Raw genomic sequence first — 111,119 nt, 5'->3', positions numbered from 1 at the left:
GGCGAAGGAGTGGAGCGAAAGTGCTCAGCTCAAGCAGCTTGCGGAGCAGAGCCTAGCGTGGAGTAACGGGGCCCAGATGAAGGGACTTGCTGCACGGGCGAAGGAGTGGAGCGAAAGTGCTCAGCTCAAGCAGCTTGCGGAGCAGAGTCGAGCGTGGAGTAACGGAGCCCAGGTGAAGGGGCTTGCTGCGCTGATGCAGCAGTGGACTGATAGCTCTCAGTTGAGAGCGCTTGCATTTTCGGCTTTGGAGTCGGGCCTGACTTCTGACCAAGTGATTGATGAGCTGGCTTCCCGGTCTAGCAAGGAGGCTGGTTCCAGCTTAGGGAGCGGTCGTGAGCAGGTTCGGGTAGATGTGGGGAGCTCGCTATCTCTTGGCGGCTATTTCACTGGAGAGGTAATTTCTAGTCCTGATGAGAACCGAGAGCTTTCGAATGCTCCGACTTGGTTCTTGTATTTTTGGCTATTTTTTGTCGCGCCGATGCTCTATACGCTGGAAAACTGGGAGACCATGCGCGCCAATCTGGTTGATATGAATGCGCGTATGCCTCAAACCGAGTCCATTTCAGAAGTGCGTCGTTTCATACGCACCAATCTTGCTGGAAAACCCGGGGATGTTCGCCTAGTAACCGGCTCTGACGTTCGATTGAGGGCAGGGCCTGGGATGGGGGAGGATGTAATTATGACGCTGCCTAAATATGCTCCTGTTGTTGTCTTGGGCAAGGAGGATCGGACATGGCTATTTGTGTCATATGAGCATGAGGGATTCGTGATAGATGGGTATGTCTCCACGAAATTTCTTGAAAAAGTAAGAAAGTAGGCTGCTGTTGCTGCTTTTGGTTGCTAATTAGGCTCTGGTTTTAGTGGACTATTTTTTGTCTATCACTGGGCCGCAGCAGCCCAGGGTGGCAAGGATGACTCTTGGGGCGGGGTTTAGCCTCAATGGGGGTCATCAAGCATCAGGCGTGATTCGAACCAGCTTGGATCAGCTGTCGCGCAGGGTTCTTGGCTTTTCTCACGGCTGAGATTCGCCTTCGTGATTATGTCCTTGTAGCTAGTGCGCTCACTGGTGTCGCGTCCGATCTTGGTGTGTTTGAAATAGGTATCGACGACCTCAGTAAATCGGCTAGACGGGGTAGGGGACGGTTCGATGCCATACGCTTGGCACTGCTCCGCCATGTACATGACGGCATAAAGGGTGGGGTCTATCTTTGCGCTTTTTTCTGGCGCTTCGTGCTCAATCCATTTCTGGGCTGCGCTAATCAAGAGATCTAGCATCTCTGTGTCTAGCCCCCACCTGTCATGTTTGCGTCGCTTCAGTGCTGTCGCGCGCCAAGGCGCGATGTCCTGGGTCAGTCTGAACGAAGTGAGGAGCGGCTCAAGCCCTATCCCATCAATGATGGCGTGGCCGGAGTCGATCTCAGACATGCATTTTGTCAGGGCGCGCTGGTCGTCATTCTCCATGTCCATCCAGACATCTCTGGCCTTTGTAAGCGCGTTCAAGTAGCGCTCGCCGAGCTCATTGCGCTCACGGGAGGCATGCGATTTGTTCAGTTGTTCAGCTCGAATGAGCTCCTCCAGAGTGCTTTGGTGCGCGATGAGCGCTGCTAGCTGGTTCTTGTAGCCTCTGAGTACGTTGGGTGTGTATTGAGTGTCTTCACAGTCGCTTTCACCGATGCCTCCCCAGTTGTGGAAGAGTGACGCGAGGGCGTCATAGAGGCGGCGATTAACGGTGACGTCCTTGTGGTTGATCAGGCGAGGCATGCGAGGCTGTCCATTAGGGCATTTGAGGGGCATTATGCAGATGCGTTGAGTTGCACATGTCGTGCACAGGGCATCTTGCATGCCATTGATTCATAAGGAATTTGCTAACGATCCATCATCGGCGCCACGGAGAAGCGGCGGGAGGGCTCGGGGCGCGGGGTTACTGGCGTAGAAGCGTGTAGGGCGGTCATCTTACTCTGTCTGATTTACAGCTGTTTTCGCTCGTTTCGACCATTTTGAAGGCTCAGTGCTGCACTGTAGGACTTCATAAATTTTTTGTAGCACCGGGCAAAACGATGGGACCGATCACGGCGAGGCCGCGTAAAGGCGGCATGGGCTATAGCGCGCAGATCAGGATCAAGCGCGACGGGGCCGTAGTTTATCAGGAAAGCCAAACCTTCGATCTCAATGGGCCTTAGTGCAAGGCTTAGAGGTATCTACGAAGCTAGGGGCGATTAGGTGACATTGCTCGTTTCTATCTATGGAGACTTAACCATGTTTCGCAGTGAAGCCCTCTTGCCGCATCTTTTTCAGCAGCGCCTGCCAATAAGGCAGGTGCTCTGTATCTCCAAAGCGTTCAAGGCCTTCTTCCCTGACAAAATAGAGCCCTTTGGCATCAAAGGCATAGAGCAGCGACAAATCCTGACGTTCAGAAGCGGGGAGGATGCTATAGATCAGGTTGTCCAGTACCAGAGGCTCGGCGGTTGGCGTTGAGTAGTAGGTCATCACCATGTGCGCCTGGTTCAGCTTCAGTACTTTGGCATAGACGATCCGCAGCTTTTCCTCTGGTACACCGAGCTGGCGCAGGGTGAAGTACTTGGCCAAGGAAAAGTCCTCGCAGTCCCCAGCCCCTTTGACCAAGGTCTCGATCGGCGTCGCCCAATAGTCGTCCTGCTTCCAGAGAGCGATATCGCCGCTGAAACGAACATGGCGGTTGAAGTACCGGTTCACCGCCTTCAGTTTTTCCATTTCCGGTAGATGCCGACTGCTCTCGATCAGGTCGCCCCAGGACAGGAGGCGATCCGTGGCTGGACTCAGTCGTCCATAGCGTTTTTCCGCCTTGCGGAGGATGAGGTCGAAACTCCAGCTTGCCTTAGCTTCGGCCATGCCTAAGAGCAAACTTCCGCTCAGGGTCGTGACTGCGATCGCCCGCCACAAAGCACTTGTATATTTGGACCGAGAGACTTGCCGGAGCAACAGGATAGATCTCCGTGAATGCGGCCATGGCCGGGTTCAACTTAGCGGATCATTCCATTGAGATACTGATGACTAGAGGATTTCGTGCTTTCTCAAACAGCTGTGTGGTGGGTCTACTGTCCAGGACACGGCCATTTTTCCCCAACAAGCCGACTCACACTCCGCTAGTTTGCGTACTTGAGCAAGGTTATTGGTTAAAACTTGATCACAATAGCGTCATTTCAAGCTATCGATCAAGCATTCCACCGTCGCACTGGCGATGGGGCAAGGGCTTTGCAGAACTTATCGCGCAGCAGCACGCACTCTGAAGTGAGGGGCTGACAAAAGCACAGCCGCTGCTCGTGGCCGCCGGAAATTCCCAAAGCCTGGGCCTACCGGATATCCCGCACAACGCCTGATCTACATGGAGCTGATTCTGGCATTGTTGCGCAGGCCATGTTCGCGCACTGTACCCTCCCGACATACCCAAGGTCGGATTGGTTAAGCCTCAGTCCTACATACCCCTCCAGGCGCTCGGGGTTAGCTCTGAGCCCCTGGAGCGGTAAGCCTTATCACTCAATGCCCGTATTCGATCCTCTGTTGGTGTATTGGAGATTTGTACTGGGGTGCCTGTCCCTTGATCGACTGCGCATCATTGGATTCAAACTGCGGGCCGGCAGCAGTGGGCTGCTCTTTGAGTAGTTGGGTAAAGCGTTGACTTTCATCCCCTCTTGCTCGAGTTTGGGCAAACTCATTGCTAAGCATGCGAGATTCCAACAGGCGATCACTGCCATTTTCCGCCAGTAAGTAAGCAGGCTCCTGCTCGAACGATGAGAACGGTGCGCTGGCTGCTTGCCCCGAGGCGGTGGCTGCAAGTACCACAAATAGGCCGCTGAAGGCCGTCGTGCTGAATGTTGATTTCATGATAAAACCCTCCATTCCCCCCTGCCCCTGAGTTTAGATAAGTAACTGAGGGGTTTGTTACAAACGTATTTCGCGGTCGGATGGGCGGCGGTTTTTAAGACAGCAGGTAGTTTGCCGGGTAGCCGGCGATTACCTGATCGGTACCGGCCTTGGTCAAACCGATGACCTGAAAGGCGTGCTGTTTCCCGCCTACTTCCATGCCAGGAGAACCTGCCGGCATACCCAGGCGATGCCGAGAGGATCGGATCGCGTGCTCAACTCAATGACCTGCGCTGCAGGGACGTGACCCTCGACCGCATCATAGAAGCAGTCACTGAGGTCATTTGATTTATCCCCGTGAAAATGGACGCATGTCCACGATAGGGGTTAGCCGATCCTGCCCAGCGCCGGAAACACCTCCAAAAGCCAATAAGCCAAGGCCGAAAGTTGGCCGGTGATCATGGCCAGGCCCATAAGAATCATGATGGCACCGGACCCGAGATGGATCGTTCGGCTCCAACGGCGAAGCCGCTTCATGTGGTCCAGGAAATGGTTGGTGAACAGGGCGGCCAGTAGGAACGGCACCCCCAGGCCCAGCGAGTAGATGGACAGCAGCGCGATGCCGTTGACGTCGGCGCCGGAGGCGCTCACCGTCAAGATGCTGCCCAGGATGGGGCCGATGCAGGGCGTCCACCCGAAGGCGAAAGCCACGCCCAGGATGTAAGCGGCCAATGGGCTGCCCTTGGATTTGAGCTGGTGGACGAAGCGCACGTCCATATGCAGCCAGCGCGGGTTGATCAGGCCGGTCATGAACAGCCCGAAAGTGATCACGATGAGCCCGCCGATCAGGTTCGTTTCCTGCCGGTAGGCGAGTAGCAGCCGGCTGATGGCGGTGGCGCTGGCCCCCAGCGCTACGAAAACCGTCGCGAAGCCGAGCACGAAGGTCAGGCTCATGCCCATCACGGCGAGCCGCTCCCGCCGGCTTTCCAGGGCCTGCAACTCGTCCACCGAGCGACCAGCGATGTAGGACAGATATCCGGGCACCAGCGGTAGCACGCAGGGCGACAGGAACGAGATCATCCCGGCGGCAAAGGCGCTCAGGATGCCGATGTTACTCAGACTCATCGCCGACTAATTCCTCTGGGCTGAAGCGATAACCTCCCGCAGGTACTCGATGACCTCCGGGCTGTTCCATTCGGCACCACCGAGCTTGCGGCCCACCTCCCGGCCCTGGCGATCCAGCAGCAAGGTAATCGGCAGGCCGAACGCGTTGAGATTCTGGATCGCTTGGCCACTGTCGTCGATATAGAGCTTGAGGTGCTGGATGCCGATCTCGCGGTAGAAGTCCCGCACGACCTGCGGCCCGGCGTCATCGATGGAGAGCGCCAGCACCTGAAAGTCCGCGCCGCCGAGCTGCGCCTGCAGTCGATCCAGGGTCGGCATCTCCTGGCGGCATGGCCCACACCAGGTTGCCCAGACGTTGAGCAGTACCACCTTGCCCTTGAAGTCGGCCAAGCTGTGTGGCTTGCCCTCGCCATCGACGAACTTGACTTCCGGTACCGGCTTCGGCTGAGGCCAGATCGTCAAACCGGCACGGGTGCTGGTCTCGGCGGCCTGCTCGGCTCCTTGGCTGCCGGCCTGCAGGACGAGGGCCAGGAGGCTGGCGGTTGCCAGCCGCCAAACCCAGACTAGGCCTATGCGCTTAGAACGTCCCATAGACCTTGGGCTCGGCGCTGCGGCTGATGTAGTACACCTTGCGCGGCTCCCGCTTCGGCCCGCCCATGCCTGGGGTGCGTGCCGGCATGCCGGATACCGAGATGCTCGTGATCATGGGGCGCTCCTTCATTGGAAGTTAGTTTGCCGGGTAGTCGGCGATCACTTGATCGGTACCGACTTTGGTCAAACCGATGACCTGATAGGCCTGCTGTTTCCCACCTGCTTCCATACCAGGTGAGCCAGCCGGCATACTCGGAACAGCGATGCCGAGAAGATCAGATCGCTTGCTCAGCTCAATGACCTGCGCCGCTGGAACGTGACCCTCGACGAACTTCCCATTGATCACTGCGGTGTGACAGGACGCCAGGCGCGGAACAACGCCGAGGCGTTGCTTGACCGCACTCATGTTGGACTCGACATGGTCGTTGACCTTGAAGCCATTGGCCTCGAGGTGCTTGATCCATTTCTTGCAGCATCCACAGCTGGCACTGCGGTGCACATCAATTGTCAGCGCCTCTGCTGCCTGAGCTGCAGAAGCCATGAACAAGGTGGCGAATGCGGCGACACGCAGTGCTCGGCCTTTCCGAAGAAGTTTAGCCTCCATGGACGTGCTCTTTCCCATCGGCGTGGGTGTGGGTCTTAGCCGCCGGCTTGGACTCTGGCTCAGGCTCGTCAGGTGCTTGCCCGGAGTCATGGTGACTCGCCCCAGCCACTTCGCCGGCATGGTGATCTTCGCCTGCAGCGTCATCATGCCCAGCGCCGGCTGACTTGTCGCTACCGTGTTGGCCCTCATGGTTATGCATGTCAGTTTCGCCACCACCGTGCTGGTGGCCACCGCTGGTTGTTACCAAAGCCTGGTACTTCTCGGCATCGAGAGTCGGAAGCTGCTGCAGGAAAGCCACCATCCCCCAGATGTACGGGTCGCCCATACTTTTGCCCCAGGCGGGCATGCCGGTGGCCTTGATGCCGTGCTTGATGATCCAGAACGCAGTTGCGGGGCTCCCGTCCACACCGACTTTCGTCAGGTTCGGCGGCGCAGGGTACAGGCTCTGGCTCAACTCGGTTTCGGCGGTGCCCGGTGCCAGGTGACAGCCAATGCACATGGAATTGTAGTTGCCGGCGCCGGCGCGGATCAGCGCTTCGTCATTCAGGTTAGGGACTTCGATATCCCGGGCACGCACCTCGATGGAGCGATCACGGGCCATGGCCAGGAAGGTATGCACGGCCGGCAGATGGGGATCATCGGCGCCTACGTTAACCAGGCCAAAGTAGGCACCTGCGCCTGCTGCGGCGCTTGCGACGATACTCGCTGCCACTAAGGTTTTAACTGTTCTTTTCATCTCAGGTCCTCAAAACCACATCCGAATACCGGCTACCAAGCGAGCCTCGTTATCATCCTCACCTTCATCGCGGGCCAGGTCGGCGGTATTGCCGTAGGAGCGATTCCAGGTGACGCCGATGTAGGGGGCGAACTCCCGGCGAATTTCATAACGCAACCTGAGACCAACCTCGGTATTGGCCAGCCCAGAACCGATGCCGCGCTCGGGGTCGTTCTTGCCGTAGAGGTTCACCTCGGCCGTCGGCTGCAGGATCAGGCGGTTGGTGAGCAAGATGTCGTAGTCGCCTTCCAAGCGAGCGGCGGTCTGACCGTTCTCACCGATGAACGCGGTGGCTTCGGCCTCGAAGGCATAGAGCGCCATACCCTGGATGCCGAAGGCTCCCCAGGTTTGCGCTGAGCCTGGTTTGAAATCCTGGCGGACACCGGTGACGACATCCCACCAAGGTCCAATGGAGTGTCCCCAGAGCGCTTGGACTTCGGCATCCTCGGTCACGCCATTGGTTCGCTCACCTTCGGAGCGCAACCAGAGGCGATCGACGTCGCCGCCGATCCAGCCGATGGCATCCCAATTCAGTGCGCTGCCCTCATCGGCGTCCTGGTATTCGAACTGATCGAGCAGGAAGAAGGAGTTGAGCTTCTTGTCGTGCGCCGCATGGCCAGGCAGCGGGGGGAAGGCTGCTTCACGGTCGGCATCGGTCAGGACCGGAATCGGCGTCCGACTCGTTGTCCTGGGTCCTTCGTCAGCGCTGCCTTGGTTCATCTGGCTGTGGTCCATGCTGCTGTGATCCATGGAGCCGGGGTCCATTGAACCCGTCTGGCCATGATCCATGGATTGCATTGAGCCATGCCCCATCGCGGAATGATCCATCTGGGCGCTGTCGGAACCGCTCTGCTTGGGCGGCGTGGCTTCAGCTTTAGATGCAGGCTTAGCTTCCACCGCGGCAGGCGCGGGCGAAGATGAGTGCATCGAATGGTCCATTGCCTCGGCAGCGTTCGCCAGACCGGCCGTAACCGTGCTGAATGAAACGGCCAGAGCCATCAGGGTCGGATGGGAAAACCTACTGGTCATGATTTCGTTCCGCTGCGGCCTCGTTGGCTTGGTGCTCATGGTTCATCGAGCCATGGTCCATCTTGCTGTGATCCATGGAGCCGTGATCCATTTTTTGGGACTCAGCGGCCGGGCCCTTCTGCTGCGTTGCGGGCTTGTCGGTGGAGTCCGCAGCAGGAGCGGAGGAGTGCGCGTGCTCACCATGGTCACCAGAAGCAAGCGCGATGGGTATTTGCATGACACCCAGCAAGCCAACGGCGAAGGCACTGCCGATCAGCGTTTTACGATTCAGGAATTTGGTCATTATTGGTTTCCTTTACTCTTCCACACGGACTTCGCGGAGCATGCCCATTTCCATGTGCAGCAACAGGTGGCAGTGGTAGGCCCAGCGGCCGAGGTTATCGGCAGTTACGCGGTAACTGCGCTTCGAGCCTGGGGGCATGTCGATGGTGTGCTTACGCACCATGAAGTTGCCGTTCTCATCCTCGAGGTCGCTCCACATGCCGTGGAGGTGAATGGGGTGGGTCATCATGGTGTCGTTCACGAGAGTGATGCGTAGCCGTTCGCCATATTTAAGGAGCAGTGGCTGCGCATCGGAGAACTTGATGCCGTCGAACGACCAGGCGAATTTCTCCATGTGGCCCGTCAGATGCAATTCGACTGTGCGGCTAGGTTCGCGGCCATCGGGATCGGGGAAGGTGCTTTTGAGATCGGCATAGGTGAGAACCCTACGGCCGTTGTTCCGCAAGCCGATACCCGGATCGTCGAGCTTCGGCGTTGGGCTCATGGTCTGCATATCGACCAGCGGATTGTTGTCCTCTGATGCTGGGTGCGACTGCATTCCGGCCATGCCAGCCATCTTGCTGTGGTCCATGCCGGCCATGTCGCCGCTGCCCATGCCAGGCATCTTGCTGTGATCCATGCCGGCCATGTCGCCGCTGCCCATGCCAGGCATCTTGCTGTGATCCATGCCGGCCATGTCGCCGCTGCCCATGCCAGCCATCTTGCTGTGGTCCATGCCGGCCATGTCGCCGCTGCCCATGCCAGGCATCTTGCTGTGATCCATGCCGGCCATGTCGCCATTGCCCATGCCAGCCATCTTGCCGTGATCCATGCCGCCCATGCTTCCATGGTCCATGCCCATGTCACCCATCCCAATCAGCGGACGGGGATCGATCTCGGGAACAGGCGCGCTCAGGCCTTCACGCACGGCCAGGGTGCCGCGGGCATAGCCCGTGCGGTCCATGGATTGCGCGAAGAGGGTGTAGGCCTCTTCACCGGCTGGCTCGACGATCACGTCATAGGTTTCCGCGACGGCGATGCGGAACTCATCGACGCTGACAGGTTTAACGCGCTGGCCATCGGCGGCCACCACGGTCATTTTCAAACCCGGGATGCGTACATCGAAGTAGCTCATGGCCGAGCCGTTGATAAAGCGCAGCCTGATGCGCTCACCCGGTTTGAAAATGCCGGTCCAGTTGCCGTTGGGTGCCTGGCCGTTCATCAGGTAGGTGTAGGTGTAAGCGCTGACGTCGGCGAGATCGGTGGGGCTCATTTTCATCTCGGCCCACATCTTCCGATCGGCTACCGTGGCGGACCAGCCTTTCTCGCTCACGTCATCGATGAAGTCGCCGACGGTGCGCTTGTGGAAGTTGTAGTAGTCCGACTGCTTCTTGAGCTTGGCCATGACACGAGCAGGATCTTCATCGGTCCAGTCGCTCAGCATCACCACATAGTCGCGGTCGTACTGGAACGGCTCGGGCTCCTTCGCATCGATCACTATCGGTCCATAGACGCCAACTTGCTCCTGCAACCCTGAGTGGCTGTGGTACCAGTAGGTGCCGTTCTGCTTAACCTTGAATGTGTACTCGTACATGCCATCCGGCGCGATGCCGTGGAAGCTCAGGCCAGGAACGCCATCCATGTTGGCGGGCAGGATGATCCCGTGCCAATGGATGGAGGTGTCTTGCTCCAGGCGGTTCTTGACGCGCAGCGTGACCGTGTCGCCTTCACGCCAGCGCAGCAGCGGGCCCGGCAAGGTACCGTTGATGGTCATGGCCATGCGCTGCTTGCCGGTAATGTTCACCGGGGTTTCGCCGATCGACAGATCGAACTCCGTGCCGGATAGCGCAGTGAGTTGGCCAGGGCTGGTGACCGCCCAGACCGGGGTGCGCCATAAGCCCAGGCCGCCAAGAATGCCGCCGGCGGCCAGGCCTTTAACGAACGTCCGCCTTGAGGTTTTGGATTGCATGCCGTTTATGTCCAATCAGTCAAAGGAAACCGGTGCTGAACAGCCAACGCGAGTTGGCAGGTTGGGGCCGCTTTATCAGGAATACTTCTCGAATCCCTAACCAGCCGTGCCCGCTGCCGTTATCTGTCAAATGCTGGCGGCCAGCGAGCGTAGAAACTGCCACATTTGAACCCTCCGGATGATTACATTTCTGTCAGCTTGGGAAAGCGCCAGACAGATCAGCAACTGGCGTGATCGGCCGCCTTGGCTTTGCTTTCAGCTACTGCGGCTTCAGCCTTCTGTTTCTGTGCAACCTGGTAGGCTTGCACCGAGACTTTCCGGGGCTGCTCCATGCGTGCGAAGGTCCGGTCAGCGCCACCTTCGGCTAGGGTCAGAGAGGAAGCGCTCAGAGCAGCGACGACGAAGAGAGCTTTCATGGATTTCATTTGGGTATCCTCAAGTGAGATTGGGTTGCCCCGTTGATGCCACATCGCAAGGTGGTTCTTGGGGCTGAGCGTCAGGCTCGAAGTAACCATACCCATGCCACCCTGTCAGAAACCTGAGGCGAAGATTACAGTTCGGTCAGGTTCCGATTTTCTCCTTGATGAGCCTCCTGCTTGCTCTGTAGTGTCTGGGCCATGCCAGGCAGGTTGCCGACTTGAGCGGTTGCCTGAATTTCATGAGAGGCAGTCATGCCTATCCTTCCGCGGGTCAGAAATGAGTACGTCGCTCCTGACCCCAACACCACCGATCAAGAGAGATAGATAAATGTCGATAAAAACTACCGCGGCCACCGGTGCAGCTTTGGCGCTTGTCGCAGCCGGCCTGTTCGCAACTCTGCCGGTTCAAGCGGCTGAAGAAGCCCAAGTGCAGTGCTTTGGAGTGAACGGCTGTAAAGGTCAGAACGACTGCCAGACCGCCAAGAACGCTTGTAAGGGACAAGGCGAATGCAAAGGCCAGGGCTTCAATCTGATGACCCAGGCAAAATGCGATGAAGCAGGCGGCAAAACCAGCGAGTAACGCAGTGCAGGGGAGTGCTTGCCACTCTCTTTTTCTGGAGCCAGGAATGAGTAAGAACAGCAACCTGGGGTTTGGTCTGGGGCTGCGCAGCGAGTATTACCAGCAGATTCTTGAGCAGCGTCCCAAGGTCGACTGGTTCGAGATTATTTAGGAAAACTACCTGGTGGAGGGCGGCAAGGCCCTCTATTTTCTGGACGCTATCAACGAGCAGTATCCGTTGGTGATGCATGGTGTTCCGCTGTCCATTGGCGGCCCTCATACGATGGGCATCGACTATCTGCGGCGGTTGAAGCAACTCGCAGACCGGGTTCAACCACAGTGGCTCTCGGATCACCTGTGTTGGAGCCGGGGTAATGCACACCACCCGCATGATCTGCTACCACTGCCATGCACCCAGGAAAGTCTGCTGCACGTCGCAGCTCGTGTTCGTCTGGTGCAGGACGTGGTCGAGTGGCCAGTAGTGTTGGAAAATGTCTCGGCCTACGTGCAATGGGCCGATTCCACCATGAGTGAAGCGACGTTCCTCAGAGAGTTGAGCAGTTTGACTGGCTGCTATCAAAAATGGCCCACGGTTAGATCAAGGCTAAGCGTCTATCGCGGACGAGCCGCTTGGCAGCAGTTAATCGTGAACATGCCCGTGGCCTTCGCTGCCAGCTTGGCCTTCGTGCTCACCGCTGCCACATGCCGCAAGCAAGCCCAGCAGACAGACCAACAGCATGGATCGGCCCAGGGTGGCTGTAGTTTTCATTGGGTAGTCCTTTCTTAAGAAGTAATGGGTATCTGATCTTTCGAGTCCAAGCCCTTCTCCCGCCGCATGACGGGAGCGGGCATGTCTTAAATCAACCGTTTGACGTTCAGGTATTCACCGGTCGTCTTCAGCGTGATGGTCACGTCGCCATTGCTGCGATTGCGCCAAAACCAACCATGCGTGCCGTCAAAAATAGCGGTGAACTCACCCTTATCGCCTGTCACCTGCTGGCCTTTTCGGTAGCTGTGGAAATAACCTTCTGCCCCGTTATAGGGCTCACCATGTGTGTCGTGATTAACCGGGCCTCCGGTGGTAGACCATTCGTAGCTGACCTTCGCGTTATTCAACATGTCCAGCTTGATCTCGCGGGCTTCACCCGGCTTCAGGGTGACCGTCATCTCGTCCGTCTTTAGCGCGGGCTTAGGCTCCGATACGGACTCAGCCGCTGGCCGTGCAGCGACTTGTACTTGTGGCGCTTCTTGCGCCGGAGCTTGAGCAGGAGTCGTCGCTCCTGGCGGAGAGACCGCAGCATCTGCTGCAGCTTCTTGCGCCAGGGTGATTTTCAGCTCACCCATTTGTGTCAGGCCCAGCACACGGCCGGCGCCCGTTGGATCGATGGCGTATTCCGATGGCATGACCACCGTTACCAGCAGGGCGATGGCGGTGATCAGGGCGATAGCTGTCGAGCGCAACAGCTGACGGCTACTGGGCAGCTCGTTAAGGGTAGGAAGCGGAGTATTGAACATAGAGAGAATTCCTTACGCGGAGACAAACAGGCCGGTGAACTGGTAACCCATCAGCAGGAAACCGGCACTCATCATGGCGACGTTGGTGGTGTAGGCATGGCGCCAGAAGCTGGCGGTGCGACGCCAGTAGCCCATCAAAATCAGAATGGCGCTCAGGGCCAGTAGTTGGCCGATCTCGACACCGACGTTGAAGGCGAGCAGATTGGGGATCAGGCCATCAGCTGAGATCTCGTACTCCTGGATCTTGGTCGCCAGACCAAAGCCATGAAGTAAGCCGAAGAGCAAGGTGGCCACTTTGGTGTTCGGCTGATGGCCGAACCAGCGCTGGAGCGCCCCCAGGTTATCGAGCGCCTTGTACACCACGGAGAAACCGATGATGGCGTCGATCACATAGGAGCTGACGCTAATCTCCGTCAGCACGCCGAGCAGCAGCGTGACCGAATGGCCCACCGCGAACAGCGTGACGTACAGCCCCACGTCCTTCAGGCGGTAGAGGAAGAAGATCACCCCAAAGAGGAACAGCAGGTGGTCGTACCCCGTGATCATGTGCTTTGCGCCCATGTACGTGAACGGCAGCAACATGACGCCGGAGCTTTCCTGGATGAAGCCTTTGTCACCCTCAGCCACAGCATGAGCCAGGGCATCAGGCATGCCGAGGAACAATAACGCCGTGAACAACAGGAGCAGTAGTAGCGGGCGGTGCGAGCGCAGAGTAAATGCGCCCATGCCGCTCATGGATAGCGAATGCATGGATCAGTCCTAGGTTACAGTGGTCTTGGGCCGCAGAGCGGCCGTTGTCAGAGCACTAACGAAGGACGTGGTGGACGCTCGATCAGAAAAATCGGGGCGCTGGGAAGGAAGTACCGAGGCACATCCGTGCGAACGGATTGCTTCGGTTGCTCGGGCAGACTGAGAGCGGTCGTTAGATATGGCGTCTCATGCAGATGGTCGCCGGTCAGCGGGGAGTGATAGTGATCGGAACAGCTCGCGCAAGAGAGATCGGCCTGGTCGTCATGCACGTGATAGCCATCGTCGGTGACTTCCCAGTCCGGCTGGTTCGCCCCCACCAGCAACGTATAGGTATGCCCGGCCCAAGCCATCAATATGGCTAGAGCGAGTGCAACTACCACTTTTGTCGTCACTGCTTTCGTGAACATTCCAAACTCTAACGACGTGAGAAATTCGCCAACAGACCCAGGCTCAAGTGTTTGCCAGCATCCTCCCTGGGAGGATAGGATGCGAGAGTAAATCATTAGGGTAAGAGGCTCAAGCCATGAGCGAACACAACCATCACCATCAGAGCCATGACGACATCATCAAGCGGCTTAAACGCGCTGATGGCCACCTGCGCAGCATCGTCACCATGATCGAAGACGGTCGCGCCTGCGTCGACATCGCCCAGCAACTGCATGCGGTAGAAAAGGCCGTCTGCCAAGCCAAGCGCACGCTGATCCAGGATCACATCGATCACTGCCTGGAACACACAGTCGGCGCGCTCACCAGTGGCGAGCGCGCACCGCTGGAAGAATTCAAACAAATCACCAAGTACCTGTAGGCCTGCCCGTGTCGAATTTTGCCGAAGTCTTGCAACAGGGCACCTCACAGGCCTGGCTGTATTTTCCCAGCGCCATCTTGTTAGGCGCGCTGCACGGCCTGGAGCCTGGGCACTCAAAAACCATGATGGCCGCCTTCATCGTGGCCATCCGGGGCACGGTGAAACAGGCCATGTTGCTGGGCTTGGCGGCAACGGTCTCACATACCGCAGTGGTGTGGCTGGTGGCATTGGGCGGCATGTACCTCGGTCAGGGCCTGGATGCCGAAACCACCGAACCCTATTTTCAGCTCGCCTCGTCCGCGCTGATCATTGCCATCGCGCTTTGGATGCTCTGGCGGACTTGGCGGGGCGAACAGATGTGGCGCTTCGAAGAAGGCGCTGAGCATGATCACCCGCACGGCCATCATGATGAAACTCACCGTATCGATACCGGCCACAGCCGAATCGAGCTGTCCATTTTTGAAACAGGTGTGCCTCCTCGCTGGCGGCTGAGAGCACTAAGCGGTCATGCCTGGCCGGCTACTGAAGTGAGCCTGCTGACGACCCGAACCGATGGGTTGATCCAGCAGTTCAGATTCGCGGATCGGGGCGGCTATCTGGAATCGTTGGATGAAATTCCTGAGCCCCATGAGTTCGCCGCGCGCCTGAGCCTTGGGCATGCCGGCCACTCGCATGACTATGACTTGGATTTCCATGAGCACGACCATGATCACCAGCATGCCGAACTGGAAGGTCTGGAGCTGTCGCTGGAGGGCTATCAGGATGCCCACGAACGAGCGCATGCCAATGACATCCGCCAACGCTTCGCCAATAGCGATGTCACTACGGGCCAGATCATCCTGTTCGGTCTGACCGGCGGCCTCATTCCTTGTCCAGCGGCGATCACCGTTCTGCTGCTGTGCCTACAGGTGAAAGAGATCGCACTGGGTGGGATTCTGGTCCTGTGCTTCAGCATCGGGCTGGCAATCACCTTGGTAGCCGTCGGTGCTGCTGCAGCACTGGGAGCCCGACAGGCGTCGAATCGCTGGCCGTGGTTCGGCACAGTGGTACGGCGTGCGCCTTATCTTTCCAGTCTGCTGATCATCGGCGTCGGTCTCTACGTCGGCTTTCATGGCTGGATCGGCCTAAACGCATAACCATACCCCCCAACGATCAGGACGTTTAAGGCAGTCATCTCATGTTGGCACTCTCCGGCTACCTCGGCCTGTTTCTGGCCGCTTTCGGCGCCGCCACTTTGCTGCCCTTGCAGTCCGAAGCCGTTCTAGCCGGGCTGCTGCTCTCGGACGCCTATCCTGTCTGGGCTCTGCTGGCGGTGGCAATTGTCGGTAACGTGCTGGGCTCGGTGGTTAACTGGCTGCTTGGTTACTACATCGAGCACTTTCGTCACAAGCGCTGGTTCCCGGTTAGCGAAAGTCAGCTGGAGCGCGCTCAGCACTGGTACCACCGCTACGGACGCTGGTCGTTGTTGCTGAGCTGGGTGCCCATCATTGGCGACCCGCTTACGTTGGTAGCCGGAGTGATGCGAGAGTCAATTTGGAGCTTTGTGTTGCTGGTTACGGTGGCCAAGAGTGCTCGTTACTTTGCTCTCGCAGCAGCGACTTTCCTCACTCTTGGCTGGGATTGAGGGCGGCATCAATGACCCATCACATACAGACGCAGAGTCGCAGCGGTAGCCTTGATCTGATCAAGTGGCTGGCCATGGCGACCATGGTTATCGATCACCTGCGCTACATCTGGCCCGGGCTGAGTTGGTTGTTGGTACCTGGGCGGATTTCATTTCCGCTCTTCTGCCTGGTCATCGCGGCGAACGTCGAGCGATCGAAACCAGGCGAGGTTTTCTCTGATAACAACGCTCGCTATCTCGGCTGGTTACTGGTGTTTTCGGTTATTTCCGAACTGCCCTACAGGATCTTCTTCCCGACACCGGGATCGCTCAATGTGCTAGCAACTCTGGCGTTTGGACTGGTGATTGCCTGGGGCGCGCATCATCGAACATCGCTCAGTAGCGCGATGGCCGTAGCTGCTGGCGGCTTGGCCTATATGCTGAATGACTCACTGATGTATGGCTTCATTGGCACACTGATTCCCGCCGCCTTGCTGACGGCGACCAAACGGCCAGGAGTCCTTTGGTTATTGCCGGCAGCCTTGTGCCTGCTGATCAACGCAAGTCGCCATCGGTTGATCGGAGCAGCTGAGTTGCAGGTATATCCCCTACTGGTTCTAGGTACCGCCTTTGCTGCCCCGATCTTCGGCCTCTGGCTTCTGCGCCAGAAGTTCACCTTCCAGGTGTGGCCGGTTCAGCGCTGGGGATATCTGTTTTACCCAGGTCACCTGATTGCCCTGCAGATGCTTAGGATTGTGGCTTAGCTGCATGAGCACCGAATGGCCAGGCGATGCGCCATGTCCGGCCAGAAGCAGCCTGTCAGCTGGCATGCCTTAGTTGAGCGCAACTTTATACTTTCTCATTTGAACGGCCATTACCCGCAACACCCGCGCTGCGCCTGAATTGGCGGGCACTTCACCGAGCCGAACGAACAGAACACGCAGCAGTCACCGCGATTCGGGCGCAGCAGGACCTTGCAGTTGCTGCACTCGTAGAAGAACTGACAGGCGTTCGTGGGCATGCTTTCCTGCTTGGCGAAGCCGCAATGCGGGCAGGTCAGCACGGATTCAAGAACGATAGCGCTCATCGTGGCGTCACTTCTGCACGCTGGAGGGATAGCCCGCGTTTGTAGTCGCCCTGCTCAGCGCCTCCGGCTGGATCTTGTCGGGGTCATAGGTCACGGTGGCCGTCTTCTTGTCGAAATCGACCTCAACGGCGCTCACGCCGGACACCTTCTCAAGCGACTTCTTGACCGTGATCGGACAGAGTTCGCATGTCATGTTCTTCACGTCGAGCGTGACGGTTTTCGGTGTGGCAGCCAGCGCTGCGAGGGGTAAGGCGACGAGCGCGGCAATCAGCAGTTTGCGCATGGTGACCTCCTTTCAGTAGAACAACGGGGCGAACCACGGCACGGCCAACAGGACGAGCAACAGCGCCGCGACCAGCCAGAACGTGAACCGCTGCCGCTTGAGGGGACGAGGGTCGGTGCAGGACGTGCCCGCTGCGCAGACCTGCGGCACCAGGTAGAGCTTGCGCCAGGCCAAGCCGAGAAACAGCAGCGTCAGCCCGATGAAGATGGGCCGGTACGGCGCCATCGCCGTCAGGTTTCCGCCCCAAGCACCGCCGATGCCGAGCGCCAACAGTACCAGCGGCCCGACGCAACACAGCGACGCACCGATGGCGGCCAGCACCCCCGCGATTAGCGAGCCTTTTCCGCTGAGTTGCGCCATGCCTGTCTCCTTGAACCTGCTTGCCAAGTACTATTCTAATTCCAGTACCTAAGTACGGAATCAAGGGGCATGTGATGGCGGTAGAACTGACCATCGGCAGGCTGGCGGATGCCGCTGGGGTGAGCGTCGAGACGATCCGCTATCACCAGCGGCGCGGCCTGCTGGATGAACCGGCCAGGCCGCAGGGCGGGCAGCGGCGCTACGCGGCGGAACAGGCGAAGCGGCTGCGCTTTATCAAGCGGGCACAGGCGCGTGACTTCACGCTGTCTGAAGTCGGTGGGTTGCTGCGCTTGGACGCGGGCTGCGCGTGCGCCGAGACGCAGGCATTGGCGGCCCGCAAGCTGGCGCTGATCGAACAGAAGATCACAGACCTTGCCGCTATGCAGAAAGTGCTGGCCGGTCTGGTGCAGCAATGCGGTGATGGTAATGGTGGCACGAGCTGTCCAATCATCGATGTGCTGACGAAGGATTAATAACTCGCCACGAGTTTCGTAGCCCCCCTGAAGGACTGCTACGGGGCGTTCTGAGCCGGTTGTGACCGACTCGGTTCGGCCAAAAAGCAGCCGATGGACAAGCTGATGGCAAATCAGGAGCTATGCTTGGTCTGCTGCCGAAACTGATCGAGCAGCCTAGGCTTGCCGTCCATGTCGTGTTTCTTCTCGAATAGTGTCGCGCTCGCAGTGACTATCTTCAGGGAAACAAGGTCATTACAGAATGACAAGGAACATTCTGCGACATCATATCGTGAGCAAGCACGACATGATGTCGCCTAATAAAAGGAGCAGTGATGCAGCAACCGCCCAAATCCAAATACGTGCCGGCACTGGGCTTTCACTGGCTTACCCCTTACTACGACGCAGTAGTAGGCTCTACCACGCGAGAACGCATTTTCAAACAAGCGCTCATCAAGCAGGCTCGCATTGAGCCGGGCCATCAGGTGCTTGATCTCGCTTGTGGAACAGGCACATTAGCGATCTGGATCAAACAAAACCAGCCGCAAGCCAACGTAACAGGAGTTGATGGCGATCCTGTCATTCTATCCATTGCGTCTCGTAAGTCACAAAAGGCTAATGTTTCGGTGAAGTTCGACCGTGCGCTGTCCTACAACTTGCCTTACCCAGAGGAGCACTTCGATCGGGTGGTTTCAAGCCTGTTCTTTCACCATCTGTCATGGGAAGCCAAAGAACAGACAGCACAAGAGTTGTTTCGGATTCTCAAGCCAGGTGCAGAACTGCACGTTGCTGACTGGGGACGTGCTAGCAACGCCTTGATGCGGGGGCTATTTTTGTTCATTCAGCTTCTTGACGGCTTCAAAAATACGCAGGACAACGTCTCAGGCAAGCTCATCGAGCTTTTTGAGCAAGCAGGGTTTGTTCAAGTCTCACAACGACAAACGTTCAGTACCATTTACGGAACATTGGCGCTCTATAGTGCGGTTAAACCCAGCTAACAAGTCGTATATGGACTCTCCTCACAAGTAGTGAGTAAAGCTCTTCCAACCCTGTCGTCAGTGCGGTTGCATTCGTATATCCGGCCTGTAGTGGGGGTTACCGCCCTGGCCACTCTGTAGTTCGCACGACGGGGCCAAGCGTTCAGACTGCAAGCCATGGCACAACGACGAAATAGGCGTTCAACAGGTAGAGCCCAGCGAGAATCAACAGTAGTGCACCTAGTAGTTCAAAGGGTTTTCGCAGAGGCGCAAGCTTGGTGGTGTTTTCCAACCAGGCCATGCTCCAGGCACCGAGCGCCAGGGGGATCGCCCGGCCAGCCGCAAAGGCCAGCAACAGACAGGCACCCCACAGAGCCGAACCGACGCTGGCCGCAACCCCCAGCACCACGACCAGGGCCGGTGTGCAGGTCGGGCAGACCGCCACGCTGAACGGCATCCCCAGCAGAAACGCGCCGAAACCCCCACTAACGCGCTTGGCCCGCAAGGGCAGGCTCGGCAGCGGTAGTCGCAGCCATCCCGACCAAAACAGCCCCATCAGGATGAGCAAAGGCCCCAGGAACAAGCCCCACTCTCGACCGAGTACGGCATAGATCCACTCGCCGCCGCTGCCAGCGACTATCCCAAGCGCCAGGTGGGTCAGCAGCATACCCAGGATGAACAGTAATCCGTGCCAAAAGGCCTGGGCGCGGGTGCGCGCCATGGTGACATAGGCGAGCGCGACCGGGATTGCACCGACCGCCACCGGATTCAGGCTGAAGAAGAAGCCGGCCAGGAATGCCATGCCCAACGCCGCCGGCCCGATCTGCGCCATCGCCTGCCGCAGCGCTTCAAGTTCCATGGGCGGCCCCCTGCGCTAGACGCCGCCGCAACTCCTGCGCCAGTTGCTCGGGCGTGGGCAGCTTGGCGAACACCAACTCGCCATCGATGGCCAGTGCCGGCAGGCTCAGAACGCCGAGCTCGACGGCGTAGTCGAACGACTCGAGCACGTTGATTTCCCGCCACAGCATACCGGCCACCAGTTGCTCCGCCACCCCGCGTAACGCCTCGTGCTCGGCCAGGCAGCGGGCGCAGCCCGGTGAGTGAAGCAGCTCAATCTTCATGGCGCTCGCTTCCCTGCATACGCGATTGCTCCAGGGCCGCCAGGATCGGGCAATCGTCCACCGTCAGCGTCTCGTCTGCACAGCTCTCGATAAGCTGGTCCAGGGCGCGCGACATCTCCTGCATGACGCGGATCTTCTGTTCGAGCCGCAGCTTCTTCTCCAGCGCCAGTTGCCGTACGCCGCCGCAACAGGCCGCGTGGTCGGCACGCAAGGTCAGCAGCTGGCGAATCTCCGGCAGACTGAAGCCGCACGCCTGAGCCTGCCGGACGAAACGCACGCGCTGCGACGTAGCAAGACCGTAGAGTCGATAGCCGGACGCGCTGCGGCCATCGGGGGCGATCAGTTCCATTTGCTCGTAATAGCGCAGTGTATCGGTCGATACGCCGGTTGCCGTCGCGAGCTTGCCGATGGTTAGTACGCCCGGCGCGGCAGCGGAGTGGATTGAACCTGCTGCCTGTCGTGAGCCCGCCATCGGCTCAGATCGCCTGGCCTAAACCGGCGGCCCGCAGACGTGATTCGTCCACGCCGCGGCCGGCACAGCAATCGGCCAAGACGCCATCGATGGCCACGGCGGGAACCGAGCGGATACCCAGGGCATGGGCGCGCTGCGCCACCTGCATGTCGTGCATGTCGAGCACGGTCACCTCGCACGACGGGCAGGCCAGGCGTTTCACAATATCCACCGCCTCGTTGCAAACTGCGCAGCCGGCGCTAAAGACTTCGACTTTGCGGGTCATGGTCAACTACCTCCCTCTCATGCACCCGCGTCATCAGGGCGGGCTCCGGCAGGTGCGGAGCGAAGCTCGTCAAACTCACTATAAACCTTCGAGTGCGCTCCAAGGTCAAGGGCGTCAGGCTCGTTCCCCGCGCCTTCTTGTGCAGGCATCCTCAGCTTGACCTTGGAGATTGCTTCAAGGTCGATTGTGGAATTGTTGAGCAGAAGTGGACGGAGCAATGGAGGCGATCGCCCGCCGGCTAAGTGTAGCGGCTTGAGCCGGTCATGAACGACTCAGACCGGCCAACTGCTGACTGCCGCGGGTTGCACCAGATAGCTGACTCAAAAACAGGTTTCTGCGCATCCGCACGGAAGCGAAGGCAGCCGGTGCAGAGATATTCTTTGGCGACGAGGCTGCGGTCGGATACTGTTCGTGCGTTCTTCAGGCATCCCGGCTCCGGTTGTGCGGTGGAATAGCATATACGACAACCAACGTACCTTATTCGTGCTCTGCTGGAGATCTCTCGACGCTGCCGTCGGCTGAACCAAGGAATCTGCACGCCCCGACCAGGGTGATACCGAAAACGACATGGGTAAGCACTGTGACCCAGCCTCGCGAAACCGAAAACCAGGGCAGGAACGCGGTAAGCCTATGCAGATTGACGCCGTAGAGCACCAGACCGTAAACGGCACCGGTCAGGATGGCGAGCTTCACGCTCAGCCGTCTGACGAAGAGCATCGCGATCGCCGCGTAAACGACGGAGAGGGCGAAATGAATGAGTGTCGCAACAACAGAACTGCTCGGCCCATGGCGATGGCGGCGGTCAGGCGCGCATCGCGCAAAAGCGACTCGAGCACCGGTGTCGCGCTTAGCCACCACAAGAGCATTTGTACGGCGGTGGCCAGGGTGCCGGCGACGAAGCCGGCCAACGCTGCCACGATCAGGCGTGACTCGATACGCATGGTCGTAAGGAACTTGGGTTTCGTCATCTGTCACCTGAAGTGCATGTGTCGCGTGTCGCGTGTCGAAACGGCGTTAGCCTCTCGCGCAGCTGGATACCGTGCCTCAGGAGGCCCAGGCCATCTGCGATCTGAGGCGTACCTTCAGGTGCTGGGCCAGGCCAATGCCGCCTGCGCGCATGATCGCGTGGTGGTTCCAGCGGAACAGTGGCTTCGCCAGCGGGGCGAGCAGGTTCATCCACAATAGGGTGGTGCGCACCTGCCAGTCGAAGCGCACGGTAGTGAGGTCTGCGTCTCGTCCGAGGTGCCAGCAGCCGATACCTTCGAGATCACCTTCGACGCTCCCCTCGAGCCGGCGCAAAGGCTCGACCCGGGTCACACGCGTGACGAAGGTTAGCCGGTAAGGTAGTGCGCTCTTCCAGGTGTAGCGCTGCCGGGCCCCCAGACCGTTGGCGTCGCCGTGCTCGAGGGTGACGACGCATTCGACGCCTTTCCACCAACTCGGCCAGGCTTCAGCATGGAAGATAGCGTCCCATACGGCTTCGAGCGGCGCATCAAATTGCCACAACGTGGACAGATGGTATTGGTTACTGCCGGCTACGTGCATTCGAACCTCGCCGGCTCAGGGAGTGAATAAACGTTCGGGAAGGCGGACGTCGGTTTCGACGTCTACCATGTCGACGGTCTCGATCTGCTCTCCGCTCGCCTCGAAACTTTCCACTCTTAGCGGAAACAGGGTGTCGTGCGCCAGCCAGACCCGATAACGATGCACCCCGGTCACGGTAACTCCCGGGTCGCCGACGATGTCGAAGCCTGCGGCAGGCCGTGCCGCGACGTCCGCGTCGCCCAGTGACGACGCGCTGCCACGCGCACGGAGTGCCAGCAGATTTTCCAGTAGCGCGCCGACATCGGAGCGATCAACCCGGTGGCCGCGAGGGCTACGGACCAGCGGATTGTCCGGGGCGAAGGTCAGCGCCAACGAGTGCTTCAGGCCGAACGGCCAGAGGCGCACCCTGCGCATGCCCGGATCGTAGATCAGCACTGCGCCCTTGTGCGGCTGAACGAACTCCATCCTCACCCAGCCAGGTTTGCGATAGAAATAGCGTATCACTTGGCGCTCGCCGTCGACCGCAATCGAGCGAACCGTGACCTGATAAGTATTCAGTGCGCGGAAACGGAGTTCGGCCTCGGCCAGCGGATCGGCCATGACGTCACCGAGGAGTGTGAAGACTAGTATTCCCCATAGCACGCGCTACTCCTGGACCTCCAACACGCCGGCCATGCCTCGCTCGCGATGACTCTTGAAGAGCAACAGCCGGTTTGGGCAATGAAACAGATAATCGCCAGCCGGCAGGGCAAAGCGTAGCGTTTTCGCCTTCTTGCCGAGAGGTACGTCAGCCAGCACCTTGCCGTCCGTCGACTCCAGTACGAACCGGTGCGGGATGACGCCGGGCTCCACCCTCACAGTGATCTCCAGCGACCGGCCCGCCTGCACGACGATATGATCGGGTCGGAAGAAATAACTGCCACCAACGATGACTACCCGCTGCACGTCATCGGCGCCTGCTCTCGTCTGGTAGGGAGCTGCATCCGCCCCGACGGCGCTCGTCACAAACGCGAGCAAGGCGATGGCTATGGCGTCGGCGCACCAATGGGAAAACCGGGAAGGTTTCATTGCAGCGTCTCGGTCACCATCTCCGTGCGTGCGAAAAAGTACTGCGCCGTGAGCAAGGGGTTCGCTCGCGAACACGCGGCCAACACCGGCGAAAGCGCCGGTTGTGCAATTGAGCATTTCACGTCTCATGGTCGGTGTGCTCTCCGGGACTATGTTGCCCCGATGCCGAATGCTCCGATCGAGTGTCGAACCCACTATCTAATTCATCAAACACTACATATAGATTTTCGGCCATAAATTTGGTTCATGGCGCGAGTAGTTCGCCTTTCGAGCGGGCACACGATCCTTGCGCTCGATATCGACGAGTCCGCCGAGGCTGAAGCGCGCGTCAAGTGATGAGGGAATAAGCGAAGGGGTGAATCCCAAGATCAGCGCTCTAAGCACTGATCTTGGTGGGGTAACAAGCCTTCAGGAGGCCAACCGGTAGGCATCAAAGGCTGTGGTATCGGTGCTTTTGCATGACAGACGGGCGGTATAGGTGGCCGTAGGGCTGACTGCATCGGGGGCATAACGGCCTATTTCGGCCCCATGATCTCTGCCAGCCCCTGCACTTGCGGCACCCCTTGCTGCATTTTCAGGCGGCCGTTGTCATCCAGATAGAAAATCGCCGGTGTCGCCATGCCCCCAAGCTCGCTCATCAGCGCAAGGTTGGCGTCGAGTTGCTTCTGGACTTCCGCAGGAATGCTTTCCAGTGCCTTGAGCTTGCTGGCATTGCCGGCGGCTTCATGCTCCTTCAGCGCCGCTTCCGGCTGTTTGGCAGTCAGCAGTGCGGCGGATTTGCCGGCGCTGTCGGCGCGCAGCATGCCGACCATGATGTGGCGCACTTGTACCTTGCCGGATTCGACCCAGGGCCGCGCCTGGTTCCAGAACATGTTGCAGTAGGGACAGTTCGGGTCGGAGAACATGTAGACGATGCGCGGGGCATCGTCGCTGCCATCGGCGATCCAGGTGCTGTTCTCCATGCGCGCCCACATCTCCTTGGCCAGCGGTTCATAAACCAGCTTGTCCAACGGCGCACGAGTCAGGTCCTCGCCCAGGGCATCGAATAGGGTTCCGATCAGCACATGCTTGCCATCCGCAGTGAGATAGAGCGCTATGCCCTGACCGTTGTAGCGAGCGGCATAACCTCGCAGGCCGCTCGGCGCGTCGAACGGGCCGACGATGGTCGCGCCGCGGGCCTCTATTGCCTTGATCGGGGCTGGCAGCTCCTCGGCCTGGGTGACTGCCACGGGCAAGGCCAGCAGGCTCAAGACCGTCAGAAAAATGGGTAAGTACTTGAAACGCATCATGGCTGGGTACTCTCTCGCAAATTTTCCAGCGCGCGAGCGAGGCTCGCGCGGGACAGTTCGCCGAGATGGTTGCCGATCTGGCGGCCTTCGGCGTCGTAGAACAGCGTGGTAGGCAGGGTCATGGAGCCGACGTGCTGGCCGAGGCGTCCGCCGCTGTCGAGCAGCACATTCTCCAGATCCAATCCGCCGGCCTCGAGGAAGCGGAGGATTTCGCCGTCGCCCTCGCCCTGATTGACGAACAGGAAGGTCAGAGCCTCTTCCTTGGCCTGAGCCTCGGCGAGCACCGGCATTTCCCGCCGGCAGGGCGGACACCAGGTCGCACAGAGGTTGATCACTAGCAGGCCGTTGAAAAACTACTGCACTAGGCTATGCGGCGTTGAAATCAGCCTAAAAATGCTCATTTACAGCACGTAAACTGCGCTTTTTCGGCTGATTTCGCCTTGCCTAGCCGTCGCTCGCTACCTTTTTCAACGGCCTGCTAGAGGCTTGCCAACATAGTCCTGCAGCGCTACTGGAGCGCCGCGGTTATCGCGTAGTGCCAGTTCGGGCAGCCGTGTGCCTTGCTCGAAGGCATGCCTGGCGAGATTGCCGAAGCCCCAGCTCAGCACGCCGACCGCCAGCGCCACGCCGAGCGGTTTGCGCAATCCGCGGTCGCGCCAGGCCTGCCAGCCACCCAGCAGCAGCGCCGTGGTCACGCCGGGCCAGGCGATGAAGCCACCGTCGCGAATGTCCACCACCCGCCAGAACTCACCCTGATAGTGCTCGAAATAACCCACCACGAAGGCCAAGCGAGCCACCAATAAGGCAACCAGCAGCAGCCGGAACAGCTGCTGTTCGGGGTTGCGTGCGCTGTCCCGACCGAGCCACCAACCGGTCAGCGCCGCCAGCAGCAGACTGCCGATTAGCAGCAGGTGGGGTACGGCCAAGGTTAGCGGTCCCAGATTGACGGTCAGCATCAGCCACGCTCCCGGGGCTCGGCCCAACGATTGTGAAAGTCCTCTGCACCCACTTCGCGACTGATCTGCAGGGCACAGCGCTCTATACCGTACGGGCCGACCCACAAGGAGCTTGTCGGTCCTGGAACACGGTAACGGGTCAGCAGTTCGCGCCTGTCGCGCTAAATTTTCGACTTGCCGATTCAGCCGATTACAACCCGCCGTAGGCGAAGTGCGTTAAACACAACCGAAGCAGAGCTCACACTCATGGCCAGAGCCGCAATCATCGGCGACAGCAGATGGCCGGTCAGGGGATAGAGCAAACCTGCCGCCAGCGGTATACCCATGGCGTTGTAGAGGAAGGCGAATCCCAGGTTCTGGCGCATGTTCTTCACGGTGGCCACGGACAACGTCCGCGCGCGCAGAATGCCCATCAGGTCGCCTTTCACCAGGGTCACTTGGGCGCTATTCATCGCGACATCGGTGCCGGTCCCCATGGCGATCCCTACCTCCGCACGCGCCAACGCGGGGGCATCGTTGATGCCATCGCCGGCCATCGCGACTCGCCGGCCATATCCCTGTAGGTCGGCAACCAGCTTCTCCTTGTCCTGGGGTTTCACTTCGCCGTGGACTTCCTCGATGCCCAATTGCTTGGCGACAGCACGTGCCGTTGTGAAGCCATCGCCGGTGGCCATGATGACCTTAACATCCTCCTCCTGTAGCTTGGCCACCGCCTCCTTGGAACTCGGTTTGATTGGATCAGATACCGCCAGGAGGCCGGCCAGCGCACCGTCGACCGCCAGGTACATGATGCTGATGCCTTCAAGTCGGAGCAGCTCAGCACGGTCTCTCAGCGGAGCGATGTCCAACCCCGCGTCTTCCATCAAGGTGGTGTTGCCGAGCTGAAGCTGTTTACCCTCTACCTGGCCGCGGACACCGATGCCTGAGCCGGACTCGAACTCTTCCGGCTTGGTCAGAGCAATCCCCGCCGCCCGCGCGTGATCGACAATCGCATGGGCCAGCGGGTGTTCGCTGCCTTGATCGAGGCTGGCAGCCAGGCGTAGCACCTCACGGGAATCGAACTCGGGAGTAGCTTCCACGCTATGAAAGACCGGGCGTCCCTCGGTTAACGTGCCGGTCTTGTCGACGATCAGCGTGTCGATCTTGCACAGATTTTCGATGGCGCTGGCGTCTCTGAACAGCACGCCGCTGCCAGCGGCCTTGCCAGTGGCCACCATGATCGACATAGGCGTGGCGAGACCAAGGGCACAGGGGCAGGCGATGATCAGCACGGCCACCGCGTTGATCAGGCCAAACACCCAGCTGGGTTCGGGACCGAAAAGTCCCCACCCCAAAAAGGTGAGCAAGGCGATTGCGATTACGCCCATCACGAAGTACCCGGCGATGGCGTCTGCCATGCGTTGCATGGGGGCTTTCGAGCGCTGTGCGCGGGCGACCATTTGCACGATCTGCGACAGCACGGTTTCGGCGCCTACCTTCTGCGCCTCCATCACCAGACTGCCGTGGGTGTTGAGCGTGGCCCCGATCAGGGTGTCCCGAGGTCTCTTCATCACCGGCACGGGTTCGCCGGTCAGCATGGACTCATCGACGGCGCTTTCGCCTTCTAGGACGATGCCATCGGCGGGGACCTTTTCACCCGGGCGCACACGGAGATGGTCACCCTGGTGCACATGGGTAAGGGGGATGTCCTCCTCCTGACCATCCGGGTTGATCCGGCGAGCCGTCTTCGGGGCCAGCCCCAGAAGAGACTTGATGGCCGCGGAGGTTTGCGAGCGCGCTTTGAGTTCAAGCATTTGCCCCAATAGGGTCAGGGAAATGATCACCGCGGCCGCTTCGAAGTAGACGCCAATGCGCCCGTCTTGCATGAAGGTTTCGGGGAACACCTGGGGGAATAGTGTCGCAGCGACACTGTAGAGATAGGCGGCCGCTGTCCCGAGTCCGATCAAGGTCCACATGTTCGGGCTGCGCTGACGGATGGATACCACTCCTCGCACAAAGAAGGGCCAACCTGCCCACAGGGTCACTGGTGTCGCAATAATCAGCTCGACCCAGTTCTGCGTGGCGTCATGGAGGATCGGCAGCGAATGGCCTGCCATCGCCAGAACCGTCACGATCACCGTCAGCGGCAATGACCACCAGAAGCGGCGGGTGAAGTCTCTGAGCTCGGGGTTGTCCTCTTCCTCCAGCTCAGGCATGACGGGCTCCAATGCCATACCGCATTTGGGGCAGGTGCCAGGCCCCGCCTGGCGAATCTCCGGATGCATCGGGCAGGTGTATTCAGTTGCTCCAATTACCGGTTGTGCAGGCGAATCATGGGCATGGCCTGTGTGATCGGTGCTGTGCTGATGCCCGGCATAGTGCTGGGGTTCAACTCGAAACTTCTCCTGGCACTTCTGACTGCAGAATTGATACGTCTGCCCCTCGTATTGCTCGCTGAACTGACTGTCGTTACTGACAGCCATGCCGCACACCGGATCGTGCAGGCCCCCATGTTGCTGCTCACCATGATGGGAATGGTCGTGATCGCACGAAGAGGTGTGCATGGGCTAATGCCTTTTCTCGTTCTTGGAGGTTTCTGCTGCATCCCCGTGATGTGCATGAGCCCCATGGTTGTGTCCGAACAAATGCATTAGGGGGCATAGCAGCAGAATCAGGTAGGGCAGAATCTGCGAGATGTGGCCGTAGTGCTCTCGAGCGACATAGAACACGCCGATGACCACCAGCATGATCAGCGCGATTCCAGCCTTGCTCTTCCACAAGGGTGGGGAGGTGTTAGCCGAGTGATGCGGATTCGTCATGATTCAGTACCCATCAGCTGTATCAGCAGGCGTTGCTCTGATCTTAGCGACTGAGAGTAGACAACGCCCATTGTGATGACTTGATGCACATCAACTCGGTGTTACTTCACTGTGATCTGGCCGACCATCCCTGATTGGTAAGGGCCAGGAACGTTGCAGGCGAACTCGAGGCCGGCGCTCTGAGTAAATGTCCAATGGGGAGCAGGGAGAGTACATTTCCAGTGCTCACGAGTGCACCCTAGACAGTCATTCCTGACAGAGAGCTGAAGCCAAGATTACATTTCTGTAAGTTGCTGGTTGGTTGGCGCTATTCGCTGCAAACTCAAGTCGTCATTCGCTTGAGAACCACCCCCATGAAACTCCTGGTAGCTGAAGACGAACCGAAAATTGGTACCTATGTGCAACAGGGCCTGAGCGAGGCCGGGTTCAATGTCGATCGGGTGACCAGCGGTACGGACGCCCTTCAGCACGCTCTAAGCGAAGCCTATGACCTGCTGATTCTGGACGTCATGATGCCGGGCCTGGATGGCTGGGAAGTGCTGCGGATGGTTCGTGCGGCGGGCAAAGATGTCCCCGTGCTCTTCCTGACTGCGCGTGACCGGGTGGAGGATCGGGTGAAGGGGCTCGAGCTTGGCGCTGACGACTACCTGATCAAGCCCTTCGCCTTTTCCGAGCTGCTGGCCAGGGTTCGGACCCTCTTGCGCCGGGGTAGCAGTGCCCCGTCCCAGACCCACATGAAGATCGCTGACCTTGAGGTCGACCTGATGAAGCGCAGAGCCATTCGCGCAGGCAAGCGCATCGACCTCACGGCAAAAGAGTTCGCCCTTCTTGAGCTGCTCCTTCGTCGGCGGGGTGAGGTGTTGCCGAAGTCACTGATCGCATCGCAAGTCTGGGACATGAATTTCGACAGCGACACCAACGTCATCGAGGTGGCTGTCAGGCGACTTAGAGCGAAGATCGATGACGCTTTCGAACTCAAACTGATCCACACCGTCCGCGGAATGGGTTACATGCTCGACACGCCGGAGTCGGCATGAAGAGGCTTTCCCTGACCGCACGCCTGAGCTTGATGTTCATGCTCGCGGTCACTGCGGTGCTGACTGCGGCAGGGCTCAGCTTCAACCATCTCAGCCAACTGCACTTCAAATCACTCGATCAGCACACGCTGGTCGAGAAACTGCAGGCCAGCCAAAGTATTTTGGGGGAGCTGCCTAGCCTTGACGCTTTCGCTGAGGCGAGGCCGCAATTGCAGGCATTGCTTGGGGCGCATCGAGAGCTCACGGCGATCATTCTGGACGGCAACGGCAAGGTATTATTTGCCGATCCGGCACCGCTGAGCATTCCCGAGCGGTTCCGTTCCGCCGTAGGCCCGCGTGATTGGGAGTGGCAGGACCAAGAGCACATGTTTCGCGGCATGACCGCGCAGGTAGCGGTTACCGGACAGGAGCAGCCCCTGACTGTGATGCTGGTTCTCGATGTCACCCATCACATGTCCTTCTTTGTGACCCTGCAGCGTTGGTTCTGGATAGGCCTGGTAATCAGTGCTCTCGTGAGTGCCGGACTCGGGTGGGTAGTGGCACGGAGTGGCTTGCGCCCTATACGGCAGGTGACCGCTCTAGCGGCTTCAATGTCGGCCAAGTCGCTCAAGGAGCGCATCCCAATGGCGCCTATTCCTTTGGAGCTACAGCAGCTGGTTTCCTCATTCAACGCCATGCTGGCAAGGCTGGACGACGCCTTCGTAAGGCTCTCCAACTTTTCCGCCGACATTGCCCATGAGCTGCGTACACCGGTCAGCAACCTGATGACGCACACGGAGGTAGTTCTTTCCAGAAAGAGAAACATCGAGGACTACGAGGAAAATCTTTACTCGAACCTGGATGACTTGAAGCGCATGTCCCGGATGATCGATGACATGCTGTTCCTGGCCAAGGCGGACAACGGCTTGATCATTCCCGAGCGCAAGCGGATTGCCCTCGAGGGGGTGGTGGATAAGCTGCTTGAGTATTACTACCTGCTGGCTGACGAACGCGGCATTGAGCTTGAGCTGTCTGGTTCCGGAAGTATTCAAGGCGATGTCCTGATGCTGCATCGCGCCATTTCGAACCTCCTTTCCAATGCCCTGCGATATACCCCGCAGGGTAAAACCATCAGTGTGCATATCCGCCAGAACAACCTTTCCACAGTGCTGACCGTGGAAAACCCTGGTGAAACCATCCCTCCTGAGTACCTGGAAAGGCTATTCGACAGGTTCTACCGCGTTGACCCCGCTCGACGCGAAGGCAGTCCCAGTAACGCCGGTTTGGGCCTAGCCATCACCCGTTCTATCGTTGAAGCACACCACGGCAGGATCTGGTGTACCTCCAGTAATGGGTGGACGGCTTTCCATATGGAGTTTCCCACTCCAGAAATCGCAAAGGATGGTCTGTCCCGCAGTCGATGGACAGTTAGTTAAGTGCGATGCCGCCGGAGTAAAGCCTGATAGTCGTAGGCACAGCCTGGTAGGCTGGGTGGAACGCAGTGAAACCCAGCGCTGTCGAAACGCTGGGTTTCGGCTACAAACCAGCCATCGCTTCGATATAGGCTTTGCCCTGGTCGTCATACAGGTAGATGCCTTCGCCACGCTCGATGATCAGCGGGCCGACTTCCTGGTGCAGGCGGGCATTGGTGTAAGGGTGCAATTGATACTGGATGTCTTTTTCTGGCAGCGAGGAAACTGGCTGGTTTATGGCACGCTCTCGAGGGGAGTGACAAGCCAGGGGGTTAGGTTGGCGAGGCGGATTGCTGGGCTTTGCCAAAGCCCGGCAGGGCCAGCAACTGAGCGTCGATTTGCTCGATGATGTAAGCGCCGATCGGCAGTGCGGAGGTCGCCGCCGGTGACGGTGCGTTGCAGACGTTGACGCTGCGTCGGGTATTGCGGAACAGGAAGTCCTCGATCAGCTTGCCATCCTCGGAGACCGCTTGGGCGCGGACCCCGGCCGGGTAGGGTTTGAGATCCTGCACCCTGAGGCTTGGGCAATACTTGCGCACTTCCTGCAGATAGCCACGCTTGAACAGCGAGTTCTTCATCTCGATCAGGCCGGGGCGCAGGTTGTCTTTGAGCACCTTGAGGATGCCTGGGTCGGTCAGCATGGCGAAGGTGTCGGCCAGGGAAATGTCGCGTTTGCGGTAGCCCTCGCGCTTGAGCGCCAGCACCGCATTCGGGCCGACGGTGACGCTGCCATCAATCATGCGGGTCAGGTGCACGCCGAGGAACGGCATCGCCGGGTCCGGGATCGGGTAAATCAGGTGGTTGACGATGCGGTTGTGCTGCTCGGGCAGCAGATAGTATTCGCCGCGGAAGGGGCAAATGCTGAAACCCGGATCGAGGCCGAGCATGCGCACCATGCGGTCGGCCATCAGCCCCGAACAGGTGACCATGAAGCGGCCGCTGAATTCGCCGGTCTTGGTTTTCACTCGCATTTCCGTGGGGCGTTCTTCCAGACCGCTGACCTCGGTGCCGTAGCGAATCTCGCCGCCGCACTTCTGGAACTCGCGGGCCATGGCGGCGGTGACCTCGGCATAATTCACTATGCCGCTGGAGGGCACGAATATCCCGCCGATCCCGCGGATGTTTGGCTCACGCTCACGCAACTGCCCGGCAGACAACCAGTGCCGCTCCAAGCCATTGGCCGCGGTACGCTCCCAGAGCGCTTTCATCCGTTGCATTTCCAGCTCGTTGGTCGCCACCAACAGCTTGCCGCACTCGTCGTAGCGGATGCCGTGCTGGTCACAGAAGGCCTTGGTGGCCCGATTACCCTCCAGGCAGAACTTGGCCTTCAGGCTGCCGGGCGTGTAATAGACGCCCGCGTGGATCACGCCGCTGTTATGGCCAGTTTGATGCTGGGCCGGCCCGGACTCCTTTTCCAGCAACAGCATCCTGCTGTCTGGATAGGCCTTGATCAACTGCATGGCCGTGGACATGCCAATGATGCCACCGCCGATGATGATGAAGTCGTACATGCCGTTGCCCCCCCGGTGTCAGGATAGTTGTCGCCTGAGCGGGTCAGAGTATTTTTGCTGGGGCGTTGCCATCATGAAATTTTAAGGGTAGTTTTACATGAAATTATAAAAACATAATTTCATTAGACCTGTATGTTTCAGCAATCCAGCCAGCACATCGCCAGCTATTACGCCCACAGTTGCGCTGATCGCTTGTCGACTCGAGCCGCTCTGGAAGGTGAACAAAGCACCGAGGTGCTGATCATCGGCGCCGGCTTCAGCGGCCTGCACACGGCCTTGCGCTTGGCCCTGGCCGGCAAGCGCGTGACGGTGCTGGAAGCCAGCCGAGTCGCCTGGGCGGCCTCGGGGCGCAATGGGGGGCAGGCGATTCTCGGCTGGTCCTGCGATATGCCGCCGCTGGAGGCGGCGCTCGGTTATGAACGCGCACGGCGGCTGTGGGACAGCATGCGCTGGGCCGCGCAGGAGTTGCGTGAGTTGCCCGCGCGCCACGACTTCGATTGCGATTACCGGGCCGGCCACCTGTGGACCTCGGTGATGCCGCGGCGGGTAAGCCTGCTGACCGAATGGCAGCACGAGGCCAGCCACAAGTGGGGGCATGACGGTCTGCGCTTTATCCCGCGCGCAGAGTTGCCGCAGTGGGTCGCCAGCGAGCGCTATCAGGCGGGCCTGTTCGACCCCGAAGGCGGCCATCTGAATCCGCTGAAATTGGCGCTCGGCCTGGCTGCCGCCATCGAGTGCGCCGGCGGGAACATCCATGAGCAGAGCAAGGCGTTGAGCTACCGCGAAGAAGGCGGTCAGTATCTGGTGACCACCGAACGCGGGCGCATCCGTGCGGATGTGCTGGTGCTGGCCTGCAATGCCTATATCGATCGACTCGAGCCACAGTTGGCCAGTCGTGTTCTGCCGGTCGGCACCTATCAGGTGGCCACCGCGCCGCTGACGGCAGAGCAGGCGACGGCGCTGCTACCGAGCAACGTCTGCGTCACCGATAACCAGTTCGTCCTCGATTACTTCCGCCGCACGCCGGGTAACCGTCTGCTGTTCGGTGGCGGTTGCACCTACCTGGGCGGCATGCCGAAGGACATCGCGGCGGCGACCCGGCCCTATTTGCAGCGGGTCTTCCCGCAGCTCAAGGGCGTCGAGTTGGAGTTTGCCTGGGGTGGGCATATCGACCTCACGCTCAAGCGCACTCCAGACCTCGGCCGCCGCGGCGACCTCTATTGGCTGCAGGGCTATTCCGGACATGGCGTGCTCCCGACCCTGGCTGGCGCCCGCGCGGTGGCCGACGCGATTCTCGGTCAGGCGGATGACCTGGCCCTGTACCAAGGGCTGAGCAACGGCAGCTTCCCCGGCGGCAAACACCTGGCAGCCCCATTGGAGGCCATCGGCAAGGCCTGGTACCGACTGCGCGACAGCATTTGATGAGCAATCTTTTGGAGCTCTTGGCATGAACAAGCAAGAAGAAATCGCCGCTTTGGCGATCCTTATTCACGACCTGCGCAAGCACAAGAAATACACCCTGAAGGAACTGGCCGACAAAATCGGCCGCTCGGTAGGTTTTCTCTCGCAAGTCGAGCGCGGTTTGTCGCGCCCCACCGTGGCGGATTTGACGGCGATCAGCGAAACCCTCGGGGTGCCGACCACCTATTTCTATAGCTTGCCCAAGCCTAAGGAATTGCCTTGGGTTACCCGGCCGGATGAGCGGCGCACGCTGTATTTCGCCAACGGGATTACCGACATTTTGGTCTCGCCGAAGATGTCGGCCACCTTCTCCATGCTCGAAAGCCAACTGGAGGCCGGCGCCAACAGTGGCGAGCGGCACTTGAGCGACAGCTCTGAGCAGGGCGGCTATGTCCTGGAAGGGGAGTTGACGCTGTGGCTGGGCGATAACGACGAGCCGGTCACCTTGTTTCCTGGCGACAGTTTTCAACTGGCCAGCCACACCCGTTGTCGCTACGGCAACCTCACCGAACAGCCCACCCGGGTTCTCTGGGTTTACACCTGATGACTCTTACAAAGATCGAAGGAAGAACAACGATGAATGCTGTCTGCTCTGACCTGCTGGCCGAGGTTCGTGCTTTTCGCCAGCGCTACCCCGAGGTGCGCTACGTCGACCTGATTTCCCTGGATATTCCCGGGCATTTCTATGGCAAGCGCTATCCGCTGGAGATGCTTGAGAAGGTGGCCGCTGGCAGTGCCCTCAAGCTGCCGCAGAACTGCGTGCTGCTGGGCGTCCAGGGCGGGCTGTTCAAGATTGGCGACTACTGCTTCAACGACGGCGACCCGGATGCCCGGCGCCGCCTGGTGCCCGGTACGCTCAAACCGGTGAGCTGGGAAGCACAGCCGTTGGGGCAGATGTTGATTACCTCGGATGGCACCGAGGCGCCGATCGTCTTCGAGCCGCGCGAAGTCTTGGCGCAGGTGCTGGCGCGCCTGCGGAGCAAAGGCATCCACCCGGTGGTGGCCTTCGAGCTGGAGTTCTACCTGTTCGATAAACAGCTGCGCGATGGCCAGCCGCAGTTCCCCCGCGATCTGCTGACGGACGATGCGGACGATCAGCCGAATATGCACATCGAGCGGCTGTCGCGCTTCGCCCCGGTGCTCGATGATATGGTCGAGGCGGCGCGGGCCCAGGGCATCGATACCACGGTGATCACCGCCGAGCTCGGCCCTGGCCAGTTCGAGATCAATTTCGGTCACCTCGATGACGGCCTGCGTGCCGCCGACTGGGCTGCTCTGTTTTGCCGCAGCACCCGTGGTGTGGCCCTCAAGCACGGCTACCGCGCCAGCTTTATGGCTAAGCCTTACCTGCAGCACCCGGGGAGCGGCATGCACGTGCATGTCAGCCTCTACGACGCGGCGGGTAACAACCTGCTGGCGGCTAACCAGCAGCAGGCGCTGCGCCATGCGGTGGCCGGTTGTCTGGAGCTGCTGCCCCATTGCATGCCGATCTTCGCGCCGAACCAGAACGCCCTACGCCGTTTTGGCGGCGCGGTGAACGCGGCGACGCAAGCCAGTTGGGGCTTCGAGGATCGCGATGCCTGCGTGCGGATTCCCGAGTCGGACCCGCAGAACCTGCGGATCGAACATCGCCTGGCCGGCGCCGATGCTAACCCTTATCTGGTCCTGGCGGCGATTCTGGTTGGCCTGGAGGAGGGCTTGGCCGCCGGCCGCGAGCCGATCGCGCCGCTCAACGAAGACCGCAACAGCGGCATCGACTTCCCGTTGGACATGCTCCAGGCGGTGCGTGCCATGCAGCACCAGCCACAGCTGCGCGCGGGCCTGGGCGCGGAGTTTGTCGAGGTCTACTGCGAGAACAAGCGCCAGGACCATCTGGCCTTTATGCAAGAGATCGGTGCGCGCGAATACCGCTGGTATCTGTAAGCGGCAGTTCGCAGTTTCGACACGCTGGCGTGTTAGGCGTGCCTTCTATAGCGCCCTGGCGAGTACGACGTCAAAAACACCACGGCGTAGCTTTCCGTCCTGTTTTAAATCAATGGCCAAAGAGGGTTTGTGGCCGGCCCATGGATCATTCGCAATGAAGGGGTCGCCCTTGAAATAGAGCTGCGTCGTAACCGGAACGTGCAGCGATTCCATGAAGCGCATGTGGATATGGGCAGGTCGCGTCAGCCCCGCGTATTTCTCGAGCCCGGGGAGATTTGGCGGGATCGGGTATCGGCCCGGCACAATGGTCTCAATCTCGTATTGCCCTTTTTCATTGGTGTACAGCATCCCCCGCAAGTGGAAGGTCGTAGTCTCGGTGAAGTTGCCGGGCTTGTTGGTGTCATAGAAGCCAGCGTGATTCGCTTGCCACACCTCGATCAATGCCTTGGGGAGGGGGGTGTGGCAGTCTGAGCTGAACACCGTGCCGGTCAGAACAAGCCGGTCACCGGGCTCGTCGGGGCCTGCCAGGCGGGCGCGAAATGGCGCGCCGAACCGATAGTACGGACCGATGATCTCGGACTCGGTGGGACGACAGTTTTGCTGCGCAGCAAAACCGGGCCCGGCCAGCAGCGCGCCCCCGGCTATCACCGCGCTCCTGTGCAGGAACGTTCGCCGTGAAATAGCCAAAGTCAGCTTTGAAATCAGATAGTTGTTCATGTTTGTCCCCTCTTCGGGTATTCGCACCCTCTAGAGACAAATGCCCTGGCTAACGCCTGGCGGCAACAGGCACATGCCTCGAACCACATTCAGCGCCTTGTCTGGCCGCGTCCTTCAGTAGCCTTCATTAGCCCGTAACTGATACGGGCAATTGTTCAGCTTAGTACAAGGTTCAGTGGGAGCTCCTGAAGCCTTATAGGGCGGGTGAAACCCGCGCGGCAAAAGCTAATGACTGGCTGAGAGTGTCGTGTTGTTTTTGTTTGGTGGGCCCGTCGGTGCAGGAGTCGGTGGACAAGCAAAGCGTTGTCCACCCTACGGAGCCCTTTGCGTTCGCGTAGGGTGGAAAATCCGCGCAGCGGTTTTCCACCATGGGGCGTCCAGGCTGCTTCGCTGGTGGATAAAAGAGCGTTATCCACCCTACAGCAGTATGATCGCCGTTCTTGCCAGGCTGATGAGTCGCCTGGCGTTGCCGAAGTGAGCCTTGAACTTGCCTTTCTTCCGTCGAAATTCTTTTCGTTCTCCTCGTCCCGTGCTGCTGGCATTTGCGCTGTTGCTGCCACTTGCCGGCTGCATGAATTCGGCCGTAGCACCGACCATCCAAGCTTTGCCTGAACGGGTGGAGCTGAGCGGTGTACCCTTCTTTGCGCAGACCGCTTATGAGGGGGCTCCTGGGGCTCTGGCGATTCTGCTTTCGCAACAAGGTGTCGTCACGACGCCTGGGCTGATCGCCAAGAAATTGCAGCTGCCAGGGAGCGAGGCTCGGCTGCAACAGAATATGCAGCGAGTGGTGAATGAACATGGCCTGCTGGTCTATCCCCTAGAGGCAGATCTTCCGGAGCTGCTGACCCAGATCGCGGCAGGTTTCCCGGTATTGGTTCGCTTCAATAATGGCTTTGGCTGGGTATCGGTGCCGCGCTATGCGGTACTGATTGGCTATGACCGCGCGGAGCAGACACTGCTGTTGCGCTCGGGGATGAGTCGACGTTTGTCGATGGATTTCGATGACTTCGAGTCAGCCTGGAACGCTGTCGGGCATTGGGCCGTTCTGGTTCAGGCGCCGGCGCAACTGCCGGCTAACGTGGATCGGCAGCGCTGGTTGACTGGCGCGACAGAACTGGAGCAAGCCGGACAAAAGCTCGCGGCGAGTAACGCTTATCGAACCGTCGAGCGCTCATCATCTAGCTCACAAACTAAAACGGCGCCCTAAGGCGCCGTTGTTCTTTGCTCTGGGCTCAGACCCCGAGTTTGTCACGCAGGGTGTAGTACCAAGCCCCCAGGGCGCTGAACGGCACTTGGAACAGACGGCCGCCAGGGAAGGGGTAATGCGGCAGGCCGGCAAAGGCGTCGAAACGCTCGGCTTGACCGCGCAGGGACTCTGCCAGCACCTTGCCGGCCAGGTGTGTGTAAGTCACGCCGTGGCCGCTGCAGCCTTGCGAGTAGTAGATGTTGTCGCCAAGGCGGCCGACCTGGGGCAGGCGCGAGAGGGTCAGCAGGAAGTTGCCGGTCCAGGCGTAGTCGATCTTGACGTTCTTTAGCTGCGGGAAAGTCTTGATCAGTTTCGGGCGGATGATCGCTTCGATATTCGCCGGGTCACGGGCGCCATAGACCACGCCGCCGCCGAAGATCAGGCGCTTGTCACCGCTGAGGCGGTAGTAATCGAGCAGGTAATTGCAGTCTTCGACGCAATAGTCTTGCGGCAGCAGGCTCTTGGCCACTTCGTCGCTCAGCGGTTCGGTGGTGAGTACCTGGGTGCCGCAAGGCATCGACTTGGCCGACAGTTCAGGGATCAGGTTACCGAGGTAGGCGTTACCCGCGACCACTACGAATTTGGCTCTTACCCGGCCTTGCGGGGTGTGTACCACTGGGTTGGCGCCACGTTCGATACGAATGGCCGGCGATTGCTCATAAATGCTCCCGCCCAGGGATTCGACAGCAGCGGCTTCGCCCAGCGCCAGATTCAGCGGGTGGATGTGGCCGCCACTCATATCCAGCATGCCGCCGATGTAATTCTCGGTCGCGACGACTTCACGGATGCGCTTGGCGTCCATCAGCTCCAGTTGGGTGTGACCATAGCGCTCCCAGAGCTTTTTCTGCGCTTCGAGGTGGCCCATCTGCTTATTGGTGATTGCGGCGAACACGCCGCCATCTTTCAGGTCGCACTGGATGTCGTACTTGGCGATGCGTTCACGAATGATGCGGCCGCCTTCGAACGCCATCTGCCCGAGCAGTTGCGCTTGTTTGGGGCCGGCAGTGCGCTCAATCACGTCGATGTCGCGGCTGTAGCTATTAACGATCTGCCCGCCGTTACGCCCGGAGGCACCAAAGCCGACTTTCGCCGCTTCCAATAGGGTGACTTTGAAACCGTTTTCCAGCAGGAACAGGGCGGTGGATAGCCCGGTATAGCCGGCACCTACAACGCAGACGTCCGTCTCCACTTCGCCGGCCAGTTCTGGGCGAACTGGAACCGGGTTGGCCGATGCGGCGTAATAGGACTGCGGATAAGGGGTGTGTGCCATCTTGCAACCTCTGTTTTATATTTTTTACGGATGTGACGATGCTACCCGAGTTGAAAATGCCCGGCTAGTACCCTGTGCAAAATATTAAACGCCAGGTTGAACGGTAAAAAATACGCTTATTCAGAGAGTTAGCGAAAAAAGTATTGACACTTTCTCGTGTCTCCGTAGAATGCGCCTCCATTGCAGGCACGTAGCTCAGCTGGTTAGAGCACCACCTTGACATGGTGGGGGTCGTTGGTTCGAGTCCAATCGTGCCTACCAAATTAAAAAAGGGTCGCTCAGGCGACCCTTTTTTATTGGGCGCTTGTCAGGGCTTCGGCTTTCTGGAAGCATCCCCAATTCTTCAAATTCCCAGTGACTGCGGTTCGGTTCAGGTTGGCCTTCGGGCTCCTGCCACTGTGAGGCGGGCATACCGCCGAATCGCGTACTGGCTCATCCCAACCCACGTGACCTTTGGTAGGGGTCACCACTAGGAGAGGAAGCGCCATGCCTGTTATTACTCTTCCCGACGGCAGCCAGCGTTCGTTCGATCACCCGGTCTCTGTGGCTGAGGTAGCTCTATCCATTGGCGCAGGCCTGGCCAAGGCCACCCTGGCGGGCAAGGTCAACGGAACCTTGGTCGACGCCTGCGACCTGATCGACGGCGATGCGACTCTGCAGATCATCACGGCGAAAGACGAGGAGGGGCTGGAGATCATCCGTCACTCCTGTGCACACCTGATCGGTCATGCGGTCAAGCAGCTCTATCCGACAGCTCGGATGGTGATCGGTCCGGTCATCGATGAAGGCTTCTATTACGACATCGCCTATGAGCGCCCCTTCACTTTGGAGGATGTGGCGGCCATCGAGCAGCGTATGCAGCAACTGATCGATACGGAATACGACGTCATCAAGAAGATGACCCCGCGTGATCAGGTGATTGCCGAGTTCAAGGCTCGAGGCGAAGAGTACAAGCTGCGTCTGGTCGAAGACATGCCCGAGACGCAGGAAATGGGCCTGTACTACCACGAAGAATATCTCGACATGTGCCGTGGCCCGCACGTGCCTAACACTCGTTTCCTCAAAGCCTTCAAGCTGACCAAGCTGTCGGGCGCCTACTGGCGTGGCGATGCCAAGAACGAGCAGCTACAGCGCATTTATGGCACCGCTTGGGCCGATAAAAAGCAGCTGGCCGCGTACGTTCAGCGCATCGAAGAGGCCGAGAAGCGCGATCACCGTAAAATCGGCAAGCGTCTGAATCTGTTCCATACCCAGGAGGAAGCGCCAGGCATGGTGTTCTGGCATCCGAATGGCTGGACCCTGTATCAGGTGCTTGAGCAGTATATGCGCCAAGTGCAGCGCGACAACGGCTACTTAGAGATCAAGACGCCCCAGGTGGTTGATCGCAGCCTGTGGGAGAAATCCGGGCACTGGGCCAATTACGCCGAGAACATGTTCACCACCGAGTCGGAAAATCGCGATTACGCGATCAAGCCGATGAACTGCCCGTGCCACGTGCAGGTGTTCAATCAGGGGCTGAAAAGCTATCGCGAGCTGCCGATGCGTCTGGCCGAGTTCGGTGCCTGCCACCGTAACGAGCCGTCCGGTGCATTGCACGGCATCATGCGTGTGCGTGCATTCACCCAGGACGACGCGCATATCTTCTGTACGGAAGAGCAGATGCAGGCTGAGTCCGCGGCGTTCATCAAACTGACCCTGGATGTCTATGCGGACTTCGGTTTCCAGGATATCCAGCTCAAGCTGTCCACTCGCCCGGAAAAGCGCGTGGGTTCCGATGAGTTGTGGGATCGTGCCGAGGCTGCATTGGCCGCTGCGCTGGACAGCGCTGGTCTGCCTTATGACTTGCAACCGGGTGAAGGTGCGTTTTACGGCCCTAAGATCGAGTTTTCTCTAAAAGATTGTCTCGGTCGGGTCTGGCAATGCGGTACCCTGCAGCTCGATTTCAACCTGCCAGTGCGTCTGGGGGCTGAATTCGTCAGCGAGGACAACAGCCGTAAGCACCCGGTGATGCTGCATCGCGCCATTCTGGGTTCTTTCGAGCGCTTTATTGGCATGCTGATCGAGCACTACGAGGGTGCATTCCCGGCTTGGCTGGCGCCAACTCAGGCTGTGATATTGAATATCACCGATAAACAGGCTGATTTTGCTCTCGAGATTGAAAAAAAGCTCAATCAAAGCGGGTTCCGTGCCAAGTCTGACTTGAGAAACGAAAAAATCGGCTTTAAAATCCGCGAGCATACTTTGCTCAAGATTCCCTATCTCTTGGTTATTGGAGATCGGGAAGTTGAAATGCAAACCGTCGCCGTGCGTACGCGAGAAGGTGCTGACCTGGGCTCAATGCCCGTCGCCCAATTCGCAGATTTTCTCGCTCAGGCGGTTTCCCGGCGTGGTCGCCATGATTCGGAGTAATTATTATTAAGCGTGAAATGAGACAAGATAAACGAGCTGCACCGAAAGCCCCGATCAACGAGAATATCTCGGCACGCGAGGTTCGGTTAATTGGCGCAGACGGCGAGCAAATTGGCATCGTCTCGATTGATGAAGCGCTTAGAGTCGCCGAAGAGTCCAAGCTGGATTTGGTGGAAATTTCCGCTGACGCGGTTCCGCCGGTTTGCCGAGTGATGGACTACGGCAAGTCGATCTTCGAAAAGAAGAAGCAAGTTGCTGCTGCGAAGAAAAACCAGAAGCAAGTGCAGGTTAAAGAAATCAAGTTTCGTCCAGGGACGGAGGAAGGGGATTACCAGGTAAAACTACGCAACCTGGTACGTTTCCTAAGTGATGGGGACAGGGCCAAGGTATCCTTGCGATTCCGCGGCCGTGAGATGGCGCATCAGGAGCTGGGCATGGAGTTGTTGAAGCGGGTTGAAGGTGACCTGCTCGAATACGGCTCTGTTGAACAGCATCCAAAGATGGAAGGACGCCAGCTGATCATGGTCATCGCCCCCAAAAAGAAGAAATAACCACCAGGGCACGGCAGGCCTTGCGGTTATGTTTATCAACTGAATGCGGAGTATCCGAACATGCCAAAAATGAAAACCAAAAGCGGTGCAGCGAAGCGTTTCTTGAAAACGGCTTCGGGTTTCAAGCACAAGCACGCTTTCAAGAGCCACATCCTGACCAAAATGTCCACCAAGCGTAAGCGTCAACTGCGCGGTAGCACCATGGTGCATCCGTCTGACGTGGCAAAGGTGGCGCGCATGCTGCGCGTTCGTTAATTTCGGTCAAGAACTAGAGGAAGTTACTCATGGCTCGTGTTAAGCGTGGCGTTGTTGCTCGCCGTCGTCATAAAAAAATTCTGAAACTCGCTAAAGGCTACTATGGCGCACGCTCACGCGTGTTCCGCGTTGCCAAGCAAGCGGTAATCAAGGCAGGCCAATATGCCTACCGTGACCGCCGTCAGAAAAAACGTCAGTTCCGTGCTCTGTGGATCGCCCGTATCAACGCAGGCGCTCGTATCAACGGCTTGTCTTACAGCCGTTTCATTGCTGGCTTGAAAAAGGCAGCAATCGAGATCGACCGCAAGGTTCTGGCTGATCTGGCAGTGAACGAAAAAGCGGCGTTTGCTGCGATTGTCGAGAAAGCGAAAGCCGTACTGGCTTAAGTCCCCGACAGTCACCGGGCTCGCCCGGTGCTAAACGTCACCAATAGGGGAAGAGCCTTCGTGCTCTTCCCCTATTTCGTATCTGGAGTCTGTACATGGAAAACCTGGATGCGCTGGTCTCTCAAGCTCTAGAGGCCGTGCAACACACTGAAGACGTCAATGCCCTGGAGCAGATCCGGGTTCATTATCTTGGCAAGAAAGGCGAGCTGACCCAGGTGATGAAGACCCTGGGCAACATGTCGGCTGAAGATCGCCCGAAAGTCGGCGCTCTGATCAACGCGGCCAAGGAGCGTGTTCAGGACTCGCTCAATGCTCGCAAGGAATTGCTTGAGCAGGCAGCGCTGAGTGCCAAGCTCGCCGCTGAGTTCATCGACGTTACCCTACCAGGTCGTGGTCAGGCTTCTGGCGGCCTGCATCCGGTCACCCGGACGCTGGAGCGCATCGAGCAGTTCTTCACTCATATTGGCTACGGCATTGCCGAGGGCCCTGAGGTAGAAGACGATCATCACAACTTTGAGGCGCTCAACATCCCTGGCCACCACCCGGCGCGGGCGATGCATGACACCTTCTATTTCAATGCGAACATGTTGCTGCGCACCCATACCTCACCGGTACAGATTCGCACCATGGAAACGCAACAGCCGCCGATCCGCATCGTCTGCCCGGGCCGTGTCTATCGTTGCGACTCGGATATCACCCATTCGCCGATGTTCCACCAGGTCGAAGGCCTGCTGGTAGATGAAGGCATCAGCTTCGCTGACCTGAAAGGTACCATCGAAGAGTTTCTCCGGGTGTTCTTCGAGAAAGACCTGGGCGTGCGTTTCCGTCCATCCTTCTTCCCCTTCACCGAGCCATCGGCTGAAGTCGATATGCAGTGCGTGATGTGTAGCGGCAAAGGCTGCCGCGTCTGCAAGCAGACTGGCTGGCTGGAAGTCATGGGCTGCGGCATGGTTCATCCCAATGTGTTGCGCATGTCCGGCATCGATCCCGAGAAGTACCAGGGCTTTGCCTTCGGTATGGGGGTTGAACGGCTGGCCATGTTGCGTTACGGCGTAAACGACTTGCGCCTGTTCTTCGATAACGACCTGCGATTCCTCGCGCAATTTCGCTAGGCCGCATGCCCGTAACCGTTTTCTAGGAGAAGAGCAGGATGAAATTCAGTGAACAGTGGCTGCGCAGCTGGGTAAGCCCGAAGGTTTCCCGCGATGAGCTGGTGGCTCGTTTGTCCATGGCCGGTCTTGAGGTTGACAGCGTGACGCTGGCCGCCGGCGCATTCAGTGGCGTGGTAGTGGGCGAGGTGCTGAGCACCGAGCCGCACCCGGATGCTGACAAGCTGCGCGTTTGCCAGGTCAGTAATGGTACTGAGACTTTTCAGGTGGTCTGTGGCGCGCCGAATGTGCGCCCGGGTCTGAAGATTCCTTTCGCCATGATCGACGCCGAGCTAGCGGACGACTTCAAGATCAAGAAAGCCAAGCTGCGTGGCGTTGAGTCCAGCGGCATGCTCTGCTCGGCTTCTGAGTTGCAAATTAGCACTGACAATGACGGCTTGATGGAGCTGCCGGCGGATGCGCCGGTTGGCCAGGACATCCGTGTCTACCTTGATCTGGACGACGCCAGCATCGAAGTCGACCTGACACCGAACCGCGGCGATTGCCTGTCGCTGGCCGGCCTGGCGCGCGAAGTCAGTGCGCTGTATGCCGCCGAGGTTACGCGCCCGGTCGTTGCCGTTGTGCCGGCGGTACACGACGAAGTTCGCCCGGTAGAAGTGCTGGCGGCAAAAGCCTGCCCGCGCTACCTCGGTCGCGTGGTGCGCAATGTTGACCTGTCCAAGCCTACGCCGCTATGGATGGTCGAGCGTCTGCGGCGTGCAGATGTACGCAGTATCGACGCAGCCGTGGACATCACCAACTACGTGATGCTTGAACTCGGCCAGCCGATGCATGCCTTTGATCTCAACGAGATCAACGGCGGCGTGCGTGTGCGCATGGCGGAAGAGGGCGAGAAGCTGGTTCTGCTGGATGGTCAGGAAGTCAGCCTGCGTGCCGATACTCTGGTCATCGCGGACCATCAGCGCGCCTTGGCTATTGCTGGTGTGATGGGCGGTGAGCACAGCGGTGTCGCTGCCGGCACCCGTGACCTTTTCCTCGAAAGTGCTTTCTTCGACACCATCGCGGTGGCAGGCAAGGCCCGTTCCTATGGTCTGCATACCGACTCCTCGCACCGCTACGAACGCGGTGTTGATTGGCAGTTGGCGCGTGAAGCCATGGAGCGTGCGACCGGCCTGTTGCTAGAGATCGTCGGTGGCGAGCCTGGGCCGATCATCGAAGTGGTCAGCCAGGAGCACCTGCCAAACATTGCGCCTATCACTCTGCGTGCCGAGCGCATCAGTCAGATGCTCGGCCTTGAGATCGCGGCTGATGAAGTTGAGCGCCTGCTCAGCGCCCTGGGTCTGCAGATTACGCTGGAGCAAGCAGGGCAGTGGCGTGTGGAAGTGCCAAGCCACCGTTTCGATATCAGCCTGGAAGTCGACCTGATCGAAGAACTGGGTCGTCTGTATGGCTATAACCGTTTGCCGGTTCGCTATCCGCAAGCCCGCCTGGCGCCGCAGCCGAAAGCTGAGGCTCGTGCCGAGTTGCCGGCACTGCGCCGCTTGCTCGTAGCCCGTGGCTATCAGGAAGCTATCACCTACAGCTTCATCGATCCCAAACTGTTCGAGCTGTTCAGCCCAGGCGTTGAGCCGTTGATGCTGGCCAACCCGATCTCGACAGATATGGCTGCGATGCGTGCGTCGCTGTGGCCGGGACTGGTCAAGGCGGTGCAGTACAACCTGAACCGCCAGCAGTCGCGAATTCGTTTGTTCGAAAGCGGCCTGCGCTTTGTCGGCCAGCTAGAGGGTTTGAAGCAGGAAGCCATGTTGGCCGGCGTGATCTGCGGTGCTCGCCTGACCGAAGGCTGGGCCCACGGTCGTGAAGTCGTCGACTTCTATGACATGAAGGCCGACGTAGAGGCGCTTCTTGGCTTCTCCGGTGCCGAGAGCGCTTTCAGTTTTGTGGCGGGTGAGCATCCCGCTCTGCATCCAGGCCAAACTGCCCGGATTGAGCGTGATGGTTGCCTCGTTGGCTTTGTCGGCGCCATTCACCCGGAGCTGAGCAAGGCCCTGGATCTGGACCAGCCGGTTTTCCTGTTCGAGCTGGTTCTGGCTGAAGTGGTTCAAGGACTGCTGCCCAAGTTCCACGAGCTTTCGCGCTTCCCCGAGGTGCGTCGCGATCTGGCGCTGTTGGTAGATCGGGATGTCGCTGCCGATGCCGTTCTCGGAACTATTCGCGAGGCCGCTGGCGAGCATCTGACAGACCTCAAGCTATTTGATGTGTATCACGGTAAAGGTATTGATCCGCATAGAAAAAGCTTGGCGGTCGGCTTGACCTGGCAGCATCCATCGCGCACTCTTAATGACGATGAGGTGAGTACTACAACGCAGAATATCCTCAGCTCGCTGGAAGAAAGGTTCAACGCCACGTTAAGGAAGTAGCGTATGGGGGCTCTGACGAAAGCTGAAATGGCCGAACGTCTGTATGAAGAGCTAGGCCTGAATAAACGGGAAGCCAAGGAATTGGTGGAGCTGTTCTTTGAAGAGATCCGGCAGGCGCTGGAGCTTAACGAGCAGGTCAAACTGTCGGGTTTCGGCAATTTTGACCTGCGCGACAAACGTCAGCGTCCCGGCAGGAATCCAAAGACAGGAGAGGAGATCCCGATCACGGCTCGACGCGTGGTTACCTTTCGCCCAGGGCAGAAATTAAAAGCCAGAGTTGAGGCTTATGCTGGAACCAAGTCATAACGACGAGTTGCCGCCCATACCCGGCAAGCGCTACTTCACGATTGGTGAGGTGAGTGAGCTTTGTGCGGTCAAGCCGCACGTGCTGCGTTATTGGGAGCAGGAGTTTACTCAGCTCAATCCGGTTAAGCGGCGCGGCAATAGACGGTACTATCAGCGCCAGGATGTGCTGATGATCCGGCAAATCCGCGCGCTGCTGTACGATCAAGGTTTCACTATCGGCGGCGCGCGCCAGCGTCTCTCGGGTGACGAAGCCAAAGATGATACTACCCAGTACAGGCAGCTCATTCGGCAAATGATTGCAGAGCTGGAAGATGTTTTACTGGTTCTTCGTAAATAGTCTTAAGCTTTCAAAAAACTTCCACTTTTCAAAAGCTTAATGTATAGTTCGATCCGCTTTCGGCAGTATGCGGAAGTGGATTAACGCCTAGTCGGGGCGTAGCGCAGTCCGGTAGCGCACTAGCATGGGGTGCTAGGGGTCGAGTGTTCGAATCACTCCGTCCCGACCATATTTTTCAATGATTTAGGCCAATGTTCGCGCATTGGCCTTTTTCATGCGCGTGACTTTTGCGTGACTGGTAGTGAAATCATGCTTGCCTCCTCTTCAAAATCGTCAGCACCGGCCCGCGCGAGTCGGTAGCAGATACCTTGTTGGCAGATTCCATCAGCGCCAACACTATGCGTTCAGCAAGGCCGAGGTACTGCTGCTTGATCTGCGCCAGCCCGGCGAGTTCACCGACGATCTGTTCGCCACCACTCAGCCCGCGGTTGCTGAGAGGGTGATGGGCGTACTGGATGCGATCAACGCAAAGTGGGGAGGGGGAACGCTACGGCCTGGCCGAGTGCCAGTCCTTCCTGAGTGGGGTATGAGGAGGGAGCTGATGAGCCCGAGCTACACGACCTGGTTGGATCAGTTGTGGAACGTGTCGTGTCGGTAATCTGGATATGCCGCACTGGGGGATGAATGGCGACTGATTCCGCGTCTACTTGACCCTGAAGCAGCCCTGTCTCGATGCCGATCCTTGGTACGACGGCTTTCACGTCCCGACCAAGATCGGCGAACACTTCTACGACATCCGCTGTGAAGTGCGGCCTGCAGGGCATAAGGGGCTGGACAGTGACCGTTCAATGATCGCTGTCCAGCCAAGAGCGGACGTTCGACGACTTTCGCCGCATAAATAAATCAGCCCCTTTCCCCCCGAATTACTGCTCCACCCCATCAAAGAGTTGAGTCGCTAACTCAACTCTAGCGCGAGCAGCTCCTGTTAGCCGCCTAACACCAAAAAGCCGAGCGACTTCAACAGGCCGATCTTCCGACTTGACTCCATAAGCAGCAGTGCGCAGCTCTTCAAACGCGATTTCTTCGATTGACCTGATATCTTCATCCGTGGCCGGGATGCGATAACGACTCCATGTAGCGACATCCTGTTCGGTTCGCCAAACAAATTGGTCCTCGATCGGGTCGGCCTGGAGGTGATGATTGCGCTTGGCAAGATCTAGTACTCGCTCACGAATCAAGCGACCCGAACGCTGAAAGCCATGAGCACGAGCAATACGTTGCACCAGCAGCGAATCGAGGATCGGTGCTTCCTGAATCAGCACCCGCTCAATCAGAGCAGTAAGAACTGAATCGTATTCCTCCAAGTGGAACAGATCGGCATCGATCCGATGGCTTAGTTCGGCAAAATCGGTAACGCGATACTCCCCCTGAACTGGTTGAATTGAAGTGGCGTCAAAGGTTCTTGCCAGACGCAATTCGGGCAGAGCTTGCCCGTTATGCTCTGTTGGCTGTGGCATATCAGCCTGCAATATCGGGGCTTCTTCGCTCAGTTCATCTACAAGACTTAGCGGGGGCAGCGTTTGCTCCGGTGCTGGTTGAGTGGACAGCGCATTGGAACGGGACTCCTCAAGCAAGGCTTCGATAGCCGCGTGCAGACGCTCAAGAGCGCCGGCCTTATCTATCCACCATTCAGTTGACCAAAGCCTTAGCAGTTTCCAGCCCAGCCCTTGGAGAATTGCACTGCGCACTTTGTCACGATCGCGGGCTGTAGCGGCGCTGTGGTAGGTAGCACCATCGCATTCGATGCCGACCAGATAGTCTCCGGGTCGGTCCGGGTGGACGATTCCAAGATCGATACGGAAGCGTGAGACCCCGATCTGAGGCACCACTTCCCAGCCTTTTCGGCGCAGCCCTTGAGCAACTGCCTCTTCGAACGGCGAGTCGTAACCACCGACGGAACCTTGTATCGCTTCGGCCAATGCGCGCGGGCCGCGCTGGGCAAATTCGATGAAGTGTTTGAGATCGCGTACTGCGCGGGCACCGGTGCGATTCAAATCGACCATCGAAGAATCGAACGAAGAGAACACCAACATTTCACGTCGTGCACGGGTAACGGCCACGTTCAGGCGCCGCCAACCACCTTCCTTATTCAATGGGCCGAAGTTCATCGACATGACTTGTGCGCCGGGTTCTGTCGGCCCATAGCCGATCCCAAGCATGATGAGGTCGCGTTCATCGCCTTGCACCGTTTCCAAGTTTTTGACGACCACGGGTTCGGCCAGGTCTTCCTGGAAATAGGGCTCGATCTGCGGGTAGTGCTGGCGTGCGCGGTCGAGCAGATCCGTGACGAGTTTTTGCTGATCGGTGTTAAGGGTAATGATGCCAATAGAAAGGCCAGCGGCAGTGAAAACAGGGTCGGTGAGGCGTTTCACGGTTTCGGCCACTATGGCTTCGGCTTCCACCTGGTTATGCCGGCCCTTGCCCTTGGCGTACACACCCTCGACGCGACGCCACTCAACAGCACTTGCCCGAGTTTCAGCAGCGGGGAATGTGATGAGATTGCCGTCGTAATAGCGATGGTTGGAGAAGGCAATCAGGCTCTCATGGCGGCTGCGGTAGTGCCAGCTCAGGCTATGACTGGGAATACCGGCCCCCAGACATTCGTCCAAAATGCTTTCCATATCCTCTTCGGTATCGTCATCCGAGGCATTGGCGCCACGATTGAAGAAGCTGGTCGGGGGCATCTGCCGTGGGTCGCCGGCAATAACAACCTGCTTGCCTCGTGCAATAGAGCCGATGGCATCCCAGGGAGCAATCTGTGAGGCTTCGTCAAAGATGACCAAGTCGAAAAGAGCCTGATCGGTTGGAAGGTACTGGGCAATAGATAGCGGGCTCATTAGCATGCAGGGGGCCAGCTTCGACATGGCGTCGCCCATTTCGATGGCCAGCTGGCGAACGGGCTTGTGCCGGCGAGACTTCTGCAGTTCATGCTTGAGTATGCCGAAGCCGCCCTGTTTGCCGATCTCGTTCTTGGAAGGAATAAGTCCACAAAGCTTCGCGCGTATGTAGCGCACTGACAGTTTGGACAGACGATCATCGAGCTGGCGATAAGCTTCGATGTCGCTCATATGTTCGGCAGGCACGAAGTTGTGCAGCAGCGGTTCAGCATCAATCACGCCAGCAGCAAACCAGTGGGCGTAAGCTGTTTCGAAGGCATCCGCGGCACCACCTTGCGGCAGTACATCTGCAGCCAGTGCATCGGTGAGAGGTTTCAAACCAAGGTCGATTGCCTCTTCGCGAACACGGCACCAGTCGCACCAAGATTTAAGCTGTGCCTGTTGCTGGGTGACCGATACCGCTGTGCTACGCAAGCCTTGCATATCCGCATTGGCTTCGGTGTTGTTTGTAGCCAGCTCGTTGAAACGCTCAGTCGCGTTGGTGTACCGGGCGTACCTTTCCTTCAGTCGGTTAAGTGCCGAGATGATGGAGCCATCTGCGCCAAGCAACTCGTTCGCCTCAACAATCAAGCTTGCGGTTGCTCGGCGTAGATCAATCAAATGCTCTGTCGAGTTGGCAAGAGCGCTAATTGCGGAACGTATGCGATCTCCCAGGCCGAGTGCGGCCGTCATTCGGGTTGTGTCGCTAGCCAATGCAGACCAGCCCGGTATGCCGTTGAGCTCGACAGCTAGTCCGTCCAGCTCTGTCAGCATGGCGCGCATCTGCTGGAACTTCGGTAGGTCAGCTTCTGTATCAGGGAGGCCGGTCGCTCCACCTTGGCTGGCCAGTTGGCGCGCCAATTTTTTCTTCGCAAGCGTGGCCAGGAACCAGAACTTACGGGCGGCGTCAGCCCAATCGCCCTCTATTCGTTCCAAGTCGATTCGACGGCAGGCTTCCGGCGCATAAGGGAGTGATAGGGCTTGCTCGGCGGCTCTGTATTCATTGAGCAACTGTATCGCGCGGCGGGCTGCCGAAACCTTGGCGTTCATGTTCGCGGCAAAAACGAAACTGAGGTCGACGCCGTGCGTCTCTGCCAGCAACACCGTGAAATCAAGCAACTGGCTAATAGCTGCGCTTTGCTCTACCGACAGGGGTAGGCGTGTTACTTCGATCAGTTTGTCGCGGGCATTCAGCAACGCGTCGATTGCTTCTGGCAGCTCGCGAGAGGCAGCAGCCATTGCCTCTTGCCATCCGTTTGACCATTCGGTTCGGTTGAGCTGGGAAAAGCTTTGGGATAATTCCCCTGCCGCTTTGCTGTTGAGATCCAGGCGGCGAGCTACATCGCGAAGCTTCGTCATGTGAGCTGCATCGTGCAGCGTGCCTTCCGGCCAGTGGAAACGGGGTGTCGCGGCTGTTGCATCGCGAATCACACGGCCGATTGCCTGATGGACGGAGAGCCCGTTGGGCCAGCGCTTATGCAATAGATTGGCGACGCCGTTCAGTTTGTCCCGTAGTCGCTGGACATTGGCGGCTTCTTCCGCCCATTCCTGGGCGGATAGCGTATCGCGGATATCCCAGGCGCGCTCGAGCTGTTTGAGCACCTCGACTTTGGAGGTCTTGCTGGAGTGAAGCTCAAGGCAGAATTCGCCCAGTCCTTTTTCTTCTAGGCGACGGTACACCACATCCAGTGCGGCCATTTTCTCGGCGACAAACAGCACTCTTCGGCCGAGCGCCAGGTTATGCGCAATCATGTTGGCAATGGTTTGTGATTTGCCTGTTCCAGGTGGACCGTCGAGAACGAAGTCACAGCCACTGGCCGAGGCGACGACTGCCGCCAACTGTGAAGAGTCTGCCGGAAGCGGGGTAAACAGACTTGCCGGATTGACCTTGTGGTCTAGCTCCTCCGGCCGGGGAAAGTCGCCAGACGAGGTAAAACCGCCGCTATCTACGGAGCGCTCGAGAAGGTGTTTTACCAGCGGACTTTGTAGCAGTTGCTCGGAACGATCTGCCAGATCCTTCCACATCAGGTATTTGGCAAAGGAGAAAGTGCCAAGAACCAGCTCATGAGTCACTTCGAAACCCGGTACATCCCGCACAGCTCGGCGCACAGTGTTCCAGATCCCTTCGACATCGATACCGCTTTCATCACTAGGCAGCTCACCTTCAAGGCCAGGGATCATCAGCTCGAAGTCGTGCCGTAGCAGCTCAAGTAGTGTCAGGTTAAAGCGTGGCTCGTCCTCGAGCATACTCATGGTGACGCCTGACAGTGCGCTCTTTCGCTCCAGCTTTAGCGGCAGCAGGATCAAGGGCGCCGAGTAAGACTTCGGATCATCAGCCGACTTCTTCCACTTCAGGAAACCGATAGCCAGGAAAAGCGTATTGGCGCCACCTTCATCGAGATCACTACGGGCTTTACGATACAAATCGATCAGGGCAGCTTCGAGCTTGGTCTTTTCCAGCGTTGCCAGCACTTCGCCCCGGCCCAGAGCAGTACGCGCATACTCTTCGCGTAGGTTTTCACTGTTCTGCTGCTCGTACAGTGCCGCATCGCGCCCACCGGCCTCCAAGTCGGGCATGGCTACGATTCGGATACGCTTGCCGTCAGCGAGTAGATCTTCAAGCTCGGCGGGTTCCGGGCAGATCAGACGAACACCTTTGGCGCTGTCAGGCAAATGCAACAAGCGGTTGCGTGTAGTCAGATCGAGGAGCTTGCGCTGCCAAAGTGTCAGCTTGCCGGCAGGACTGTCGGATTCCGGCAGTATCTCGACATCGAAGCTGGGAAGTATCGGCGCCTCTTCCAGTGCTTCGTTAACGCTGGGTGTTTCCTGCGTTGCCTGCGAATCCGCCAACTGCTGTGAAGTCGATAGCGCCAGGGGCCGAATGCGCTGCATGCGTGCTCGGTGGATATCGACTGCCATCAGGAAGTCTTCGTCATTGACCTGACGTTGCGCTGTTGCGATGGCTTGACTGAAGCTAGGAGCGGGCGCCTTCGTGGCCAGAGTGGTTTCGAAGACAAGCAACTCTTTGAGGTCGATGCGTTTGCGAACGGCCGATGCCTCGTCAGTGATGAGTTGGGAAAACTCCTGTGGCTGCAGCCATACGCCGACGAACGCGTGCCCCTTGGTGATCAGCAGCAGCGAGTTAAGACCTGCCTGCTCAAGTGCTGCCACGAACAGCAAGGCTGTATCAAGGCAAGTTCCGACGCCACCATCCAAAATCGCGCCAGGCGTGCGAATTTTTTGACCTTGAGTCTCGAAGCTGGCGGGCGGAAGGGCGTAGCTGAGATTGAGGTTACATACAGCCGACCATAATGCCGAAGCAAGCTCCCAAGATCTTGTTCGAGACTGCTCTGAATAACCGTCTATCGAGTCCTTTTTTCCAGCGCGACGCAGAACATCTGAAGCAGCCTTTAAAACCCGATCGACAGCAGGATCGTTAGGCATGGCGAACGCTGCAACCAACTCGGGCATCGACGCCGCGCCACCCCATTCGTTCTTAGCTAGGAGTTCAACAGGGTAAGAACACGCCGCGAGCGTCTCCTCCTTACAGACCAATCGGAGGGTTATTTCCCCCATCAGACTTTCGGTAAGGTCCGCCAGGTAGCCTGCGTTAAGCTTCAAATCACGCTCGGTGATGTGAAGGCTTGCTCCTTTGTTCAAACGATCTATGCGCCAGGTTTTTGCCTCCATGAAGGGTGGATTGGCGACAAGTTCTAGAGCGAGATCGTTGTGCTCGGCTTCGCTGCCATTGATGATCTCTAGCTCACGCAGCACGGGTACCGCGTTCTGGTGGGATGCAAAGCCAATCTTGCTGGCAATCACTCCCTCGATCTTGATGCTCATTAAAGTCACTCCGTGAGCGCAGCAATTTTCAACAGATATGCATTGCAGTAGCCAATATTATGCTGGCGCACTGACAGGACATATTCGCTGACAAGCAAAAAAATTGAGCACTTTTCATCTCGCCGCTTATTCGGTGTTCCGACGATTGGGGCTCACATTAAAAAATATTCTCGAACAGCAGGTTAGAACAGGAACATGAAAAATACCTGCTTGCACTGGCTTGTGACGATCTCTCTCTTGCCCATCTGAAGGCTCTTACACCAGCCTCAGTAGGTCGGTCTTTGACAAAGCTTGAATCGCCCCGGATTCCCTAGACACTCTCCAGGCTTGTGAAATAGCGCTTTTCAAACTCTACCGGTGACAGCTGGTTGTTGAAACCATGCCGGCGTTTCAGGTTGCCGAATGCCCACTTCTGGCCGATCCCTGCCTGTCACGTGACTCACAGACATGATGTGGCGCTGGGAGCAATGAAAGCAGAGGGTGAGTTGCCCAGGATGGGCGAGGAGGGGGCAAAAAGGTTGCGTGACTTTTGCGTGACTCTCTCACGCAGCAATGGGCATTCATGGGCATCAAATTGCAGCGAGCGCCCGAGATAGACCGCTTGGTTACTGGGTTTGCACGGTTACTGCGTGCATGGGGTGCTAGGGGTCGAGTGTTCGAATCACTCCGTCCCGACCATATTTTTCAATGACTTAGCCCGGTTCGGAAACGACCGGGCTTTGTTGTTTTTGGGATTTTGCATTTCTGGTGACCGTTTGGTGACCGTTTGTACCTGGCTGGGCCATTACACTGAATCCGGGGGCCTTCGTGAACACTTAACGTCCGCTTCTTCAACGCACAACCGTCTGCTCAGGGTCGTTTTGAGCCGGTCGGGTGGCTCGCGGATGTGGTCATACCTTTTGCAAATGCGTGGTCAGATCGAATGTAAATGACTGGTCAGCACCCATGCAAACAGGTGGTCAAGTGAGGTGCAATTTCGCACTTTAGGCACGCGAAATGCCCAGCTCCACACCTTCAGGCAGTCTCGCTTCAGTCTCATTTCAGGGCTACGAACCGAGACGGTTACACTGTCCCCACTATGCCGCACATGAATAGAGCACTACTTCCAAAGAAGCATTGCGCCGGCGGTTCCTGCGCCAGATGCTAGGAGGAAAACTGCCGGTCTTGCCCACTCATGTCGACTAACAGCCGTTCCAGCTGCGCGGATAGCCATCAGGCGGAGCCCGAGTATTTGGTGCTGGCCAATGGACTCAAGGTCAAACTCCTGCAGGTTCCGGGGTGTGCCCAGGCGGCGGCCTTGGTCAGGGTCTCGGCGGGTAGTCACGATGCGCCGTCAAACTATCCGGGGTTGGCACATTTTCTCGAGCATTTGCTGTTTCTCGGCAGCGCACAATTTACCGCTGAGAATGGCCTGCTGGCTTATGTACGGGCCTGTTCCGGGCAGGTCAATGCCAGTACCCGCGAGCGCAGTACCGAGTATTTCTTCGAGGTTCCAGCGGCCAGGTTAGAGGGCGGGCTGGCGCGTTTGTGCGACATGCTGGCGCGGCCCGTTCTGGAGCCGGCGGCGCAGTTGCGGGAGCGGGAGGTGTTGCAGGCGGAGTTTGTTGCGCGCGGTCGAGACCGCGATACGCTCTGCGATGCGGCGCTGGGACAGGCCGTTGCCACCGGGCATCCCTTCACGGCGTTTCATGCCGGCAATCGCGATACGCTGGCGGTCGAGCAGCCGCAGTTTCAGCAGACGCTGCAGGATTTTCATCGGCGTTTCTATCACGCCGGGCAGATTTCACTGGTGCTGGTCGGGCCGCAGTCGCGGGCCGAGTTGCGTCGCCTGGCGCAAATCCAGGGGGCGTTGCTGCGTCCGACCCAGGCCGTGGCGCAGGACGCTGCCCCAACGTTGTTGCCGCTGCGCGCGCAGGCTTTGCGTGTACAGGTGCCGGCAGGGTTGCCGCAGCTTAGTTTGTGTTTTGCCCTGGAGGGCTTGCCGACGGCATTCACCAGCGCAGTCGATTTCCTCGGCACCTGGCTCCGCCATGAGGCGGACGGTGGCTTGCTGGACACGCTGCGAAAACGTGGCTGGTGCGATGCCCTAGAGGTGCGCCTTCCTTATCGGCACGCTGGACAGGCGTTGCTAACCATCGACTTCAGCCTGGCGGAAAGCGTTGCCTGTGAGCGTGGCGCGATCCGCGCGGCGTTGCTGGACTGGTTGGCGTTCTTTGCCGGCCAGGACGATTGGTCGGTATTGCGTGGGGAATATGCCGCCATCGTTCGGCATCGGCTGGGCACCTTGTCGCCTTTGGCCCTGGCTCGTTACTGGAGTGAATGGCAACAGGCCGACTGTGGGCTTGGCGAGGAAGGTGTGCGAGCGCTGCGGTCGCTACTGGCACAGCTGCAGCCGCAGCGGTTGATTGAACTGACTAGCGACACCCGGGAGATTGCCGCTCGGCGCCTGTTGGGATTTACCCTGCGGATGGCTGAGGCTTGCCAGGAGCCTGCTGGCTCAGACCGGTGGGCATGGCGATTGCCCGCTGCCAATCCATTCTTGCAGCCGCAAGCGTCAAGTGCGTTGGCGCCACCGCGTTTCGATGCGCTGCGCTGGCTCAATGCGCCGCGTGAAAGCGCCGCGGGCACCGGGAGGGCGCAGGGCACTGTCTACCTGCGCTGGAGTTTCGCGGCTTACGCGCCGCCAAGCGCCCTGTTCGAGGTGTTGCAGGTCGCGCTGCGCCCCACCGTGCAACTGGCGCAGCAGGCAGGGCTAGAGGTACGGTTCGAACGACAAGGCAAGGCTTGGCAACTGCAGGTGAGCGGTGCGGCGCTAGCGTTGCCGGGTGTACTGGCGGGGTTGGCGGAACTGTTGCGATTGCCACCTGAATGGGCCTGGAGCCAAGGCCTGCGGCTGCATCGCGAGCAGGCGTGCAGAGGCGCAAGTGAGGCGCTGATTCATCAACTCTGGCAGCGGTTACCAGAGTTGTTCGGGACTGCTGACGAGAAGGCCGCGAAGGAGATGCCGACGTTGCAAGCCTTAGTGGAGTGCTGGCGGCAATCCTCTCTGCAGGGGCTTGCCGTAGGTCTACCGATTGAGGCACGCGCGGCGCTCGACTCGGCGCTCTGGCGTATGCCCGGGCAGGCCCGAACTAGTACGGAGCCTCAACTACAGCCTGCGGGGTGTTATCACTGGCTGAATGCAGGGCTTGCCGCGAGCGAGTCGGCGTTGCTGCTGTTTTGTCCATTGCCCGACCAGCGTGCCGCCAGCGAAGTGGTTTGGCGCCTAGTGGCGCTGCTGCTGGAGAGCGCCTTCTTCCAACGCTTGCGCAGTGAGTTGCAGCTCGGCTATGCGGTGTTTTGCGGATTTCGTCAGGTCGGTACGCGCCAGGGCCTGTTGTTTGCCGTGCAGTCACCGACAGTCGATGCGGCCGAGATTCTCGGGCATATCGAGGAGTTTCTGGCCGCACAGCGCGAGCGCATCGCGGCGCTCGATGCGGCGCGTTTGAGTGAACTGCGGGCGAGTCTCCTCGAGCATCTGCTCAGCCAGTCGGCAAGTGTGCGGGGCATGGCTGAGCAAGCCTGGTCAGCCCTGTTGGCTGGGCAGGCGGAGGATCGGCCATTGCGCTTGCAGGAGACGCTGCAGACTGTGCAGCGTGAAGATTTGCTGAGCCACTACCAGATCTTGCTCGAAGCCGCTGGTGGCTGGTTCGTGCTGGCCAATGCCGCCTGCCCCGACGGGCGTTGGCACATCCTCGACTGAGCGCGTCCGCCGTTCGGTTCGCTACCCCTAGGTTCTGCCTCCCCGGCCAGGCTGCTTATTTGTGCCTGGTCGCCTGCTGTCTGCCGTAAACCGGCCAAAGACCCAATGGTTAACCTGAAGGTAGCTCCTACCGAGGTCTGCCATGCCCCTCTTTTAGACATAAGACCTAAGCCGGACCTCCCAACCGCTGAGGGACTTAGGACTTGTTTGCCGGGCCTGCGAGCCGCCGCCAAAGCACGAGCAAAACAGCGCCATGGCAGCGTAGGGCGGCTGTGCTGCTGTTTCGATAATCGCCTCCGTCACGACTGGAACGCCAGTCGTCCTCACCAACGGAGCGCGCCATGAACAACAACAAGATCGCCAGCACCCGAATTCTGCCCCTTGCCCTGGCCGCGGCTGTCGCCATGGCCACCGCCCAGTCAGCGGTCGCGGAAATCGTGCTGTATGACAAGGATGACACCACCTTTGCTGCCGACGGTTACGTCAACGCCTTCTACGTCAACAGCGACATCGATCGTCCGGGCGAGCAGTTCGACCGCAATCAGGCGCGGGTGAAGATGGGCTTCTTGCCGAACTGGATCGGCTTCAACATGAGCAAGCAGGTCGATGACCTCAAACTCGGGGCGCGCTCGTCCTTCTGGGTCACCATCAACGACAGCGAAACCAACGGTACCGACACCGCCATCGACGTTCGCCAGTTCTACGGCACCATCGCCGGCGACTGGGGTGAGGTACTGGTGGGCAAGGACTTCGGTCTGTTCGCCCGTTCCAATATCCTCCTCGACGAACTGCTCGGCGGTTATGGCCAGGTCAGCGACACCCTGGGCTTGGTCGATGGCGGTGGTGTGTCTTTCGGCAACATCGGCAGCGGTTATCCCTATCCGTTCCCGACTTCGCAGATTACCTACCGCACGCCGGTGACCGAGGGCCTGCGCATCGCCGCTGGCATCATGGACCCGGTGGACACCAACGACAGTAGCCCGACCGGCAAGGCCTATCAGGATAATCCGCGCTTCGAGAGCGAGATCACCTACGAGTTCGACCTGGGCGGGGCGAAGATCTACTCCTGGCTCAACGGCGCCTATCAGTCCTCGGAAAATACCGACAACACCGTCGATACCGTGACCTCCAAGGGCGTCGGCTATGGCGTGCAGGCGAAGATCAGCGACTTCACCCTGGTCGGCTCCGGTTTCAGCGCCAAGGGCATCAACCCGTTCTTCACCAACAATTTCGGTGAAGCCTCGCTGCGCAACATGGACAGTGATGGCTATTTGCTGCAGGGCGCCTACCGCTTCGGCAAGAACCGCGTGGCGCTGTCCTACGGCAAGACCACGGACGAGGGCAACGGCCTGGGGATCGAAGCCGATTTCGAGACCCGGGCGATTGCCTACACCCGCGACATCAACGACAACCTGCGGTTGATCGCCGAGTACAACCAGTTCGAGATCGATGGTCAGCAGGGTATCGGCAACCTGGAAGACACCGACACACTGGCCTTGGGCGTATCGCTGAACTGGTAAGTCGGCGGGGTGCTCTAACTGGCGTGGCTGCCGTGCAGGCAACCACGCCCATGTCCTGCTTGCAAGGAGTCGGTCATGTTCGGTCTCTGGGCGTATTACAGCCAAACCTTTCTACTTGTCCTGATGCTCGCCACCACCCTGGTGTTCGCCTTGCCGATCTTCCTCGTGCCGCTGCACTGGGCACGTCTGTTCGGTTGGGAGACTCCCCAGCACACCCACCTTGCCCTGTACTTCGGACGTTGCCTGGGGGCCTTCATCCTCATCCTGGAGGCGCTAATGTTGCGTGCGGCACTCACCGGCGAGGATCTGCAACTGGTGTTCGAACAGCTCGCGGCGGTGGCGCTGCTGATGATGGGCATCCACCTGTATGGCGCCATCCGCCGTATCCAGCCCCTGAGTGAAACCCTGGAAACTGGCTTCTACGCCGGCATGCTGGTGCTGCTTCTGTTGTTCTGGGCACAGCCTGCATTGCCCTGAGCGGTGTGCTGTCTACGACCTTGTAACGAGGTCGGCGCTACCCAAGTAGCATGGGGAGGCTGCGCCGGCACTTCTAGAATGCCCCTATAACCACTGGGTGTATAAATGAAGTCCAAATTACAGCGCGAAGACAGCGAAGGCGTGGTGACCGCCATGTCGACGGCTCGAGAGCCCGAAGCGGTAGCCCAGGATTTGGCGCGGCAGCTAATTCATCCACACCTGGGCTTCGTGCTGTTCTTCTGTTCGGCCGAGTACGACCTGGACGTGCTCGGCCCGACCCTGGAGCAGTATTTCGGCGGGGTCGGCCTGGTCGGCTGCACCAGCGCCGGGGAGATCACCCCGCTGGGCTACGGGCGCAATTGCGTCACCGCCGTGGGCTTCGACCACCGCAGCTTCTCCATCGCCAGCGCGTTGATCGACGAGCTGGAGCGTTTCAGCCTGATCGACGCCCAGCAACTGGTCGAGCGCCTGGTCAGCGACTGCCGTAATAACGCCCTGGCACCGATCAAGAACCATTGCTTCGCCCTGACCCTGCTCGATGGCCTGTCCAGCCGCGAGGAAGTGGTGCTCGCGGCGCTTAGTGCCGCGCTTGGCAGCATTCCGCACTTCGGCGGCTCGGCCGGCGATGACAACCATCTGAACCGAACCCACGTCTATTACGGCGGCGCGTTTCATGCCGGCGCGGCGGTGGTGGTGCTGGTCAATACCTGGCTGGACTTCGAGGTGTTCAGCACCCACCACGTGGTGCCGAGCAACGAAAAGTTGGTCGTGACCCAGGCCGACAGCCCCAACCGGCGGGTGCTGGAACTGAATGCGGAGCCCGCGGCGCAGGAGTATGCGCGGCTGATCGGTGTGCCGCTGGAGGCGTTGGATGTCGGGCTGTTCGCCGCCCATCCGCTGGCGGTGCGGATCAACGAAAACTACTACGTGCGCTCGATCCAGCGGGTCAACCAAGACCTTAGCCTGACCTTCTACTGCGCGGTGGAGAACGGCATCGTGCTGACGGCGATGACCCCGGGGCCGCTGGTGCCTAACTTGCAGACACTGTTCCAGCGCTTGAACGAACGCTTGGGCCCACCCTTGCTGACCATCGGCTGCGACTGTTTTCTACGCCGCCTGGAAGTCGAGCGCACCGACGTGGCGGCCGAGACTTCGGCCTTCCTGCAGCGCCAGCGGGTGATCGGTTTCAACTCCTACGGAGAACAGTTCAATGGCATGCACATCAACCAGACCTTTACTGGAGTCGCCATTGGACGATCCGCAGGCGCGGAAAATCGCGCAGCTGCAGGCGCAGGTAGCGACGCTACAGAGTGACAACCACAAGCTGCAGCGGATCAACGCCGCACTGATCGAACGGGTCGAATCCAGCGCCTCGCGGAGCGACGACTCCTATGCGGCGTTCCAGCACTCGGTGGTGCTCGCCGAACAGGTGCGCGAGCGCACCGATGCGCTGAACCAGGCAATGGCCGAGCTCAAGGCCAGCAACCAGTTGCTCAGCGATGCGCGGCTGCGCGCCGAGACGGCCCACCAGTACCTGATCGATGCGATCGAAAGCATCTCCGATGCCTTCGTGCTGTTCGACAAAGACCAGCGCATCGTGTTGTTCAATAGCCGCTTCAAATCCTTCTGGGCCAAGAGCCGCGCGCGGATCGGCAGCGGTACGCGCCTCGCGGAGATCAAGCGGCTGGCGGAAAGCACCGGGTTGATCCTCGAAGAGCACCGCCGCAACGGCGATGAGCACACCCTCTATCGGCTGCACAACGGCCGCTGGGTACAGGTCAGCGAGCGGCCGACCCGCGAGGGTGGGCTGGTGATCCTCTACACCGACATCACCGAGGTGAAGATCAGCGAAACCATGCGCCGCGAGCAGGCCCTGGCGCAGAAGTCGCGCCTGCTGCAACGGGCCGTGGACAACCTCTCCCAGGGCGTGGCGATGGTCAACGCCGAGGGCGCGCTGGAGCTGTGGAATCACCGCTTTCTCGAACTCTGCGGCCTGGCACCGATCGAGGCACATCGGCCTTTTATCGAGGTGATGGAAGACAGCGAGCTGGAGTTGCTGACCCCTGAGAGCCTGGATGGCGAAGGGCGGCGCATCCAGCAGCTTGAACAGCGTCTGTTCGATGGGCGGGTGCTCGAGGTGCGCACCCATCCGCTGCCGGCCGGCGGCTTCGTCAACACCTTCACCGATATCACCGAGCGCTACCGGCATGCCGAAGCGATCGGCGAGAGCGAGCGCTGGATACGCCTGATCACCGACCATGTGCCGGCGCTGATCGCCTACCTGAGCGCCGATCTGGTCTACGAATTCACCAACAAGGTCTACGAGGAGTGGTACCACTGGCCGCGCGGCGGGATGCTCGGGCAGAGCATGCGCGAGGTGCACAGCGACGAGCATTTCCGCTGCCTGGCGCCCTATACCGAGCGCGCCTTGTCCGGTGAGAGCGTGACCTTCGAGGTGGTGGAAACCAATATGAATGGCCAGGAGCGCTGCATGCTGCGCTCCTACGTGCCGAACCGGCAGGCCAGCGGCGAGGTGGTGGGGATCTTCGTGCTGATCCGCGACATCAGCGAACGCCGGCGCACCGCCGAGGCCCTGCACCAGGCCTATCAAAACCTCGAACAACGGGTACGCGAACGCACCTCCGAACTCACCGATTTGAACGGCCAGTTGCAGCGCGAGATCGACGAGCGCAGCCAGGTCGAATTGCGTCTGCGTGAAGCCAAGCGCGAGGCAGAGCAGGCCAACCTGTCGAAAACCAAATTCCTCGCCGCGGTCAGCCATGACCTGCTGCAACCGCTGAATGCCGCGCGGCTGTTCACCAGTGCGCTGCTGGAGCGGTGCGAGCCGAGCAGCAGCCAGGGTCTGGTGCGCAATATCAGCAACTCGTTGGAGGATGTGGAGAATCTGCTCGGCACCCTGGTGGATATTTCCAAGCTGGACGCCGGGGTGATCAAGCCAGACATCGCGCCGTTCGCGGTCAGCGAGTTGCTCGACAACCTGGCCACCGAGTTCCGTCAGGCCGCCGGCAGCGCGGGCTTGAGCCTGCATTTCGTGCCGTGTTCGGCGCTGGTGCGCAGCGATGTGCAACTGCTCGCACGGATTCTGCGCAACCTGCTCAGCAACGCCATTCGCTACACGCCCTCCGGGCACATCCTGCTCGGCTGTCGGCGCCGCCGGCAGAGCCTGTCGATCGAAGTCTGGGACACCGGCATCGGCATCGCCGAGGACAAGCTCGGCGAAATCTTCCAGGAGTTCAAACGCGGCGACGTGCAGCGTCCCGACCAGGATCGCGGCCTTGGCCTGGGCTTGGCCATCGTCGACAAGATCGCGCAGATGCTCGGTCACCGCATCCATGTGGTCTCAACCCTCGGCAAGGGCTCGCGCTTCGCCATCGAAGTGCCACGGGCCAAGCACGCACCCAAGGCTCGCCCCGAGTCGCAGGACAGCTCCGAGCGGCTACTCGAGCGCCTGCACGGCTCGCGGGTATGGGTGTTGGATAACGATGCGGCGATCTGCGCCGGTATGCGCACCTTGCTCGAGGGCTGGGGCTGCCAGGTTGTCACCGCGCTGTCCGAGGAGGATCTGGCGCGCCAGGTCGACAACTTCCACGCCGAGGTCGACCTGCTGATCGCCGACTACCACCTGGACGATGGTCGCAACGGCGTCGATGCGGTGGCGGCGATCAACGCCCGACGCGGTACGCCGTTGCTGGCGTTGATGATCACCGCCAACTACAGCAACGAACTCAAGCTGCAGATGCGTGTGCTTGGCCACACCCTGATGCACAAGCCGGTGCGGCCGATGAAGCTGAAAACCGCCATGAGTCACCTGCTCGAGCGCGGAGTCTAGGCGGTTAGTCGGCAGCAGTGCGCGCCGCGCACTCTATGGTCGAGGTAGGGTGCGCCATGCGCACCGGGTCGAGCTCGATCATTCACCGAAATTTTCTTCGGTTTCTTCCCTGCTACCCCAGTCCGCTGGGTAGACGCCTTCGCGCACCAGGCGATGGAAGCTCGACCAGGGCCAGTCGGCAGCGCGCGCGACCAGCCCGTGCTTGACCGGATTCCAGTGCAGGTAATCCATATGGCGGCGGTAGTCTTGCTCGTCGCGGATGCAGTGTTCCCAGAAGCGCCGTTGCCAGAGCCCCGACTCGCGGCGAGCCTGCTGGCTTTGGCTGATCGGGCGCACCGTCTGCCAGCTCTGGCTGACATGGCGCTTGATCAGCGACCAGCGCCGACTGAAATCGGTATCTGTCAATGGTAACTGCCAGATGCAGTGCATGTGATCGGGCAGCAGAACCCAGCCGTGGATGCTGAAGGGATAGCGTGTGCGCACATCGAGGATGGCCCCACGCAGGCTCTGCTGTAGTTCAGGGTTAGTCAGTAATGGTCGCCGTCGTTCGGTCACCAATGTGAAGAAATACAGCTCGCCCGCATGCCGGGCACGGCGATAGTTGGACATTCCTTGTCTCCTGATTGGGCAGGCAGGGCGGGAGCTTAGATGAGGTTCGTGCGTGCTGCTATGCGGTGCGCACGGCGCACCCTACATGTGTGGCGTGGCACAGCAGAATACCGAGGTGGGTGCGCTGTGCGCGCCGGGGTTTCTGTATTCAGCGCCGCAGGTAGGCGGCGAAGTCGATATCCCCGGCCGACAGGATGGCCTGCACGCGGTTGTGCACGTTGAGCTTGTGCAGGATTGCTGAGACATGGGCCTTTACCGTGGTTTCGGCGATTTCCAGGTGATAGGCGATCTGCTTGTTCGACTCGCCCTTGGTCATCCGCTCCAGCACCAGCAATTGTTTGCGGGTCAGGGATTGCAGCAGCTCGGGCGGGAAGCTCGGCGACTCATGCTGGCTACGGCGGGTGGTGCTTTTCTGGGTGCGGATGATGTCCGAGGGCAGGTAGACGTGGCCGTTGAGAATCTGCTCGATGGCCTCGGTCATCTGCGCCCGTGGCGAGGACTTGGTGATGAAACCGACGGCGCCGTAGGTGATGGCCTGCAGGACGATCTGCTTGTCCTGCTCGGCAGAGACGATCACCACCGGGATGGTCGGTGCCTCGTTACGCAGGTTGATAAGGCCATTGAGGCCATGCATGCCCGGCATGTTCAGGTCGAGCAGGATCAGGTCGAGGTCATCGTGTTCCTGAGTCAATTGCAGTGCGCTGTCCAGGTCGGCGGTTTCCATCACTTCGCTGTCCGGGAAGCCATCGCTGATGACGTTATGGATGGCCTCGCGAAACAGCGGGTGGTCGTCGGCAATTAGAATTTTGTACATGGCCTTTCACCTCATTGTTTTGATTATGGTGCGGCAATACGTCAGGCGGGTAGGGTTTTACGGAAACTCCTTCGGCAGGGCTCGCTGCAAGGGCAGGCCGGCCTGCTCCCAGGCGTCGATACCGTCACGGTACCAATAGAGGTTGTCGTAGCCTAGCGCATGAGCGCGCTTGACCGCATTCCAGCCCAGCCAGCAGTCGGAGCGGCAGTAGAACACCAGCGGCCAGTGCCGGGCGCCCTGGCTGACGCACTGTAGATTGCTGGCGAAATAGGCCTGCCAGGGTGGGTCGAGCTGGCCATCGCCGGTGTTGGCCAGCCATAGGCTACCGGCAGGTTGGCGTGTTCCTCATCCTCGATGAACTGGCCATGCAGCCAGTGGCGGCGGTAGACGTCGATCAGGCGAGTGTGCGGCTGGCGTTGCAGCAGTTGCTGCAGCGCCGCGGTATCAAGCGTAGTGGCGTGCTCGACGCTGGCTGGGGTGGGACTGCGGTAATGACTGAGACGGTAGCCAGCGGCGGAGAATAGCGACGCTTCGTTGTCGGCCCATGTCGTCGGGCTCAAGCCAGCCAACAGGACGAGCAGTGAGTAACGGAGCAGCTTGGGCAGCAGACGCGGCATCGCAGTCAGTCTCGGTTCTTTTTATGCAGGCATTACAAGGCAGGCGCAGTGCTTTGGAAATTCTACGTTGAGCGGGGTAAACCAGTACCAAAGTAGTAGAAACGTTGGCTGGCAATGCCAAGTTGTCGGGCTCGTACCGGCAAAATTCGCCAGCAAGCTGGCTCCTACGAAAAGCGCCCCGTTCCTTGCCCGGTAGCAGCAAGCTTGCGTTTGCAGCAGGCCACTAGCCGGCCCGGCGCAGCGCCGCATGTTGCGGGTTGAAGGTCAGCACCGCGAGCAGGCTCAACAGCAGCGTCAGCCCCAGGCAAACGCCCAGCGCCAGCGGGTTGAGGCGCTCGTAGAGGGCGAAACGTACCAGTTCCACGGCGTGCGTGAAGGGGTTGAGCGCACACAGCCAGTACAGCCACTCGCTGGCCTCGCGCATCTTCCACAGCGGGTAGAGCGCTGAGGAGAGGAAGAACAGCGGGAAGATGACGAAATTCATCACCCCGGCGAAGTTCTCCAACTGGCGGATGCCGTTAGACAACAGCAAACCCAGGGCGCTGAGCAGCAGCGCCGTCAGCAGCAGCGCCGGCAGCGCGCTGAGTAGGCCCCAGGCCGGTGGCTGCACGCCGTACAGCCAGGCGATGGCGAGAAAGGCATAGACCTGCAACAGCGAGATCAGCGCGGTGGCCAGCAGCTTGCTGGCGAGCAGGAAGGCGCGTGGCAGTGGGCTGGTCAGCAACACGCGCATGCTGCCCATCTCGCGGTCGTAGACCATCGACAGCGAGCCTTGCATGCCGTTGAACAGCAGGATCATGCAGGCCAGCCCCGGCACTATGTAGGTTTCGTAGGTGATGTAGGTGTCGTACGGGGCGATGATGGCGATGCCCAGGGCCGCGCGGAAACCGGCGGCGAACACCAGCAGCCACAGCAGCGGCCGCACCAGGGCGCTGAGAAACCGCGTGCGCTGCAGGACGAAACGCAGCCATTCGCGCAGGACGATGCCGCGCAGGCATTGCCAATAGGCGCTCAGCATGCGGTGTGCTCCCTTGAGTAGGATGCGCTGTGCGCACCTTGGCGGTTGGTCATGGTGCGCGCGGCGCACCCTACGGGATGGGTTTGCCTTGGGTAGGGTGCGCCATGCGCACCGAGGGGGTGGGTGGCGTTCATGCACAGGCCTTGGGTGCGGTGAGTCGTTCGAAGGCCCGGGCGAGGCTGCCGCCATGGCCGGCGCTGATGGCGCTGGTGCTGCCGTTGGCGATCAGCCGGCCGCGATCGAGCACCAGCAGCGCGTCGTCGGCCTGCACTTCGTCGAGTAGGTGGGTGGTCCACAGCACGCTCAAGCCTTCGTCGCGACTCAGATCGCGGACGTGCTGAATGAGCGCCTGGCGACTGGCCGGGTCGAGGCCGACGCTGGCTTCATCGAGCAATAGCAGGCGTGGGCGGTGCAGCAACGCACGGGCGATCTCCACCCGCCGGCGGTGGCCGCCGTTGAGGTCGCGGACCTTGTCGCGACGGCGTTCGTCGAGGTGCTGGCGCGCCAGTTCCTGATCGATGCGCGCGTTCGCCAGTTGCCGTGGCATGCCGTGCAGGGCGGCGTGGTAGCGCAGGTTCTGCTCGACGCTGAGGTCGAGATCCAGGGTGCTCTGCTGAAACACCACACCAAGTTGGCGCAGGGCTAGCCGTGGTTGCCGGCGCAGGGAATGGCCGTAAACCTGCAGCTCGCCCTGTTGTAGGTCATACAGGCGGGTGAGCAGGGCGATCAGCGTCGACTTGCCGGCGCCGTTGGGGCCGAGCAGGGCGGTGAAACGCCCCGGCTCAAGGCTGAAGCTGACCTGCTCGAGGGCGCGGCGGGCGCCGTAGCTGAAACTGATGTCGGCCACTTCCAGGGCATTCATGGCGTGATCACCACGCCCCAGGGATAGCGTCCGACCTTGATCGATTTGCTGACTTTGAGGCTGTTCACATCGATGACCGAAACGTCGCCGCTGATGCCGTTGGTGGTCAGCAGCAGGCTTTCGTCCGGGTTAAAGGCCATGTGCCAGACGCGACGGCCGACCAGCAGGTAGTCGAGTACCTCGAAGGTCTTGGCATCCACCACCGCCACATGGTTGGCTGGGCCGAGGGCGACGAAGGCGTACTTGCCGTCGCCGCTGAGTTTGACGCCGACCGGCTGCACCTTGTCCGGGTGCACGCCTTTGATCTGGAAGTTGAGGGTCTTGACGATCTGTTTGCTGGCCACATCGATGATGCTGACGGTGCCGCCGATCTCCGCCGAGGCCCAGATCTGCGAGCCGTCCTGGCTGAACTCGACATGCCGTGGACGCTGATCGACCAGGGTGTTGTCGGTCAGGGTCTGGGTCGCGGTGTCGATCCAGTGCAGCATATTGGTGGTTTCGCTGGTATTCACTGCCCACTTGCCGTCCGGGCTGACGGCCATGCCTTCGGGCTCGACGCCAACGTCAATCTGCGCCAGCACCTGGCTGGTCTCGGTGTCGACCACGGTGACCAGGGCATCGTCCTCGTTGGAGATGTACAGCCAGCGGTCGTTGGGGTGCAGGGCAAATTGCTCGGGGTCGGCGCCGGACGGCAGCTCCTTGACGATCTTGCGCGTGGCCAGGTCCATCACCTGCACGCTGTCGGAGTCGCTGGCGCAGATGTACAGCCGCTGCTTGTCGCGCGACAGCACCAGCCCGCGCGGGCGCTTGCCGACCTCCAGAGTGGCGGTGACCTCCAGCGTGTCCAGGTCGATCACGCTGAGGTTGTCGTCCTTCTCGTTGGAGACATAGGCGGTGGCGGCCTGGGCCATGGCGGCAGCGAGCAGCAGCGGTGCGGCGAGCAGGGGGACTAGTAGGCGGCGGGGCATGGCAGAGTCCTTTGTTGTTATCAGGGGCCAGTGGTGCGCGTGGCGCACCCTACTGTGTTGAGTACGGCGCGCCAGCCGCGTCTCGTAGGGTGCGCCGTGCGCCCCAGCCGATATTGCCGGCAAGAGATCGAGGAGCAGTTTCATGGCTGCCCTTCGCTCAGCCGGCAGGTGCTTTCCGGGGCATCCAGGCCGAGGCTGTCGAGTTCGCTGAAGGGGTGCAGGAAGCCGTCCTGGGGCGACGTGCTGATCAGGGATCTGGGCTGCACCAGGGGAATCGGCTGGCGCAGTTGGCCGTCCCAGTCGCGGTAGCTCAGCTTGCGGCCCTTGAAGCCGTCGATGGGCAGCTCGGCGGACAATGCCAACTCGCGGATGGCCAAGGCGTCCGCCTGCTTGAGGCGGGTCACTGCGCTGGCGATGCTGCGCACGGCGATCCAGGCGGCGAAGTCGCGATCGTTCATCCAGCGTTTGGCATGGGCCTCGAAGCGCTTCTGCAGCTGGGCGGCGCCGTAGGTTTCCACGGTCTTGTGCCAGCCGCTCGGGGTCAGGCCCTGGGTGCCGGCCACCGGGCGCGGATACCAGGTGTTGTAGGGCAGGTATTCGCCGAAGTCGCCGCGCTCGTCGGCCACCAGCACCACGTCGTATTCCTCGGTCTGGGTGAACAGCGGCATGTCGGCCTGGGCGCTGCGGCGCTGGTCGTTATCGAAGCTCCAGGGTTTCTCGGCGACGATCTTCAGGCCGAAACGTTTGGCGGCGCGGCGCAGGGCGTCGGCGTAGGCCCGATCTTCGGGCTGCTGGCCGACGATCAACAGCCCACGCTGCCACTGGCGCACGGCGAGAAACTGCACCAGAGCATCGGCAAGCATGGCGCGGCTGGGCAGGCTGTGCAGGACCTTGACCGGGCAGTTGTCGCGGCGTAGTTCGTCGTCGGCGCTACCGGCGTTGAACAGCAGGCTGTTCGGCAGGCTGGCACTGAGCTGGCGCAGGCTGGCGGCCGGGGCGTTGACCACGAACAGGCGCAAACCCTCGGCATGCAGCTTCTGCGCGGCGCTCAGCAGTTGTTCCGGGCTGTCGGCGTTGGCCACCTGCAGTTCATAGCGCTGCTTGAGGAAACGCCCCGTGCTGTTGCTGTCGACGATCGCCAGTTCGGCGCCGCGCAGGCCAGCGTCTTCGGGTTCGGGGATGACGTTGGAGAGCAGCGGGCCGCGCTCCGGGGTGTAACCCAGGTAGCCGATGCGCACTCGCAGGCCGTCGTTGCCCGCGCCGGCCTCGGCGGCGACGCCGTGGGTCGCCAGCAGTGCCGTGCTGGTAATGGCGAACAGGTAAGCCAGGCCGTAAATCACAAACTGGCGCATGGGGGCGACTCCTCTTCTGGTGTCGCCAGCATAGGAAGCGCCAGGGGTGGGGGAAATATGCAGAAAGTACCAGTCAGGCTGTACCAAGGTAGTAAGTCGCACTGGGCGACGCGCCCCTAGCATGGAGGCACAAAAGCAATAACACCGAGGAATCCCGCATGCGTACCTTCAAGCCCCTGTTTCTGCCCGTCTTGTTGATCATGAGCATGATCGGCTTCGACAAGCTGCATGCCGCCGGTGATCTGACCCGCCGCAGCACCGCTCTGCCGGATCTGCTGTTGGGCTCCGAAGCGAGCGACTACAGCCTGTCGCAAAAGGAATACCAGCTGGAGACTGGCAAGGCCTACCAGCTCAAAATCATCGCCAGCGGGCAGAAGGAATACGCCTTCCAGGCGCCGGAGTTCGCCACTTCGATCTTCTTGCGCAAGGTCGAGGCCGGTGGTGTCGAGATCAAGGCGGTGACCCTCACCGAACTGGAATTCGAGGAGGCCGGTGAGGCGGAAATCTTCTTCGTGCCGATCAAACCCGGCCAGTACCGCTTCTACGCCAAGGGCCTCGAGGGCAAGGGCATGCAGGGCGTGTTTATCGTCAAGTAAGCGAGGTTGGCATGTCTGCTCTCTGGCGTATCAACCTGCTGGTCATACTGTTCTTCAGTCTGGTGGCGCTGCTCTGCATGGCGATGCTGATGCGTCAGGCCAGTCATGACATACGGCGCGAACTGAACGCCGCGCAGGCGCTGGTCGAGTACCTGCGCGAAGCCGCTCTGCGTGACCCTGCCAACCTGGAATCCAAGCTGACCCGCGGTTTGCGTCATGTGCGCGTGCGCTGGCTGGATGGCACAGCGCTGCCTGCCCCACAAGCCGACCCGCTGGATGCCTGGCTGGGCGCTCGGCTCTATCCACCAACCGAACAATTCGCCGAGCCTTTGCGCCTGGCCGACGGCCGGCAGGTGCTGATCAGCGTCGACCCGCGCGATGAAATCGACGAGGTCTGGGATTCTCTGGTGCAACTGCTGGGGTTGTTCGGCCTGGCCTTGCTGCTCAGTCTGCTGGTGATCCGCTGGGCCGTGCGCCGCGGCTTGCGGGTGCTGGATAAACTGCTCGGCGGCTTGCACCAGGTTTCCCTGGGGCAGTTGCAGGTTCGCCTGCCGGCCTATTCGCTGCGCGAGTCGCAGCTGCTGGCCGGGCATTTCAATAGCATGGTGGCGACGCTGGAACAGGTGCAGGCCGACAACGCCGAGCTGACCCAGGCGCTGCTGGCCCTGCAGGAGCATGAGCGCAAGCATCTGGCCCTGGCGTTGCACGACGACCTCGGCCAGTACCTCAGTGGCATCCGCGCGCAACTCCTGCTGCTGCGCTCCATGACGGGGCAGTCGCAGGCCGTCGCCCTGACCGTACGAGGGCTCGAGGACAACTGCCAGCACCTGCAAGAGAGCTTCCGCGCGCTGATCCGCGACCTTTATCCGGTGGTGCTGGAGCGCCTGCAACTGGGCGCGGCGATCCAGCTACTCACCGAGCAATGGCAAGGGGCGCAGGGTATCCGCTGCCACCTGCGCATGAGCGACCGGCTCCCGGTGCTTTCAGCCAGCCACCAGGCCCATCTTTATCGCCTCTTGCAGGAAGCGCTGACCAACGTGGCGCGCCATGCCAGGGCCAGCGAGGTGCGCGTGCGCCTGCGGGTTCAGGGGCGCCGCCTGTGCCTGCTGGTGCATGACAATGGCCAGGGGGCCGCGCGCTTGCCAAGGCCAGGCATCGGCTTGCGCTCGCTGCTCGAACGTGCCCGCTGCCTGGGTGGCGTATTGCGCCTGCGCACGGGCCCTGGTTGCGGCTGGCTGCTGTGCCTGCGCATTCCACTGCAGGAGTCTCGATGAAGATTTTGCTGGTCGATGACCATTCCGTCGTGCGCCAGGGCTATGCCAGGCTGCTGTGCGCCTTGTTGCCCGAAGTCGCGGTGAGCGAGGCGGCCAGCGGCGAAGAGGCGCTGCAGCAGGTACAGAACCTGATCCCCAACCTGGTGATCATGGACGTCTCCCTGCCGGGCATCAGCGGCCTGGAAACCACCCGGCGCTTGCGTCAGCGTCTACCGCAGTTGCGCGTGCTGTTCTTCAGCATGCACGACGAGTTGCCATTGGTACGTCAGGCGCTGGATGCCGGCGCTGTTGGCTACATCAGCAAGAGCTCGCCGCCCGAAGTGCTGGTCGAGGCGGTGCGGCGCATCCTCGCCGGGCATGCCTACCTCGCGCAGCCGCTGGCTACCTAGTTGGCCTGTGGGGCGCAAGACCCGCGCCTGAGCAGTTCGCACAGACCTTAAGCCCATATATGGACTCCTCCCTGCAACAGCTAACTTAGACATAGCCTACGAAAACGCCTGGCAACACCTCCGCGCGCTCTACTACCAAGGAAGTAGGGGAAAAGCCACAAAGCAGCATACGGCGCTGGGCTGGCCGTTCTTACCATTCTCTCCACTGCGCTCTTGCCGAGCGTTTTGCCTTGCACAGCATCTCGAAGAGGATGGAAGTCATGAACAAGCACAACGCATTACGTGGTCTGATCCTGTGGGCCGGCCTGAGCGTAACCGGATTGGCCCTGGCCCATGGTGATGTCACGCCGCAGGCGGTGAATGTCGAGGGGCTGGAGCCGTTGGGCAAGGAATGGCGCGACGAGAACCCCTACCGCAAACCCTCCGCGAACAACGCCAAGGCCGTGGAAATCGGCACCTCGGCCTACACCCAGAACTGCGCCCGTTGCCATGGCCTGGAAGCCATTTCGGGGGGCATAGCGCCGGACCTGCGTCACCTGGAGGCGGGCATTGAAGGCGATGAGTGGTACAAGGAACGGGTGATCAACGGTGCGGTGCGCGACGGCGCGGTGTACATGCCGAAGATGGCCGACTTCCTCAGCCAGGAAGCGCTGTGGTCGATCCGCACCTATCTGGAAAGCGTGGCCGTCGAGGAGTGACGATCATGCGCCTGCTCGCACTGCTGTGCTCGCTGCTGTGCCTGCCGTTCGCGCAGGCACAGGTGCGCCCGTATGACGACATCGTCGACTCGGGCGTGCTCAAGGCTGCCGTGTATGAAGACTTTCCGCCGTACAGTTTCCAGCAGGCCGGCCAGTCGCGCGGTGTCGACGTCGAACTGGCCCAGGCCTTGGCCGAGGGCCTGGGCCTCAAGCTCGAACTGCTGTGGGTCACACCGGGCGAGAAACTCGATGACGACCTGCGCAACTTCATCTGGAAGGGCCATTACCTGCGACCCACGCTGCTTGCCGATGTGATGCTGCGGGTGCCCTATGACCGCGACTACTCGAACAAGCGCAATGAGCTGGGCGAACTGGTCAACGAGCAGGTGGTGATGTTCGGCCCCTACCAGCGCGAACGCTGGCAGGTGGTGCATGACAGCCGTCGTTTGCCGACGGTGGATAGCGTCGGGGTATTCCGCATCCATCCCATCGGAGTCGAGCTGGAGAGCGTGCCGTCGTTCTACCTGTCCTCGGTGTTTGGCGGCCAACTGAGCCGCAACACCCAGCATTTCCCCACCTCGAAAGCCGCCTTCGAAGCCATGCAGGGCGCTCAGGTCGATGCCGTCATGGCCCTGCGCGGCGAGCTGGACTGGCTGCTGTTCCAGGCTCAGGACCCAGCCTTGAAAGCCGCCGACAACACCTACCCGAACCTCGGTCAACCGACCTGGGATATCGGCATGGCGGTGCATGAGGCCAACCGCCAGTTGGCCAACGCCATCGAGCTGCAAATCGAGGAGATGGTGCACGACGGCCGTCTGCTGAAAATTTACGCCGGTTATGGTCTGCGCTACGAGTTGCCAGGGCTGTATCAGGACGTGCAGTAGCGAATCGGTAGGGTCCGGCGCCCCGCAATACTCAAGGGGGCGTGCGATGTTGTGGCGAATTACCCTGTTGCTCGGTCTGTCCACGGCGGCCATGGCCGCGCCAGTGCCGCCAAGCAAGGATCCGCTGCCCTCGGCGATCTGTTGTTCTACCAGCGCGCGCTGACCACGCCCAACAGCCCGGGGCTGGAGGTCTGGCTGGGCGATCTGGACACCCTGCAACAGTTGCCCTGGAAACTCATCGTCCCCGGTCATGGCCCGGTCGCCAGCGACCCAGCACCCTTTGTGCAGATGCGTGACTACCTGGGCTGGTTCGACGGCCTGCTGCGCGACAGTGCCACGCGTGGCGCCGAGATGAACGAAATGCTCCGTGTGCCGGTTCCCGAGCGCTTCGCCAAGGTCAACCTCAGTCGTTATGAGCTGATCCGCAGCGTCAGCCACCTGTACCCGCGCTACGAGGCACAGCAACTCAAACGCGTCGATCAACCCCGAACTGCCGCGCGCCCCGCATGACGGTGGTGCGCGCGGCACTCTTTCACTGCAAGGTCAGGTTGTCGCCACGTTCCTGCTGCCAGTCGTCCAGGCTCGGCGCCGCGGCTTCACCGTCCATGCGGTGGATGATGTCGAAGTAGTCCTGCTTGAGTGGGCTGCGCACGATCTCGTCACGCGATTTGACCTTCACGGCATAGATGGTTTGTACGTTCTGGTGGTCGAAGGCGCGCCATTGCTGTTCGTCCTTGAGTAGCTGGTAGCGGTGGTTTTCCAAGGCGGCGATCACCGTTTCGTTATCCAGGCTTCCGCTGCGCTGCACGGCGTCGGCCCACTGGCGCACGATGCTGTAGGCCGAGGCCGCCGCGCTGCCTGGGTATTCGTGGTGCTGGGCGATAAAGGCGTCGACGAAGGCTTGGCCCTCAGGGCTTTTCTCCTGCTCGGGAACCCTCCAGGTCCAGGCCTCGGTGCCAATCACGCCTGCCATCACAGTCGGGCCGGCTTCCCGGACGATGCTCTTGCTCAGGTTCGGCACGATGATTTGCATCTTCTTGCTCAGGCCGAGGTTGCTGGCGAGGCGTATGGTGCGCATCAGGTCGTCGCCGAGTAAGACGATGACCAGCATGTCGGACTCGCTGGCCGCGGCCTTTTGCAGGGCTTTGAGGTAGTCGGCGTGCCGTGCGCCTTTGGCGGGAATTGCGCTGTAACCGTTGCTGGCACGATCCTGGCTGTTGGTGGCGGTGCGCAGGGCACTCTCCATGCTGCGCCCCCAGGTGTCGTCGAGCATGATGTAGTAATAGCGTCGGTGCGGCATGTGCCAGGCCAGGTATTCGCCGAGCACCTTGGCGCTCATCCAGGCACTGTTGGACTCGCGGAACAGGTAGCGTTGACCCTGGCTGCCGGTGACGTCGTTGGCATAGCTGAGGGTGGCGAAATACAGCATGCCCAGTTCATGGGCGCGCTTGCCGGCGGCGATGGCTTCATCGCTGGTGGCGCCGCCGAAGGCCATCGTCACCCCGCGCTGGGCGAACTTCTCGATGTTCTGCTGGGCGGTTATTTCCCGCGCGGCGGAGTTCTCCCCGAGCAGCTCCAGCGGCCGGCCCAGCACGCCGCCGCCACTGTTGATCTGGTCGACGGCCAGCAATGCGCCGCGATTGAGTTCCAGGCCCTCGGCCTTGTAGTTGCCGGTACGTGGATAGGTGAGGCCGATTGGGATCGGTTCAACCGCCTGGGCGGCGAGCGGCAGGATGGCGAGCAGACAACAGACGAGTAGCGGACGTTCCATGGGCTTTCTCCATTAGCGTGGGGGAAGCACTTTGTAAAAGCCTGGGTGGCGTGCGGATATGCTCTTTTCAGGGTGGGCGGTTGAGACTAAAGAATGCCTGCCGTCGGCAGTGGGCGAACTTGGGCCTGGCCGTGAACAGCTGCCGGGCGGCGAGGCGAGCGAGTATTGCTACCAAGGGAGGATGAAACTCCGCACTGCGGTCAATTGTTGAACAGGCGGGGCAGACCAAGAATTCGCCGCAGACCGGGAAATTTTCCCGGACACAACAACAAGCCCGCAGAGGTAGCCGCAATGAAGCACAACGGTCTCACCCAACCCTTCGTCCGCACGGCGCTATTTGCCGCGGTCACGCTGGCCAGCCTGTCGGCGCAGGCCGGGGTCACTGATGAAGACATCAGCGCCAGTGGCAAGCGTAACGACCAGATCGTGGTCAACGGCATCAGCCAGCAGGGCCAGCGCTACAGCACCCTGGATACCTTGAATACCGACAACGTCAAGGAACTGCGGCCGGTCTGGGCGTTGTCCTTCGGTGGCGAGAAGCAGCGCGGCCAACAGGCCCAGCCGCTGATCAAGGACGGCGTGATGTACGTCGCCGCCTCCTACTCGCGGGTGTTTGCCGCCGATGCACGCACCGGCAAGAAACTCTGGCAGTACGACGCCCGTCTGCCGGACGGCATCATGCCGTGCTGCGACGTGATCAACCGGGGTGTGGCCCTGTATGGCGACCTGGTGATCTTCGGCACCCTCGACGCCAAGCTGGTCGCCCTGAACAAGGACACCGGCAAGGTGGTGTGGAAGAAGACCGTAGCCGACTACAAGGCCGGTTACTCGATCTCCGCGGCGCCGCTGATCGCCAAGGGCAAGCTGATCACCGGCGTGGCCGGCGGCGAGTTCGGCGTAGTCGGCAAGATCGAAGCCTACGACCCGAGCAACGGCGAGCTGCTGTGGACCCGGCCGACCGTGGAAGGCCACATGGGTTTCGTCTACAAGGACGGCAAGGCGGTCGAGAACGGTATCTCCGGCGGCGCCCCGGGCCAGACCTGGCCTGGCGACCTGTGGAAGACCGGCGGCGCGGCCCCGTGGCTGGGTGGCTTCTACGATCCGACCACCGACTCGCTGTTCTTCGGCACCGGTAACCCGTCGCCGTGGAACTCGCACCTGCGTCCGGGCGACAACCTGTATTCCTCTTCGCGTCTGGCCCTGAACCCGGAAGACGGTTCGATCAAGTGGCACTTCCAGACCACCCCGCACGATGGCTGGGACTACGACGGCGTCAACGAACTGGTGTCCTTCGACTACCAGGACGCTGGCAAGACCATCAAGGCCGCCGCCACCGCCGACCGTAACGGCTTCTTCTACGTGCTCGACCGTACCAACGGCGAGTTCATCCGTGGTTTCCCCTTCGTCGACAAGATCACCTGGGCCAAGGGCCTGGACAAGAATGGCCGGCCGATCTACGACGACGCCCACCGCCCGGGTGCTCCGGGTGACGCGAAGAAGGGCTCGTCGGTGTTTGTCGCGCCGTCCTTCCTGGGTGGCAAGAACTGGATGCCGATGGCCTACAGCCAGGACACCGGGCTGTTCTACGTGCCGTCCAACGAGTGGGGCATGGACATGTGGAACGAAGGCGTGGCCTACAAGAAAGGCGCGGCCTACCTCGGTGCCGGTTTCACCATCAAGCCGCTGAACGAGGATTACATCGGCGTGCTGCGCGCCATCGATCCGAAAACCGGCAAGGAAGCCTGGCGCTACAAGAACTACGCGCCACTCTGGGGCGGCGTGCTGGCGACCAAGGGCAACCTGGTGTTCACCGGCAACCCGGAAGGTTTCCTGATGGCCTTCGACGCCAAGACCGGCAAGAAACTCTATGAGTTCAACACCGGCTCGGGCGTGATCGCCTCGCCTATCACCTGGGAAATGGATGGCGAGCAGTACGTCACCGTGCTCTCCGGCTGGGGCGGCGCGGTACCGCTGTGGGGCGGCGAGGTGGCCAAGCGCATCAAGGACCTCGACCAGGGCGGGATGATCTGGACCTTCAAACTGCCGAAGGACCTGGTCGCCAAGCGTTAACCCGCAAAGCAGCAACGACAAGGCCGGCATTGCCGGCCTTGTCGTTTGCGTCTGGGCAAGAAGCTGCATTCGCAACTGGATGCTGCCGCGCGCATCGTCGCCAGTGCCGAGGTGATGATTCAGACCGAAGAAGTCACCTCCAGCCGCAGTCAGCAGGCCGCGAGCTCGATACCGCCCGCAGTCGCAGCAAGCGCCTGTTCAACGACCGCACCGGCATCCGCTGCGGCAGCCACCAGCAGCCGCTGCTGTTGCAGACTTACACCCGTGACACCGGCGAGCTGATGCACGATCTGTCGGTGCCGATCTTCATCAATGGGCGCCACTGGGGCGGCCTGCGCAACTTGGCCTCGATTAGCCGCTCCTATCACGTGCAGGCCTGGGTTGCGGACATCGACCCGGTGGCGCGCCAGGTGCGTCTGGCCGACGGCAGCCTGTATCGCCACGGATCGCTGGAACAAACCGGCTCGAAAGCCACTCCACCGTAGGGAGCGCTGCTCCGCACCAGATCATGCACCACAGAGCACCGGGGCCATGGCGCTCCCCGCGCAGGCTCCAGTGCGCCCTGGAACGGGCGTTGCGTAGGCAACTACTACCAAATGAGTAGCTCTCCTGTGCCATGGGTGCATACCGACGCCACAGGGTGCCTGATTAAGATCCAAACATGATCTGTCCTATGTTCGGGACAGGCTCCGACAAGAGAGGCCATCGCCATGATTTACGCGCAACCAGGCACCGCTGGCGCCGTCGTTTCCTTCAAGCCCCGTTACGGCAACTTCATCGGTGGCGAGTTCGTGCCGCCGGTACAGGGCCAGTACTTCACCAATACCTCGCCGGTGAATGGCCAGGTGATCGCCGAGTTCCCGCGCTCCAGCGCCGAAGACATCGACCGCGCGCTGGACGCCGCCCACGCTGCCGCCGAGGCCTGGGGCAAGACTTCGGCCCAGGATCGCTCGCTGGTTCTGCTGAAGATCGCCGACCGCATCGAAGCCAACCTCGAAGTGCTGGCCGTCACCGAAACCTGGGACAACGGCAAGGCGGTGCGTGAAACCCTGAACGCCGACGTGCCGCTGGCCGCCGACCACTTCCGCTACTTCGCCGGCTGCATCCGTGCCCAGGAAGGCGGCGCCGCCGAGATCAACGAACTGACCGCTGCCTATCACTTTCACGAGCCGCTGGGCGTGGTCGGGCAGATCATTCCGTGGAACTTCCCGCTGCTGATGGCCGCCTGGAAGCTGGCCCCGGCCCTGGCCGCCGGTAACTGCGTGGTGCTCAAGCCGGCCGAACAGACTCCGCTGTCGATCATGGTGTTCGCGGAAATCATCGCCGACCTGCTGCCACCGGGCGTGTTCAACATCGTTCAGGGCTTCGGTCGGGAAGCCGGCGAAGCGCTGGCGACCAGCAAGCGCATCGCCAAGATCGCCTTCACCGGCTCGACCCCGGTCGGCTCGCACATCCTCAAGTGCGCGGCGGAAAACATCATCCCCTCCACCGTCGAGCTGGGCGGCAAGTCGCCGAACATCTTCTTCGAAGACATCATGCAGGCCGAGCCGGCCTTCATCGAGAAGGCCGCCGAAGGCCTGGTGCTGGCGTTCTTCAATCAGGGCGAAGTCTGCACCTGCCCATCCCGCGCACTGGTGCAGGAATCGATCTACGAGTCGTTCATGGCCGTGGTGATGAAAAAGGTCGCCAAGATCAAGCGCGGCGACCCGCTGGACACCGAGACCATGGTCGGCGCCCAGGCCTCCGAGCAGCAGTTCGACAAGATCCTCTCCTACCTGGAGATCGCCCAGCAGGAAGGCGCCGAGCTGCTCACCGGCGGCGGTGTGGAGAAGCTCGCCGGCAGCCTGGGTGGTGGTTATTACATCCAGCCGACCCTGCTCAAGGGCCACAACAAGATGCGCGTGTTCCAGGAGGAGATCTTCGGCCCGGTGGTCGGCATCACCACCTTCAAGGACGAAGCCGAAGCCCTGGCCATCGCCAACGACAGCGAGTTCGGCCTCGGTGCCGGCCTCTGGACCCGCGACATCAACCGCGCCTACCGCATGGGCCGGGCGATCAAGGCCGGCCGGGTGTGGACCAACTGCTACCACCTGTACCCGGCACACGCCGCGTTCGGCGGTTACAAGAAGTCCGGTGTCGGCCGTGAAAACCACAAGATGATGCTCGACCACTATCAGCAGACCAAGAACCTGCTGGTCAGCTACGACATCAACCCGCTGGGCTTTTTCTAAACCTGTACAGCCGGCCGCGCGCTCCCGCGGCCGGCTCTTTTTTGCCGATGCACCTCCCCAGGTGCGGTTTGTCAGTGAAGCTGCCTACCCACTCCTAAGGGTTGGCAAACCCCTATCGCGACGCGGCCTCGGCCGCGTTTTTTATTGTTTGGCCTGGGTGGTGGGCGGTCGTTAGTCCCGTAGCGTCGCTGGCTGGGCTTCAGCCCAGCACCGTAGGCATCTGGGTGGGCTAAAGTTCACTCTGCGACACCGAGTCAACGCACTAGCAAGGCCTGCCGGGGCGCAGGCGGGATAACCTCTTACCCGTCCAGCGCATGCGCTACCAAATCACGAGTAAAACTCCTCCGAAAGTACCATTCGATGCTTGCTGTCCCGGTGGTTAACTGGTTTTGCCGGAATTTTCCGGCGGATAAAAACGAGGACTGAGCCATGTGGACTAAACCCGCCTTCACCGATCTGCGCATTGGTTTCGAAGTGACCATGTACTTCGCCAACCGTTGATCCGCTTTGCCCCGGCTTGCCGGGGCATTTGCGTCAGGAACCAGCATGCACATCCAGATTCTCGGCTCCGCCGCCGGTGGCGGTTTTCCCCAGTGGAACTGCAACTGCCGCAATTGCCGCGGCGTGCGTAACGGCAGCCTGCGCGCGCAACCGCGTACCCAGTCGTCGATAGCCCTCAGTGACGATGGCGTGCACTGGATTCTGTGCAACGCCTCGCCCGATATCCGTGCGCAGATCGAGTCCTTTCCGGCGCTGCAACCGGCGCGCAAATTGCGCGATACGGCGATTGCCGGCATCGTCCTGCTCGACAGCCAGATCGACCACGCCACCGGATTGCTGACCCTGCGCGAGGGTTGCCCGCATCAGGTCTGGTGCACCGAGATGGTCCACCAGGACCTCAGCAGCGGCTTTCCGCTGTTCAACATGCTCGGCCACTGGAATGGCGGCCTGCAGCACAACCTGATCGAGCTGGACGGCACGCCGTTCAGCATTCCGGCCTGCCCGAACCTGCGCCTGACCGCGATTGCCTTGCGCAGCAGCGCGCCGCCGTATTCGCCGCACCGCAGCAACCCGCACCCGGGCGACAACATTGGCCTGTTCGTCGAGGACCTGCAGAGCGGCGGCAAACTGTTCTACGCCCCCGGCCTCGGCCAGCTCGACGACGCCTTGCGGGCCTGGATGCGCCGTGCCGACTGCCTGTTGGTGGACGGCACGCTATGGCGCGACGATGAAATGCGCGTCTGCGAAGTCGGCGACAAGCTCGGCAGCGAGATGGGCCATCTGGCCCAGAGCGGGCCGGGCGGCATGATCGAGGTGCTCGATGGCTTGTCGGGGCCGCGCAAAATCCTCATCCATATCAACAACACCAACCCGATTCTCGACGTCGACTCCGCGGAACGCGCCATCCTGGCCGAGCACGCCATCGAAGTCGCTTGGGATGGCATGAGCATCCAGCTGTGAGGAGCCAGACATGAGCACCACCGCCATGAGCCCGGCCGAATTCGAGCAGGCACTGCGTGCCAAGGGCGCCTATTACCACATTCATCACCCGTTCCACGTGGCCATGTACCAGGGCCACGCCAGCCGCGCGCAGATCCAGGGCTGGGTGGCCAACCGTTTCTACTATCAGGTGAATATCCCGCTGAAAGACGCGGCGATCATGGCTAACTGCCCGGACCGCGACACCCGCCGCGAGTGGGTGCAGCGCATCCTCGATCACGACGGCGCACCGGGTGAGGAGGGCGGTATCGAGGCCTGGCTGCGCCTGGCCGAGGCCGTAGGGTTGGAGCGTGAGCAGGTGCTGTCGCAGGAACTGGTGCTGCCCGGCGTACGCTTCGCGGTGGATGCCTATGTCAACTTCGCCCGCCGCGCCAGTTGGCAGGAGGCGGCGAGCAGCTCGCTGACCGAATTGTTCGCCCCGCAGATCCACCAGTCGCGGTTGGACAGCTGGCCGCAGCATTACAGCTGGATCGATCCGGCCGGCTACGACTACTTCCGTTCGCGCCTCAAGCAAGCGCGCCGCGATGTCGAGCACGGCCTGCGCATCACCCTGCAGCACTACCGCAGCTACGAGGCGCAACAGCGCATGCTGGAGATCCTGCAATTCAAGCTGGACGTGCTGTGGAGCATGCTCGATGCCATCAGCATGGCCTACGAACTGGAGCGCCCGCCATATCACAGCGTCACCCGCGAACGGGTCTGGCATCGGGGGATTGCGCTATGAGCAGCCCGCACCGAACCGTATGTAGGGTGCGCCGTGCGCACCATTACTTCGATCCTGCTGGTGCGCGCGGCGCACCCTACGCCAGAGGCGCCTGAATGAGCCAAGCCATCCAGCAGCAGGTACCGAAGCTGCGCCGCGGTTTTCGTTTGCAATGGGAGCCGGTGCAGAACTGCCACGTGCTGCTCTACCCGGAAGGCATGATCAAGCTCAACGACAGTGCCGGGGAAATCCTCAAGCTGGTCAACGGCCAGCAGAGCGTCGCCGCCATCATCGACGAACTGAGTGGGCGTTTCCCGGGTGTGCCGGGCATCGACGAAGACATCCTTGCCTTTATGGAGGTAGCCAATGCTCAGTTCTGGATCGAGTTGCACTAAGTCTGCAGCCGGGCCCGAAGCGCTCAAGGCGCAGCCCGGCCCGCCGCTCTGGCTGCTGGCCGAGCTGACCTACCGCTGCCCCTTACAGTGCCCGTACTGCTCCAACCCGCTGGACTTTGCCAAGCAGGGCGATGAGCTGACGACCGCCGAGTGGATCGAGGTGTTTCGCCAGTCGCGCGAGATGGGTGCGGCGCAACTGGGCTTCTCCGGTGGCGAACCGCTGGTGCGCCAGGACCTCGCCGAGCTGATCGAGGCCGCCCGGGACATGGGCTACTACACTAACCTGATCACCTCCGGCATCGGCCTCAACGAAGCGCGCATCGCCGAGTTCAGCGAGGCCGGGCTGGACCATATCCAGATCAGCTTCCAGGCCGCCGACGAGGAGGTCAACAATATGCTGGCCGGCTCGAAGAAGGCCTTCGCGCACAAGCTGGCGATGGCCCGCGCGGTCAAGGCCCATGGTTACCCGATGGTGCTCAACTTCGTCATCCATCGGCACAACATCGACCGCATCGAGCGGGTCATCGAACTGTGCCTGGAGCTGGAAGCCGACTTCGTTGAGCTCGCCACCTGCCAGTTCTACGGCTGGGCCGAACTCAACCGCGCCGGGCTGCTACCGACCAAGGCGCAGCTGCAGCGTGCCGAGCGCATCACCAACGAATACCGGGCCAAGCTGGAAGCGCAGAAGCACCCGTGCAAGCTGATCTTCGTCACCCCGGACTACTACGAGGAACGGCCGAAAGCCTGCATGAACGGCTGGGCCAACCTGTTCCTCGACATCACTCCGGACGGCACTGCGCTGCCGTGCCACAGCGCCCGGCAGTTGCCGGTGCAATTCCCGAATGTGCGCGAGCACAGCATCCAGCACATCTGGAACGACTCCTTCGGCTTCAATCGTTTTCGCGGCGACGCCTGGATGCCCGAGCCGTGCCGCTCTTGCGACGAGAAGCACAAGGATTTCGGCGGCTGTCGCTGCCAGGCCTTCATGCTCACCGGCGATGCCAGCAACGCCGACCCGGTGTGCGGCAAGTCGGAGCACCACGGGCTGATCCTCGCCGCTCGCGCCGAGGCGGAGCAGGCCCCGCGTGGTCTGGACGAATTGGTCATGCGCAATGAGCGAGCCTCTAAACTGATCCTTAAGGTATGAACCGATGGTGCGCACGGCGCACCCTACGACCAGTAACCCGTAGGGTGCGCCGTGCGCACCACCTATTCCCCTGACTACGAGGCCTGCATGGCTAAAGTCCCGACGCCTTACGGCTTCTGGCCGAGCGCCTGGTCCGCCGAGCGGGCCGCCGTCGCCAGTCGCGATTTCGCCGAACTGCGCGCCGGTCATGGTGGCCTGCTGTGGATCGAATTCTGCCCACAGACTTCGCGTTGCACGGTCTGGCACTGGCATGATGGCCAGGCCCAGTGCCTGACGCCGGCGGCTTTCTCCCTGCGCAGCCGGGTCTACGAGTACGGTGGCGGCGCCTTCTGCCGGACCGATCAGGGCGTGGCCTTCGTCAACGAGGCGGACCAGCAGATCTACCTGCAAGCCCTGGATGGACAACCGCAACGCCTCACAGACTGCGTCGATAGCCGGTTCGGCGATCTGTGTTTCGCTGCCCGGCAGCAGGCCGTGCTGGCGGTGGAGGAGCGTCAGGCAGAGGGCAGGGTCGAGCATCGCCTGGTCAGCTTCAGCCTGGATGACGGGTCCCGTCGGGTCATGGTCGAGGGCGCCGACTTCTATGCCGGGCCAACCCTGAGTGAAGATGGCGAGCGCCTGGCCTGGATCGAATGGAATCGCCCCGAACAACCCTGGACCGCAACCCGCTTGTTCCTGGCGGAGCGGGACGGGCAGGGCGGTTGGTTGCCGGCGCAGGTGGTGGCCGGGAACACAGGCGCCGAGTCTCTGCAACAGCCGCGTTTCGGCGTCGATGGCCGCCTGTTCTGCCTCAGCGACCGCCACGGCTGGTGGCAGCCTTGGGCCGAACAACAGGGCCAATGGCTACCGGTAGGGTGCGTCGCTGCTGCCGACCATGCTGCAGCGCCCTGGCAATTGGGCGCCTGTAGCTACCTCCCGTTGGTGGACGAGGGGATGTTGCTAAGCCGTTTCGTCCAGGGCTGGGGTGCGCTAGTGGAGCGCTGCGCGGATGGTACGGAACGACCGTTGGCCGAGGCCTTCAGCCGTTTCCGTGCCTTGGCGGCGGATGCCGAGAACTTCTACTGCATCACCGCCGCGCCAGAGCGCTTGCCGGCAATTCTGGCCATCGACCGCTTCGACGGCTCGGTGCAGGTACTAGCTGGCGGCGAACAGGCGCTGCCCGCCGCACAGCTGGCGCGGCCACAGCCATTGAGTTTCGCCAGCGCTGGCGAGCAGGCCCACGCCTTCTTCTATAAGCCGACGAATGCCGACTATCGGGGGCCGGAAGGGGACAAACCGCCCTTGCTGGTATTTCTCCACGGGGGGCCGACCTCGGCCTGTTATCCGGCGTTCGACCCGCGTATCCAGTTCTGGACCCAGCGTGGTTTCGCCGTGGCGGACCTCAACTATCGAGGTAGCAGCGGTTTTGGTCGCGCCTACCGGCAGCGGCTCCAGGGCCAGTGGGGGCTGGTCGAGGTCGAGGATGTCCTGGCACTGGTCGCGCATCTGGCCGAGCACGGGCTGATCGATCCTGCTCGGGCCTTTATCCGAGGCGCCAGTGCCGGGGGTTACACGACGCTGTGCGCCCTGGCGTTCCATAACGCTTTTCGTGGCGGTGCCAGTCTGTACGGCGTCAGCGATCCTCTGGCACTGCGGCGGGTGACGCACAAGTTCGAGGCGGACTATCTGGACTGGCTGATCGGCGACCCTGAGCGCGATGCCGAGCGTTACCGGGCCCGCACCCCGCTGTATCACGCCGATAAGATCAACGCGCCAGTGATCTTCTTCCAGGGCGGGCTGGACGCCGTGGTGCTGCCGCAGCAGACTGAGGCCATGGTCGCCGCCCTGCAACAGCGTGGCGTCCCGGTCGAATATCACTGCTATGCGGATGAGCACCACGGCTTTCGCCAGGCCGCCCATCTGGCCGAAACCCTTGAGCTGGAATGGCGCTTCTACCAACGACTGCTGGGCTAGCCGGCCGCTGACGGCGATAGTCGCATTGCAATGTCCGATGGATGCAGTAGGCTGCTCTGTACTCTTTCATTACAAGAAAATCAGGCCGTTGCATGAGCCACGATGTAAGCCAGCTGCGCAAATTCGTTTCCCCGGAAATCATCTTTGGTGCTGGCTGCCGACATAACGTCGCCAACTACGCCAAGACCTTCGGCGCCCGTAAGGTGCTGGTGGTCTCCGACCCCGGGGTAGTCGCCGCCGGCTGGGTCGCCGACATCGAGGCCAGCCTGCAGGAGCAGGACATCGACTATTGCCTGTATACCCAGGTGTCGCCCAACCCGCGGGTGGAAGAGGTGATGCTCGGTGCGGAAATCTACCGCGCCAATAGCTGCAACGTGATAGTCGCGGTCGGCGGTGGCAGCCCGATGGACTGCGCCAAGGGCATCGGCATCGTGGTCGCCCACGACCGCAGCATCCTCGAGTTCGAGGGCGTGGATACCCTCCGCGTGCCCAGTCCGCCGCTGATCATGATCCCCACCACCGCCGGCACCTCGGCCGACGTCTCGCAGTTCGTGATCATCTCCAACCAGCAGGAACGGATGAAGTTCTCCATCGTCAGCAAGGCAGTAGTCCCCGACGTGTCACTGATCGACCCGGAAACCACCGCCAGCATGGATCCGTTCCTGTCCGCCTGTACCGGTATCGATGCGCTGGTGCATGCCATCGAGGCCTTCGTTTCCACTGGCCACGGCCCACTCACCGACCCCCACGCGCTGGAAGCCATGCGCCTGATCAACGGCAACCTGGTGCAGATGATCGCCAACCCCAACGATATAGCCCTGCGCGAGAAGATCATGCTCGGCAGCATGCAAGCCGGGCTGGCGTTTTCCAACGCGATCCTCGGCGCGGTGCACGCCATGTCCCACAGCCTTGGCGGTTTCCTCGATCTGCCGCATGGCCTGTGCAACGCGGTACTGGTCGAGCACGTGGTGGCCTTCAACTACAGCGCCGCGCCGGAGCGTTTCAAGATCATCGCCGAAACCTTCGGCATCGACTGCCGCGGCCTCAATCACAACCAGATTCGCCAGCGGCTGGTCGAGCACCTGATCACCCTCAAGCATGCTGTCGGCTTCCATGAAACCCTTGGCCTGCACGGTGTCGGTAATTCCGACATTCCGTTCCTGTCGCAGCATGCCATGGGCGACCCCTGCATCCTCACCAACCCCCGCGCGTCGAGTCAGCGCGATGTCGAGGTCGTCTATGGCGAGGCCCTCTGACGAACAGCAAAAAGCCATGGCTGGGCTGCTGGGGCTCGGTAGCCATTCGGCACGCAAGAGCCATTACCCGGAACTGCTGACCCGCCTGGAAGAACTGGAAACCGAGCGCAATCGCTACAAGTGGCTTTTCGAACATGCCGTGCACGGCATCTTCCAGGCCAACCTGCACGAGGGCCTGCGCGCAGCCAATCCGGCGCTGGCGCGGATGCTCGGCTACGACGACCCGCAGGACGTGCTGTGGTCGCTGACCGATATGGCTAGCCACCTGTTTGTGGGCGGCGAAGCGGAGGTGCTGCGGATTCGTGAGGTGTTGCGCGAGCGTTCCGGGCTGTTCGGTTACGAAACCCGGCTGCGGCGCAAGGACGGCAGCCACGTCGATGTGTTGATGAACCTGCTGCTGAAACCGGATGAAGAGGGCTTGGTAGAAGGTTTTGTCGCCGACATCACCGAACGCATTCAGGCCCAGCAACGGCTGCAGACCCTGAATGACGAGCTCGAGCAGCGCGTCGCCACTCGCACCCAGGAACTGCAGACCCTCAACCAGCAATTGCGCGAGGCGCGCGATGTGGCGCAGGCGGCCAACCTGAGCAAGGACAAGTACCTGGCGGCGGCCAGCCATGACCTGCTGCAGCCCTTGAATGCCGCGCGGCTGCTAATCTCGACGCTGCGCGAGCGGCGGTTGCCAGAAGCCGAACAGCTGCTGGTGGAACGCGCGCACCAAGCACTGGAAGGCGCCGAGGACCTGCTTACCGACCTGCTGGACATCTCCAAGCTGGATCAGGCGGCGATCAAGCCGGATGTCGATGTCTACCGCCTGGACGAACTGCTGGCGCCCTTGGCCTCGGAGTTCCAGCCGGTGGCCGCTGCCGCTGGGCTGAACCTGCGCGTGCGTATCCCGGCCTACAGCGTCAACACCGACTTCCGCCTGCTGACGCGGATTTTGCGTAACTTCCTCAGCAACGCCTGCCGTTACACCCCGCGCGGCGGCATCCTGCTCGGCGTCCGCCGGCGTGGCGATGTGCTGGCGCTGGAGGTCTGGGACACCGGTCGCGGCATCGCCGCCGATCAGTTGCAGTCGATCTTCCTTGAGTTCAATCAGCTGGATGTCGGTCGCGCCGCCGATCGCAAGGGCGTCGGCCTGGGGCTGGCGATCGTCGAGCGGATCGCTGCGATGCTCGGCTACGCCGTGCGGGTCCGTTCGCAACCCGGGCGCGGCTCGGTGTTCAGCATCGACGTACCGCTGTCCCGGCAAGCCCCCGTGGCCAGCAGCGCGGCGGTAGTTCTGCAGGCGGGAGCCGGCAATCCACTGCCGGGGCGGCGCCTGCTGGTGCTGGATAACGAACTGAGCATTCTCCACAGCATGGCCGCGCTGCTCGGGCAATGGGGCTGCGAGGTGCTCACCGCCACCGATCAGGCGGTGGCCTTGACGGCACTGCAGGGCCAGGCGCCGGAGCTGATCCTCGCCGACTTCCATCTCGATCACGGGGTGACTGGTTGTCAGGTGGTGCAGCAGTTGCGCGAGCATTTTGCCTTGCCGATACCGGCGGTGATGATCACCGCCGACCGCAGCGATCAGTGCCGGCGCGAGCTGCAGGCGCTGGGCGCGCCCTTGCTGAACAAACCGGTGAAACCCGGCAAGCTGCGCGCGGTGCTTAGCCAGTTGCTGCGGGTCGAGACGGGCTGAGCGAGGCTGCTAGAGGTGGACGGTGAGCGTTTGCGCAGAACGGTCGCCTGCTGAATCTGCCCAGCCCTCGAATACCCGGCCCGGTTCACTGTCCGCCCAGGACGCTGGTTACTGTTCCGTTTGCGCGTGTTTGCGGAGGACGCGGCTGAAATATCCGACGTCGGAGTCCCAGTTGGTGATATTGGACCGAAACACCCCGTACCTGACGAGTTGCTGAACCGATTGCTGGCCAACTACCTGAAGCCCGAAGACCTGATCGGCGAGAACGACATCCTCAAGCAGCTAACCCAGATGCTGGTCGAGCGTGCCCTTGATGCCCAGATGACCCACCATCTTGGTCATGGCAAGAACGAGCCTGTGGCCAACCCTGTCGACAATATCGAGGCGTCGATTTTCAGGAATTGCCGGGTGAAAACGGGCCTGGCTTGCGGCTGGCTTTCGGCCAACAGGCGCTTTATTCCTATGCTTCGTCACCAGCACCGCCCGGAGGCGATCAACTGCTCGGCGGCGGCGGCATCGAGCGGTCGGGAAAAGTAGTAGCCCTGGCCGTACTCGACCCCCAGCCCGCGCAGTTGGGCCAGCTGCCCTTCGCTCTCCACCCCCTCGGCGATAAGGTCCATGCCCAGGGTATGCGCCAAGGTGGCGATGGTCTGGATGATGTCCGCATTCTTGCGATCCACGTCCATGCGGCGCACGAAGGACGCGTCGATCTTCAGCGTGTTGACCGGGAAGCGGTGCAGGTAGGACAGCGAGGAATAGCCGGTGCCGAAATCGTCCATCAGCAACTTCACCCCCATGGCGCGCAGTTGCTCCAGCACCGCCGCCGCCGCCTCGGCGTGCTCCATGATCACGGTCTCGGTGACTTCCAGCTTGAGACTATGGGTATCGAGGCCGGTTTCCTGCAGCACCGTCTCGATTTGCTGCATCAGGTCGGGCTGGATGAACTGCCGCCCGGCCAGGTTCACGCTTATCTGCAGTGGCGAGTGCCGCGGCCATTTCAGCTGCCAGTCGCGCATCTGGCGGCAGGCCTCGCCCAGCACCCAGCGGCCGATATGCACGATGAGACCGGTTTCCTCGGTCAGCGGGATGAAGTCCCCCGGCTGCACCAGGCTGCCGTCGGGACGGCGCATGCGCACCAGCGCCTCGAAGCCGGCGAGCGTGCCCGTGCGCAGTTCGACGATGGGCTGGTAGAACACCTGGAACTGCTGCCCCTTCAGCACCGCCTGGCGCAATTCGGTTTCCATGTCGAGTAGCGCGACGACGCGTTGCCGCATATCGGCCGCGAACACCTCGCAATAGGCTCCGCCCTGCTCCAGTGCACTGTGGCTGGCCGTATCGGCGTCGCGCAGGATGTCGCCCGGATCGACATAGCTAGCCCGCCCGATGGCAATGCCGATGCTGGCGGAGGTGAACAGCTCGTGCCCCTCGATGTTGAAACCGGCCGCCAGCGCGGCCTGCAACTTGTCGGCGAAGCGCACCGCCTCGCCTTCCTCCCGCGCCTCGTCGAGGAGGATGGCGAAATTCTCGCCGCCCACGCGGGCGACGGTATCGCCAGGGCGCAGGCTGGCGTCTAGGCGTTGCGCCACGGCGATCAGCAGTTGGTCACCGGCGGCAGCGCCGAGGCTGTCGGTGATGACCCGGAAGCGATCCAGGTTGAGGAACAGGAGGGCAAAGCCGCGTCCGGATTCGAGCCTGATCCGCTCCAGTGCATCGCCCAGCCGACTCAGCAGCAGCGCCCGGTTGGGCAAGCCGGTCAGGCTGTCGCGCAACAGCTCTTCCTCGACCACCGTGGCGAGCAAGACCCGCGCCGACGCGGCGCCGATGACACCGGCCAGCTGCGCCTCGCAATAGCGCGCCAACTCGGCGTCGATCTCCTGCGGCCAGTCCCTCCCGCGCGGTCGGGCATAAGCGGAAAACGCCACTTTGGCGTTGCCCGCGCCGAGAAAGCGTGCCAGCAGGGCGTAGAGATCGGGCAGCGAGCCACTGACTCGCCAGACGCGCTCGGCGCCACGATCATGCTTGAAGACATCGACGAAGAGCGTCGCCTGCGTCTGCTCAACCGCGCTCTGATCGGAGAGGATCGACACGGTAAGGTAGGCTCCGACGTTGGCCAGCATGCTCCACAGTAGGGCGTGACTGATCTCGTCCAGCCCCTCCAGGCCGAACAGGCTCAGCGGCCGCAGCAGCGCGATGGCGAACGGGCCCTGTTCGAGCAAGTCCATCGGCAGCCAGCCGGAACGAGCGAAGGCCGGCAGCATCAGGGTATAGGCCCACACCAGGAAACCGGCGCCAAGTCCGGCCAGGGCCCCGGCGCGTGTGCCGCCTTTCCAGTAGATGCCGCCGAGCAGTGCCGGCGCGAACTGGGCCACGGCGGCGAAGGAAATCAGGCCAATGGAAACCAGGGCATAGGCCTCGCCCGCCAGCCGGTAGTAGGCGTAGCCGAGCAGCAGGCCGACGACTATGGTGCCACGGCGGATCGCCAGCAACAGGCCGGAGAGATCCTCGCGCTCAGCCAGGTGCAAGGCCTTGATGCGCAGCAGCGCGGGCATCACCAGATCGTTGCAGACCATGGTCGAGAGCGCGATGGACTCGACGATCACCATCCCGGTGGCCGCCGAGACCCCCCCGATGAAGACCAGCAGGGCCAGCGCCTCCTGCTGCCCGGACATGGGCAGGGTGAGGACGAAGGTATCGGGGTTGACTGCGCCGTCGCCGAAATGCAGCAGGCCGCCGATGGCGATAGGCAGGACGAAGAGGTTGAACAAGAGCAGGTAGAGGGGAAATAGCCAGATCGCCTTGTTCAGGTGCGCCTCGTCGACGTTCTCGACCACCGCCACCTGGAACTGCCGCGGCAGGAACATGATCGCCAGCATGGAGAGAAAGGCCAGTGAAAACAGCGAGGCCCAGTTGTGGTACACGTCGCTCGATCCGCCGCCAATGATGAACACCTCGGCGATGCGCGGCACCTCCGACGCCCTGGCGAAGAGGTCGGCCAGGCCGTCGTACATCCCCCAGGTGACGAAGATCCCGACCGCCAGGAAGGCCAGCAGCTTGACCAGCGACTCGAAGGCGATGGCCGCCACCATACCCTCGTGGCGCTCGGCGGCGTCCAGATGGCGGGTGCCGAAAACGATGGTGAAGGCGGCCAGGATCAGGGCCACATAAAACGCAGTGTCGCCCAGAACCGCTTCCGGCGCCTTCTGCGCCAGCGGCAGGATGTCGGGATAGCCGCGCAACACGTTGAAGCTGGTGGAGATGGCTTTGAGCTGCAGGGAAACGTAGGGGATGACGCCGACCACCGCGATCACCGTCACCAGCCCGGCCAGCGCCGCGCTCTTGCCGTAGCGCGAGGAGATGAAGTCGGCCAGCGAGGTGATGCGGTTGTCCTTGGCGATGCGGATGATCTTGCGCAACACCACCCACCACAGCGCGGCCATTACCGTCGGGCCGAGGTAGATGGGCAGGAAGCCGATGCCACTGTCGGCGGCACGCCCGACACTGCCGTAAAAGGTCCAGGCAGTGGCATAGACCGCCAGCGAGAGCGAATAGACATAGGGGTTGGCGATCAGGCTGTGGCCGAGCGCGGCGGCCTTATCGCCGCGATAGGCGATGGCGAAGAGCAGGCCGAGATAGGCGGCGGCGACGGCCGCGATGACCCAGGCAGGCACGCTTCAGTCCCCCGGCCTGGCCGGCCGCAACCAACGCTCGCCCCGGATGACCGCTACTTCTTCTCGATCACCAGCGCCAGCAGCATGATCAGCAGCAGCCAGGCGGCAAACACATAGGCATACAAAACCGGTACCCCCCACACCAGGCCGGTGCGGTTGAATAGGGCCAGCAGCGGATAGTTGAACAGCGCCGCGCCCAGCAGGAAGAGCGCCACCAGGCGCTGGGCCTTGATATTGGGTTTGTTCATGCCTCCTCCGTGGATGCAGCAGGCCTAGATGCTGCAGGACAGTTCGCCTGCGGCCTCTCGCTGCCCGCCTGCGGATCACACGGCAGCCCGTTGGCCGCTCGATCCCAGCTGCTGGGCCGTTATCGCCACCCGCATGGTCTCGGAGGCGCCGAAGACCTGGCAGTAGAAGTCGATGGCGGCGGCCGCATCGCGCAGCGTCAGGTAAGGAGTCGCGCCGGGGTAGCCGGCGGGAATGAGGTTGCCCCGGCTTGTCATAATCGCCCTCCAGTTCGCTGCGTGGAGCAGCTTTAAGAGTAGGCGATGGCGAGGGCTCTCGCTCTTTCCCGTATTCGCCAGCAAGGCTCGTGGCAGCCCCAGTCGCCGGGCCCGCCCGTCTCTGTCCATCGCCTGTCCCTCAGCGCGCAGGGCAAGGTGGTCTACAAGGAATGCCAACGATCGCATCACCTCTGGCATGCCATATTCCTGAGCTATTTACATTCAACTAGGCGACGGCAAAGAAGTGGTCAAAGGTGCTTTGATCACCAGCCAGTACAACGGTTTTCTGGAGGACGGAACCACGTTCGACTCCTCCTACGATCGCGGCAAACCTTTCCAGTGCGTCATCGGAACCGGACGCGTGATCAAAGGCTGGGATCAGGGACTCATGGGCATGAAAGTCGGCGGCAAGCGCAAACTCTTTGTGCCGGCCCACCTCGCCTATGGCGAAAGAGAGATCGGTGCCCACATCAAGCCGAACTCAAACCTGATCTTTGAGATCGAGCTGCTGGAAGTGCTGACGCGGGACGATTGATGGCCGTCTGATCTGTTTTCTTAGACGTTCTGAACGGACTACCTATTTGGGGTCGGCAAGTGCCTTTGCCGTCGGATGAGCGACTCGCACAGGTCGACGAAACCCTTGAGGGCGATTCTGTCTCTTGGATCGTCCAGTGCGATGAGCGCATGGCTTTCGCCGGCAACAACTATTATCCGTTCATGTCGCAGCCATATCGCAGCAAGCGCTCGTTACTGTTTCAGCACCTGGACGTACTCGCACTCAAGTCCTGCTCGCTGGACGACGCGCTGTTACAAGCGGTTGACTGGCTGCAGCACCATCGCAACAGTCACCGCGAATACCTCAGGCTCAGCGCGGACGAGTTTGCTGGAATGGCGTTGGAGGGGCTGCCCGAAAAGTGGCGGAAACGGATCCTCGCCAAGAGCGACACCGCCAGCAGTCAGATGTTGATTCAGCGTAAGTATTTTGAGCTCTGCATCTTTACTCAGGTTATCCGGCGACCTCTACGTTGGGCGCAGTGATCAATACGACGATTACCGCGAATACCTGGCAAGCTGGCCATTACAACGCCATCACTTTGCATGCCGGCAAGGCAATCCTTAGTGGAAAGTTCGGCATCTAGACCTAGTCTTGGTGGGGAGATCCGTATTTCGGGTGGGCAGGTAGTGGGCTTTCCTCGAGATATTCATGAAGCTGCTAAGGAGCTAAAGCATGAAACAGCGAAAGCTGGGTCATGGTCTGGCTGGGTGACATGCCGATCGATCAGAGCAAATCCTTGTCCGGTGATCGCACCTCTGGGCAGTTCAGCAATGCCTGGATTCAAGCCCTGACGGGCAATATGACCTGGCGTTTCTAACGCCCGGCAATCGCGTAGAAAGTTCCAATCCCAGGAGTACAAAGTCTCATGAACATGTCGCGTAAATGGCTTGTTGGTGTTGCATTGAGCAGCCTGCTGCTCGGAGGTTGTGTCTCGAAAGTGACGGAGAAGGAGCAGTATTCGGGTTTCCTGCCCAGTTACGATGGGCTGCAGGAAGTCACTACACCGAGCGGTCAGAAGGCCATGCGCTGGGTGGCCCCGGGCTTCACGCCTGGCGCTTATTCCACTGTGGTGTTCAACCAGCTGGAGTTGTATCCCGCACCTAAGCCGAACGAGCGGGTCAACCTGCAAACTTTGCAGGAGTTGCAGGCGTTCACCAGCACTAGCGCGAAGAGCGTACTGGCGCAGAAGTACCAGGTAGTACCAACTCTTCAGGCGGCGCCAGCCGGCTCTCGCACCCTGATTCTGCGCGCGGCGATCACCGGCGTCAGTGCCTCCAACGAAGGCATGAAATGGTATGAGGTGGTGCCGGTGGCCGCGGTGGTGGGGGCAGCCTCCGCAGCCTCCGGCCATCGCGATCAGACTACCGAGCTATACATCGAGGCCGACTTTGTCGATGCGGCCTCCGGTTTGCCGGTGGCGAAAGTCATGCGCAAGGTGTTCGGCAAAACTCTGGAAAATGAAAGCCAGGAGATTAGCGCCGATGACTTCAAGGCGGCGATCGAGGGCATGACCGGCGATATGCAGGCGCTCCTCAAGTAATTGGGAGATGTGCGGTCCGTTCAGCCTGCCGGGTTGTGCTGGCGACAGGGATGTCCCCTGCAACCTGTAGTTAGCGGACCAGACCATCACCCGCGCTCAGGGCGATCCATTTGCTATTTCACCCGCTGCATTGGCGGCTGTTTCCACTGGCCTTCTCTCAGTTGCCCCAGTGAAAATTCGCGCCAGCGACATGCAGCGCAGCGTCGCGGTAATTGCCTGCGCCGAATGCGCCGGCTAAGCGCGACGTCACTGCGCTCGCTATTTCCCCGCTGCCGCAGCGCCCGGCGGAGCGAATCCGGGCGGCACCTTGAGCCACGGGAAGCCCTGCAACGCCAAGTCATAACCGGTGGCGTAGAGCTTGCGCATGTATTCGTTGTCGAACTCTTCCTTGTGGGGCGCGTTGAAGCTCGACGGTATGAACCCGAGGTTGAAATCCACGCCGTCGCGTTGGGCGATGGCATAGATCCGGTAGAGGTCGCCGATGCCTTGGCTGTGGATCAACGAGGCGACCGAGCGCCCCGCGATGCTCATAGTGCTGCGCTCGACCTGCGCCCAGTCCGGATCGAGCCGCGCGTTGCGTATCACGTAGAGCCTGCGTTCGCGGCTGACTCCGGCGGCTGCCGCCAGCTCTTTGATGCGGATCCCAGCCGGATAAGCGAATACCTGCGCCATGATGCCGCCGTCCACGTGCATTTCCTGGTAGGCCTTGCCGTCGACTTCCACATCGAACATCGTCGGCGGAAAGCCTCCCGGAATCGCGGCGGATGCGATCATGATTCTCACGAACAGGTCCAATGCCTTGGGACCGCCGTAGCTCGCGATTTTTCCCATGTCCCAGATGATGGGGCGGCGCGCATCGAGGTCGGCGGTGGCGATCAACAGAAAGCGGCCCTTCGCGTACTCGGCGGCGATCGCCTTGAGCATGTCCTCGTCCACCGATTTGCGCGTCAGCTTCAACAACGGTGCGTTGTCCGCCATCGCATCACCCAAAACACCCGCGAGGAAGCTGCGCGGCTCGAGGACGTCTTTCGGGGATATGGTGGTATAGACCTTCTTCAGCGTTGCGTCGTACTTCGGCCCGAGAAAGACGAAAGGCGCAATCAGCGCGCCGGTGCTGATGCCGGTAACGAGTTTGAATTCAGGCCGCGTTCCTGTGGCCGTCCAGCCATTCATCAAGCCCGCGGTGAAGGCGCCATTGTCACCGCCGCCCGAAATCGCCAGATAAACCGCCGGCGGGAGCGCCCCCTGGTGTCCCTGCTTCGCGAGGTAAGCCTGCTCCCGCCGCAGCGCTTCAGACCCGACTCGAATCAACTCTGTCATGTCGCCACCCGCGACATAACGCACCCCGGCCATGCCCGGGATCTCCGCTCTCGCCGTCAACTCGTGCGGCACCGCCGGCAGGCGCGGCGGCGCCATTGCACAGCCCTGCATCAGCACTAACACGGCCACAATCAGGCTGGTGGTTTTCATCATCATTTATCTCTCTTTCTATGCCGTGTTGAACTCGATGAGTGGGTGGCCAGTTAACGTCGGGCTTCAGGACTTGCCGAATCACGGCCGGCACCAGAGGCACAAGGTAATGTCATGGTGCATTTGCTCTTGGAGGTTTCCTAAAACACCACCCCCACCAGCATTTTCAGCAGTTCTTCCAGCGGCATCATGGTCAGTGCCAGCGGCACGATCGGCGCCAGTGTGGCGACCACGATTTGGAGGATGGCGTCCCTCGTAACAGGCGCGAGGCGCATGCTCCGTACCACCTCGTAACTATTGCCCAGATCGGCGAGGGACTGGATGTCGGCGCTCCCCACGAACGGCTCATCGGCAGGCGCGCCGCCACGCAGCCACTTGGTATCGAACTCGCGCACGTAACGCTCCGCCAGCGTGCCAAATTCGCTCCGGCCCGTGCGCTTCGCCTGAGCAAGTTGAGGCGTAAACACCAGGAGAGGGCCAAAGACCAGGCACAGCAGGAAAATGACCGTCGCGGCGATTTCGACCTTGAACTCGGTCAGTGTGGCGCCTAGATAGAAAATGCGGCCGGCGAGGTGTCCGGTCAGCAATGCGCCGTGCGCTACCGCAAGCAGGGCGAAGGCGTGGGCTGTATTGGAGAGAAACCCCAGGCCGCCGAGGCGATCCGGATGCGAGGGAACCAGGCTCAACTCGATGCGTGACACCTGCCAGAGAAAGCGCGCCCAGATGAAGAGTCGGAAATACCAGCGGCACAGCAGGAACTGGAAGATCGGCAGGCTCACGTAGCCATACCACATCCCCGCGAGCGAGAGCTCCGAGCCGTCAACGGACGGTGTCGCGTACCACGTGACGGTGTCGAGCGCGATGTAATGTTGCCAGACGATCAGGATACCGACGAGATACACGAAGGCGACTAGCAGTACCTCGGCGGACACCGAGTTGCGCAGTCGAAATGCCGACGCGATGGCGGCATCGAACCGCGTCATGGCGCTTTCGGGAATCAAATGGCGCTCCAGGAATACCTTCACCACGGAACGCATGCGCCGGTGCACCACAAGCTCGGCAGCGATCAACAGAGGCATCGCCACCAGGAAGCGGACGTGAGCTTCCATGTCCAACAGGAAGGGCACGGTCACACTCCCCCCGAGCAGCTGCCCTTCCAGCGTTGAGAGCACCAAGAGCGGCAGCCATACAAGCAGCGAGATCAGGATGATGCGTTGGCGCACCAGCATCAGCGTATCGTCGGCCAGGTGCGCCCGAATCAGAAGCTGGAAGAGCGGCCCGCCAAGGACGAGCGAGAAGTCTTGCCCAGCTGGGAACGGACCCAACCCATCGCTGGGTTCCGATGTTCGGGATTTCATTTCAGTCCCTCCGCATCGAGGCAAAGCGCATGGCGCTCAGCAGGGTGGACGAGCGCGCTGGGCAGAAAAAGCCAGATGAGTACTCATCCAGAGTTCCTCCAGAACGGCAAACGCCTGAGTTGAGGGCGTGCGGGCGGCACGCCCGTCCCCTTGAGCGCTTAGTGAGGCGTCACTTAGGCCCACTTCTTTCCGAGCTCTTCCAAGCCAGCCTTTTGTAAGTCTTCCGGGCTCATCAAGATGCGGAACTTGCAGTTGGCCTGGAAGTTAAGAAAGAAGGGCTCAGCAAAGGCCGGTATATCAGACGGATCTTGTACGTTAATCACAAAGATACCGCCGCGTTTTCCGTCTTGCTCCGTGAAGTAGGCGGTCTCCGGCTTGATTGATTCAAGAATGCGTCCAATGATCTCGCCCGCCTTTCCGCTTCTGACTAACGAGTTGAATGGTTCAAGTGGAAACTCGGCCGTGAGTAGCATTTTCATTTGTGAGCTCCCCTTTGTTGCGGCATTCAAAGGCGGTGCCGCTGGCGCCAAACTACAGATTAGGCGACATTTCTGTCGCACACCTCGCGGGGTGCCGGATGAGGGTTCTTGTCGCCCCGTAGATCCTGGTTTTGCATGAAGCTGGTCACTGTGAACGCGACACTATTCGAGGAGGATGTGTTTAGTTTGGTGACGACAGAACCATTGCATCTGCACATCAACCCGTGGCTTGCCCCGTTGGATCCCACTGTTGCCAACCGACTTCATCCGGGAACTTCCGGCCCTGTGCCCAACACCTAACCCCCTCACAGACTGCTAGGCGGTGCCAGCACACCGATGACCTCCTTCCTGGGGATCAAAGTTGGCCACCTGTGTGCGACCTCGTACCTGCCTCGTGTTGATTTCAAGCGCAAGAGCATCTGCGCGGCGACTCATATCGGATGAGGGTTTTTTGTCTTTCCAGGCTTGCTGGCGACGATGCCCAGGTGCTTTTACAGCCCCCAGGTTACTGGGGCAATTCATCCGCCAGATAGTCGATCAGACTGCGCACCGACGGCAGCAGGCCGCGCCGTGAGGGGAACACGGCATGGACGATGCCGCTACGCGGTGCCCAGTCCGGGACTATGTTCAGCAGGGTGCCTTGCTGCAAATCGTTGATCACCACCATATAAGGCAGTTGCACCACGCCAACCCCCTGGAGGGCGGCTTGGCGCAGGGTCGCCATGTCGTCCGTCACCAGCCGCGGAGTGTGCGGGACCAGCGCGGTGGCGCCGTTTGGGCCTTCCAGGCACCAGGCGTGATCGCGGTTCGCCGGTCCCCAGTCCAGGCTTGGCAGGCCAGCCAGGTCGGCTGGGACTAAGGGCACATTCAGGCTGTGCACTAGTGCGGGGCTGGCCACCAGTCGTTGTGGGCTCTCTCTGAGCACTCGCATCACCAGGTCGCTGTTCTCTAGCGGCGGAAAGCGAACCCGCAGGGCGATATCGAGGCCTTCCCCGATGACATCGACATGTCGATCGGTGGCTTCAAGGTGCACCTGTACCCGTGGGTTTTCCACCATGAAGCGGCTAACGACTTCGCCGACCTGGAAGTTCAGCAGCGCGGTCGGGCAACTCATCCTGACAATGCCTTGCGGTTCGGAGCGGGTTCGCTCGATCACTGCTCGCGCGGCGTCCGCCTCGACCAGCATGGCGACGCAGTGGCGGTAATACTCCTGACCGATCTCGGTGACCGAAAAGCGTCGCGTGGAGCGCTGAATCAGGCGCACGCTAAGGCGCTCCTCAAGCAGGGCGATGCGCCGGCTCAGTTTCGACTTGGGGGTGTTCAGCGCTCGGCCGGCCGGCGCGAAACCGCCGTGTCCCACCACCTGGGCATAAAAGTAGAGGTCGTTGAGGTCGTCCATCGCCAGCTCATCGTTCACCAAATAGAACGCTGAGGGTAAAACATCGGCTCTACCGGGCACAGTGTTGCGGATCTATCGTGGTCTCCATTGGTTAAGGAGAGCGCTATGAAAAAAATCCTCGGTATCTACAGCAGCCCCAAACAGCATTGGGTCGGCGATGGCTTCCCGGTGCGCACGCTGTTTTCCTACGACAGTTTGGGCAAACACACCAGCCCATTCCTGATGCTGGACTACGCCGGCCCGGCCGACTTCACCCCGGCACAACGCCCGCGCGGCGTCGGCCAACACCCGCATCGGGGTTTTGAAACTGTGACCATCGTCTACCAGGGCGAGTTGGAGCACCGTGACTCCACCGGCAGCGGCGGGCGCATCGGCCCCGGCGATGTGCAGTGGATGACCGCGGCCTCGGGCATCCTGCATGAAGAGTTCCACTCCCGTGAGTTCACCCGCAGCGGCGGCACCCTGGAAATGGTGCAGTTGTGGGTGAACCTGCCGGCCAAGGACAAGCTGGCCGAGCCGGGCTACCAGACCCTTCTCGATCAGGACATTCCGCTCGTGAAGTTGCCGGACGCCGCCGGCAGCCTGCGCCTGATTGCCGGGGAGTACGCCGGCCACAAGGGCCCGGCGCGCACTTTCACGCCTATGGATGTCTGGGATATTCGTCTGCATGCCGGCAAGAGCGTCGCGCTCAACCTGCCGGAAGGGCGCACCGCAGCGCTGATCGTTCTGCGCGGCAGTGTGCTGGTCAACGGTACTCAGGTGGCGAGGGAGGCGCAGATGGTCTTGCTCGATCGTGCCGGCGCCGAGCTGGAGCTGGAGGCCAACAACGAGGCCATGGTGCTGCTGCTGGATGGCGAACCCATAGACGAACCTATAGTCGGTTACGGGCCTTTCGTGATGAACAGTCGGGAGGAAATCGAGCAGGCGATAGAGGACTTCAATAACGGCAGTTTAGGACGAATGAGCAACTGATCGCCGCATCCGGGCCCTGGCAGCTGACTAGTCTGGATAGACCGGCTAACAGAGGAGGTGTGGGCCGCATCGGTCGCTTCGTCCTGTCTGGCCACTCCCGCACAGCATGATCCGTAATACGTGGCACGACCCGCACAGCCTGGTTGTCATGGCGCAATCCGGCTGGCGGACTTCCCTAAAAAAGATGCAAGGAGACTGATCATGAGCACTCCCTACAAACGCCTCGACAAAAACCAGGCTGCGGTACTGTTGGTGGATCACCAGACGGGCCTGCTGTCGCTGGTGCGCGATTTGGACCCGGACAGGTTCAAGAACAACGTGCTGGCTTTGGCCGATCTGGCCAAGTACTTCAAGTTGCCGACCATTCTGACCACCAGCTTCGAGGATGGCCCCAACGGCCCGCTGGTTCCTGAGCTCAAGGCACTGTTCCCGGAGGCGCCTTACATCGCCCGTCCCGGCCAGATCAACGCCTGGGACAACGAAGACTTCGTCAAGGCAGTGAAAGCCACCGGCAAGAAGCAACTGATCATTGCCGGCGTGGTCACCGAAGTCTGCGTGGCTTTCCCGGCGCTCTCGGCGATTGAAGCGGGTTTCGACGTATTCGTGGTTACCGATGCCTCGGGCACCTTCAATGAAGTCACCCGCGAGTCGGCCTGGCACCGCATGACCGCTGCCGGCGCGCAACTGATGACTTGGTTCGGTCTGGCCTGCGAACTGCATCGGGATTGGCGCAACGATGTCGAAGGGCTGGGGACGCTGTTCTCCAACCATATTCCCGACTACCGTAACCTGATCACCAGCTACACCACCCTCAAGGGCGGCAAGTAACGGCCTTGGGCACCCTTGTTCCCGGCACTGTTCCGGGGGCACGGCCTAGGCGGCCCCCCCACGTAGGGACGTCCTTGTCCCTGCGTGGCTCGGCAATTGCTCCCGGCATTGCTCTACCTCCTGCATCCATGCAGTCGTCGCTCGGCATCCTGTAGGAGCGGATTTACGACCCACAGGGACGTGGGAAGTGCAGCGAGCCGTCAGGAACGGCTGCTGCGCCGCGAACAAGAGCGACTCGGTGCTGCCCCATCGCGAATGAATTCGCTCCTACACTCACAGCGAAGCGGCCTGGATGGCCCAAGGTGGAAAGCCGCATAGCTAATCAATGTTTAGCATTGCAATAACCAAGCATAGATAAAATTAGATTTAACGCCGCTTAACTGTTGTGTGATTCTGCTCGCCACACGCTTGCCTTGGCACCTTCGCCTCAAGCAGCTTGGCTACAGGGATATCGCCTCAAGCGTTCCTTTGTTGCCCGCTGCTTTCAGCAACCATAAGCCACCGCAAACTGTTGAGCAGAGCGATTCCAATTGAGTACCTCCCTTCCTCTTGAATTAGCGTTTTGGGCATTGTGGCACTGCCGCCATGCGCGGCCGCCTGACGTTTCGAGCCTCTGACAGGCAACTCGCCCTGTCCGCTACCTGAACCTGCGCCTGCACAACAGCAGCGCCGTTTCCCGCGTGCATTCTCCGGCAGCCCGGTAACCCGATCTCCTTGCATGGGCAGATCCGGCCTGCGCGTACCCGCAGGTTATGCACCGTGAACGTCAAGACGACGCGATAACAAGAGAGTCCCCATGAGCTTTGCCACACCGCAAGAAGCCCTGAACTTCCTCGAACAGAACCCCGATATCGAGGCTTTTGAGCTGTTTATCCTCGACAACAACGGTGTGCCACGCGGCAAGTTGCTGCATCGCGATGAGTTGTTGGCGGTTTATGAAACGGGGCGGCCGTTGCCAAGCACCATTCTTGGGCTGACGGTCAATGGCGAGGATGTCGAGAACTCCGGTTTGGTCTGGGATGTCGGTGATATCGACTGCCGCGCCTATCCGCTGTCCGGTAGCCTGACCCGCCTGCCTTGGCGGCTGATGCCGACCGCGGCGGTGCAGGTCAGCATGCACCCGCAACAGGGCATGCCGGCTGCGGTGGCTGACCCGCGGCGGCTACTGGCCAAGGTAATCGACGAACTCAAGGCCGATGGTTATTACCCGATCATGGCGGCCGAGCTGGAGTTCTACTTGCTCGACCAGAAACGCGACAGCAATGGCCGACCACAGCCGGCGCTGGATGCCGATGGCGGCCGCCCCCACAGCACGCAAGTCTATGGTTTGCGCGAACTCGAGCAGATCGAACCGTTCCTCGCGGACCTGTATGCCGCGTGCAAGGCGCAAGGTATACCCGCACGTACTGCGATCTCCGAATATGCCCCCGGTCAGGTGGAAATCACCCTGGAGCATCGTGCCGATGCCCTGCAGGCGATGGACGAAGCCGTACGCTACAAGCGCCTGGTCAAAGGCGTGGCGCACAAGCACGGGATGATTGCCTGTTTCATGGCCAAACCCTTCGATCATATCGCCGGCACGGGCATGCACATGCACGTCAGCCTGGCGGATGAGCTGGGTAACAATCTGTTCGCCAGCGAGGCGCCGGAGGGTACGCCGCTGCTCAAGCAGGCGATTGGCGGCATGCTTGCCACGCTACTCGATTCGCTGCTGTTCTTTTGCCCCAACGCCAACTCCTACCGCCGCTTCCAGGCCAACAGCTACGCGCCGCTGGCGCCGACCTGGGGCGTGGACAATCGCACCGTGAGCCTGCGTGTGCCGGGTGGCCCGGCGAACAGCCGGCACATCGAGCACCGCATTTGCGGCGCCGATGCCAACCCTTATCTGGCCGCCGCCGCGATCCTTGCCGGTATCCACCGCGGCATCCGCGAACAGCTCGACCCCGGCGCGCCTATCGAGGGCAACGGTTACGCCCAGGCCAAGGAGGTTTTACCGACGGACTGGCTGACCACCTTGCGCGCGCTGGAAAACTCCGCCTGGGCCCGCGATGCCCTGGGTGACGAGTTTCTGCGGGTCTACCTCGCGGTCAAACGTGCCGAGTACCGGCAGTTTATGGGCGAGGTAGGCGAGCAAGACTGGCGCTGGTATCTGCAGCAGGCGTGATAGGCGCTGGTTGGTTGTCGAGTGCTGAGCGGGGCAGGTGACTATGCCCCGGTCTGCTCCCAGGCGATGGCCTACGAGCCGGCTCTTTGAGCCGAGAAGCTAAATCAATCGGGAGCCTGAATTCGGCTGGCCTTTGCAGCACTGCTCTGGCGCCGTTTCAGGCTTTGTATCAGCGACAATAGAAGTGGGAACCTGAGTGCTATGACTACTACACAGCGCTGCAACTCTTACTACACGGCCACCCTCAATGAGGAAACCAGCTACCCGCGCCTGGAAGGCGAGCAGCGGGTCGATGTGGCGATCATAGGCGGTGGTTTTACCGGTGTTTCGACGGCGGTCGAGCTGGCCGAGCGCGGCCTGAAAGTGGCGATCATCGAAGCCAAGAAGATTGGCTGGGGCGCTACCGGTCGCAATGGCGGCCAGGTCACGGGCAGCCTGTCCGGTGACGAGGCGATGCGTAAACAGATGCGCGCCAAGCTGGGTGGCGATGTCGACGATTTCATCTGGAACCTGCGCTGGCGTGGGCACGAAATCATCAAGAAGCGCGTGGCCAAGTACGGCATCCAGTGCGACCTCAAGCACGGTCACCTGCACGCCGCCTACAAACCGAGCCACATGGAAGGCCTGCAGGCCAACTATGACGAGGCGGTACGTCGCGGCATGGGCGACGATGTGCGCATGATCAGTGCCAGTGAGATGCCGAATTACCTGGAAACCGATGTCTATCATGGTGCCCTGCATAACAAGCGCAACATGCATCTGCACTCGCTGAACCTGTGTATCGGTGAAGCCAAGGCCGCCGCCAGCTTGGGCACACTGATTTTCGAAAATTCGCCGGTCGTGGAGATTATCCACAACGATCTGCCGGTGGTGGTGACCGAGCATGGGCGGATCACCGCCAACTCGGTGATCCTCGCCGGTAACGCCTACCACAAGCTCGAACAGCGGAAGATGGGTGGGATGATCTTTCCGGCCTCGGGTGGCATCGTGGTCACCAAACCGCTGGGGGAAGAGGTCGCAGCCATGCTCAATCCTCACGACCTGGCCGTTTACGACTGCCGCTTCGTCTTGGATTATTACCGCATGACGGCCGACAAACGCCTGCTGTTCGGCGGTGGTGCCAACTATTCCGGCCGTGATTCGCGCGACATCGAAGCCGAACTGCGCCCGGCGATCGAACATACGTTCCCCAGGCTCAAGGGGGTCGAGATCGAGTTCCAGTGGAGCGGCATGATGGGGATCGTGATCAACCGGATTCCGCAGCTAGGCAAACTTTCAAAGAATGTCTGGTATGCCCAGGGCTACTCGGGGCACGGGGTGGCCACCACCCATATAGTCGGCGAAATCATGGCCAATGCCGTCACCGGATCGCTGGAGAAGTTCGATACCTTTGCCGGTGTCAGCCATATCCGCCTGCCGGTTGGCGCCTGGCTGGGCAATCAGATGATGGCCGTGGGCATGTGGTACTACCAGATGCTTGAGCGGTTGCGCTGAGTCCGCGGCTTCCTGGCTCGATCTGCTCTGTGGGGGTTGCTTGGCTTGGGGCTTACTCAGGTTAACAGGCCGTTGAAAAACGTAGCGAGCGACGGCTAGGCAAGGCGAAATCAGTCGAAAAAGCGCAGTTTACGCGCTGTAAATGAGCATTTTGAGACTGATTTCAACGCCGCTTAGCCTAGCGCAGTAGTTTTTCAACGGCCTGTCAGGCATTCACCCAGCGCTGCCGCCCCCAGCTACTCAACGCATCCACGCCCAGAACCAGGAGCAACATGGCCAGGATCACGCTGCTGGCCTGTGCTTCCTGGAACAGGCTGAGGCTCATATAGAGCATCTGCCCGAGGCCGCCAGCGCCGACGAAACCGAGCACGCTGGCCATGCGGATATTGTTTTCCCAGCGATACAGGGTGTAGGCCAACAGTTGTGGCCAGACGCCCGGCAGGGTGCCGTAACAGAAGGCTGCAACCTGACTGCCGCCGTTCAGGCGAATGGCTTCGGCAGGCCCGGGTGGGGCGTTTTCCAGTGCCTCGGCAAACAGCCGGCCGAGTACGCCCGAGGTGTGCAGCGCCAGCGCCAGGGTGCCGGCGTTCGGCCCCAGCCCTGCGGCCAGCACCATCAAGGCGGCCCAGACCAATTCGGGTATGGCGCGCAAGGCATTGAGCAGCAGCCGCGCGGCGCTCTGGGCCAGCCAGCCGAAGCGCTTGGCGGCGGGTAGTGCGAGGAGCAAGCCGAGCAGCGCTGCCAGCAGTGTGCCGAGTGCCGACATGGCCAGGGTTTCCAGGGCGCCGCGAGCGATAGCGCTGAGATGCGCGCGGCTAAGGTCCGGCTCAAGGAAGCGCCGGGCATAGCCGGCCATTTGCTGCAGGCTGTCGCCACCAAACAGGGCGCTGAGATCGATGTCGAGATAGAGGAAGGATGCCAGCATGGCGCTGCCGATCGCCAACAGCAGCAGAAGATTGAGCGCGCGGTTCATGTCAGCCTTACCCGCAACAGCCGGCTGAGTTGATCGGCCAGCAAGACCAGGCCGAGAAAGGTCAGCAGCAGGCTGGCCACTTCGCCGCCGGCAAACATGCGCAGGGATAAATCGATCTGCTGGCCAAGCCCGCCGGCCCCGACGAAGCCCATCACCACCGACGCGCGGATCGCGCACTCCCAGCGGTAGATGGTGTAGGACAGCATTTCCGCTGCGGCGTTGGGCAGGATGCCGTAGAGGAAGGCGTCCAGACGGCTGCTGCCGGCGATCATCAGTGCCCGCGCCGGCCGTTGGTCGACCGACTCGAAAATCTCGGCATAGACCTTGCCGAGCATGCCGCCGTAGGTGATGGCAATGGCCAGTACGCCGGCGGTTGGGCCGAGGCCCACGGCCCGTACGAAGAGCAGGGCCCAGACGATTTCCGGCACGCTGCGCAGGAAGATCAGCACGCCGCGTGGCGGCCAGCGCAGGAGTCGGGCCGGCCAACTGGGATTGCCGCCCCGAGGCACGGCCGAGAGTGACAGGGCGCGACTGGCCAATAGGGCTGCCGGCAAAGCGATCAACAAGGCCAGGCACATACCGGCGGTGGCGATAGCCAGGGTTTGCAGGGTGGCCGGCCAGAGTAGTTGCAGAAACTCGGTGTCATGGGTCGGTGGCCAGAAGGCCGCGACGAACTGGCCCATGTTGTGGGTGTTAGCGCGGTCGAACAGCACCAGTGGATTCAATTCGCTGAGCCGAATCCCGGGCCACAGCAGCGCGACGGCCAACAGCGTCAGCAGTAGCCGTGGCAGGCCGGCGGGGTCGCGAGTAGCCGAACTCAGCATCGCGGAATATGCAGGGTGATAGGGGCCGGTACAGGCGATGCCGGCAAGGGGTTCAGTTGCTCGTTGGCATACAGCGCATCGAGCTGGGCTGGGGTGACCTCCTTGGCTGCAAGGTCGAAAACAATCCGTCCGTCGCGCACCCCGATGATCCGCGGGAAGAGTGCCAGTGCCAGGTCGACGGCATGCAAGCTGGCGAGCAAGGTGACCTTGTGGGCGGCGGCATGCTGGCAGAGCTCGCCGAGGGTATGCTCGGCCAGCACCGGGTCCATGGCCGAGACAGGCTCGTCGGCGAGCAGCAACTGCGGTGCCTGATAGAGCACGCGGGCAACTCCGACGCGTTGCAACTGGCCACCGGAAAGCTCGGCGCAGCGCTGGAAGAGTTTATCCGCCAGATCCAGTCGTCCGAGCGTTGTCCGCACACCGGCAACGTCCAGAGGGTGGAGCAGGTTGAGGAGGCCTTTGAACAACCCCCATTGACCGAGTTTGCCGGCCAGCACCGCCGTCACCACCCGTTGCCGAGGGGGCAGGGGCGGTGCTTGATGAATCAGGCCGATGCGCCTGCGCAGGCTTTGCCGCGCCGCGCCGGACAACGCCCAAGGCGACTCGCCGAACAGTTCGAGTTGCCCGCTAGAGGGTCGCGCGGCCGTGGCCAGCAGGTGCAGCAAACTGGTTTTGCCGGCACCGGATGGCCCGATAACGGCAACTCGTTCGCCATGCTCGACGTTCAGGTCTATCCCGTTCAGGGCCACCTGACCGTTGGTGTGGCGCAGGGTTGCCGCGCTCAGGCGAATGATCACTTCAACAGGCCGGCGGCGCGGGCTGCTTCCTCGATGCCTTGGTAGTTTTCCGGCTTGGTGGCGATGAAGCGGCTGGCGGCCTGCAGATCGAGAATCGCCTTTTGCTCTGGATTAGCTGGGTCCAAGGCGAGGAAGGCGGTTTTGATCTTCTCGGCCAGTGCCGGGTCGAGGCTGCCGCGTACCGTCCAGTTGTAATCGTAGTAAGGCGGGGTGGTGGCGAAGACTTTGACTTTTTGCGTGTCGACCTTGCCGCTGGCGATCAATTTGTCCCAGACCGAGGCGTTGAGCACGCCGCCATCGACCTTGCCTGCTTGCACCCAGGCTACGGTGGCATCATGGGCGCCGGAATAGGCCACGCGGCTGAAGAACTCTTCCGGGTTGATCCCATCTTTAAGCATGAAATAGCGCGGCATCAGGCTGCCGGAGGTGGAGGAGACCGAACCGAAGGCGAAGGTTTTGCCCTTCAGGTCCTGCAGGGTCTTGATCTGCGGATCTGCGCTGATGAACTTGCTGGTGAATTTCTCGTCCTGCTCACGCTGTACCAGCGGAACGGCATTGCCAGTCTTCAGCCGCGTCTGGACGAAGGTGAAACCGCCCAGCCAGGCCATATCGATGCGGTCGGCGGCCAGCGCTTCGACCACGGCGGCATAGTCGGATACCGGGACAAACTCAACCTGCATGCCGAGCTGCTGCTCCAGATAGGCGCCCAGTGGTTTGAACTTACGCAACAGTTCAGTCGGCGCTTCGTCGGGTATGGCCGAGACTTTCAGGGTCTCAGCGGCAAAACTGGATACGGCGGACAGGGTCAGGGCAAAGCCGGCGGCGAGCGCCAAGGTACGTTTGAACATGGGGGTTCTCCGGTTAAATAGCGGAAAAAGCCGGCGATTATAGGGGGCAGTGGGCCTGCGCGGGCAATCTTCCGTACGCTAAGGCTTAGCCCTTGTACTTTGCAGTGTGCTGTCTCTGAAATACGTTCAAGAGTTGGCGAGTGGATTTTGTTGCCAGACAATACGCCGCGACGAGTCATAGCCCAACTATGGCGAGGAGAGGCAACGCGGTATGACGGCAAAAGACGCCGCCAAAATTGAACAGCTATTTTTGAGGCAGCACACTAAAATCCGCCCCCTGTTGCCTGTAGCGAGAAAATCCCCGATGAGCGAATCGATCCGCTTGACCCAGTACAGCCACGGCGCCGGTTGTGGATGCAAGATCTCGCCCAAGGTGTTGGACGTGATACTGGCCGGCAGCGGTGCGCAAAACCTCGACCCGAAGCTCTGGGTCGGCAACGCTTCGCGTGACGATGCGGCGGTTTATGCCCTGGATGATGAGCGCGGGGTGGTATCCACCACCGACTTCTTTATGCCGATCGTCGATGACCCCTTCGATTTTGGCCGTATCGCTGCGACCAATGCGATCAGCGATATCTATGCCATGGGCGGCGACCCGTTGATGGCCATTGCCATCCTTGGCTGGCCGGTCAACGTGCTGGCGCCCGAGGTGGCGCGTGAGGTTATCGCCGGTGGCCGCGCCGCCTGTGAGGCCGCAGGCATTCCGCTGGCCGGCGGGCACTCGATCGACGCGCCCGAGCCGATCTTCGGCCTGGCGGTCACCGGGGTGGTGGAAAAGCGCCATATGAAGCGCAATAACACCGCGACGGTGGGCTGCAAACTCTACCTGAGCAAACCTCTGGGCATCGGCATCCTCACCACGGCCGAGAAAAAGGCCAAACTGCGGGCCGAGGATGTGGGGCTGGCCCGTGACTGGATGTGCACCCTGAACAAGCCCGGCAGCCGTTTCGGCAAGCTCGCCGGCGTGCAGGCCATGACCGACGTCACCGGCTTTGGCCTGCTCGGCCATCTACTCGAAATGGCCGACGGCAGTGCGCTGACCGCTCGACTTGAATTCGCCGCGGTGCCACGTTTACCTGGTGTCGAGTATTACTTGGGCGAAGGTTGCGTACCGGGTGGTACTCATCGCAACTTCGAAAGCTATGGCGAGAAGATCGCTCCGCTGCCCGAGGCGCAGAAACTCTTGCTGTGCGATCCGCAAACCAGCGGCGGGCTGCTGGTCGCGGTCACGCCGGAAGGCGAAGCCGAGTTCTTGGCGGTAGCCGCTGAGCTGGGGCTGACGCTTGCGCCGATTGGCCAGATGCTTGAGCGACAGCGCTACGCGGTCGAGGTGTGCTGATGCGCGAGAACACGTCGAATTACCGCGAACTCTTCCTCAATGACACGCCGATGATGGACGCCCGTGCCCCGGTGGAGTTCCACAAGGGCGCGTTCCCTGGGGTGCTCAACCTGCCGTTGATGAATGACATGGAACGGCAAAAGGTCGGCACCTGCTACAAGCAGCACGGCCAGCAAGCCGCCATCGAACTGGGGCACCAACTGGTCGCCGGCCAGCTCAAGGCGGAGCGGGTCGAAGCCTGGGCCGCGTTCGCCCGCGCCAATCCCGAGGGTTACCTGTACTGCTTTCGCGGCGGCCTGCGCTCGCAAATCGTCCAGCAATGGTTGAAGAGCGAGGCGGGCATCGACTACCCACGGGTGATCGGCGGTTACAAAGCCATGCGGACCTTCCTGCTGGAGATCACTGAGCAGGCCGTGGCGCAGTGCGATTTCGTCCTGATCGGTGGCCTCACCGGCACCGGCAAGACCGAGGCGCTGAGCCAACTGGCCAATGGCCTGGATCTGGAAGGCCACGCCAATCATCGTGGTTCCAGCTTCGGCAAACGGGTAACTGGGCAGCCGGCGCAGATCGACTTCGAGAACCGCCTGGCGGTGGATATTCTGAAAAAGCGGGCGGCCGGGATAGAGCGGTTCGTGTTGGAGGACGAAGGCCGTACGGTGGGCAGTTGCTCGCAACCGCTGGAACTGTATCAGGGCATGCAGCACTACCCGATGGTGTGGCTGGAGGACAGCCTCGAAGGCCGCGTCGAACGCATTCTGCGCGACTATGTGATCGACCTTTGCGCCGAGTTCATCGCCGAGCATGGTGACGAACACGGCTTCGTACGCTTTGCCGAGCGGCTGCAGCAGAGTCTGGCGAATATCCTCAAGCGCTTGGGCGGCGAGCGCTACCAACGGCTGGCGACGATCATGCAAGACGCCCTGCTTGAGCAGCAGCGCAGTGGCGCGGTTGAGTTGCATCGCGACTGGATCGAAGTATTGCTGAAGGAGTACTACGACCCCATGTACGCCTTCCAGCGCGAAAGCAAGGGCAGCCGAATCGAGTTTTCCGGCGCACAACCTGACGTAGTGGCCTACCTGCAAGAGCGGGCAAAACGTCAGTAAAGGATGCTTCTGCTTATCTGGGCATCACCAGGGTGCTCAGTGTACTCAGCTACAGCGTCGCCACGGCTAGTGCAAAGCCTGTTTTGAATGCATGGCTCTTCTCTATATATAGAGGAGCTTGGAGTTGCTTAGCAGTAGCTTCTCCCGAGGGAGTGCCGAGTCACGCTAATATTCGGTTTTGGATGGAAAGGCTTTCAATAAGTGCTTGACGGTGAATTTGCTGGGCCTATAATGCGCACCACTTCCGGCGCAGACATCTCGGAAAACTTCTTAGATAACAAGAAGTTAGCTTTAAAAGAGGGGTTGCAAAGCAGCGTAAGCTGTGTAGAATGCGCCGGGCTGACAGGGCGGTGTTTGGGTCTTGTTGGTCGGTCTGCTGGAGCGATCGAAAGCGGTTGAATGAGGTGGTTGACAGCGGTTTGAAACGCTGTAGAATTCGCCTCCCGCCGACGAGATGCTCTAGGGTGATCGGAAGCGCAAGCGGTTGAAGTAGAAAAGAAATTTTCGAAATCGCTTGACGAAATGAGAGGCTGCTGTAGAATGCGCGCCTCGGTTGAGGCGAAAGACTTAACCAACTGTTCTTTAACAACTGAATCAAGCAATTCGTGTGGGTGCTTGTGAGGTAAGACTGATAGTCAACTGATTATCAGCGTCACAAGTAACTCTTCGTGAATTCAAAGAGTTTATTTGCGATTGCTGAGCCAAGTTTAGGGTTTTCTCAAAACCCAAAGATGTTTGAACTGAAGAGTTTGATCATGGCTCAGATTGAACGCTGGCGGCAGGCCTAACACATGCAAG

At 60.7% G+C, this 111,119-nt stretch carries 102 protein-coding genes, 2 tRNA genes and 12 pseudogenes; 60 read left to right on the top strand and 56 right to left on the bottom strand.

All coding sequences use genetic code 11. The features are described from left to right. The coding region (locus tag FFS12_RS19225) for an SH3 domain-containing protein (protein ID WP_218568994.1) at positions 1-817 on the top strand (817 nt) is incomplete at its 5' end. A 119-nt stretch (positions 818-936) separates the two neighbouring features. Here the strand turns inward: FFS12_RS19225 and FFS12_RS19220 are convergent. Further along, complete coding sequence (locus FFS12_RS19220; RefSeq protein WP_137889244.1) at positions 937-1,761, bottom strand: hypothetical protein; 825 nt, start codon at positions 1,759-1,761, stop codon at positions 937-939. Between the two features lie 296 nt (positions 1,762-2,057). Here FFS12_RS19220 and FFS12_RS20345 point away from each other — a divergent pair. Further along, a pseudogene (locus FFS12_RS20345) lies at positions 2,058-2,165 on the top strand (integrase); the annotation flags it as partial. 85 nt (positions 2,166-2,250) lie between these two features. On the opposite strand, the gene FFS12_RS19210 reads toward FFS12_RS20345, so the two are convergent. The 12 genes and pseudogenes from FFS12_RS19210 to FFS12_RS19160 all read right to left on the bottom strand — a co-directional run bounded on the left by FFS12_RS19210 (position 2,251) and on the right by FFS12_RS19160 (position 10,619). Beyond that, positions 2,251-2,868, bottom strand: coding sequence for a transglutaminase-like cysteine peptidase (locus FFS12_RS19210; RefSeq protein ID WP_137889242.1), 618 nt, complete (start codon positions 2,866-2,868; stop codon positions 2,251-2,253). A gap of 645 nt (positions 2,869-3,513) precedes the next feature. Further along, the gene (locus FFS12_RS19205; protein WP_137889240.1) at positions 3,514-3,861 is read right to left on the bottom strand and encodes a hypothetical protein; all 348 of its coding nucleotides are present in this window, start codon (positions 3,859-3,861) and stop codon (positions 3,514-3,516) included. 94 nt (positions 3,862-3,955) lie between these two features. After that, positions 3,956-4,155, bottom strand: a pseudogene (locus FFS12_RS19200) (DUF411 domain-containing protein); the annotation flags it as partial. A 72-nt stretch (positions 4,156-4,227) separates the two neighbouring features. Further along, complete coding sequence (locus FFS12_RS19195; RefSeq protein WP_137889238.1) at positions 4,228-4,965, bottom strand: cytochrome c biogenesis CcdA family protein; 738 nt, start codon at positions 4,963-4,965, stop codon at positions 4,228-4,230. Between the two features lie 6 nt (positions 4,966-4,971). Further along, positions 4,972-5,556 (bottom strand): TlpA disulfide reductase family protein, encoded by a 585-nt coding sequence (locus FFS12_RS19190; protein ID WP_137889236.1) that lies wholly within the window; start codon positions 5,554-5,556, stop codon positions 4,972-4,974. Next, the gene (locus FFS12_RS20340) at positions 5,543-5,671 is read right to left on the bottom strand and encodes a hypothetical protein (RefSeq protein WP_256657517.1); all 129 of its coding nucleotides are present in this window, start codon (positions 5,669-5,671) and stop codon (positions 5,543-5,545) included. The genes FFS12_RS19190 and FFS12_RS20340 overlap by 14 nt, the downstream gene beginning before the upstream one ends. Positions 5,672-5,692: 21 nt before the next feature. After that, positions 5,693-6,097 (bottom strand): DUF411 domain-containing protein, encoded by a 405-nt coding sequence (locus FFS12_RS19185; protein ID WP_256657518.1) that lies wholly within the window; start codon positions 6,095-6,097, stop codon positions 5,693-5,695. A 52-nt stretch (positions 6,098-6,149) separates the two neighbouring features. Continuing rightward, positions 6,150-6,896 (bottom strand): cytochrome c, encoded by a 747-nt coding sequence (locus FFS12_RS19180; protein WP_137889232.1) that lies wholly within the window; start codon positions 6,894-6,896, stop codon positions 6,150-6,152. 9 nt (positions 6,897-6,905) lie between these two features. Continuing rightward, positions 6,906-7,964 carry a copper resistance protein B gene (locus FFS12_RS19175; RefSeq protein ID WP_137889229.1) on the bottom strand — a complete coding sequence of 353 codons (1,059 nt, stop codon included), beginning with the start codon at positions 7,962-7,964 and terminating at the stop codon, positions 6,906-6,908. Beyond that, positions 7,954-8,247 (bottom strand): hypothetical protein, encoded by a 294-nt coding sequence (locus FFS12_RS19170; protein ID WP_137889227.1) that lies wholly within the window; start codon positions 8,245-8,247, stop codon positions 7,954-7,956. The genes FFS12_RS19175 and FFS12_RS19170 overlap by 11 nt, the downstream gene beginning before the upstream one ends. A 12-nt stretch (positions 8,248-8,259) precedes the next feature. Next, complete coding sequence (locus FFS12_RS19165; protein WP_137889226.1) at positions 8,260-10,194, bottom strand: copper resistance system multicopper oxidase; 1,935 nt, start codon at positions 10,192-10,194, stop codon at positions 8,260-8,262. A 218-nt stretch (positions 10,195-10,412) separates the two neighbouring features. Beyond that, positions 10,413-10,619 (bottom strand): co-regulatory protein PtrA N-terminal domain-containing protein, encoded by a 207-nt coding sequence (locus FFS12_RS19160; RefSeq protein ID WP_137889224.1) that lies wholly within the window; start codon positions 10,617-10,619, stop codon positions 10,413-10,415. A 322-nt stretch (positions 10,620-10,941) separates the two neighbouring features. Between FFS12_RS19160 and FFS12_RS19155 the strand changes: the two genes are divergently transcribed. Both FFS12_RS19155 and FFS12_RS19150 read left to right on the top strand, forming a co-directional pair. Continuing rightward, positions 10,942-11,193: a hypothetical protein gene (locus FFS12_RS19155; RefSeq protein WP_137889222.1), complete on the top strand. Its 252-nt coding sequence runs from the start codon at positions 10,942-10,944 to the stop codon at positions 11,191-11,193. 46 nt (positions 11,194-11,239) lie between these two features. Next, positions 11,240-11,746, top strand: a pseudogene (locus FFS12_RS19150) (DUF692 family multinuclear iron-containing protein); the annotation flags it as partial. Positions 11,747-12,027: 281 nt separating this feature from the next. On the opposite strand, the gene FFS12_RS19145 reads toward FFS12_RS19150, so the two are convergent. From FFS12_RS19145 to FFS12_RS19135, 3 genes are read right to left on the bottom strand one after another with little or no spacing between them, the layout of a single operon-like run. After that, positions 12,028-12,687: a transmembrane anchor protein gene (locus FFS12_RS19145; RefSeq protein WP_137889220.1), complete on the bottom strand. Its 660-nt coding sequence runs from the start codon at positions 12,685-12,687 to the stop codon at positions 12,028-12,030. Positions 12,688-12,699: 12 nt separating this feature from the next. After that, entirely contained in the window at positions 12,700-13,437 is a 738-nt protein-coding gene (locus FFS12_RS19140) for a HupE/UreJ family protein (RefSeq protein ID WP_137889218.1), read from the bottom strand. 47 nt (positions 13,438-13,484) lie between these two features. After that, on the bottom strand, positions 13,485-13,844 hold the full coding sequence (locus tag FFS12_RS19135; RefSeq protein ID WP_137889216.1) for a hypothetical protein: 360 nt from the start codon (positions 13,842-13,844) through the stop codon (positions 13,485-13,487). Between the two features lie 116 nt (positions 13,845-13,960). Here FFS12_RS19135 and FFS12_RS19130 point away from each other — a divergent pair, with 116 nt between their 5' ends. From FFS12_RS19130 to FFS12_RS19115, 4 genes are read left to right on the top strand one after another with little or no spacing between them, the layout of a single operon-like run. Next, positions 13,961-14,242 (top strand): metal-sensing transcriptional repressor, encoded by a 282-nt coding sequence (locus FFS12_RS19130; protein ID WP_137889213.1) that lies wholly within the window; start codon positions 13,961-13,963, stop codon positions 14,240-14,242. A gap of 8 nt (positions 14,243-14,250) precedes the next feature. Further along, complete coding sequence (locus FFS12_RS19125; protein WP_137889211.1) at positions 14,251-15,378, top strand: nickel/cobalt efflux transporter; 1,128 nt, start codon at positions 14,251-14,253, stop codon at positions 15,376-15,378. Positions 15,379-15,419: 41 nt separating this feature from the next. Then, a complete protein-coding gene (locus FFS12_RS19120; protein ID WP_137889209.1) occupies positions 15,420-15,866 on the top strand; it encodes a YqaA family protein in 447 nt (148 codons plus the stop codon). A gap of 11 nt (positions 15,867-15,877) precedes the next feature. Further along, positions 15,878-16,609, top strand: coding sequence for a TraX family protein (locus FFS12_RS19115; protein WP_137889207.1), 732 nt, complete (start codon positions 15,878-15,880; stop codon positions 16,607-16,609). Positions 16,610-16,719: 110 nt separating this feature from the next. On the opposite strand, the gene FFS12_RS19110 is transcribed toward FFS12_RS19115, so the two are convergent. The 3 genes from FFS12_RS19110 to FFS12_RS19100 are packed head-to-tail and all read right to left on the bottom strand — an operon-like array spanning position 16,720 to position 17,575. Continuing rightward, positions 16,720-16,932, bottom strand: coding sequence for a GDCCVxC domain-containing (seleno)protein (locus tag FFS12_RS19110; RefSeq protein WP_137889205.1), 213 nt, complete (start codon positions 16,930-16,932; stop codon positions 16,720-16,722). A gap of 7 nt (positions 16,933-16,939) precedes the next feature. After that, positions 16,940-17,215, bottom strand: a complete 276-nt coding sequence (gene merP, locus FFS12_RS19105; RefSeq protein ID WP_137889203.1) for a mercury resistance system periplasmic binding protein MerP — start codon at positions 17,213-17,215, stop codon at positions 16,940-16,942. A 12-nt stretch (positions 17,216-17,227) separates the two neighbouring features. Continuing rightward, a complete protein-coding gene (locus tag FFS12_RS19100) occupies positions 17,228-17,575 on the bottom strand; it encodes a mercuric transporter MerT family protein (protein ID WP_137889200.1) in 348 nt (115 codons plus the stop codon). A gap of 74 nt (positions 17,576-17,649) precedes the next feature. On the opposite strand from FFS12_RS19100, the gene merR reads away from it, so the two are divergent. Next, positions 17,650-18,048, top strand: a complete 399-nt coding sequence (gene merR / locus FFS12_RS19095) for an Hg(II)-responsive transcriptional regulator (RefSeq protein WP_137889198.1) — start codon at positions 17,650-17,652, stop codon at positions 18,046-18,048. A 314-nt stretch (positions 18,049-18,362) separates the two neighbouring features. Beyond that, positions 18,363-19,025 carry a class I SAM-dependent methyltransferase gene (locus tag FFS12_RS19090; RefSeq protein WP_137889196.1) on the top strand — a complete coding sequence of 221 codons (663 nt, stop codon included), beginning with the start codon at positions 18,363-18,365 and terminating at the stop codon, positions 19,023-19,025. A gap of 142 nt (positions 19,026-19,167) precedes the next feature. Here the strand turns inward: FFS12_RS19090 and FFS12_RS19085 are convergent, their stop codons facing one another. The 13 genes and pseudogenes from FFS12_RS19085 to FFS12_RS20335 form a co-directional block, all read right to left on the bottom strand. Next, complete coding sequence (locus FFS12_RS19085; protein WP_137889194.1) at positions 19,168-19,863, bottom strand: cytochrome c biogenesis CcdA family protein; 696 nt, start codon at positions 19,861-19,863, stop codon at positions 19,168-19,170. After that, positions 19,853-20,125, bottom strand: coding sequence for a thioredoxin family protein (locus FFS12_RS19080; protein WP_137889192.1), 273 nt, complete (start codon positions 20,123-20,125; stop codon positions 19,853-19,855). The genes FFS12_RS19085 and FFS12_RS19080 overlap by 11 nt, the downstream gene beginning before the upstream one ends. Next, on the bottom strand, positions 20,115-20,597 hold the full coding sequence (locus FFS12_RS19075) for a heavy metal-responsive transcriptional regulator (RefSeq protein WP_137889190.1): 483 nt from the start codon (positions 20,595-20,597) through the stop codon (positions 20,115-20,117). The genes FFS12_RS19080 and FFS12_RS19075 overlap by 11 nt, the downstream gene beginning before the upstream one ends. 4 nt (positions 20,598-20,601) lie before the next feature. Further along, a complete protein-coding gene (locus FFS12_RS19070) occupies positions 20,602-20,862 on the bottom strand; it encodes a thioredoxin family protein (protein WP_218568993.1) in 261 nt (86 codons plus the stop codon). 477 nt (positions 20,863-21,339) lie between these two features. Next, positions 21,340-21,717 (bottom strand): hypothetical protein, encoded by a 378-nt coding sequence (locus FFS12_RS19065; RefSeq protein ID WP_218568992.1) that lies wholly within the window; start codon positions 21,715-21,717, stop codon positions 21,340-21,342. Between the two features lie 189 nt (positions 21,718-21,906). Next, positions 21,907-22,407, bottom strand: a complete 501-nt coding sequence (locus tag FFS12_RS19060) for an SRPBCC family protein (protein WP_137889186.1) — start codon at positions 22,405-22,407, stop codon at positions 21,907-21,909. 15 nt (positions 22,408-22,422) lie between these two features. After that, positions 22,423-23,007, bottom strand: coding sequence for an outer membrane lipoprotein-sorting protein (locus FFS12_RS19055; RefSeq protein WP_256657516.1), 585 nt, complete (start codon positions 23,005-23,007; stop codon positions 22,423-22,425). Positions 23,008-23,052: 45 nt separating this feature from the next. Next, entirely contained in the window at positions 23,053-23,604 is a 552-nt protein-coding gene (locus FFS12_RS19050) for a cupredoxin domain-containing protein (RefSeq protein ID WP_218568991.1), read from the bottom strand. Between the two features lie 386 nt (positions 23,605-23,990). Continuing rightward, positions 23,991-24,764 carry a thiol:disulfide interchange protein DsbG gene (gene dsbG / locus FFS12_RS19045; RefSeq protein WP_137889184.1) on the bottom strand — a complete coding sequence of 258 codons (774 nt, stop codon included), beginning with the start codon at positions 24,762-24,764 and terminating at the stop codon, positions 23,991-23,993. Next, positions 24,761-25,720: pseudogene (locus FFS12_RS20505) on the bottom strand (TlpA family protein disulfide reductase). Before FFS12_RS20505 ends, dsbG begins: the two are co-directional and overlap by 4 nt. A gap of 182 nt (positions 25,721-25,902) precedes the next feature. Continuing rightward, positions 25,903-28,263 carry a heavy metal translocating P-type ATPase gene (locus FFS12_RS19030; protein WP_137889182.1) on the bottom strand — a complete coding sequence of 787 codons (2,361 nt, stop codon included), beginning with the start codon at positions 28,261-28,263 and terminating at the stop codon, positions 25,903-25,905. A 3-nt stretch (positions 28,264-28,266) separates the two neighbouring features. After that, complete coding sequence (locus FFS12_RS19025; protein ID WP_137889180.1) at positions 28,267-28,518, bottom strand: DUF2933 domain-containing protein; 252 nt, start codon at positions 28,516-28,518, stop codon at positions 28,267-28,269. Between the two features lie 101 nt (positions 28,519-28,619). Then, positions 28,620-28,712 (bottom strand): annotated as a pseudogene (locus FFS12_RS20335) (plastocyanin); the annotation flags it as partial. 159 nt (positions 28,713-28,871) lie between these two features. On the opposite strand from FFS12_RS20335, the gene FFS12_RS19015 reads away from it, so the two are divergent. Then, complete coding sequence (locus FFS12_RS19015) at positions 28,872-29,555, top strand: heavy metal response regulator transcription factor (protein ID WP_137889178.1); 684 nt, start codon at positions 28,872-28,874, stop codon at positions 29,553-29,555. Further along, entirely contained in the window at positions 29,552-30,970 is a 1,419-nt protein-coding gene (locus FFS12_RS19010) for a heavy metal sensor histidine kinase (RefSeq protein ID WP_137889176.1), read from the top strand. Before FFS12_RS19015 ends, FFS12_RS19010 begins: the two co-directional genes overlap by 4 nt. A 100-nt stretch (positions 30,971-31,070) precedes the next feature. Here the strand turns inward: FFS12_RS19010 and FFS12_RS19005 are convergent, their stop codons facing one another. Then, complete coding sequence (locus tag FFS12_RS19005; RefSeq protein WP_256657515.1) at positions 31,071-31,196, bottom strand: hypothetical protein; 126 nt, start codon at positions 31,194-31,196, stop codon at positions 31,071-31,073. An 82-nt stretch (positions 31,197-31,278) separates the two neighbouring features. Beyond that, positions 31,279-32,517 (bottom strand): L-2-hydroxyglutarate oxidase, encoded by a 1,239-nt coding sequence (gene lhgO / locus FFS12_RS19000; RefSeq protein WP_137889175.1) that lies wholly within the window; start codon positions 32,515-32,517, stop codon positions 31,279-31,281. A 132-nt stretch (positions 32,518-32,649) separates the two neighbouring features. Here lhgO and FFS12_RS18995 point away from each other — a divergent pair, with 132 nt between their 5' ends. Genes FFS12_RS18995 through FFS12_RS18985 form a run of 3 tightly spaced genes read left to right on the top strand, consistent with a single transcriptional unit; the run spans position 32,650 to position 35,901 of the window. Next, positions 32,650-33,939 (top strand): FAD-binding oxidoreductase, encoded by a 1,290-nt coding sequence (locus tag FFS12_RS18995; protein WP_137889173.1) that lies wholly within the window; start codon positions 32,650-32,652, stop codon positions 33,937-33,939. A 25-nt stretch (positions 33,940-33,964) separates the two neighbouring features. Further along, complete coding sequence (locus tag FFS12_RS18990; RefSeq protein ID WP_137889171.1) at positions 33,965-34,522, top strand: helix-turn-helix domain-containing protein; 558 nt, start codon at positions 33,965-33,967, stop codon at positions 34,520-34,522. Between the two features lie 32 nt (positions 34,523-34,554). Beyond that, positions 34,555-35,901, top strand: coding sequence for a glutamine synthetase family protein (locus FFS12_RS18985; RefSeq protein WP_137889170.1), 1,347 nt, complete (start codon positions 34,555-34,557; stop codon positions 35,899-35,901). A 45-nt stretch (positions 35,902-35,946) separates the two neighbouring features. Here FFS12_RS18985 and FFS12_RS18980 read toward each other — a convergent pair whose 3' ends face one another. Further along, on the bottom strand, positions 35,947-36,618 hold the full coding sequence (locus FFS12_RS18980) for a twin-arginine translocation pathway signal protein (RefSeq protein ID WP_137889168.1): 672 nt from the start codon (positions 36,616-36,618) through the stop codon (positions 35,947-35,949). A 571-nt stretch (positions 36,619-37,189) separates the two neighbouring features. On the opposite strand from FFS12_RS18980, the gene FFS12_RS18975 reads away from it, so the two are divergent. Then, a complete protein-coding gene (locus FFS12_RS18975) occupies positions 37,190-37,825 on the top strand; it encodes a PA2778 family cysteine peptidase (protein WP_171011922.1) in 636 nt (211 codons plus the stop codon). Positions 37,826-37,850: 25 nt separating this feature from the next. Here FFS12_RS18975 and FFS12_RS18970 read toward each other — a convergent pair whose 3' ends face one another. Continuing rightward, the gene (locus tag FFS12_RS18970; protein WP_137889166.1) at positions 37,851-39,134 is read right to left on the bottom strand and encodes an FAD-binding oxidoreductase; all 1,284 of its coding nucleotides are present in this window, start codon (positions 39,132-39,134) and stop codon (positions 37,851-37,853) included. Positions 39,135-39,318: 184 nt separating this feature from the next. On the opposite strand from FFS12_RS18970, the gene FFS12_RS18965 reads away from it, so the two are divergent. From FFS12_RS18965 to FFS12_RS18910, 11 genes and pseudogenes are all read left to right on the top strand, one after another. Then, a tRNA-Val gene (locus FFS12_RS18965) sits at positions 39,319-39,395 on the top strand. A 225-nt stretch (positions 39,396-39,620) separates the two neighbouring features. After that, the gene (gene thrS / locus FFS12_RS18955; protein WP_137889164.1) at positions 39,621-41,543 is read left to right on the top strand and encodes a threonine--tRNA ligase; all 1,923 of its coding nucleotides are present in this window, start codon (positions 39,621-39,623) and stop codon (positions 41,541-41,543) included. Then, positions 41,543-42,094, top strand: a complete 552-nt coding sequence (gene infC, locus FFS12_RS18950) for a translation initiation factor IF-3 (protein ID WP_171006491.1) — start codon at positions 41,543-41,545, stop codon at positions 42,092-42,094. Before thrS ends, infC begins: the two co-directional genes overlap by 1 nt. Positions 42,095-42,154: 60 nt before the next feature. Further along, the gene (gene rpmI, locus FFS12_RS18945; protein ID WP_010489097.1) at positions 42,155-42,349 is read left to right on the top strand and encodes a 50S ribosomal protein L35; all 195 of its coding nucleotides are present in this window, start codon (positions 42,155-42,157) and stop codon (positions 42,347-42,349) included. Between the two features lie 29 nt (positions 42,350-42,378). Further along, positions 42,379-42,735 carry a 50S ribosomal protein L20 gene (gene rplT / locus FFS12_RS18940; RefSeq protein ID WP_108096687.1) on the top strand — a complete coding sequence of 119 codons (357 nt, stop codon included), beginning with the start codon at positions 42,379-42,381 and terminating at the stop codon, positions 42,733-42,735. Between the two features lie 95 nt (positions 42,736-42,830). Beyond that, a complete protein-coding gene (pheS, locus tag FFS12_RS18935; RefSeq protein WP_137889162.1) occupies positions 42,831-43,847 on the top strand; it encodes a phenylalanine--tRNA ligase subunit alpha in 1,017 nt (338 codons plus the stop codon). A 38-nt stretch (positions 43,848-43,885) separates the two neighbouring features. Further along, positions 43,886-46,264 carry a phenylalanine--tRNA ligase subunit beta gene (pheT, locus tag FFS12_RS18930; RefSeq protein WP_137889160.1) on the top strand — a complete coding sequence of 793 codons (2,379 nt, stop codon included), beginning with the start codon at positions 43,886-43,888 and terminating at the stop codon, positions 46,262-46,264. Between the two features lie 3 nt (positions 46,265-46,267). Next, positions 46,268-46,570 (top strand): integration host factor subunit alpha, encoded by a 303-nt coding sequence (gene ihfA / locus FFS12_RS18925; RefSeq protein WP_003243414.1) that lies wholly within the window; start codon positions 46,268-46,270, stop codon positions 46,568-46,570. Further along, positions 46,551-46,907 (top strand): MerR family transcriptional regulator, encoded by a 357-nt coding sequence (locus tag FFS12_RS18920; RefSeq protein ID WP_137889158.1) that lies wholly within the window; start codon positions 46,551-46,553, stop codon positions 46,905-46,907. Before ihfA ends, FFS12_RS18920 begins: the two co-directional genes overlap by 20 nt. Positions 46,908-46,999: 92 nt before the next feature. Further along, positions 47,000-47,076 (top strand) — tRNA-Pro (locus FFS12_RS18915). A gap of 174 nt (positions 47,077-47,250) precedes the next feature. Further along, positions 47,251-47,505 (top strand): annotated as a pseudogene (locus FFS12_RS18910) (DUF4113 domain-containing protein); the annotation flags it as partial. Between the two features lie 265 nt (positions 47,506-47,770). On the opposite strand, the gene FFS12_RS18905 reads toward FFS12_RS18910, so the two are convergent. After that, positions 47,771-53,626: a DUF3320 domain-containing protein gene (locus tag FFS12_RS18905; RefSeq protein ID WP_137889156.1), complete on the bottom strand. Its 5,856-nt coding sequence runs from the start codon at positions 53,624-53,626 to the stop codon at positions 47,771-47,773. 1,174 nt (positions 53,627-54,800) lie between these two features. Here FFS12_RS18905 and pqqF point away from each other — a divergent pair. From pqqF to nahK, 5 genes are all read left to right on the top strand, one after another. Continuing rightward, entirely contained in the window at positions 54,801-57,368 is a 2,568-nt protein-coding gene (pqqF, locus tag FFS12_RS18900; RefSeq protein WP_137889154.1) for a pyrroloquinoline quinone biosynthesis protein PqqF, read from the top strand. Between the two features lie 341 nt (positions 57,369-57,709). Beyond that, positions 57,710-58,888 (top strand): porin, encoded by a 1,179-nt coding sequence (locus tag FFS12_RS18895; RefSeq protein WP_137889152.1) that lies wholly within the window; start codon positions 57,710-57,712, stop codon positions 58,886-58,888. A gap of 75 nt (positions 58,889-58,963) precedes the next feature. Continuing rightward, positions 58,964-59,365 carry a hypothetical protein gene (locus FFS12_RS18890; protein ID WP_137889150.1) on the top strand — a complete coding sequence of 134 codons (402 nt, stop codon included), beginning with the start codon at positions 58,964-58,966 and terminating at the stop codon, positions 59,363-59,365. Between the two features lie 105 nt (positions 59,366-59,470). Beyond that, on the top strand, positions 59,471-60,679 hold the full coding sequence (gene nosP, locus FFS12_RS18885; protein WP_137889148.1) for a nitric oxide-sensing protein NosP: 1,209 nt from the start codon (positions 59,471-59,473) through the stop codon (positions 60,677-60,679). Then, a complete protein-coding gene (nahK, locus tag FFS12_RS18880; RefSeq protein ID WP_137889146.1) occupies positions 60,576-63,215 on the top strand; it encodes a hybrid sensor histidine kinase/response regulator NahK/ErcS' in 2,640 nt (879 codons plus the stop codon). The genes nosP and nahK overlap by 104 nt, the downstream gene beginning before the upstream one ends. A 78-nt stretch (positions 63,216-63,293) precedes the next feature. Here nahK and FFS12_RS18875 read toward each other — a convergent pair whose 3' ends face one another. The 7 genes and pseudogenes from FFS12_RS18875 to FFS12_RS18845 form a co-directional block, all read right to left on the bottom strand. After that, positions 63,294-63,824 carry a transposase gene (locus tag FFS12_RS18875; protein ID WP_137889144.1) on the bottom strand — a complete coding sequence of 177 codons (531 nt, stop codon included), beginning with the start codon at positions 63,822-63,824 and terminating at the stop codon, positions 63,294-63,296. 148 nt (positions 63,825-63,972) lie between these two features. After that, complete coding sequence (locus FFS12_RS18870; protein ID WP_137889142.1) at positions 63,973-64,638, bottom strand: response regulator transcription factor; 666 nt, start codon at positions 64,636-64,638, stop codon at positions 63,973-63,975. A 57-nt stretch (positions 64,639-64,695) separates the two neighbouring features. Further along, positions 64,696-65,255 (bottom strand): annotated as a pseudogene (locus FFS12_RS18865) (PQQ-dependent catabolism-associated CXXCW motif protein). Positions 65,256-65,478: 223 nt separating this feature from the next. Next, positions 65,479-66,270: an ABC transporter permease gene (locus FFS12_RS18860; RefSeq protein WP_137889249.1), complete on the bottom strand. Its 792-nt coding sequence runs from the start codon at positions 66,268-66,270 to the stop codon at positions 65,479-65,481. Positions 66,271-66,403: 133 nt separating this feature from the next. Beyond that, positions 66,404-67,135, bottom strand: a complete 732-nt coding sequence (locus FFS12_RS18855; protein ID WP_137889140.1) for an ABC transporter ATP-binding protein — start codon at positions 67,133-67,135, stop codon at positions 66,404-66,406. Continuing rightward, complete coding sequence (locus FFS12_RS18850; RefSeq protein ID WP_137889138.1) at positions 67,132-68,103, bottom strand: YVTN family beta-propeller repeat protein; 972 nt, start codon at positions 68,101-68,103, stop codon at positions 67,132-67,134. The genes FFS12_RS18855 and FFS12_RS18850 overlap by 4 nt, the downstream gene beginning before the upstream one ends. A 140-nt stretch (positions 68,104-68,243) precedes the next feature. After that, complete coding sequence (locus FFS12_RS18845; protein ID WP_137889136.1) at positions 68,244-69,455, bottom strand: ABC transporter substrate-binding protein; 1,212 nt, start codon at positions 69,453-69,455, stop codon at positions 68,244-68,246. 158 nt (positions 69,456-69,613) lie between these two features. On the opposite strand from FFS12_RS18845, the gene FFS12_RS18840 reads away from it, so the two are divergent. The 6 genes and pseudogenes from FFS12_RS18840 to FFS12_RS18815 all read left to right on the top strand — a co-directional run. Next, positions 69,614-70,051, top strand: a complete 438-nt coding sequence (locus FFS12_RS18840) for a copper-binding protein (protein WP_137889134.1) — start codon at positions 69,614-69,616, stop codon at positions 70,049-70,051. A gap of 11 nt (positions 70,052-70,062) precedes the next feature. Continuing rightward, positions 70,063-71,325 (top strand): sensor histidine kinase, encoded by a 1,263-nt coding sequence (locus FFS12_RS18835; RefSeq protein WP_137889131.1) that lies wholly within the window; start codon positions 70,063-70,065, stop codon positions 71,323-71,325. After that, positions 71,322-71,711, top strand: a pseudogene (locus tag FFS12_RS18830) (response regulator transcription factor); the annotation flags it as partial. The gene FFS12_RS18835 and the pseudogene FFS12_RS18830, both read left to right, overlap by 4 nt. Positions 71,712-71,974: 263 nt before the next feature. After that, positions 71,975-72,412: a cytochrome c-550 PedF gene (gene pedF, locus FFS12_RS18825; RefSeq protein ID WP_137889129.1), complete on the top strand. Its 438-nt coding sequence runs from the start codon at positions 71,975-71,977 to the stop codon at positions 72,410-72,412. 5 nt (positions 72,413-72,417) lie between these two features. Further along, entirely contained in the window at positions 72,418-73,296 is an 879-nt protein-coding gene (locus FFS12_RS18820; RefSeq protein WP_137889127.1) for an ABC transporter substrate-binding protein, read from the top strand. An 84-nt stretch (positions 73,297-73,380) separates the two neighbouring features. Next, a pseudogene (locus tag FFS12_RS18815) lies at positions 73,381-73,806 on the top strand (MBL fold metallo-hydrolase); the annotation flags it as partial. Between the two features lie 22 nt (positions 73,807-73,828). Here FFS12_RS18815 and FFS12_RS18810 read toward each other — a convergent pair. Then, positions 73,829-75,067 carry an ABC transporter substrate-binding protein gene (locus FFS12_RS18810; RefSeq protein WP_137889125.1) on the bottom strand — a complete coding sequence of 413 codons (1,239 nt, stop codon included), beginning with the start codon at positions 75,065-75,067 and terminating at the stop codon, positions 73,829-73,831. Between the two features lie 291 nt (positions 75,068-75,358). Here FFS12_RS18810 and FFS12_RS18805 point away from each other — a divergent pair, with 291 nt between their 5' ends. The 12 genes and pseudogenes from FFS12_RS18805 to FFS12_RS18750 all read left to right on the top strand — a co-directional run. Next, positions 75,359-77,137 (top strand): PQQ-dependent methanol/ethanol family dehydrogenase, encoded by a 1,779-nt coding sequence (locus tag FFS12_RS18805; RefSeq protein ID WP_137889123.1) that lies wholly within the window; start codon positions 75,359-75,361, stop codon positions 77,135-77,137. A gap of 167 nt (positions 77,138-77,304) precedes the next feature. Beyond that, positions 77,305-77,622: pseudogene (locus tag FFS12_RS20330) on the top strand (hypothetical protein); the annotation flags it as partial. A 225-nt stretch (positions 77,623-77,847) separates the two neighbouring features. Continuing rightward, positions 77,848-79,368 carry an aldehyde dehydrogenase family protein gene (locus FFS12_RS18795; protein WP_137889121.1) on the top strand — a complete coding sequence of 507 codons (1,521 nt, stop codon included), beginning with the start codon at positions 77,848-77,850 and terminating at the stop codon, positions 79,366-79,368. A 429-nt stretch (positions 79,369-79,797) separates the two neighbouring features. Beyond that, positions 79,798-79,869, top strand: coding sequence for a pyrroloquinoline quinone precursor peptide PqqA (gene pqqA / locus FFS12_RS18790; protein ID WP_003253598.1), 72 nt, complete (start codon positions 79,798-79,800; stop codon positions 79,867-79,869). A gap of 45 nt (positions 79,870-79,914) precedes the next feature. Next, positions 79,915-80,829, top strand: coding sequence for a pyrroloquinoline quinone biosynthesis protein PqqB (gene pqqB / locus FFS12_RS18785; protein WP_137889119.1), 915 nt, complete (start codon positions 79,915-79,917; stop codon positions 80,827-80,829). Positions 80,830-80,839: 10 nt separating this feature from the next. Further along, positions 80,840-81,592, top strand: coding sequence for a pyrroloquinoline-quinone synthase PqqC (gene pqqC, locus FFS12_RS18780; RefSeq protein ID WP_137889117.1), 753 nt, complete (start codon positions 80,840-80,842; stop codon positions 81,590-81,592). Positions 81,593-81,687: 95 nt separating this feature from the next. Beyond that, complete coding sequence (gene pqqD, locus FFS12_RS18775; RefSeq protein ID WP_137889115.1) at positions 81,688-81,966, top strand: pyrroloquinoline quinone biosynthesis peptide chaperone PqqD; 279 nt, start codon at positions 81,688-81,690, stop codon at positions 81,964-81,966. After that, on the top strand, positions 81,938-83,113 hold the full coding sequence (gene pqqE, locus FFS12_RS18770; protein ID WP_137889113.1) for a pyrroloquinoline quinone biosynthesis protein PqqE: 1,176 nt from the start codon (positions 81,938-81,940) through the stop codon (positions 83,111-83,113). The genes pqqD and pqqE overlap by 29 nt, the downstream gene beginning before the upstream one ends. 87 nt (positions 83,114-83,200) lie before the next feature. Then, positions 83,201-85,066, top strand: a complete 1,866-nt coding sequence (locus FFS12_RS18765; RefSeq protein ID WP_137889111.1) for a S9 family peptidase — start codon at positions 83,201-83,203, stop codon at positions 85,064-85,066. Between the two features lie 92 nt (positions 85,067-85,158). Then, positions 85,159-86,322 carry an alcohol dehydrogenase-like regulatory protein ErcA gene (gene ercA / locus FFS12_RS18760; protein WP_137889109.1) on the top strand — a complete coding sequence of 388 codons (1,164 nt, stop codon included), beginning with the start codon at positions 85,159-85,161 and terminating at the stop codon, positions 86,320-86,322. Beyond that, positions 86,306-88,006: a NahK/ErcS family hybrid sensor histidine kinase/response regulator gene (locus FFS12_RS18755; protein WP_137889107.1), complete on the top strand. Its 1,701-nt coding sequence runs from the start codon at positions 86,306-86,308 to the stop codon at positions 88,004-88,006. The genes ercA and FFS12_RS18755 overlap by 17 nt, the downstream gene beginning before the upstream one ends. Before the next feature lie 180 nt (positions 88,007-88,186). Continuing rightward, positions 88,187-88,384, top strand: a pseudogene (locus FFS12_RS18750) (IS256 family transposase); the annotation flags it as partial. 92 nt (positions 88,385-88,476) lie between these two features. Here the strand turns inward: FFS12_RS18750 and FFS12_RS18745 are convergent. From FFS12_RS18745 to FFS12_RS18735, 3 genes are all read right to left on the bottom strand, one after another. Continuing rightward, the gene (locus FFS12_RS18745; protein WP_137889105.1) at positions 88,477-91,674 is read right to left on the bottom strand and encodes an EAL domain-containing protein; all 3,198 of its coding nucleotides are present in this window, start codon (positions 91,672-91,674) and stop codon (positions 88,477-88,479) included. A gap of 53 nt (positions 91,675-91,727) precedes the next feature. Next, positions 91,728-91,922, bottom strand: a complete 195-nt coding sequence (locus FFS12_RS18740) for a hypothetical protein (RefSeq protein WP_119956468.1) — start codon at positions 91,920-91,922, stop codon at positions 91,728-91,730. Positions 91,923-91,997: 75 nt separating this feature from the next. After that, positions 91,998-92,177, bottom strand: a complete 180-nt coding sequence (locus FFS12_RS18735; RefSeq protein ID WP_137889103.1) for a glyoxalase/bleomycin resistance/extradiol dioxygenase family protein — start codon at positions 92,175-92,177, stop codon at positions 91,998-92,000. Between the two features lie 214 nt (positions 92,178-92,391). On the opposite strand from FFS12_RS18735, the gene FFS12_RS18730 reads away from it, so the two are divergent. The 4 genes and pseudogenes from FFS12_RS18730 to FFS12_RS18715 all read left to right on the top strand — a co-directional run bounded on the left by FFS12_RS18730 (position 92,392) and on the right by FFS12_RS18715 (position 94,273). Then, positions 92,392-92,712 (top strand): FKBP-type peptidyl-prolyl cis-trans isomerase, encoded by a 321-nt coding sequence (locus tag FFS12_RS18730; RefSeq protein WP_137889101.1) that lies wholly within the window; start codon positions 92,392-92,394, stop codon positions 92,710-92,712. Between the two features lie 59 nt (positions 92,713-92,771). Next, positions 92,772-93,215 (top strand): hypothetical protein, encoded by a 444-nt coding sequence (locus tag FFS12_RS18725; RefSeq protein WP_137889099.1) that lies wholly within the window; start codon positions 92,772-92,774, stop codon positions 93,213-93,215. 203 nt (positions 93,216-93,418) lie between these two features. Next, positions 93,419-93,550: pseudogene (locus FFS12_RS18720) on the top strand (transporter); the annotation flags it as partial. A 48-nt stretch (positions 93,551-93,598) separates the two neighbouring features. Then, a complete protein-coding gene (locus FFS12_RS18715; protein WP_137889097.1) occupies positions 93,599-94,273 on the top strand; it encodes a DUF3313 domain-containing protein in 675 nt (224 codons plus the stop codon). A gap of 258 nt (positions 94,274-94,531) precedes the next feature. Here the strand turns inward: FFS12_RS18715 and FFS12_RS18710 are convergent, their stop codons facing one another. The 4 genes from FFS12_RS18710 to FFS12_RS18695 all read right to left on the bottom strand — a co-directional run bounded on the left by FFS12_RS18710 (position 94,532) and on the right by FFS12_RS18695 (position 98,979). Beyond that, positions 94,532-95,749 (bottom strand): patatin-like phospholipase family protein, encoded by a 1,218-nt coding sequence (locus FFS12_RS18710; RefSeq protein WP_171011919.1) that lies wholly within the window; start codon positions 95,747-95,749, stop codon positions 94,532-94,534. 134 nt (positions 95,750-95,883) lie between these two features. Further along, positions 95,884-97,101, bottom strand: coding sequence for a hypothetical protein (locus tag FFS12_RS18705; RefSeq protein ID WP_137889096.1), 1,218 nt, complete (start codon positions 97,099-97,101; stop codon positions 95,884-95,886). A 173-nt stretch (positions 97,102-97,274) separates the two neighbouring features. After that, on the bottom strand, positions 97,275-97,580 hold the full coding sequence (locus FFS12_RS18700) for a panthothenate synthetase (protein ID WP_137889094.1): 306 nt from the start codon (positions 97,578-97,580) through the stop codon (positions 97,275-97,277). Positions 97,581-98,085: 505 nt separating this feature from the next. Continuing rightward, on the bottom strand, positions 98,086-98,979 hold the full coding sequence (locus FFS12_RS18695; RefSeq protein WP_137889092.1) for a LysR family transcriptional regulator: 894 nt from the start codon (positions 98,977-98,979) through the stop codon (positions 98,086-98,088). Positions 98,980-99,084: 105 nt separating this feature from the next. Between FFS12_RS18695 and FFS12_RS18690 the strand changes: the two genes are divergently transcribed. The 4 genes from FFS12_RS18690 to FFS12_RS18675 all read left to right on the top strand — a co-directional run bounded on the left by FFS12_RS18690 (position 99,085) and on the right by FFS12_RS18675 (position 104,437). Next, complete coding sequence (locus FFS12_RS18690) at positions 99,085-99,951, top strand: pirin family protein (protein ID WP_137889090.1); 867 nt, start codon at positions 99,085-99,087, stop codon at positions 99,949-99,951. 201 nt (positions 99,952-100,152) lie between these two features. Further along, entirely contained in the window at positions 100,153-100,779 is a 627-nt protein-coding gene (gene ycaC / locus FFS12_RS18685; protein WP_137889088.1) for an isochorismate family cysteine hydrolase YcaC, read from the top strand. Between the two features lie 796 nt (positions 100,780-101,575). Next, positions 101,576-102,943, top strand: a complete 1,368-nt coding sequence (locus FFS12_RS18680) for a glutamine synthetase family protein (RefSeq protein WP_137819695.1) — start codon at positions 101,576-101,578, stop codon at positions 102,941-102,943. 201 nt (positions 102,944-103,144) lie between these two features. Further along, positions 103,145-104,437 (top strand): FAD-binding oxidoreductase, encoded by a 1,293-nt coding sequence (locus FFS12_RS18675; protein WP_137889087.1) that lies wholly within the window; start codon positions 103,145-103,147, stop codon positions 104,435-104,437. Positions 104,438-104,642: 205 nt separating this feature from the next. On the opposite strand, the gene phnE is transcribed toward FFS12_RS18675, so the two are convergent. From phnE to FFS12_RS18655, 4 genes are read right to left on the bottom strand one after another with little or no spacing between them, the layout of a single operon-like run. Beyond that, entirely contained in the window at positions 104,643-105,410 is a 768-nt protein-coding gene (phnE, locus tag FFS12_RS18670) for a phosphonate ABC transporter, permease protein PhnE (protein ID WP_137889085.1), read from the bottom strand. Then, positions 105,407-106,234, bottom strand: a complete 828-nt coding sequence (locus tag FFS12_RS18665) for an ABC transporter permease (RefSeq protein ID WP_137889083.1) — start codon at positions 106,232-106,234, stop codon at positions 105,407-105,409. The genes phnE and FFS12_RS18665 overlap by 4 nt, the downstream gene beginning before the upstream one ends. Beyond that, positions 106,228-107,031, bottom strand: a complete 804-nt coding sequence (locus tag FFS12_RS18660) for a phosphonate ABC transporter ATP-binding protein (RefSeq protein ID WP_137889081.1) — start codon at positions 107,029-107,031, stop codon at positions 106,228-106,230. Before FFS12_RS18660 ends, FFS12_RS18665 begins: the two co-directional genes overlap by 7 nt. After that, positions 107,028-107,879 (bottom strand): putative selenate ABC transporter substrate-binding protein, encoded by an 852-nt coding sequence (locus FFS12_RS18655; protein WP_137889079.1) that lies wholly within the window; start codon positions 107,877-107,879, stop codon positions 107,028-107,030. The genes FFS12_RS18660 and FFS12_RS18655 overlap by 4 nt, the downstream gene beginning before the upstream one ends. Positions 107,880-108,183: 304 nt before the next feature. Here FFS12_RS18655 and selD point away from each other — a divergent pair, with 304 nt between their 5' ends. Together selD and mnmH are read left to right on the top strand one after the other, a co-directional pair. Next, positions 108,184-109,218, top strand: a complete 1,035-nt coding sequence (gene selD / locus FFS12_RS18650) for a selenide, water dikinase SelD (RefSeq protein ID WP_137889077.1) — start codon at positions 108,184-108,186, stop codon at positions 109,216-109,218. Next, the gene (mnmH, locus tag FFS12_RS18645; RefSeq protein ID WP_137889075.1) at positions 109,218-110,321 is read left to right on the top strand and encodes a tRNA 2-selenouridine(34) synthase MnmH; all 1,104 of its coding nucleotides are present in this window, start codon (positions 109,218-109,220) and stop codon (positions 110,319-110,321) included. The genes selD and mnmH overlap by 1 nt, the downstream gene beginning before the upstream one ends. The last annotated feature ends 798 nt before the right edge of the window (positions 110,322-111,119 follow it).

Source organism: Pseudomonas sp. 2FE (genome assembly GCF_005503735.1).
Lineage (GTDB): Bacteria > Pseudomonadota > Gammaproteobacteria > Pseudomonadales > Pseudomonadaceae > Aquipseudomonas.
Note: the sequence above shows the minus strand (reverse complement) of the source record. Positions and strands in the feature narration are given on the sequence as shown.

What these genes read in the sequence shown, in the direction of transcription:
- FFS12_RS18850 (WP_137889138.1), bottom strand. Translation starts at nt 68,103, where the DNA reads ATGCCCCGCCGCCTACTAGTCCCCCTGCTCGCCGCACCGCTGCTGCTC.
- ercA (WP_137889109.1), top strand. Translation starts at nt 85,159, where the DNA reads ATGAGCCACGATGTAAGCCAGCTGCGCAAATTCGTTTCCCCGGAAATC.
- FFS12_RS18970 (WP_137889166.1), bottom strand. Translation starts at nt 39,134, where the DNA reads ATGGCACACACCCCTTATCCGCAGTCCTATTACGCCGCATCGGCCAAC.
- pqqE (WP_137889113.1), top strand. Translation starts at nt 81,938, where the DNA reads ATGCTCAGTTCTGGATCGAGTTGCACTAAGTCTGCAGCCGGGCCCGAA.
- FFS12_RS18835 (WP_137889131.1), top strand. Translation starts at nt 70,063, where the DNA reads ATGTCTGCTCTCTGGCGTATCAACCTGCTGGTCATACTGTTCTTCAGT.
- FFS12_RS18990 (WP_137889171.1), top strand. Translation starts at nt 33,965, where the DNA reads ATGAACAAGCAAGAAGAAATCGCCGCTTTGGCGATCCTTATTCACGAC.
- merP (WP_137889203.1), bottom strand. Translation starts at nt 17,215, where the DNA reads ATGCGCAAACTGCTGATTGCCGCGCTCGTCGCCTTACCCCTCGCAGCG.
- FFS12_RS19220 (WP_137889244.1), bottom strand. Translation starts at nt 1,761, where the DNA reads ATGCCTCGCCTGATCAACCACAAGGACGTCACCGTTAATCGCCGCCTC.
- FFS12_RS19080 (WP_137889192.1), bottom strand. Translation starts at nt 20,125, where the DNA reads ATGAAGATTGAGCTGCTTCACTCACCGGGCTGCGCCCGCTGCCTGGCC.
- FFS12_RS19010 (WP_137889176.1), top strand. Translation starts at nt 29,552, where the DNA reads ATGAAGAGGCTTTCCCTGACCGCACGCCTGAGCTTGATGTTCATGCTC.
- FFS12_RS19140 (WP_137889218.1), bottom strand. Translation starts at nt 13,437, where the DNA reads ATGCATTCGCTATCCATGAGCGGCATGGGCGCATTTACTCTGCGCTCG.
- pqqC (WP_137889117.1), top strand. Translation starts at nt 80,840, where the DNA reads ATGAGCACCACCGCCATGAGCCCGGCCGAATTCGAGCAGGCACTGCGT.
- FFS12_RS19110 (WP_137889205.1), bottom strand. Translation starts at nt 16,932, where the DNA reads ATGAGCGCTATCGTTCTTGAATCCGTGCTGACCTGCCCGCATTGCGGC.
- phnE (WP_137889085.1), bottom strand. Translation starts at nt 105,410, where the DNA reads ATGAACCGCGCGCTCAATCTTCTGCTGCTGTTGGCGATCGGCAGCGCC.
- FFS12_RS19165 (WP_137889226.1), bottom strand. Translation starts at nt 10,194, where the DNA reads ATGCAATCCAAAACCTCAAGGCGGACGTTCGTTAAAGGCCTGGCCGCC.
- FFS12_RS19070 (WP_218568993.1), bottom strand. Translation starts at nt 20,862, where the DNA reads ATGACCCGCAAAGTCGAAGTCTTTAGCGCCGGCTGCGCAGTTTGCAAC.
- FFS12_RS18975 (WP_171011922.1), top strand. Translation starts at nt 37,190, where the DNA reads ATGAATTCGGCCGTAGCACCGACCATCCAAGCTTTGCCTGAACGGGTG.
- FFS12_RS19060 (WP_137889186.1), bottom strand. Translation starts at nt 22,407, where the DNA reads ATGCACGTAGCCGGCAGTAACCAATACCATCTGTCCACGTTGTGGCAA.
- FFS12_RS18870 (WP_137889142.1), bottom strand. Translation starts at nt 64,638, where the DNA reads ATGTACAAAATTCTAATTGCCGACGACCACCCGCTGTTTCGCGAGGCC.
- FFS12_RS18705 (WP_137889096.1), bottom strand. Translation starts at nt 97,101, where the DNA reads ATGAAATCCCGAACATCGGAACCCAGCGATGGGTTGGGTCCGTTCCCA.
- ihfA (WP_003243414.1), top strand. Translation starts at nt 46,268, where the DNA reads ATGGGGGCTCTGACGAAAGCTGAAATGGCCGAACGTCTGTATGAAGAG.
- FFS12_RS18845 (WP_137889136.1), bottom strand. Translation starts at nt 69,455, where the DNA reads ATGCGCCAGTTTGTGATTTACGGCCTGGCTTACCTGTTCGCCATTACC.
- pedF (WP_137889129.1), top strand. Translation starts at nt 71,975, where the DNA reads ATGAACAAGCACAACGCATTACGTGGTCTGATCCTGTGGGCCGGCCTG.
- FFS12_RS19100 (WP_137889200.1), bottom strand. Translation starts at nt 17,575, where the DNA reads ATGGCGCAACTCAGCGGAAAAGGCTCGCTAATCGCGGGGGTGCTGGCC.
- FFS12_RS19205 (WP_137889240.1), bottom strand. Translation starts at nt 3,861, where the DNA reads ATGAAATCAACATTCAGCACGACGGCCTTCAGCGGCCTATTTGTGGTA.
- FFS12_RS19030 (WP_137889182.1), bottom strand. Translation starts at nt 28,263, where the DNA reads ATGCACACCTCTTCGTGCGATCACGACCATTCCCATCATGGTGAGCAG.
- FFS12_RS18805 (WP_137889123.1), top strand. Translation starts at nt 75,359, where the DNA reads ATGAAGCACAACGGTCTCACCCAACCCTTCGTCCGCACGGCGCTATTT.
- pheT (WP_137889160.1), top strand. Translation starts at nt 43,886, where the DNA reads ATGAAATTCAGTGAACAGTGGCTGCGCAGCTGGGTAAGCCCGAAGGTT.
- nosP (WP_137889148.1), top strand. Translation starts at nt 59,471, where the DNA reads ATGAAGTCCAAATTACAGCGCGAAGACAGCGAAGGCGTGGTGACCGCC.
- mnmH (WP_137889075.1), top strand. Translation starts at nt 109,218, where the DNA reads ATGCGCGAGAACACGTCGAATTACCGCGAACTCTTCCTCAATGACACG.
- selD (WP_137889077.1), top strand. Translation starts at nt 108,184, where the DNA reads ATGAGCGAATCGATCCGCTTGACCCAGTACAGCCACGGCGCCGGTTGT.
- FFS12_RS18795 (WP_137889121.1), top strand. Translation starts at nt 77,848, where the DNA reads ATGATTTACGCGCAACCAGGCACCGCTGGCGCCGTCGTTTCCTTCAAG.
- FFS12_RS18740 (WP_119956468.1), bottom strand. Translation starts at nt 91,922, where the DNA reads ATGAACAAACCCAATATCAAGGCCCAGCGCCTGGTGGCGCTCTTCCTG.
- FFS12_RS19175 (WP_137889229.1), bottom strand. Translation starts at nt 7,964, where the DNA reads ATGACCAGTAGGTTTTCCCATCCGACCCTGATGGCTCTGGCCGTTTCA.
- FFS12_RS18890 (WP_137889150.1), top strand. Translation starts at nt 58,964, where the DNA reads ATGTTCGGTCTCTGGGCGTATTACAGCCAAACCTTTCTACTTGTCCTG.
- FFS12_RS18710 (WP_171011919.1), bottom strand. Translation starts at nt 95,749, where the DNA reads ATGATGATGAAAACCACCAGCCTGATTGTGGCCGTGTTAGTGCTGATG.
- FFS12_RS19170 (WP_137889227.1), bottom strand. Translation starts at nt 8,247, where the DNA reads ATGACCAAATTCCTGAATCGTAAAACGCTGATCGGCAGTGCCTTCGCC.
- lhgO (WP_137889175.1), bottom strand. Translation starts at nt 32,517, where the DNA reads ATGTACGACTTCATCATCATCGGCGGTGGCATCATTGGCATGTCCACG.
- FFS12_RS18715 (WP_137889097.1), top strand. Translation starts at nt 93,599, where the DNA reads ATGAACATGTCGCGTAAATGGCTTGTTGGTGTTGCATTGAGCAGCCTG.
- FFS12_RS19210 (WP_137889242.1), bottom strand. Translation starts at nt 2,868, where the DNA reads ATGGCCGAAGCTAAGGCAAGCTGGAGTTTCGACCTCATCCTCCGCAAG.
- FFS12_RS18700 (WP_137889094.1), bottom strand. Translation starts at nt 97,580, where the DNA reads ATGAAAATGCTACTCACGGCCGAGTTTCCACTTGAACCATTCAACTCG.
- ycaC (WP_137889088.1), top strand. Translation starts at nt 100,153, where the DNA reads ATGAGCACTCCCTACAAACGCCTCGACAAAAACCAGGCTGCGGTACTG.
- FFS12_RS18675 (WP_137889087.1), top strand. Translation starts at nt 103,145, where the DNA reads ATGACTACTACACAGCGCTGCAACTCTTACTACACGGCCACCCTCAAT.
- FFS12_RS19180 (WP_137889232.1), bottom strand. Translation starts at nt 6,896, where the DNA reads ATGAAAAGAACAGTTAAAACCTTAGTGGCAGCGAGTATCGTCGCAAGC.
- FFS12_RS18820 (WP_137889127.1), top strand. Translation starts at nt 72,418, where the DNA reads ATGCGCCTGCTCGCACTGCTGTGCTCGCTGCTGTGCCTGCCGTTCGCG.
- FFS12_RS18840 (WP_137889134.1), top strand. Translation starts at nt 69,614, where the DNA reads ATGCGTACCTTCAAGCCCCTGTTTCTGCCCGTCTTGTTGATCATGAGC.
- FFS12_RS19055 (WP_256657516.1), bottom strand. Translation starts at nt 23,007, where the DNA reads ATGGCCGATCCGCTGGCCGAGGCCGAACTCCGTTTCCGCGCACTGAAT.
- thrS (WP_137889164.1), top strand. Translation starts at nt 39,621, where the DNA reads ATGCCTGTTATTACTCTTCCCGACGGCAGCCAGCGTTCGTTCGATCAC.
- FFS12_RS18735 (WP_137889103.1), bottom strand. Translation starts at nt 92,177, where the DNA reads ATGACAAGCCGGGGCAACCTCATTCCCGCCGGCTACCCCGGCGCGACT.
- FFS12_RS19145 (WP_137889220.1), bottom strand. Translation starts at nt 12,687, where the DNA reads ATGTTCAATACTCCGCTTCCTACCCTTAACGAGCTGCCCAGTAGCCGT.
- FFS12_RS18855 (WP_137889140.1), bottom strand. Translation starts at nt 67,135, where the DNA reads ATGAATGCCCTGGAAGTGGCCGACATCAGTTTCAGCTACGGCGCCCGC.
- FFS12_RS18985 (WP_137889170.1), top strand. Translation starts at nt 34,555, where the DNA reads ATGAATGCTGTCTGCTCTGACCTGCTGGCCGAGGTTCGTGCTTTTCGC.
- FFS12_RS18920 (WP_137889158.1), top strand. Translation starts at nt 46,551, where the DNA reads ATGCTGGAACCAAGTCATAACGACGAGTTGCCGCCCATACCCGGCAAG.
- pqqD (WP_137889115.1), top strand. Translation starts at nt 81,688, where the DNA reads ATGAGCCAAGCCATCCAGCAGCAGGTACCGAAGCTGCGCCGCGGTTTT.
- merR (WP_137889198.1), top strand. Translation starts at nt 17,650, where the DNA reads ATGGCGGTAGAACTGACCATCGGCAGGCTGGCGGATGCCGCTGGGGTG.
- dsbG (WP_137889184.1), bottom strand. Translation starts at nt 24,764, where the DNA reads ATGATGCGTTTCAAGTACTTACCCATTTTTCTGACGGTCTTGAGCCTG.
- FFS12_RS18755 (WP_137889107.1), top strand. Translation starts at nt 86,306, where the DNA reads ATGGCGAGGCCCTCTGACGAACAGCAAAAAGCCATGGCTGGGCTGCTG.
- FFS12_RS19195 (WP_137889238.1), bottom strand. Translation starts at nt 4,965, where the DNA reads ATGAGTCTGAGTAACATCGGCATCCTGAGCGCCTTTGCCGCCGGGATG.
- FFS12_RS19135 (WP_137889216.1), bottom strand. Translation starts at nt 13,844, where the DNA reads ATGTTCACGAAAGCAGTGACGACAAAAGTGGTAGTTGCACTCGCTCTA.
- FFS12_RS19155 (WP_137889222.1), top strand. Translation starts at nt 10,942, where the DNA reads ATGTCGATAAAAACTACCGCGGCCACCGGTGCAGCTTTGGCGCTTGTC.
- FFS12_RS18665 (WP_137889083.1), bottom strand. Translation starts at nt 106,234, where the DNA reads ATGCTGAGTTCGGCTACTCGCGACCCCGCCGGCCTGCCACGGCTACTG.
- FFS12_RS19050 (WP_218568991.1), bottom strand. Translation starts at nt 23,604, where the DNA reads ATGAGACGTGAAATGCTCAATTGCACAACCGGCGCTTTCGCCGGTGTT.
- FFS12_RS18875 (WP_137889144.1), bottom strand. Translation starts at nt 63,824, where the DNA reads ATGTCCAACTATCGCCGTGCCCGGCATGCGGGCGAGCTGTATTTCTTC.
- FFS12_RS19160 (WP_137889224.1), bottom strand. Translation starts at nt 10,619, where the DNA reads ATGAAATCCATGAAAGCTCTCTTCGTCGTCGCTGCTCTGAGCGCTTCC.
- FFS12_RS18655 (WP_137889079.1), bottom strand. Translation starts at nt 107,879, where the DNA reads ATGTTCAAACGTACCTTGGCGCTCGCCGCCGGCTTTGCCCTGACCCTG.
- FFS12_RS19190 (WP_137889236.1), bottom strand. Translation starts at nt 5,556, where the DNA reads ATGGGACGTTCTAAGCGCATAGGCCTAGTCTGGGTTTGGCGGCTGGCA.
- rpmI (WP_010489097.1), top strand. Translation starts at nt 42,155, where the DNA reads ATGCCAAAAATGAAAACCAAAAGCGGTGCAGCGAAGCGTTTCTTGAAA.
- FFS12_RS18765 (WP_137889111.1), top strand. Translation starts at nt 83,201, where the DNA reads ATGGCTAAAGTCCCGACGCCTTACGGCTTCTGGCCGAGCGCCTGGTCC.
- pqqB (WP_137889119.1), top strand. Translation starts at nt 79,915, where the DNA reads ATGCACATCCAGATTCTCGGCTCCGCCGCCGGTGGCGGTTTTCCCCAG.
- FFS12_RS18895 (WP_137889152.1), top strand. Translation starts at nt 57,710, where the DNA reads ATGAACAACAACAAGATCGCCAGCACCCGAATTCTGCCCCTTGCCCTG.
- FFS12_RS18680 (WP_137819695.1), top strand. Translation starts at nt 101,576, where the DNA reads ATGAGCTTTGCCACACCGCAAGAAGCCCTGAACTTCCTCGAACAGAAC.
- FFS12_RS18810 (WP_137889125.1), bottom strand. Translation starts at nt 75,067, where the DNA reads ATGGAACGTCCGCTACTCGTCTGTTGTCTGCTCGCCATCCTGCCGCTC.
- FFS12_RS19085 (WP_137889194.1), bottom strand. Translation starts at nt 19,863, where the DNA reads ATGGAACTTGAAGCGCTGCGGCAGGCGATGGCGCAGATCGGGCCGGCG.
- nahK (WP_137889146.1), top strand. Translation starts at nt 60,576, where the DNA reads ATGGCATGCACATCAACCAGACCTTTACTGGAGTCGCCATTGGACGAT.
- FFS12_RS19185 (WP_256657518.1), bottom strand. Translation starts at nt 6,097, where the DNA reads ATGGCTTCTGCAGCTCAGGCAGCAGAGGCGCTGACAATTGATGTGCAC.
- FFS12_RS19025 (WP_137889180.1), bottom strand. Translation starts at nt 28,518, where the DNA reads ATGACGAATCCGCATCACTCGGCTAACACCTCCCCACCCTTGTGGAAG.
- FFS12_RS19115 (WP_137889207.1), top strand. Translation starts at nt 15,878, where the DNA reads ATGACCCATCACATACAGACGCAGAGTCGCAGCGGTAGCCTTGATCTG.
- pheS (WP_137889162.1), top strand. Translation starts at nt 42,831, where the DNA reads ATGGAAAACCTGGATGCGCTGGTCTCTCAAGCTCTAGAGGCCGTGCAA.
- pqqF (WP_137889154.1), top strand. Translation starts at nt 54,801, where the DNA reads ATGTCGACTAACAGCCGTTCCAGCTGCGCGGATAGCCATCAGGCGGAG.
- FFS12_RS18980 (WP_137889168.1), bottom strand. Translation starts at nt 36,618, where the DNA reads ATGAACAACTATCTGATTTCAAAGCTGACTTTGGCTATTTCACGGCGA.
- FFS12_RS18995 (WP_137889173.1), top strand. Translation starts at nt 32,650, where the DNA reads ATGTTTCAGCAATCCAGCCAGCACATCGCCAGCTATTACGCCCACAGT.
- FFS12_RS18905 (WP_137889156.1), bottom strand. Translation starts at nt 53,626, where the DNA reads ATGAGCATCAAGATCGAGGGAGTGATTGCCAGCAAGATTGGCTTTGCA.
- FFS12_RS19120 (WP_137889209.1), top strand. Translation starts at nt 15,420, where the DNA reads ATGTTGGCACTCTCCGGCTACCTCGGCCTGTTTCTGGCCGCTTTCGGC.
- FFS12_RS20340 (WP_256657517.1), bottom strand. Translation starts at nt 5,671, where the DNA reads ATGATCACGAGCATCTCGGTATCCGGCATGCCGGCACGCACCCCAGGC.
- rplT (WP_108096687.1), top strand. Translation starts at nt 42,379, where the DNA reads ATGGCTCGTGTTAAGCGTGGCGTTGTTGCTCGCCGTCGTCATAAAAAA.
- FFS12_RS19090 (WP_137889196.1), top strand. Translation starts at nt 18,363, where the DNA reads ATGCAGCAACCGCCCAAATCCAAATACGTGCCGGCACTGGGCTTTCAC.
- FFS12_RS19015 (WP_137889178.1), top strand. Translation starts at nt 28,872, where the DNA reads ATGAAACTCCTGGTAGCTGAAGACGAACCGAAAATTGGTACCTATGTG.
- FFS12_RS19075 (WP_137889190.1), bottom strand. Translation starts at nt 20,597, where the DNA reads ATGGCGGGCTCACGACAGGCAGCAGGTTCAATCCACTCCGCTGCCGCG.
- FFS12_RS18690 (WP_137889090.1), top strand. Translation starts at nt 99,085, where the DNA reads ATGAAAAAAATCCTCGGTATCTACAGCAGCCCCAAACAGCATTGGGTC.
- FFS12_RS18695 (WP_137889092.1), bottom strand. Translation starts at nt 98,979, where the DNA reads ATGGACGACCTCAACGACCTCTACTTTTATGCCCAGGTGGTGGGACAC.
- FFS12_RS19130 (WP_137889213.1), top strand. Translation starts at nt 13,961, where the DNA reads ATGAGCGAACACAACCATCACCATCAGAGCCATGACGACATCATCAAG.